The sequence below is a fragment of the Streptomyces sp. NPDC006872 genome (genome assembly GCF_040635845.1).
In the GTDB taxonomy this organism is placed as follows: Bacteria; Actinomycetota; Actinomycetes; order Streptomycetales; family Streptomycetaceae; genus Streptomyces.
Window position 1 is genome coordinate 64,990 of sequence record NZ_JBEYIL010000009.1, and the last position, 114,752, is coordinate 179,741.

General features: G+C 70.3%; 100 protein-coding genes, 1 tRNA gene and 1 pseudogene (1 of these 102 running past the window's edge). 48 read left to right on the forward strand and 54 right to left on the reverse strand.

All coding sequences use genetic code 11. From position 1 onward, the window contains the following. Positions 1-61 precede the first annotated feature (61 nt). From ABZ725_RS26225 to ABZ725_RS26235, 3 genes are all read right to left on the reverse strand, one after another. The gene (locus ABZ725_RS26225; protein WP_358805021.1) at positions 62-1,420 is read right to left on the reverse strand and encodes an FtsK/SpoIIIE domain-containing protein; all 1,359 of its coding nucleotides are present in this window, start codon (positions 1,418-1,420) and stop codon (positions 62-64) included. 2 nt (positions 1,421-1,422) lie between these two features. Beyond that, positions 1,423-1,785: a hypothetical protein gene (locus tag ABZ725_RS26230; RefSeq protein ID WP_358805022.1), complete on the reverse strand. Its 363-nt coding sequence runs from the start codon at positions 1,783-1,785 to the stop codon at positions 1,423-1,425. A gap of 139 nt (positions 1,786-1,924) precedes the next feature. Next, the gene (locus tag ABZ725_RS26235) at positions 1,925-2,704 is read right to left on the reverse strand and encodes a GntR family transcriptional regulator (RefSeq protein ID WP_358805023.1); all 780 of its coding nucleotides are present in this window, start codon (positions 2,702-2,704) and stop codon (positions 1,925-1,927) included. Between the two features lie 30 nt (positions 2,705-2,734). Between ABZ725_RS26235 and ABZ725_RS26240 the strand changes: the two genes are divergently transcribed. After that, a complete protein-coding gene (locus ABZ725_RS26240) occupies positions 2,735-3,187 on the forward strand; it encodes an NUDIX domain-containing protein (protein WP_358805024.1) in 453 nt (150 codons plus the stop codon). A 194-nt stretch (positions 3,188-3,381) separates the two neighbouring features. On the opposite strand, the gene ABZ725_RS26245 is transcribed toward ABZ725_RS26240, so the two are convergent. After that, positions 3,382-4,947 carry an AAA family ATPase gene (locus tag ABZ725_RS26245; protein WP_358805025.1) on the reverse strand — a complete coding sequence of 522 codons (1,566 nt, stop codon included), beginning with the start codon at positions 4,945-4,947 and terminating at the stop codon, positions 3,382-3,384. 299 nt (positions 4,948-5,246) lie between these two features. Between ABZ725_RS26245 and ABZ725_RS26250 the strand changes: the two genes are divergently transcribed. Continuing rightward, positions 5,247-6,845, forward strand: coding sequence for a hypothetical protein (locus ABZ725_RS26250; RefSeq protein ID WP_358805026.1), 1,599 nt, complete (start codon positions 5,247-5,249; stop codon positions 6,843-6,845). Between the two features lie 499 nt (positions 6,846-7,344). Here ABZ725_RS26250 and ABZ725_RS26255 read toward each other — a convergent pair whose 3' ends face one another. After that, positions 7,345-8,013, reverse strand: coding sequence for a hypothetical protein (locus tag ABZ725_RS26255; protein WP_358805027.1), 669 nt, complete (start codon positions 8,011-8,013; stop codon positions 7,345-7,347). A 283-nt stretch (positions 8,014-8,296) separates the two neighbouring features. Here ABZ725_RS26255 and ABZ725_RS26260 point away from each other — a divergent pair, with 283 nt between their 5' ends. Beyond that, positions 8,297-8,668, forward strand: a complete 372-nt coding sequence (locus ABZ725_RS26260) for a GIY-YIG nuclease family protein (protein WP_358805028.1) — start codon at positions 8,297-8,299, stop codon at positions 8,666-8,668. Between the two features lie 172 nt (positions 8,669-8,840). Here the strand turns inward: ABZ725_RS26260 and ABZ725_RS26265 are convergent, their stop codons facing one another. The 4 genes from ABZ725_RS26265 to ABZ725_RS26280 all read right to left on the reverse strand — a co-directional run bounded on the left by ABZ725_RS26265 (position 8,841) and on the right by ABZ725_RS26280 (position 11,899). Continuing rightward, positions 8,841-9,218: a DUF5958 family protein gene (locus ABZ725_RS26265; protein ID WP_358805029.1), complete on the reverse strand. Its 378-nt coding sequence runs from the start codon at positions 9,216-9,218 to the stop codon at positions 8,841-8,843. A gap of 33 nt (positions 9,219-9,251) precedes the next feature. After that, the gene (locus ABZ725_RS26270; protein ID WP_358805030.1) at positions 9,252-9,620 is read right to left on the reverse strand and encodes a hypothetical protein; all 369 of its coding nucleotides are present in this window, start codon (positions 9,618-9,620) and stop codon (positions 9,252-9,254) included. 921 nt (positions 9,621-10,541) lie between these two features. Next, positions 10,542-11,108 carry a hypothetical protein gene (locus ABZ725_RS26275; RefSeq protein ID WP_358805031.1) on the reverse strand — a complete coding sequence of 189 codons (567 nt, stop codon included), beginning with the start codon at positions 11,106-11,108 and terminating at the stop codon, positions 10,542-10,544. Further along, a complete protein-coding gene (locus ABZ725_RS26280; RefSeq protein WP_358805032.1) occupies positions 11,105-11,899 on the reverse strand; it encodes a hypothetical protein in 795 nt (264 codons plus the stop codon). The genes ABZ725_RS26275 and ABZ725_RS26280 overlap by 4 nt, the downstream gene beginning before the upstream one ends. Positions 11,900-12,866: 967 nt before the next feature. On the opposite strand from ABZ725_RS26280, the gene ABZ725_RS26285 reads away from it, so the two are divergent. Continuing rightward, complete coding sequence (locus tag ABZ725_RS26285; RefSeq protein WP_358805033.1) at positions 12,867-13,316, forward strand: hypothetical protein; 450 nt, start codon at positions 12,867-12,869, stop codon at positions 13,314-13,316. 169 nt (positions 13,317-13,485) lie between these two features. On the opposite strand, the gene ABZ725_RS26290 is transcribed toward ABZ725_RS26285, so the two are convergent. From ABZ725_RS26290 to ABZ725_RS26315, 6 genes are all read right to left on the reverse strand, one after another. Beyond that, positions 13,486-13,644, reverse strand: a complete 159-nt coding sequence (locus tag ABZ725_RS26290; RefSeq protein WP_358805297.1) for a DUF3117 domain-containing protein — start codon at positions 13,642-13,644, stop codon at positions 13,486-13,488. Between the two features lie 779 nt (positions 13,645-14,423). Next, positions 14,424-14,975: a hypothetical protein gene (locus tag ABZ725_RS26295; protein WP_358805034.1), complete on the reverse strand. Its 552-nt coding sequence runs from the start codon at positions 14,973-14,975 to the stop codon at positions 14,424-14,426. A 297-nt stretch (positions 14,976-15,272) separates the two neighbouring features. Further along, positions 15,273-15,575, reverse strand: a complete 303-nt coding sequence (locus ABZ725_RS26300; protein WP_358805035.1) for a hypothetical protein — start codon at positions 15,573-15,575, stop codon at positions 15,273-15,275. Further along, positions 15,572-16,315, reverse strand: coding sequence for a GntR family transcriptional regulator (locus tag ABZ725_RS26305; RefSeq protein ID WP_358805036.1), 744 nt, complete (start codon positions 16,313-16,315; stop codon positions 15,572-15,574). Before ABZ725_RS26305 ends, ABZ725_RS26300 begins: the two co-directional genes overlap by 4 nt. Further along, positions 16,312-16,539: a hypothetical protein gene (locus ABZ725_RS26310; protein ID WP_358805037.1), complete on the reverse strand. Its 228-nt coding sequence runs from the start codon at positions 16,537-16,539 to the stop codon at positions 16,312-16,314. Before ABZ725_RS26310 ends, ABZ725_RS26305 begins: the two co-directional genes overlap by 4 nt. Positions 16,540-17,065: 526 nt before the next feature. Continuing rightward, on the reverse strand, positions 17,066-17,344 hold the full coding sequence (locus ABZ725_RS26315) for a hypothetical protein (protein WP_358805038.1): 279 nt from the start codon (positions 17,342-17,344) through the stop codon (positions 17,066-17,068). Positions 17,345-17,422: 78 nt separating this feature from the next. Between ABZ725_RS26315 and ABZ725_RS26320 the strand changes: the two genes are divergently transcribed. From ABZ725_RS26320 to ABZ725_RS26330, 3 genes are all read left to right on the forward strand, one after another. After that, the gene (locus ABZ725_RS26320; RefSeq protein ID WP_358805039.1) at positions 17,423-18,178 is read left to right on the forward strand and encodes a GntR family transcriptional regulator; all 756 of its coding nucleotides are present in this window, start codon (positions 17,423-17,425) and stop codon (positions 18,176-18,178) included. A gap of 51 nt (positions 18,179-18,229) precedes the next feature. Continuing rightward, entirely contained in the window at positions 18,230-18,427 is a 198-nt protein-coding gene (locus ABZ725_RS26325; protein WP_358805040.1) for a hypothetical protein, read from the forward strand. Between the two features lie 67 nt (positions 18,428-18,494). Continuing rightward, positions 18,495-18,577: transfer RNA gene (locus ABZ725_RS26330), tRNA-Ser, on the forward strand. A 63-nt stretch (positions 18,578-18,640) separates the two neighbouring features. Here the strand turns inward: ABZ725_RS26330 and ABZ725_RS26335 are convergent. Continuing rightward, the gene (locus ABZ725_RS26335) at positions 18,641-19,426 is read right to left on the reverse strand and encodes a 4'-phosphopantetheinyl transferase superfamily protein (protein WP_358805041.1); all 786 of its coding nucleotides are present in this window, start codon (positions 19,424-19,426) and stop codon (positions 18,641-18,643) included. 31 nt (positions 19,427-19,457) lie between these two features. After that, the gene (locus ABZ725_RS26340) at positions 19,458-19,838 is read right to left on the reverse strand and encodes an S-adenosylmethionine decarboxylase (RefSeq protein WP_069773010.1); all 381 of its coding nucleotides are present in this window, start codon (positions 19,836-19,838) and stop codon (positions 19,458-19,460) included. Between the two features lie 581 nt (positions 19,839-20,419). Between ABZ725_RS26340 and ABZ725_RS26345 the strand changes: the two genes are divergently transcribed. The 4 genes from ABZ725_RS26345 to ABZ725_RS26360 all read left to right on the forward strand — a co-directional run bounded on the left by ABZ725_RS26345 (position 20,420) and on the right by ABZ725_RS26360 (position 24,112). Further along, entirely contained in the window at positions 20,420-22,204 is a 1,785-nt protein-coding gene (locus ABZ725_RS26345) for a GNAT family N-acetyltransferase (protein WP_358805042.1), read from the forward strand. After that, positions 22,201-23,316, forward strand: a complete 1,116-nt coding sequence (locus tag ABZ725_RS26350; RefSeq protein WP_358805043.1) for an HAD-IIIC family phosphatase — start codon at positions 22,201-22,203, stop codon at positions 23,314-23,316. The genes ABZ725_RS26345 and ABZ725_RS26350 overlap by 4 nt, the downstream gene beginning before the upstream one ends. Next, positions 23,313-23,636: an acyl carrier protein gene (locus tag ABZ725_RS26355; RefSeq protein ID WP_358805044.1), complete on the forward strand. Its 324-nt coding sequence runs from the start codon at positions 23,313-23,315 to the stop codon at positions 23,634-23,636. Before ABZ725_RS26350 ends, ABZ725_RS26355 begins: the two co-directional genes overlap by 4 nt. Before the next feature lie 140 nt (positions 23,637-23,776). Continuing rightward, positions 23,777-24,112: a chaplin gene (locus ABZ725_RS26360; protein ID WP_358805045.1), complete on the forward strand. Its 336-nt coding sequence runs from the start codon at positions 23,777-23,779 to the stop codon at positions 24,110-24,112. 118 nt (positions 24,113-24,230) lie between these two features. Here the strand turns inward: ABZ725_RS26360 and ABZ725_RS26365 are convergent, their stop codons facing one another. The 7 genes from ABZ725_RS26365 to ABZ725_RS26395 all read right to left on the reverse strand — a co-directional run bounded on the left by ABZ725_RS26365 (position 24,231) and on the right by ABZ725_RS26395 (position 28,939). Then, positions 24,231-25,097, reverse strand: a complete 867-nt coding sequence (locus ABZ725_RS26365) for a tyrosinase family protein (protein WP_358805046.1) — start codon at positions 25,095-25,097, stop codon at positions 24,231-24,233. Continuing rightward, positions 25,081-25,587 carry a tyrosinase family oxidase copper chaperone gene (locus tag ABZ725_RS26370; RefSeq protein WP_358805047.1) on the reverse strand — a complete coding sequence of 169 codons (507 nt, stop codon included), beginning with the start codon at positions 25,585-25,587 and terminating at the stop codon, positions 25,081-25,083. Before ABZ725_RS26370 ends, ABZ725_RS26365 begins: the two co-directional genes overlap by 17 nt. Before the next feature lie 257 nt (positions 25,588-25,844). After that, positions 25,845-26,366 (reverse strand): hypothetical protein, encoded by a 522-nt coding sequence (locus ABZ725_RS26375; protein WP_358805048.1) that lies wholly within the window; start codon positions 26,364-26,366, stop codon positions 25,845-25,847. Positions 26,367-26,479: 113 nt separating this feature from the next. After that, complete coding sequence (locus ABZ725_RS26380) at positions 26,480-27,082, reverse strand: vitamin K epoxide reductase family protein (protein WP_358805049.1); 603 nt, start codon at positions 27,080-27,082, stop codon at positions 26,480-26,482. After that, positions 27,082-27,582: a DUF5949 family protein gene (locus ABZ725_RS26385; protein WP_358805050.1), complete on the reverse strand. Its 501-nt coding sequence runs from the start codon at positions 27,580-27,582 to the stop codon at positions 27,082-27,084. The genes ABZ725_RS26380 and ABZ725_RS26385 overlap by 1 nt, the downstream gene beginning before the upstream one ends. Positions 27,583-27,751: 169 nt before the next feature. Further along, entirely contained in the window at positions 27,752-28,039 is a 288-nt protein-coding gene (locus tag ABZ725_RS26390; RefSeq protein WP_351906425.1) for a hypothetical protein, read from the reverse strand. Between the two features lie 660 nt (positions 28,040-28,699). Then, positions 28,700-28,939: a chaplin gene (locus ABZ725_RS26395; RefSeq protein WP_358805051.1), complete on the reverse strand. Its 240-nt coding sequence runs from the start codon at positions 28,937-28,939 to the stop codon at positions 28,700-28,702. 239 nt (positions 28,940-29,178) lie between these two features. On the opposite strand from ABZ725_RS26395, the gene ABZ725_RS26400 reads away from it, so the two are divergent. Genes ABZ725_RS26400 through ABZ725_RS26440 form a run of 9 tightly spaced genes read left to right on the forward strand, consistent with a single transcriptional unit; the run spans position 29,179 to position 39,681 of the window. Beyond that, positions 29,179-30,303 (forward strand): DUF3344 domain-containing protein, encoded by a 1,125-nt coding sequence (locus tag ABZ725_RS26400; protein WP_358805052.1) that lies wholly within the window; start codon positions 29,179-29,181, stop codon positions 30,301-30,303. A 53-nt stretch (positions 30,304-30,356) separates the two neighbouring features. Next, positions 30,357-31,532 (forward strand): glycosyltransferase, encoded by a 1,176-nt coding sequence (locus ABZ725_RS26405; RefSeq protein ID WP_358805053.1) that lies wholly within the window; start codon positions 30,357-30,359, stop codon positions 31,530-31,532. Continuing rightward, on the forward strand, positions 31,529-32,944 hold the full coding sequence (locus tag ABZ725_RS26410; RefSeq protein WP_358805054.1) for an exopolysaccharide biosynthesis polyprenyl glycosylphosphotransferase: 1,416 nt from the start codon (positions 31,529-31,531) through the stop codon (positions 32,942-32,944). The genes ABZ725_RS26405 and ABZ725_RS26410 overlap by 4 nt, the downstream gene beginning before the upstream one ends. Positions 32,945-32,952: 8 nt before the next feature. Then, entirely contained in the window at positions 32,953-34,347 is a 1,395-nt protein-coding gene (locus ABZ725_RS26415) for an O-antigen ligase family protein (protein WP_358805055.1), read from the forward strand. Then, positions 34,344-36,038, forward strand: a complete 1,695-nt coding sequence (locus tag ABZ725_RS26420) for a lipid II flippase MurJ (protein WP_358805056.1) — start codon at positions 34,344-34,346, stop codon at positions 36,036-36,038. The genes ABZ725_RS26415 and ABZ725_RS26420 overlap by 4 nt, the downstream gene beginning before the upstream one ends. Then, positions 36,025-36,765 carry a polysaccharide deacetylase family protein gene (locus ABZ725_RS26425; protein WP_358805057.1) on the forward strand — a complete coding sequence of 247 codons (741 nt, stop codon included), beginning with the start codon at positions 36,025-36,027 and terminating at the stop codon, positions 36,763-36,765. The genes ABZ725_RS26420 and ABZ725_RS26425 overlap by 14 nt, the downstream gene beginning before the upstream one ends. After that, a complete protein-coding gene (locus ABZ725_RS26430) occupies positions 36,762-37,925 on the forward strand; it encodes a glycosyltransferase (RefSeq protein ID WP_358805058.1) in 1,164 nt (387 codons plus the stop codon). The genes ABZ725_RS26425 and ABZ725_RS26430 overlap by 4 nt, the downstream gene beginning before the upstream one ends. Further along, positions 37,922-38,569, forward strand: a complete 648-nt coding sequence (locus tag ABZ725_RS26435; protein WP_358805059.1) for a lipopolysaccharide biosynthesis protein — start codon at positions 37,922-37,924, stop codon at positions 38,567-38,569. The genes ABZ725_RS26430 and ABZ725_RS26435 overlap by 4 nt, the downstream gene beginning before the upstream one ends. Continuing rightward, positions 38,566-39,681 (forward strand): GNAT family N-acetyltransferase, encoded by a 1,116-nt coding sequence (locus tag ABZ725_RS26440; RefSeq protein ID WP_358805060.1) that lies wholly within the window; start codon positions 38,566-38,568, stop codon positions 39,679-39,681. Before ABZ725_RS26435 ends, ABZ725_RS26440 begins: the two co-directional genes overlap by 4 nt. 28 nt (positions 39,682-39,709) lie before the next feature. Here ABZ725_RS26440 and ABZ725_RS26445 read toward each other — a convergent pair whose 3' ends face one another. After that, entirely contained in the window at positions 39,710-41,113 is a 1,404-nt protein-coding gene (locus tag ABZ725_RS26445; RefSeq protein ID WP_358805061.1) for a glycosyl hydrolase, read from the reverse strand. Between the two features lie 161 nt (positions 41,114-41,274). Here ABZ725_RS26445 and ABZ725_RS26450 point away from each other — a divergent pair, with 161 nt between their 5' ends. Beyond that, entirely contained in the window at positions 41,275-42,579 is a 1,305-nt protein-coding gene (locus ABZ725_RS26450) for an ATP-grasp domain-containing protein (protein WP_358805062.1), read from the forward strand. After that, positions 42,579-43,823 (forward strand): FAD-dependent oxidoreductase, encoded by a 1,245-nt coding sequence (locus ABZ725_RS26455; RefSeq protein ID WP_358805063.1) that lies wholly within the window; start codon positions 42,579-42,581, stop codon positions 43,821-43,823. The genes ABZ725_RS26450 and ABZ725_RS26455 overlap by 1 nt, the downstream gene beginning before the upstream one ends. A 45-nt stretch (positions 43,824-43,868) precedes the next feature. Here ABZ725_RS26455 and ABZ725_RS26460 read toward each other — a convergent pair whose 3' ends face one another. From ABZ725_RS26460 to ABZ725_RS26470, 3 genes are all read right to left on the reverse strand, one after another. Next, on the reverse strand, positions 43,869-45,044 hold the full coding sequence (locus ABZ725_RS26460; RefSeq protein ID WP_358805064.1) for a chaplin: 1,176 nt from the start codon (positions 45,042-45,044) through the stop codon (positions 43,869-43,871). A 106-nt stretch (positions 45,045-45,150) separates the two neighbouring features. Beyond that, entirely contained in the window at positions 45,151-45,378 is a 228-nt protein-coding gene (locus ABZ725_RS26465) for a chaplin (protein WP_358805065.1), read from the reverse strand. A gap of 227 nt (positions 45,379-45,605) precedes the next feature. Then, positions 45,606-46,016: a rodlin gene (locus ABZ725_RS26470; protein ID WP_358805066.1), complete on the reverse strand. Its 411-nt coding sequence runs from the start codon at positions 46,014-46,016 to the stop codon at positions 45,606-45,608. Between the two features lie 227 nt (positions 46,017-46,243). On the opposite strand from ABZ725_RS26470, the gene ABZ725_RS26475 reads away from it, so the two are divergent. Both ABZ725_RS26475 and ABZ725_RS26480 read left to right on the forward strand, forming a co-directional pair. Further along, the gene (locus tag ABZ725_RS26475) at positions 46,244-46,654 is read left to right on the forward strand and encodes a rodlin (RefSeq protein ID WP_358805067.1); all 411 of its coding nucleotides are present in this window, start codon (positions 46,244-46,246) and stop codon (positions 46,652-46,654) included. Between the two features lie 110 nt (positions 46,655-46,764). Beyond that, a complete protein-coding gene (locus tag ABZ725_RS26480) occupies positions 46,765-47,172 on the forward strand; it encodes a rodlin (RefSeq protein WP_358805068.1) in 408 nt (135 codons plus the stop codon). 78 nt (positions 47,173-47,250) lie between these two features. On the opposite strand, the gene ABZ725_RS26485 is transcribed toward ABZ725_RS26480, so the two are convergent. From ABZ725_RS26485 to ABZ725_RS26495, 3 genes are all read right to left on the reverse strand, one after another. Next, a complete protein-coding gene (locus ABZ725_RS26485) occupies positions 47,251-48,756 on the reverse strand; it encodes a von Willebrand factor type A domain-containing protein (protein ID WP_358805069.1) in 1,506 nt (501 codons plus the stop codon). A gap of 141 nt (positions 48,757-48,897) precedes the next feature. Next, positions 48,898-49,752, reverse strand: coding sequence for an ABC transporter permease (locus ABZ725_RS26490; RefSeq protein WP_358805070.1), 855 nt, complete (start codon positions 49,750-49,752; stop codon positions 48,898-48,900). Continuing rightward, entirely contained in the window at positions 49,749-52,406 is a 2,658-nt protein-coding gene (locus tag ABZ725_RS26495) for an alpha/beta fold hydrolase (RefSeq protein ID WP_358805071.1), read from the reverse strand. Before ABZ725_RS26495 ends, ABZ725_RS26490 begins: the two co-directional genes overlap by 4 nt. 245 nt (positions 52,407-52,651) lie before the next feature. On the opposite strand from ABZ725_RS26495, the gene ABZ725_RS26500 reads away from it, so the two are divergent. After that, on the forward strand, positions 52,652-53,464 hold the full coding sequence (locus ABZ725_RS26500; protein ID WP_358805072.1) for a hypothetical protein: 813 nt from the start codon (positions 52,652-52,654) through the stop codon (positions 53,462-53,464). Positions 53,465-53,552: 88 nt separating this feature from the next. Here the strand turns inward: ABZ725_RS26500 and mmsA are convergent, their stop codons facing one another. The 5 genes from mmsA to iolC are packed head-to-tail and all read right to left on the reverse strand — an operon-like array spanning position 53,553 to position 59,760. Next, positions 53,553-55,055 carry a CoA-acylating methylmalonate-semialdehyde dehydrogenase gene (mmsA, locus tag ABZ725_RS26505; RefSeq protein ID WP_351906497.1) on the reverse strand — a complete coding sequence of 501 codons (1,503 nt, stop codon included), beginning with the start codon at positions 55,053-55,055 and terminating at the stop codon, positions 53,553-53,555. 14 nt (positions 55,056-55,069) lie between these two features. Beyond that, complete coding sequence (gene iolD / locus ABZ725_RS26510; protein ID WP_358805073.1) at positions 55,070-56,959, reverse strand: 3D-(3,5/4)-trihydroxycyclohexane-1,2-dione acylhydrolase (decyclizing); 1,890 nt, start codon at positions 56,957-56,959, stop codon at positions 55,070-55,072. Beyond that, on the reverse strand, positions 56,956-57,780 hold the full coding sequence (gene iolB / locus ABZ725_RS26515; RefSeq protein WP_351906503.1) for a 5-deoxy-glucuronate isomerase: 825 nt from the start codon (positions 57,778-57,780) through the stop codon (positions 56,956-56,958). Before iolB ends, iolD begins: the two co-directional genes overlap by 4 nt. Positions 57,781-57,787: 7 nt before the next feature. Then, complete coding sequence (locus ABZ725_RS26520) at positions 57,788-58,810, reverse strand: deoxyribose-phosphate aldolase (RefSeq protein ID WP_358805074.1); 1,023 nt, start codon at positions 58,808-58,810, stop codon at positions 57,788-57,790. Beyond that, positions 58,810-59,760 carry a 5-dehydro-2-deoxygluconokinase gene (gene iolC / locus ABZ725_RS26525; protein WP_358805075.1) on the reverse strand — a complete coding sequence of 317 codons (951 nt, stop codon included), beginning with the start codon at positions 59,758-59,760 and terminating at the stop codon, positions 58,810-58,812. The genes ABZ725_RS26520 and iolC overlap by 1 nt, the downstream gene beginning before the upstream one ends. Positions 59,761-59,926: 166 nt before the next feature. On the opposite strand from iolC, the gene ABZ725_RS26530 reads away from it, so the two are divergent. From ABZ725_RS26530 to ABZ725_RS26545, 4 genes are all read left to right on the forward strand, one after another. Further along, complete coding sequence (locus tag ABZ725_RS26530) at positions 59,927-60,844, forward strand: sugar phosphate isomerase/epimerase (RefSeq protein WP_351906512.1); 918 nt, start codon at positions 59,927-59,929, stop codon at positions 60,842-60,844. 261 nt (positions 60,845-61,105) lie between these two features. Next, complete coding sequence (locus ABZ725_RS26535; RefSeq protein WP_358805298.1) at positions 61,106-61,939, forward strand: AraC family transcriptional regulator; 834 nt, start codon at positions 61,106-61,108, stop codon at positions 61,937-61,939. Between the two features lie 441 nt (positions 61,940-62,380). Continuing rightward, positions 62,381-62,581 carry a MarR family transcriptional regulator gene (locus tag ABZ725_RS26540; RefSeq protein ID WP_358805076.1) on the forward strand — a complete coding sequence of 67 codons (201 nt, stop codon included), beginning with the start codon at positions 62,381-62,383 and terminating at the stop codon, positions 62,579-62,581. Between the two features lie 49 nt (positions 62,582-62,630). After that, positions 62,631-63,224: a GNAT family protein gene (locus ABZ725_RS26545; protein ID WP_358805077.1), complete on the forward strand. Its 594-nt coding sequence runs from the start codon at positions 62,631-62,633 to the stop codon at positions 63,222-63,224. Between the two features lie 58 nt (positions 63,225-63,282). Here the strand turns inward: ABZ725_RS26545 and ABZ725_RS26550 are convergent, their stop codons facing one another. Further along, a complete protein-coding gene (locus ABZ725_RS26550) occupies positions 63,283-64,326 on the reverse strand; it encodes a zinc-dependent alcohol dehydrogenase family protein (protein WP_358805078.1) in 1,044 nt (347 codons plus the stop codon). Beyond that, positions 64,286-66,613 carry an MMPL family transporter gene (locus ABZ725_RS26555; RefSeq protein ID WP_358805079.1) on the reverse strand — a complete coding sequence of 776 codons (2,328 nt, stop codon included), beginning with the start codon at positions 66,611-66,613 and terminating at the stop codon, positions 64,286-64,288. The genes ABZ725_RS26550 and ABZ725_RS26555 overlap by 41 nt, the downstream gene beginning before the upstream one ends. Before the next feature lie 142 nt (positions 66,614-66,755). On the opposite strand from ABZ725_RS26555, the gene ABZ725_RS26560 reads away from it, so the two are divergent. The 4 genes from ABZ725_RS26560 to ABZ725_RS26575 all read left to right on the forward strand — a co-directional run bounded on the left by ABZ725_RS26560 (position 66,756) and on the right by ABZ725_RS26575 (position 71,300). Continuing rightward, positions 66,756-67,442 (forward strand): TetR family transcriptional regulator, encoded by a 687-nt coding sequence (locus ABZ725_RS26560; protein ID WP_358805080.1) that lies wholly within the window; start codon positions 66,756-66,758, stop codon positions 67,440-67,442. Between the two features lie 218 nt (positions 67,443-67,660). Next, positions 67,661-68,611, forward strand: a complete 951-nt coding sequence (locus ABZ725_RS26565; RefSeq protein WP_358805081.1) for a PrsW family intramembrane metalloprotease — start codon at positions 67,661-67,663, stop codon at positions 68,609-68,611. Positions 68,612-68,683: 72 nt separating this feature from the next. Continuing rightward, positions 68,684-68,923 (forward strand): heavy-metal-associated domain-containing protein, encoded by a 240-nt coding sequence (locus ABZ725_RS26570; RefSeq protein ID WP_358805082.1) that lies wholly within the window; start codon positions 68,684-68,686, stop codon positions 68,921-68,923. A 100-nt stretch (positions 68,924-69,023) separates the two neighbouring features. Next, on the forward strand, positions 69,024-71,300 hold the full coding sequence (locus ABZ725_RS26575) for a heavy metal translocating P-type ATPase (protein WP_358805083.1): 2,277 nt from the start codon (positions 69,024-69,026) through the stop codon (positions 71,298-71,300). Between the two features lie 768 nt (positions 71,301-72,068). Here ABZ725_RS26575 and ABZ725_RS26580 read toward each other — a convergent pair. Both ABZ725_RS26580 and ABZ725_RS26585 read right to left on the reverse strand, forming a co-directional pair. Continuing rightward, the gene (locus ABZ725_RS26580) at positions 72,069-73,358 is read right to left on the reverse strand and encodes a citrate synthase (protein WP_358805084.1); all 1,290 of its coding nucleotides are present in this window, start codon (positions 73,356-73,358) and stop codon (positions 72,069-72,071) included. 198 nt (positions 73,359-73,556) lie between these two features. Continuing rightward, the gene (locus ABZ725_RS26585; RefSeq protein ID WP_358805085.1) at positions 73,557-75,815 is read right to left on the reverse strand and encodes an ATP-dependent RecD-like DNA helicase; all 2,259 of its coding nucleotides are present in this window, start codon (positions 75,813-75,815) and stop codon (positions 73,557-73,559) included. 202 nt (positions 75,816-76,017) lie between these two features. Here ABZ725_RS26585 and ABZ725_RS26590 point away from each other — a divergent pair, with 202 nt between their 5' ends. The 6 genes from ABZ725_RS26590 to ABZ725_RS26615 all read left to right on the forward strand — a co-directional run bounded on the left by ABZ725_RS26590 (position 76,018) and on the right by ABZ725_RS26615 (position 83,323). Further along, complete coding sequence (locus ABZ725_RS26590) at positions 76,018-77,112, forward strand: LacI family DNA-binding transcriptional regulator (RefSeq protein ID WP_358805086.1); 1,095 nt, start codon at positions 76,018-76,020, stop codon at positions 77,110-77,112. Continuing rightward, entirely contained in the window at positions 77,109-78,689 is a 1,581-nt protein-coding gene (locus ABZ725_RS26595) for a sugar ABC transporter ATP-binding protein (RefSeq protein WP_358805087.1), read from the forward strand. Before ABZ725_RS26590 ends, ABZ725_RS26595 begins: the two co-directional genes overlap by 4 nt. Then, on the forward strand, positions 78,679-80,631 hold the full coding sequence (locus ABZ725_RS26600; protein WP_358805088.1) for a substrate-binding domain-containing protein: 1,953 nt from the start codon (positions 78,679-78,681) through the stop codon (positions 80,629-80,631). The genes ABZ725_RS26595 and ABZ725_RS26600 overlap by 11 nt, the downstream gene beginning before the upstream one ends. A gap of 138 nt (positions 80,632-80,769) precedes the next feature. After that, positions 80,770-81,675 carry a ribokinase gene (locus tag ABZ725_RS26605; RefSeq protein ID WP_358805089.1) on the forward strand — a complete coding sequence of 302 codons (906 nt, stop codon included), beginning with the start codon at positions 80,770-80,772 and terminating at the stop codon, positions 81,673-81,675. Further along, positions 81,672-82,061, forward strand: coding sequence for a D-ribose pyranase (gene rbsD / locus ABZ725_RS26610; RefSeq protein WP_358805090.1), 390 nt, complete (start codon positions 81,672-81,674; stop codon positions 82,059-82,061). The genes ABZ725_RS26605 and rbsD overlap by 4 nt, the downstream gene beginning before the upstream one ends. 230 nt (positions 82,062-82,291) lie before the next feature. After that, the gene (locus ABZ725_RS26615) at positions 82,292-83,323 is read left to right on the forward strand and encodes an AraC family transcriptional regulator (RefSeq protein ID WP_358805091.1); all 1,032 of its coding nucleotides are present in this window, start codon (positions 82,292-82,294) and stop codon (positions 83,321-83,323) included. 332 nt (positions 83,324-83,655) lie between these two features. On the opposite strand, the gene ABZ725_RS26620 is transcribed toward ABZ725_RS26615, so the two are convergent. From ABZ725_RS26620 to ABZ725_RS26630, 3 genes are read right to left on the reverse strand one after another with little or no spacing between them, the layout of a single operon-like run. After that, on the reverse strand, positions 83,656-84,453 hold the full coding sequence (locus ABZ725_RS26620; protein WP_358805299.1) for a sugar phosphate isomerase/epimerase family protein: 798 nt from the start codon (positions 84,451-84,453) through the stop codon (positions 83,656-83,658). A 44-nt stretch (positions 84,454-84,497) separates the two neighbouring features. Further along, positions 84,498-85,652, reverse strand: a complete 1,155-nt coding sequence (locus ABZ725_RS26625; RefSeq protein WP_358805092.1) for a dihydrodipicolinate synthase family protein — start codon at positions 85,650-85,652, stop codon at positions 84,498-84,500. Continuing rightward, positions 85,649-86,806, reverse strand: coding sequence for a Gfo/Idh/MocA family oxidoreductase (locus tag ABZ725_RS26630; protein WP_358805093.1), 1,158 nt, complete (start codon positions 86,804-86,806; stop codon positions 85,649-85,651). Before ABZ725_RS26630 ends, ABZ725_RS26625 begins: the two co-directional genes overlap by 4 nt. A gap of 353 nt (positions 86,807-87,159) precedes the next feature. Here ABZ725_RS26630 and ABZ725_RS26635 point away from each other — a divergent pair, with 353 nt between their 5' ends. The 4 genes and pseudogenes from ABZ725_RS26635 to ABZ725_RS26650 all read left to right on the forward strand — a co-directional run. Beyond that, on the forward strand, positions 87,160-88,206 hold the full coding sequence (locus ABZ725_RS26635) for a LacI family DNA-binding transcriptional regulator (RefSeq protein WP_351906568.1): 1,047 nt from the start codon (positions 87,160-87,162) through the stop codon (positions 88,204-88,206). Then, positions 88,203-88,754 carry a hypothetical protein gene (locus ABZ725_RS26640; protein WP_358805094.1) on the forward strand — a complete coding sequence of 184 codons (552 nt, stop codon included), beginning with the start codon at positions 88,203-88,205 and terminating at the stop codon, positions 88,752-88,754. Before ABZ725_RS26635 ends, ABZ725_RS26640 begins: the two co-directional genes overlap by 4 nt. Before the next feature lie 11 nt (positions 88,755-88,765). Continuing rightward, positions 88,766-89,566 carry a sugar phosphate isomerase/epimerase family protein gene (locus tag ABZ725_RS26645; protein ID WP_358805095.1) on the forward strand — a complete coding sequence of 267 codons (801 nt, stop codon included), beginning with the start codon at positions 88,766-88,768 and terminating at the stop codon, positions 89,564-89,566. Positions 89,567-89,762: 196 nt separating this feature from the next. After that, a pseudogene (locus ABZ725_RS26650) lies at positions 89,763-90,980 on the forward strand (MFS transporter); the annotation flags it as partial. A gap of 573 nt (positions 90,981-91,553) precedes the next feature. Here the strand turns inward: ABZ725_RS26650 and ABZ725_RS26655 are convergent. Next, complete coding sequence (locus tag ABZ725_RS26655; RefSeq protein WP_358805300.1) at positions 91,554-92,141, reverse strand: alpha/beta hydrolase; 588 nt, start codon at positions 92,139-92,141, stop codon at positions 91,554-91,556. 77 nt (positions 92,142-92,218) lie between these two features. Between ABZ725_RS26655 and ABZ725_RS26660 the strand changes: the two genes are divergently transcribed. Continuing rightward, on the forward strand, positions 92,219-93,166 hold the full coding sequence (locus ABZ725_RS26660; RefSeq protein WP_358805096.1) for a LysR family transcriptional regulator: 948 nt from the start codon (positions 92,219-92,221) through the stop codon (positions 93,164-93,166). On the opposite strand, the gene ABZ725_RS26665 is transcribed toward ABZ725_RS26660, so the two are convergent. Genes ABZ725_RS26665 through aroA form a run of 3 tightly spaced genes read right to left on the reverse strand, consistent with a single transcriptional unit; the run spans position 93,159 to position 95,399 of the window. Continuing rightward, positions 93,159-93,473 carry a hypothetical protein gene (locus tag ABZ725_RS26665; RefSeq protein ID WP_358805097.1) on the reverse strand — a complete coding sequence of 105 codons (315 nt, stop codon included), beginning with the start codon at positions 93,471-93,473 and terminating at the stop codon, positions 93,159-93,161. The two genes, ABZ725_RS26660 and ABZ725_RS26665, sit on opposite strands and share 8 nt — an antisense overlap. Positions 93,474-93,496: 23 nt before the next feature. After that, positions 93,497-94,129, reverse strand: a complete 633-nt coding sequence (locus ABZ725_RS26670; RefSeq protein WP_358805098.1) for a GNAT family protein — start codon at positions 94,127-94,129, stop codon at positions 93,497-93,499. Between the two features lie 34 nt (positions 94,130-94,163). Then, positions 94,164-95,399, reverse strand: coding sequence for a 3-phosphoshikimate 1-carboxyvinyltransferase (gene aroA, locus ABZ725_RS26675; RefSeq protein WP_358805099.1), 1,236 nt, complete (start codon positions 95,397-95,399; stop codon positions 94,164-94,166). Between the two features lie 409 nt (positions 95,400-95,808). Between aroA and ABZ725_RS26680 the strand changes: the two genes are divergently transcribed. Together ABZ725_RS26680 and ABZ725_RS26685 are read left to right on the forward strand one after the other, a co-directional pair. Next, positions 95,809-97,593, forward strand: coding sequence for a glycoside hydrolase family 3 N-terminal domain-containing protein (locus tag ABZ725_RS26680; protein WP_358805100.1), 1,785 nt, complete (start codon positions 95,809-95,811; stop codon positions 97,591-97,593). Positions 97,594-97,716: 123 nt separating this feature from the next. Then, positions 97,717-98,358 (forward strand): hypothetical protein, encoded by a 642-nt coding sequence (locus ABZ725_RS26685; protein ID WP_358805101.1) that lies wholly within the window; start codon positions 97,717-97,719, stop codon positions 98,356-98,358. A gap of 6 nt (positions 98,359-98,364) precedes the next feature. On the opposite strand, the gene ABZ725_RS26690 is transcribed toward ABZ725_RS26685, so the two are convergent. The 5 genes from ABZ725_RS26690 to ABZ725_RS26710 form a co-directional block, all read right to left on the reverse strand. Continuing rightward, entirely contained in the window at positions 98,365-99,786 is a 1,422-nt protein-coding gene (locus ABZ725_RS26690; RefSeq protein ID WP_358805102.1) for a S28 family serine protease, read from the reverse strand. A gap of 95 nt (positions 99,787-99,881) precedes the next feature. Next, entirely contained in the window at positions 99,882-100,277 is a 396-nt protein-coding gene (locus tag ABZ725_RS26695; RefSeq protein WP_358805301.1) for a hypothetical protein, read from the reverse strand. A 460-nt stretch (positions 100,278-100,737) separates the two neighbouring features. Further along, positions 100,738-104,457, reverse strand: a complete 3,720-nt coding sequence (locus tag ABZ725_RS26700; RefSeq protein ID WP_358805103.1) for an ABC transporter ATP-binding protein — start codon at positions 104,455-104,457, stop codon at positions 100,738-100,740. A gap of 135 nt (positions 104,458-104,592) precedes the next feature. Beyond that, on the reverse strand, positions 104,593-105,618 hold the full coding sequence (locus ABZ725_RS26705; protein ID WP_358805104.1) for an esterase-like activity of phytase family protein: 1,026 nt from the start codon (positions 105,616-105,618) through the stop codon (positions 104,593-104,595). 57 nt (positions 105,619-105,675) lie between these two features. Further along, positions 105,676-106,530 carry a serine hydrolase gene (locus ABZ725_RS26710; protein ID WP_358805105.1) on the reverse strand — a complete coding sequence of 285 codons (855 nt, stop codon included), beginning with the start codon at positions 106,528-106,530 and terminating at the stop codon, positions 105,676-105,678. Between the two features lie 175 nt (positions 106,531-106,705). Between ABZ725_RS26710 and ABZ725_RS26715 the strand changes: the two genes are divergently transcribed. Together ABZ725_RS26715 and ABZ725_RS26720 are read left to right on the forward strand one after the other, a co-directional pair. Next, the gene (locus ABZ725_RS26715; protein ID WP_358805106.1) at positions 106,706-109,042 is read left to right on the forward strand and encodes a glycosyltransferase family 39 protein; all 2,337 of its coding nucleotides are present in this window, start codon (positions 106,706-106,708) and stop codon (positions 109,040-109,042) included. 200 nt (positions 109,043-109,242) lie between these two features. After that, positions 109,243-110,049, forward strand: a complete 807-nt coding sequence (locus ABZ725_RS26720; protein WP_351906610.1) for an endonuclease — start codon at positions 109,243-109,245, stop codon at positions 110,047-110,049. 124 nt (positions 110,050-110,173) lie between these two features. Here the strand turns inward: ABZ725_RS26720 and ABZ725_RS26725 are convergent, their stop codons facing one another. Continuing rightward, complete coding sequence (locus tag ABZ725_RS26725; RefSeq protein WP_351906613.1) at positions 110,174-110,473, reverse strand: hypothetical protein; 300 nt, start codon at positions 110,471-110,473, stop codon at positions 110,174-110,176. An 8-nt stretch (positions 110,474-110,481) separates the two neighbouring features. Then, positions 110,482-114,752, reverse strand: partial view of an RHS repeat-associated core domain-containing protein gene (locus ABZ725_RS26730; RefSeq protein ID WP_358805107.1) — the 3' portion only. 2,146 nt of this gene lie beyond the right edge of the window; only the last 4,271 of its 6,417 coding nucleotides appear in the window; its start codon lies off the right edge, out of view; its stop codon occupies positions 110,482-110,484.

Sequence of the window (114,752 nt, forward strand, 5' to 3'; positions counted from 1 at the left end):
ATGGCAGGGGTAGGGACTTGGCGCGAAGGCGGTCACGCCGACCGATGGGGCGAGCGAGAGATCAGGCAGTGGCCGGCGAAGGCTTGGCCGACGGCACGGGAGCGGCTGCGGCGGGGCCGGAGAGGGCGGGCCGGAACGGTGCCAGCTCGGGTAGGTCCGGGGTCCGGTCGGCGTGCCGGTTGCAGAGGTTCACGGCCTGGCGGAGCGAGGTGTGCGGAGCACGGATGCGGTGCCAGCCTCCGGAGGAGTCGCCCGCGATGGCGATCCCCCGCATCTCAGCCGGGATTTGGATGGCGGCGAGGACGGCGTCCGGGGAAATGTCGCCGAAGGCCATGTTGGCGGAGGTCTCGTCGTTGACACGGTGCGCGGTACGGCCGGTGAGCTGAGCGCGGAGCATGGTGATGCCCTTGCCGAGTTCGGAGCCGAAGCGCTGTCCACAGATTTCCAGGTAGATGCCGGCGGCGCGGCCGAGCTGGGCGAGGCGGACCAAGGCGGTGATGATCCGGTCCCGCCGCTTCTCCTCCTCCTTGCTGGCGTACAGGGCGAGTTCGGCAACCTCGTCGACCAGGACGACGACCGGAGTCGGACGCAGTCCGTCGGGCAGGTCCCAGATGTCGGCGGCGATCTCCGCGTCCGACACGTCGACGGTGATCCGCTGTTGGGCGCGGATGAGCTGATAGACGTCTGCCATCCGAGCCACCAGCGCGTCGAGCAGCTCGGCGGCGGTGTCGGGGTTGTCGGCCAGCGCGGAGAACCTCCGGGCCAGCGGGAACAACTCCACCCCTTGCTTGCAGTCGATGCCGACGAGGGCGACGTCCATCGAGGCGAGCCCGGCGACCAGGTTGCGTTGGTAGACGGACTTGCCGGATTCCGTGGCCCCAAGGGTGAGGGCGTGGGGTATCGCCCGGTAGTCGCGGTAGTGCACCGAGCCGTCCTCCCGCAGGGCGACGGGCACCCGCATGGGCCGAGTCTCGGTCGCAGCGGGCATCTGCACCCGCTTGAGCACGTCGTAGCCGGTCATCCGCACCTCCACGACGCCGGACCGCAGCTCACGCGAGGTCACGCCGTACATGGAGAACGAGTGCCGAAGCCGGTCAGAGGCAGCCGCGAAGTCGAAGGCGTCCTGGCCGGGGCGAAGTTTGAGCCGCAGGACCAGGCCGGTGCGAGTCGGCCGCAGCCGCAGGATGCGCGGCGGACGGGACTCCGGCATCGGCCGGTTGGTGGCCCGTGCCAGGACGAGCCGCCATCGGGCGGGCGGTACGGTCAGCCCGCACGCGTCCATGACGGAGCCGTACCGGACCAGGACCCGCAAAGCGGCCAGGGTGACCCCGAAGGCCAGCCAGTACCAGGCGGGACGCCGCCACCGCAGGAGACCTGCGGCAGCGACGACCAGCACCAGAGCGACCGTGAAGCCGGTCATGATCAGGCCGCCTTCGGCCCGGCGGCGGCGTTGACATTGGCGAGCGAGGTGACCGCGACCGCACGGAACGCGATGCCGTGTCGCTTCTGACCGTTGAAGTCGTTCTCCCAGGGCCGGGCGATCAGCCCGGTGAGCGCGACCGGCGTACCCATGGCCAGCTCTCCGCTGATCCCGGGCTCCGGGACGGTGATGGACAGGATTTCCACCTCTTCGTTTGCCGCGAACATCACGTCGACCGTCATCAGCTTCGAGCCGGACTCGATGTCCATGGCGATCTCGCCGGTGCGGCGGTCCTTGACCTTGGGCTGCGGAGACTTGGCGACCATCACGATCGCGGCGGAGGTGTCGACGGGAATCTGACGCACAGCAGATCACTCCTCTATAGATGTTGAACTCCGCCACTCATGTACATGAGTGACATAGAGAAGAGTGCCTCACTCCTGTACATGAGTCAACCCGCCGCGAAGAAGAACTCGCGACGGGCTGCGGGGAGTTGAGCGGGCGTCAGTCGTCGGCAGGGATGCGGTACTCGAAAACGAACTGGTCAGCGGCCATGAGCGTGTCGCACACCTCGACGACGAGACCCGCGGCCGTACGAGCTTCACGGATCAGATGAACCACGGGCGCACCCGGGCTCAGCGCCAGCTCCGAGGCCTCCGACTTCGAGGCCGGCCGCGCTTGCAGCGTCTCGGCGAACTCCGCGAACTCATGTCCATGGTCTTCGAGTCGGGCATAGATGCCACCGCCGCCGGGGTTCTCGGCGAACAGCTCCGGGATCTCCTTCACGACGTCCCACGGCAGGTAGGACGTGGCGGTCTCGACCGGAATGCCGTTGCGGAAGTAGAGGCGCCGACGGGCCAGTACCTGCGCACCGACGGGAACACCCAGCCGTCGGGCAGCGTCCTCGGGGGCCTCCATGGGCCCGATGTAGAGGACGCTGACCTTCGCGGTGGCACCGGACTGTGCGGACTCCGCGAGGTAGGCCGCCTGCCCTCCCTGCCGGAGCGACCGCCGGAAGCGATCGGAGGAACGATGCCGCACAGGAGGACGGTTCTTCACGATCGAGCCCTTGCCGTGCCGGGTCTCGACGAGCCCACTCGCCCGCACCTCGACCATGGCCTTACGGATCGTCCCGCCGGACACGCCGTACCGCTCCACCAGATCGGACTCACTCGGCACCATGTCACCGGGCTTCAGAATCCCCGCCCGGATCTGCTGCACGATCTCTTCCGCGATCTGCACGTACCGAGGCCCGGCCGTGCCCCCTCCAGCAGCAGTTCCCATAGTCCTTCTCTGCCTCCTAAGCTCCTCTACATGAGTCAACCACAGGAAGCGACACCGTCTCCCCTGCACTCCGTGTCCGTAGCCGGAGTAGTGGTGCGCGAGGACGGCCGCCTCCTGGCGATCCGCCGAGCCGACAACGGCACCTGGGAGCTCCCCGGCGGCATCCTCGAACTCAACGAGACCCCAGAGGCCGGCGTCAGCCGCGAGGTCCTGGAGGAGACAGGCATCCACGTCGAGGTGGACGAACTCACCGGCATCTACAAGAACATGACCCGGGGCATCATCGCTCTGGTCTTCCGCTGCAAGCCTTCCGGCGGCACCGAACGCACCTCCGGCGAGTCCACGGCGGTCTCATGGCTCACACCCGACGAGGTCAGCGAGCGCATGTCCGAGGCCTTCGCCATCAGGCTCTTGGACGCCTTGGACGGCAACGGCCCCCATGTACGAAGCCACGACGGACAGCGCCTCATCCCAGCGGGATAAGACTTTCTCTCCTTCATCAAGCGGCTCGCTCCGCTCCCCGCGCGTGGCCCGGCCCCCGGCCGGGCCTGCGCTCCTGTCTACGCCCCGCTCCAGCCCGGCCGGCGCCCGTGCCACGCGCACTGCGCACAACAGCAGCCGTAGCCGCAGGTGGAAAAGGAGCAGCAGTCCACGAAACGACCCCCTGAGCCCTTCTGCTAGAGCGACGAGAGGAAAACCCCCAAATCGGTTTCCTCAAGATCAGCTCTACTCATTTCCCCAGCGGCTCGCCAGTTATCCGTCTTGCGCCAAACAGCCCCTCGCGACTTCGCAAGCTTATCGTAGGGCCCCAAAGCTTGTGCTGCATCCCCAAAAGCGCGTTTTACTGCAGCGTCGGGGAAATAATTTTCCAGCGCTCGGCGCTCCAACACATGCCCCTCGATTCCAAGCTTCTCACAAACGCTCACAAACGCTTTTCTCTCGACCCCCAAAACATCTCCAGGATTTTCAAGTTCACTATCGATCAGAAAGGAAACATCTCCACCAATCCGCAACAGGTGGGCCAACTCCTGTTGGGAGTCGCCACGGATCAAAGACTCCCCATGCAGGGGAAGCATGAGCACTTCATGCTCCTTCCCATAAAGTCGAAGGAACTGCATGAGCACGCGCAGTTCAGTCTTCCCTTCGACCAAGAGGACCTTACTGAACCCAGTTTCCAGACGCTTATCAAAGGACATCTGCCCCAACAAGGTCACAAGGTCTTGATCCTCCTCAAACTCCTTGACCTTAGATGTTCCCCCATTTTGTTTGGTGAGTGTGTAGATATGATCAGCGACCGTCCTAGCCAACCCAAGGCTGTGAGTGGCGAAAATAATTCCGTGCTCTGTGTAGCCAGCCAGAGTCTGCAGAAAATCCAACTGTAGCGAAGCATGAAGGTTTAGCTCCGGCTCATCAATGAGCAAAAGTCTCGGCTTACGCACGAGCACATTTGCCAGAACAAGCACGAAATGCGCGAATCCCGCGCCCTGCTCATTGAGTCGGTAACTTCTGCCGTCAATGAAGAGCTGAAGGGTATCGCCGGATGAATTAATATCAAGACGCCCGTAACCGAAGATCCGACTCAACTGCTGAAGCATTTTATCAACCGCTTCATTTGCCAGCGGATCCGAACCTGACTTATATTGCGAATAGGTGTTGATAAATGCATTACCGGTTTGGATGTCGAAATAGTTTTGCTGTGCCCCTACGTTGATGGCATTACGAAATGGTCCGATGTACATCGCCTCGCAGAGTCCACGCATTGCAGAGGCTAGGGGGGCGAAGAGCTGCTCTCCCATAAACGGATTCTCTTGATCTTCCTTAACTTCACTCCCTCTCCATCTCTTAATTGTCGGGCTTGCGGCCTCCCCGTGACTAACCTGAGTAGTAATTACGAGTTGCTCGCCATCGAGGAAAAATCCTCCGTCAGGGCCATCATGTACGATCACTTGGATCTCCATTGGCCGATCAACTCCAGCCCTGACGATTCGTTCTCCTTGAGGTACTGACGGACTCCATCCGTAATTTCGCAGCCCTTGCAGCGCCTGCCTCTCAACACCATTTACGCGCGCGCCCGACTGAATAAGGTTAAGGAATGGCCTCACTTCGTACAGAAATCGCAACAACGAGCTCTTACCTGAGTTATTTGTTCCCAAAAGAGCCGTAAAGCCGTCGCGGACGCGGAACGAAGTCGGTTCGTCGCCGAAGCATCGATAGTTCTTGATGATGAATTCCACATCGAGCATTGCAGCATCGTACGGCTGTTTTGGGCTCATGTCAGGCCGTCTCTCACTTTTGCAACGCAATGGACTTGGGTGATTTCACGCAGGGAGCCGCTCGCAGCGCTGTCGCTGGATCCAGCCAACTCTGATCCGCAGCAGGTCCGAAGATCCTGACTGAGGCTGGAGTGCAGCGAGGACACCTGGCCAGCTGGCGAACCCACCACCGCAACTCACTGCCTCTGGCCGAGGTGCTAACGACGACTCGGCGCATGTTGAGAGAAAGTACGGGACGCCAAGCCGATCCGGGCCCTACCGTAGCCACCATGACCACTGCACCCTTGTCCCCGGAGACCGTCACCAACCTCGTACAGTTGCGCGCGCTCCTTTCATCAGCAGATCAAGCGAGTCTCTCCAGTTCGCCGGTAACACGGCCAATGGCAGTAGTCCTACTTGATGCCGTAAATGAGAGAGCCACGCATTTCGCAGCAACATATTTGAACCTCACGATCCCGAACAAGGCGAGCTTTGAACAGTTGATGCAGATCGTGAAGGATCATCTTGGTGCCCGCTGGACGACAAGCACCTGGCCTGACATTCGACGACTTCACAGGACCCGCAACCTGGTGCAGCATGAGGGACTCGAGGTAGATCAGAAAAACATCAATACTTGGGCCGCCGTCACGTCGTCCTATACTCGCTCGCTGGTCAGTGCGGTGTGGGACACAGACATCAACGAGACCACTTTGGCAGAGGCGGTCAAAGATCCTAAAATTTGCCAATTGCTTAAAGATGCCGAGAGATGTATCGAAGAAAACTCGCCCGCCAAGAGCTTGGCGAACTCACGCCAAGCGTTCGATTTCGCTTACAAGCTTTGGCGGAAACATTACCGTAGGCGCATCCCGTTTCACAGTAAGCCAATGGGTCGACAAATCATTGACGAAAAATCTTTCAAATATTTGGAGGGGGAGATCGCGGAAGTGAATGAGGCGTCAGTCGCTATCGCGTTCTCGGGAGATCCGGGAGAGTATGTTTGGTTTCGAGACATCACCTCGAACGCAGATGCTATTCAGATTTCCACACTTGACGAGGCTCAGCGAGCTCTCGGCTTCGTATTCGGATGGGTCATCAGATGGGAGGCTTTTCAAGAGTCCTTCATCCCCGACAGGCGGAGCGTGCGTGAGCAGGAGAGCCGGTGCGTACGCTCTTCCAACACAGCCGCGCGAGTTAGCTCCGTATCTGTCACAAGGCAAGGGGGTCGATTTTTGGTGGAGGTCAGTTTGTCAGACGTTCCCCCTGTGAACGAGTACAATGCTTGGAGTTCCAAGCTAACCACTCTTCTAAACAAAGGGAAGAAGGCGTCTGACTGGTGGCGCGTCACAAACAGCGGAGTGATCAATATTCGGCTCTCCCAAGGATCTGGGGAATCCAGGGAAATCTTTGAAACTGTATCCAATGCACTGCTTGCAGCAGACGTTGAGGTCCAAAGGGATCGATTGGCAGACGAAGCGTCACGTGAAGCAAAACGGGTTGAGGCTCAAGCGTATGCGGAAGAATTCGAAGAGAATAAGTCGACTTTCCCTGCTTGGGTGACAAAAGTCTGGCTGACGGATGATCTGACGATTATGAGCGGTCACCCTCAGAGTCGACTGAGGGTTTCACTGTCAGATGATGCGGCAGACCACTGGAAAAATATTGTCGCAGACCTTCCATTGCATGAATTGGTTGACTCTTGCATTTTCGAATGGCAAGGTCACGTCATTCGCATCGAGCCACAGCTCACGGTAACTGAAATCGGTGAAGCCCTGCAATCCGTTTCGGAATCAATTGAAGGGCTCATCTCGCAGCAACGGGCGAGAAGAGATGAAGAAGAGAGCGGCCGCTACTCACTAGAGGCAGAGTTGCGTGAAGCGTTCCGCTTGTAGCAGCTACTCACCAAGGGAATTTCTTTCAATTGACGCTCGGAGACTAAGTGCGTGACAACGCCGACGGACAGCGACCGACAAGCACGGACGCCCGCGGACCAGCGCCGCAGGTGAAAGGCGCACTCGCCGCAGGTCGAGCCGCTGCCCAAGTTGCTTCGGGACGAAGAGGTCATCACCCAAGGTCTCGCCCCCACGCTTCCGCCGGCGCAACTTGCTCTGGTCGACGGCATGGCAGCGTGGCTGAGGCCGGTGGGGGTGCAGCGAGGCATACGCGTGCGTGGTCGGTCGGCGCACCCGCCGTCGTGGCTGACTGTCGACGGCTGAGGTTCGTGCCACTGCCGTGTCAGATGCAGGGGTCAGCCACGGTCAACGGGGTTGTCTAACGGTCGAGTTCTTGGCGTCCTGACCAGGTATCAAAGATCCAGCTCAGCGGCACGATTCCTCCGCCTCTCTCCTAAAGCGGTGTTACACCTCCGGAGCGTCTGCGTAGTAGTTGGTGTCAGACCTTGAGGGCGTAAGCCTTAGCAGCCTTGTCGATCTCATCAGCCAGCGTCCGGAGATCTGTTGAGAGCGCCTGGCTCCAGTCCTTGATGGGGCACTTGAGATCGACTCCCAGGCTAGCGAGCTTCTCCACTTGGCCCCTCAACTGCTCCATGACAGCACGATGCTTAGTGAGCTTGTCGCGCTCGGTGGCTGCTTCGACTGCTACGTCAGGCCAGGATCGCGCCGTGTACTCCAGTGCACCCACGAAAGTTTCATTGGTGTGGGTTCGAACCGCTTCGTTCGCGAGCGGAAGGGCCTTTTTGAGTTCTGAGTGGGCGCGGCGAACCCTCCTCCGTTCGGCTTCGACAGCCGCAGCCGCCTGCTTCTGCTTCGCTTGTGCGGCTTCCGACTCCGCGCTCAGTTCCCAGTCCAACTTTGCATGCCGGATCGCCTGGTTCTTACGACGATCGGCTTTACGTACCAGGACCTGGTCACGGAGGTCGTCCAGCCAGGCCTGAGCAGCACCCTTGGCTACGATGCGCCAGGCTGTCGTCAGCCCCCCGAGAAAGCCAACCGCCGCCCCAATTAAGAGTTCCACCAACATTGCCGCGCCCCCAACACCAACGTGTCCGCGTGATCGCAGATCGTAGCGAGGAGCGTAGTCAAGGTCGGCAGCGCGCACCACGACCGCACCAGATTGGGCAGGGAGCCGCGGGGAATCACGGTGAAAGCCGCTCCGCCCAACCAGGCACCAGTAACCTGCGACGATCAGTCGTGGCACATCTGGAGGCTTCGTGGAAGCTACCGCTCTCGTCAGTCCCGATCGATTGTGGTCGGCGCAAGAGATCCTGGTGCGTCCGAGCCCTGTCCCAGCGGCGGCAGGGGTCTACGGGTGGCACTTCAAGCAACAGCCCCACCCGGACCTGGACGCTGGGCGCCTGCTCTACGTCGGGATAGCCCCGCGGTGCATGGCGAATCGGACCAGCACGCAGAACCTGCGCAAGCGGGTCCGCTACCACTACCGGGGCAACGCGGCCGGCTCGACGCTGCGGCTCACCCTCGGATGTCTACTCGGACTTGAGCTGCGCCGCGTGGGCAGCGGCAAGCGGATGACCTTTGGCGAGGTCGGCGAAGCAAAGCTGAGCCAGTGGATGGCGGACAACGCGAGGGTGTCTTGGATCGAGCAGAGCGAACCGTGGGACCTGGAATCGCAGCTCATCTCCCAACTCGACCTCCCGCTGAACCTCGACCAGAACCGCCACAACGCGTTTCACAGTCGCTTGAAGGAGCTACGAGCCCAAGCACGTCAGCGAGCACGGGAGTTGCCTATCAGCTCGTAGGCCCACAGATGGGCAACGGGCCGATGTCTGGGCCGTCCCTGGGCCGTCCGACGTCGCTCGACAGGGGCCAATGACGACCAACGTCGACCACCAAGCGCACGAGCCCACGGCCCTTGAACAGCGAAACCGCAGGTCACCAAGATCGGCGGCAAGACCCAGGGCAAGAAGACATCTAGGTTGCATCCCGCAACGGATCCGACAGATTGTGCCACTCGTGTCCGCACCCGTCGGCGCAATGCCGCGTCCGCCTGCGGGTGTCCGCGATGCTGAAGAGGGCGACGAGCAGGCGGAAGGACTTGGTGAGTTCATAGGCCGGTAGCGCCGCCATCCCGAACCGCCACTTCGTGAGCATCACCGCCGGCGTGTGAGTGGGACGAATGCCAGAACGCGCGATGCTCTCCGGCACATCGTCCTCGCAGGCGCGGGCCTGCCCGCAGAACAGCACCAGAGCACGCAGGACCTTGCGTTGGCCATCCTCCGAGAGGCCCTCGAACCACTCGACACCCTCGGCCGTCGGCCTGAGTCCCTGCGCGAGCTCGTTCAACACCACCTCGTGTGCGTACAACACCGGTTACCTCCCGACTCAGTTCAGGCCGACAGTACGTTCATCGATTCCTCTGCTGTTCAGCGAAGGCGTGAAGCCAGCGGACTGGTCGAGGTGGAACGCAGAACCCGGAACCGTCGGAATCCAAGCCTCACGCAGAGCGAGCCGAATGGCCGCGGCAACGCGGGACGGCTGTACGGGCTCAGCCGCGCGTCCGATCCAGTTGCTCGGATGCGGCTGGTCGGTGGTGACCACGAGCGTCGCTCCTGGAGTGTCTGCGTGCTCGACCGCGAACGTGCACGGCGACCAGGCCAAGCCCTGGAAGTACGTTGGCCTGCCTCGCAGCCGCCAGCGGTAGGCCGTGCCGTCGACAACGATCCGTCGTGATCCCTTGCGGACCAGTGCCATGGCGTCCCCCTTCAACAGCGAAGATGCTAGCGAGAGCGACCCTGCCGTCCGTCTCAGTTTCCGTCTCATTCAGCGCCGTTCACGGCCGTTGAGACGGGACCGGAGGCGGTGACCGCCCAGACGACTGACCGCCCATGAACGCAGGTGAACGCCCTCGCCCGAGGCCCCCGGGGCCGCCACCACAGTTGGAAAGTGGGTTGGCGGTGCGAGGCTTCAGCAGATGTCTGGTCGTGCCGGGCCCAGTTGGGATTGACGGACGCCAGTGCACGCCACCAGCGTGCTGCCGTCCTCGTCGAGGAACAGCATGAAGATCCAAGATCCGTCGGCAGTCCGGATCTGGCCCAGGCGAACCGGTCGGCTGTATAGGTCGAGGCGTTGCACAGCCCGGGCCAAGCCGGAGGTCTCGATGCCCCTCCGAAGGGTGTGACGGAGTCGGTGCCCGTAGACCGTCGCGAGCGACCTGGGTGACGTCGTTCCGTCCCAGACGACGTATGAAGCGCCGGCGCGGAGTGCAGCGAGAGCGGCCGACGACGTGTCGTCGCCACCACCCAGCAGCCGTTCGAGCTGTTCCCGTTCCATGGCCACACCCCCGGTCGGGATCCTGCTGTACAGCAACGAGGTACAGCAACCCCAACAACCGGCAGCGACCAGCACCGGCCGCCAAGCCCCTCCCCGCGGCCTGTAGGACCTCCAATGACCGATCTCTCCAGAGCTATGGATCAGAGGGTGCGGCCATGGTGTGCGCACCATAGCCGCACCACAAGTGCACCAGATCGAGAGGGGAACAGCGGGGGTCCACGGTGAAATCGGCCCACCCCGCGAGGCCTCACCTTGACCGTTCGCGCAGGTCACGCCCAAACGAACCGCAAATGATCGCAGCTTTCCCAACTGAAAACCTAAGGGGAAGGCCAGGACGGACCGCTATTCAATATCCGGCACCTGAGCCGCCTCCTCCAGGAAGTCGACATAGGCGATCAGTGAGCCCATTGCCGGCAGGAGGGCGGCCAAAGTTGCGAGAGTAAGGATGCCCGTTACTGCGCCCAGAAAGGTTCGCCATCCCGTCGCCATACAGACTGGAATGCCGGAGATGACTAGCAAGCAGATCCCGGAAAGTACGCCGAGGAAAATAACACTCAGGAACGGGCCAAAGAACTCTGTCGGCTTTACACCGATCCGCCTCAGCTTCTTCAAGAGTTGCGTGTCAAACGATCTCGTCATCATTGCCAATCCGCCAACAATTGCACCGATGATGACGCCAATCATTGAGGCAGCAACACGGGTAACAGATTCAGTCTGCGGAGAGTTATTGTATTCCAACCAAGCGCCGCCAGCCCCACCGGCGAGGGCAAGGACATATTCGACGATCGACCAACTGCTTGGCCCCAAGCTGACGAGGGAAAAGAAGCTGTAGAGCGCCTTATCCCCTTCTGTCCAACCACGGGGTTCCTTGGAGCCTGGTGTAGCACCGCGCCCCGGTTCTACACTCAATGAGCCCCTCCGCTTCCACTCATGGGCCAATTTGAGACCACCCATGCCAACGCCGCGAGGAGAAGCGCCGCGGTGCCAGCCTTTTCCCAATGAGGCTCTGGCGCGAACTCCTCCGGCTCATCACGCATACTCCACGAACCCGTCGCCGACTCTGCCGCTACCTCAATATCTCCTGTCTCGACCCCTTGTGTAAGCTGCTCCAACTCTGCGCGATCGAGATTGATCCCTTGTTGGCTGGTGTAAGTCTCCTCGTACGTCTCCGCCGCCAGCGCAACCATACGTCGCCTTTCTTCTCGCCATACTCTTCCGGGGTTGGGCAATTTTACTTCGACAGAAAGACTGACCACCGTTCCAAGTTCTTCAATGGCCTGAATCACTCTACGAGGCCGGGCGACCGGATCCACGTCGATGATCAAACGCGAATCAATTCCTCCCTTATCTGCAACCGTGCGAAGGAGATTTTGAACGTCGTCTACGGCTTTGACCGGGCTCATGCCGTTCGGAACGGAAATTGCGACCCATCGCCTAAGGCGATCCAGTGCAAACATCTCATCATTTCGCGCCCTGCAAAGAATCGCCTCATGACGAGAGGCCCCTGTTTCCATTGCTGCGAATTCACCGGCGGCCTCGCGCTCGTCACGGAGATCGAGGTGATTCAGTTCACTGACTAGCCGGTTAAATGCCTCTCCATGCCGCATTGCCTCTCGGCCCACGTAGGAATAGGTATAGGGGCCAGAGTCAGTAGATGGCTTTGAGCGGATGTTGACGCGCCCCATAACGATACGAACCATACGGCAGACCGTAGAGAGGGAGGAGGGTGCGATCAAGGGCCCATTGAGGTGAAAGACCGCATGTCACAGACATAAAGCGATGGAACCGTGCGCCCCGAAACGTTCGCTCAGCGAGATGTCAATCTGATCGCTCAGTTCGAGGTGGGTGGCCCGTTGGGTACTCCAGCTCAGTGACGCTCATACGCGAGCCGAGCCCCGGAGCCGTTCGTGCCACCCAACGCCCGTGCCCGAAGCAGACGGTGTCGCCTGAAGTCCAGAGCCGACACCAAGGACGCCGGACGTCGGACACCATGGGCACCGGCGTGGACGCCGCTGAAGCCGACCGAAGAGGCCCCTTGATCGAACTTCTAAAGCGGTGCTCAGTCGGCCGTGGACTATCCGTGGACTTGCCCCGTCCGATCTGCCAGGTGCAGGCCTGTGACCTGCCGCGTTGCCCAGGTCTCAAGCGGCCTCCGGAGCCGTTGCAGTACAGCAAAGAGCACAGCGACCACACGACCGCCATCGTTGGTCGACTGGCCAGCCCACATTCCTCTGGTGCCCCCGGTCGAGAGTTCGGGACGAAGAGGTAGCTTGCCCAGGGTGCCGGGAAGGTGTCGATCCGAGGAGGCCCGCTCGTGGCGCAGAGCTTTGCAGGTCCGCCGGTCGATCTGGGTGACCTGATACCCGAGCTTGCGACTCTGGGCCGACGGACGACGCTGCTGTTGCCGAAGAGTGGCTCTCCCGGTGTCCGGGATAGTTCCCTGGGCGGCCCTCTGTTCTGGCCTGCTGACGAGCCCTGGCCCTACTGCGGGCAGCCAGGACACTGGGCCTGGCCCAACGAGAAGAGTCCGGTCGGGACGGCCCCCATGGTGCCGGTGGTCCAGCTGTTCGCGCGCGATGTGCCCCAGCTGCAGTTCCCAGACGCCACAGACGTACTCCAACTGGTCTGGTACGCGTTGATCCACCCCAGGACCCGGCATGCGCCGCGTTGCCGCGCCTCTACTGGCGTAGCGAGAAGGAGGTTCTCGCCAGCGGCGTGCTGCGTGACATCCCCGCTCCGCAACAGGGCGAGTACGACGAGGACTTCATGCCCCGTCCGTGCACCGTGTCCCCAACCCAGGTGGTGGAGTACCCGAACTGGGACCTCCCTGAGAACCTCCGGCAGACACTGCAGCCTCGCATCGAGGAGCTCGAAGAGCGCTTCGGGCTGGACTACACCCAGTGGGCGTGCGCGCTGCAGAACAAGGTTGGCGGGTACCCGGCCTGGAACCAGCCGCCCAACTGGCCGGTCTGCGAGCGCGGTCACCGCATGCAACACCACCTCAGTATCACCGGAGAAGCAGACCTGGACATGGACATGGGCGACTTGGGAGGCATCTACGTCTTCCTCTGCCGCCAGTGCCCCGAACTGCCCTACGCGCACCGCTATGACTGCTAGTCCACGGCCATAGCGCCGATGAGAGGCGTGCCAGACCCTGATCAGGCTCATGCCAGGTCGTACGGGTAACACCAGGGAACCCATCGACCGTCCACCAGGCGTCTGCGTCCCTCCGTCACCGGTCAGGCTCGGAGCAAGCCCCAGATGCCCGTCTCACTGACCAACGGCATCAGCCAACGACGTTCTTGAGTGCGTCGCCGAGGGCACTGGCCTCGTCCGGGGTCAGTTCGACTACGAGCCGACCGCCGCCTTCGAGCGGTACGCGCATGACGACGCCCCGCCCCTCCTCGGTGACCTCAAGCGGGCCGTCGCCCGTCCGCGGCCACATGCTGGCCCTGACACTCAACGGCTGAGTGGATTCACCGTCGTTGAGGGGCAGTGCCTGATTGGGTTCCCAGCCGGAACCACTGATCGTCACCCGCGCCCCGTTGCCCTCGGTCTTGACTGTGTACGTCCCCGGAGCGGGTGTCGCGGTGGCGGCAGGCGTTAGGACGACTGCGGCCCCCAGAACGAACGATGAGGCGACGAGCGAGATGACGGCATTGCGTCGGATACGCCGGGCCATGATGGGTGTCCTCCCTCGCGATGAGTGGAGGGCGCCGCGGAAACACGGGGGCAAGTCGCCGCGCCAGCGCTCCGGGAGTTGTCCCTCCAGCCACAGCGCGACAACGGATGTACGGCTGTGGCGCCACTGTGGCGCCGGACTGATCGGAAAGGTGCCACTCCATCCATCGTCCCCCTCCCCGAACCGGGTGTCGACCGGACGGCCATGTGAGCCGGCCTGTGCGGACAGGCCCAGCAACGCGCCACACGGCGGCTTGACGGCTTGGCTTCGTGAGGCGTCTGCCTTCATGCCCAGACCACCGGAGCATCACCCGACTCAGCACCCTGTTCGAACCAACAGACCCCACGATCGATACGGCAACGGGTTCTTTGCTTCCCAAGCTGAGGCTCAGGTAGTTCCTCACACCCGGCCGTCGAAGCTTCTCTGAGCGAACAACCCCACGGTGTGGTTGAGGACTGAGGGGGCGTTGTGAGGCATGCACGCCCTGATCAGTCTGTGTCTCCAGGAGTAGTGGCCGACTGCCGTCGGCTGAGCTACAGCGGCTACTTGCGGTGTCGTAAAAGCCGTTCGGCGTCCTCCGCCAGGTAGAGAGAGGTAAGGCGCTTGGGGTGCCACATGACGATCTGCGTTGTATCGAACCCGTACCAAGCCGGCCCACCGAACGCCGCCATGAGGCCAGCCTCCCTCCATTGCTCGATGCGGCTTCGATCATCCTCATTCACTGAATACGGCGCGGAGGTGATCACGGTTGGCAGCCCGTCCTTGAGCCAGAAGATGGGGTGATCAAGCCAGTGATCATCGTTGCGTGAGCCAGAACCGTACTTGCCGCACGCATCGGGTCCGCACTGCCTACTGGCGTTGCGCAACAGCCACCGCGGACAGCATCCGCTCTCGCTGCTGCGCAGACCGTGGTCTTCGGCCCAATCAACGATGACCTGTTGAGCCACATGCGCGTGCGCAGCAGTCTTCTCGTACTGCTCCTCGCTGAGCCCACTCCGTCGTCGGTCCGGGGTAGCAAGCCCGTAGGGCCATAAAATCTCACCCTGCTGCTTGCTGAAGATCCTCGATGCTCGAAGCTCAAAATCGCGGTTCAATGCCGCCTCCTGGGACTAGCGAACAAGTCGTGACCGTTGGTGGCCCGTTGAGGGCTACGGCTGGACTACCCAGATCGGACGCCACCGTACGCTTGCGAGTCGGATGCATAGGCGGCTCTGTTCGGCACTCACGTTGTCTCTTTGCCGCTCCGAGCGCAGGCACGTCCGGAGGTGCCGTCCCATCGGGTACCACCGACGTGACGCAGCTGGGAGAGAGACCCAGACCCCTGTCCAAGTCCCTCTCCCAGCGCGGGAGAACGGGACGCTGCCCGGCACCCGCCTTGCCGACCGTCCTCCTCAGATGCGGTGAGGTTCACTCACCTCCAGGAGGCGACCCCGGCTGGTAGCCACGCGGAGTACGTCTCGCAGAGCTCCGGTCAGCTCCTTCGCCAGGAGTTGCACGTCCTCCGGCCCGACATGCTCGTCGCCGAGGGCTTCCGCAGCCTGCTTCAGCAGGTCGGCCGCCGTCTCGAGTTGCTCGGATTCGATGTTGTCGGCCAGCCGGGACATGAAGCCGTTCCTGTCGTCGGTGCTCAGGTAGCAGGGCTTGTCCTCCGGGCCCGACCACGGGAGTAGCCGCAGTTCGTTCCGTGACGTCATCCTTGCGTCTGCCTCTCATCGATCACGTGGTGGGTGGTGAAGACCGCGTCGACGCGGTCCCCCGGGAACACCAGAAGCGCGGCCTCGACGACGCGGCCGGAGGTGTCGGCGGCAACGCGTGTGATCGCGAGTACCGCAGTGGTGGGGTTGATCCGGAGAGTGGACACCTCATCTGGTGTCGGGCGGCGGGCGGAGACCGTCTCCCGGACTTCCGCCGACAGAGGGCTCAGCACAGCGAAGCTCTCTTGCGTCCGCATGTATGAGGGGCCGTCACTGAGCGCTTTGGTGGGCTCCAGGTCACGCGGGACGTAGATGCGGGCCAGGCTGTGCGGGGACTCTCCCTGGTAGCTGATGCTGAGGAATTCAGTCAGTGGGCTGCCGTTCGGAACTCGCAGCAGGGCTGCCAGATGCCCATGCGCCTCGATCTCAGTGGCGCAGTCCGTGACGTGCAGAGCCGCTTCTGCGGCTGTCCATGGGTCCAGCGTCCCCCAGCCGCCGACATACATGATCTTGCGTAGGCGGTGGCGGACGAAATTTCCCTTGCCGTGGATCTTCTCGATGAGGCCTTCCCCTTGAAGCACCGCGAGAGCGTTCCGCAGCGTCGGCGTGCTGACTTTGTATTGGCCGGCCAGTCCGACTTCGGACGGAAGGCGTTCGCCAGGCTTGATGCGACCGGTCGTGATCTGACGCTTGATGTCATCGGCGATGTCGTGATGGCGAGAGCGCATGGTCTGTGTCACCGCCTTCTCTGCATCCGCACGGCGACAAGCCGGGTCCTCGTGTGCATGGTCAGCAGCTCCCCCGACTCAAACAGCAGTTGCTTGGAGCCTTGGGGTAACTGGAAGAGGTTGCTCACCCGGCATGCCCGGCCACCGACTTGGATGATGTCGCCGCGCTGCACAGTGGTCGAGGTGATCTCGATGGGCTGGGATACCAGTGCGCCGCTGAACGCTCGTTGCCTCACTGCTGCACCTCCGCAGGCGCGGGCTGGTTCGTCGCCGCGTGGCACGGGCAGTCGCACACCTCGTAGATCACAGGCAGCTCGACCGGCGCCGTCGTCGGGGAGGACTCCCGGCAGGCATGGTGAGTGCCAATACGGCATGCAGCCGATCGGTACGGGGTGGACGAAGCCTCCGTGATGTGAGGCTGTCGGCGAAGGGGCATCAGCTGACTCCCTTGAAGACCGACCAGGCTTCGGCCGGCTGTTGGGGCGCTGTGACCCTCGAACGCCGCGGCCGTTCCCGCTTCTCCCAGGCCAGCACGTACGGGCGGACAAGCGCGCTGTCCTCGCCCGCGAGCGGGCCCGTGAGGTTCGCCCGGTCTGGACCCCGCCACCGGACGGCTGTCGGCCCCTCCGTGAGCGCAGCGGGTGCGTAGGTCGGCAACGGCCTGGTGGACGTTAAGGGGCGGCGGTGCCTGCCCTTGGAGAAGTGCCGCTCTCTGGTGAGCGAGACGGCACGGCGGATACGGTTGAGCACGCTGATCAGCTCCTATCGCTGATGGATCGGTCCCCCGACATCGCCCGTCGTGGGGACCGCTTTGCGTACGACCGCCCAGAGGGTGCGGCCGTTCATGCTGGTGGCCAGGAGCCCGAATCGATCGGCCTCCGCCACCACGTCCAGGACCTCCCGCCATGACTCGGCGGAGAGCGCTTCCGGCACCTCCGCTTCGACCGACGTGTGCCGGGGGTGTTCCTCCACTCGCGTGAGGAGCCCGAGGGCAGACAGCCGGGCGGCGAGGGCCGCCGCGCTAACTCCCGAAGCGGGCACAGGGCAGCCTCCGTCACCAGCGATCACTTTCAGTGAAGCTAGTTAACTAGATTAGAGCTAGTGGACTAGATTTTCCATATGCCTGAGCAGCCGCCCTATCTCCGCATCGCCGACGAGCTCCGGCGGCGCATCGCGGAGCATGTCTGGGAGCCGGGGGACCGCCTCCCCTCCCGCACCCAGATCGGTGAGGAGTGCGGCGTGGGCGAGAACGTGGTCCGCCGGGCGCAGGAGTTGCTGATCTCCCAGGGTGTGCTGGAGGGCCGCGCCGGGTCAGGCACGTACGTCGCCGAGCCTCGCCAGCGCGTGCGGGTGGTCCGCTCCTCGGCACGCGAACAGCCCAACGGGTCACCCTTCCGAGCGGACATGAAGGCTGTCGGCAGGCAAGGGGATTGGGAGAGCCGGACCGACGCCAAGGTGCCGGCACCGGCGGAGATCGCGGCGCGTCTCGGGATCGCCGACGGCGACCTGTGCGTCCGAACGGCCTATGAGTTCCTGGCCGACGGCAGGCCGGTGCAACTCTCGACGAGTTGGGAGCCCTACGACATCACGGCCGGCACTCTCGTCGTCCTCCCCGAGGGAGGGCCGCACGCCGGGGCGGGTGTCGTGAACCGCATGGCCGCGATCGGCATCACCGTCGGTCACGCCGTGGAGCAGCCGGAGCCGAGGCAGGCGACCTCCGAGGAGGCGTCGCTACTCGGCATCCAGAAGGCCGCGCTCGTCACGCACATCCGGCGGACGTACTACAGCGACGAGGGGCGGCCCGTCGAGACCGCGGACATCGTGGTGCCCGCCGCTCACTGCGAGATCGTCTACGAGATCCCGATCAACCGCTAGCAGGGCAGCTCCGCCTCAAGGCCGTAGTCCGTCGGCTCGTATCGTGGCCCCATGCGAAACGAGAGGCACGATGAGCGGTTGTCGGACGACGAGTTGGAACTGTTCCTCCAGTACCTCCACAGGTTCGCGAATCACGACCTCGATCTCTTCGCCCTCATGCAGGTGGGAGACCCTGAGCACCCCGCCTACGTATCCTTCAGCAGGAAGCCGGAAGCGGGTGTCGACCCTTCGGCCTACCGGCGGCCGTAGACCGGCTCCGGGCCCTGTCGAATGCGTGTCGACAGCAAGTCACGAGCTGCCGGGAGAAGGGGTTGCTGCCCTGGTCAGCGACCGATCCCAGGCAAACACGTCAAGCGCCTTCTAAGCGCTTGGCCGCAGGTTCGAGTCCTGCCGGGGGCGCAAGTCTCCGCCCTCCCTTTGGGAGGGCATTTTGTTGGTCGAGGGGCGCGGCTGCGCATGCCCTCAACGGCCATATCCGGCCACCAGGGCAGAGGCGTCGCGCTGCGCGACCCGCACCGCGCCGGAGCCCATGCCCGTCGCCGCCACAGCCGCCGGATGCACCCCGTCGACGACCATGTCCGCCATGGCCAGTTCGGGCGGGGCGGCCAGTCGGTCCGGCCAGGACAGGACGGCCGGCGGTACATCGGGCGCCGACACCTCCAGCCCACTCGGCGGGACGCGCAGGCCCACGCCGAGGGCCTTCAGCACGGCTTCCTTCCTGGTCCAGACGCGCAGGAAGGCAGGCTGCCGCTCGGCAGGGGGGAGGGTGTGGAGAGCGGCCAGCTCGGTGCCGGAGAGAGCCGTCCGCGCCGCATTCTCGACGTCGACGAACCCGTCGGCGTCCTCGACGTCCAGGCCCACCTGGACGCCCTGGCCTCCCCGGCACACGGCCACGCCGACGAGCGCACCGCTGTGAGTCACGGAGAACTCGTACGACGCAGGCGCACCCGGCGAATCCCGGGCATCCAGTCGGACCTTCCCGTGCGGTCCGCCGCAGCGTGGACACTCGCGCCGCAGCGGCACCCTCGCCGGAGGCACATCGAGAAGTTCGCCCAGGAGCAGCCGGCTCAGGGCGCAGCCGACCAGGAAGCGAGCCCGGTTGGCCGGGTCGACGGTCGCGTCGTGGCGGCCTCGTTCCACGGGGTCCAGCAGATTCAGCAGGCCCTCGTGGGCATCGCCGAGGCGCGCCCACGAGACCTGCACCGGCACCTGCGCCGCCGTCTGCACCTGTACCTGCGCGGAAAGCACGACGCCGACCGGCAAACGGCTTCGGAAACGGCTAGTGAACCGCGCGCAGCATGCGCGTCACGTTGATCCGGGTCGGCGAAAGACCGAGCTCGACGCTCTGCATCATCCGCTCGCCGTTCAGCCGGCCGTAGGCGAGCAGATCCACGTTGGCCAGGCTGAATTCGGGCCAGGTGTGAATGCTCAGGTGCGAGGCGGAAAGCAGGAGAATCGCGGTGACGGCGCCGTTCGGGAAAACGTGCGACGCCTCACCGAGTACCGTGGCGTTTCCCTTTTCGGCGGCCGTGCGCAGCACCTGGAGGAGGCGCTCCTCGTCGGTCAGGATGCTGTGGTCGCTCACCCATACATCGACGGCATAAGAGCACAGATCGTCGACGTTTATGCCCTCGGTGGCGAGGCTGGCGGAGTTGGTCATGGGGAACCGGGGGTGACGAACCGCTGCCCCCGTCTCCTTTCACATAGGTCTGCGCTGGTCCGCGCGGCCGAAGGGGAAGGTTGCGAGGCCGGTAAACGGCCCTCGATGGTGCCCAGCGTAGCATCCGGGGCGCTCTAGGGCTCGCGCGCGCACTGCGTCAAGGGGCACAGGGGGGGTCCGACGGATTTGGCCGAAAACCCACCTCGACCGTTTCGCAAATCATTTCAGAGAGCACCTCCGAACCACCCTGAAATCATTCTCAAATCACCCCCGAAGCGCCCACGAAGCACCTCCGAACCGCCTACGAACCGTCCCGGAATCTTCTCGGAATCTTCTCGTAATCCTCCCGGAAAGGATTCCGGAGAACACCTCGGAAAACGTCGTGAAAAACATCGCTTAATTTTGCTTTGCATATCGGCCGCGCACTCGAATCACCCGCCGTTTCCGCATCCCCCGAGCGGGTCGGGCCGACTGTCCGCCAGCCCGTATACTCGATAGTCCCGGAATCCACCAATCAGCTTGCCTGGAGCAGCATTGTGACGAACGCGCGTCGGCACCCTCGGAGTACCACCGCCGATTCTGTGCTCACGGAAGTCGCGGACGCCGTCCGGCTCCAGGAGGGTCCGCCCGGAGTGCGGTCCGTCCTGCGCGCCCTGCGCCGGCTGGCTCCGGCCTCCACGAAGGACCTCAGCCGCGCGACCGGACTGCCGGTGCCGATCGTGGCGGCCCTGGGGAACGAGCTGCGCCGTCGGGGACTCGTCACCAAGGAGCGTCCGTCCCGGCTGACCGAGGCCGGCTCGGACCTCGTCGCCGAGCTCGGCATGGATCTCACCCTGGACGCGACCTGCGACACCTGCGACGGGCGTGAGCTGGTCATCCCCGATGTGCTGGACGAAGCCGTGCGGCGACTGCGCGCGCTCATGGAGTCGGGACCCGCCGCCGACATGGCCATCGACCAGTCGCACTGCACGGCCGAGACCAAGGTGCGCCGGGTGCTCGCGCTGCTCACCGCGGGCGCGCTGCCGGGCGGCTCGCTGCTGCTGATCGGCGACGACGACCTCGTCTCCCTCGCCGTCGCCGTGGTGGGCGACGTGCTCGGCGGTCCGATCGTCGAGCGGGTCACGGTCGTGGACATCTCGTCGGAGATCCTCGACTACATCCAGAAGGTGTCGGCCGGGCTCGGCACCCGCGTCGAGACCGTCCAGCACGATCTGCGCCTGCCGCTGCCCGCCGAGCTCCACGGGCAGCACGACGTGGCCATGACCGACCCGCCGTACACCCCCGAGGGCGCCCGGCTCTTCCTCTCCCGTGCCGTGGAGGGTCTGCGGGCCGGTCCCGCGCACAGCGTCTTCTTCTCCTTCGGCGGCAAGAGCCCGGACGAGATGCTGGAGGTGCAGCGGGAGATCATGGGGCTCGGCCTGGTCACCAACGGCTACATCCGCAACTTCAACGAGTACGAGGGCAGCGGCATCCTCGGCGGTGTCGGCTTCTTCCAGCACCTCCTCACCACCACCTCGACGGCCCCCTCCCACAAGGGCGAGTTCAGCGGTCCCCTCTACACGGGCGACAAGCGGACTCGGCAGCGCGAGTACACGTGCGTGGCGTGCGAGGCACGGGTCCGCGTCGGCCCCGGCGCCCGCTGGACCTCGGTCGCCGCCCTGCGCGAGGACGGCTGTCCCACCTGCGGCAAGGGCCCCTTCCGCCCGGGCCGCCTGGTCCCGGCGGAGGATCCGACGCCGCCGACCCCGACCGAGCAGTCCCCGACTCCGGCCCCGGCCTCTGCCCCCGCGTCCGCGCCCGCCCAGAAGGCCCCCGCCGCAGCCGTGTCTCCAGCCCCGCGCACGCACGGCTGGCATCGCCCCGCCGACGCCGAGCGCGCCGCCCTCGCCGAGCGGGCGCGGCCGTACGTCACCCGTCAGGCCGACGAGCGTGATCTGCCGGCCATCGGCAGGTTCGAGGCCGAGATCGCCCGGGTCTCCTTCGGCGAGGACGCCATCGACGACCCGGAGCGCTGGGCGGCGCGCCTCGGCAGGGCGATGGAGAAGTCGAAGGAGGGCATGATCGTCGCCCACGGCCCGGGCGAGGAGCCTGTCGGCTGGTGCTGGGTGAGCATCAACCAGAACGCGATGACCGGCGACCGCTACGCCAACTTCCGCTCCCTGGCGGTGTCCCCGGTGGACAACCGCAGCGACGTCGCCGAACTCCTCCTCACCGCCGGCCTGGAGTTCTGCCTGGCGAACGGGATCACGGAGGTCGTCGGCCGGGTCCACGTGGGCAACGTCCCGATGCGCACGGTCTACCGCAAGTTCGGCTTCGACCCGACCAGCCTGTCGATGAAGCTCTTCCTGCCCGAGGAGGAGCGATGACGGTCTTCGACGCCGAGGGCGTCAAGTGCGTCGTCTGGGACCTCGACGGCACTCTCTGGGACGACGTCGCCGTGGAGACCCCCACCGACGAACTCCCCACCCCCCGCCCGGAGATGCTCGCCGCGATCGACGCGCTGGCGGCGCACGGCGTGCTCGGCAGCATCGCGAGCCGCAGCGCGCCCGCCGTCCTGGACCGGCTGGCCGCCGGCCGTCCCGACGTGCGCGAGCGCTTCCTCGCGCCGCAGGTGTCCTGGCAGGACAAGAGCGAGTCGCTGCGCAGGATCGCCAAGGACCTCGGCATCGCCGTGGACGCCCTGCTCCTGGTCGACGACTCCCCGTACGAGCGCGCCGAGGTCGAGGCCCTGCTGCCGGGCGTCCGCACCCTCGACCCCGCCGACGTACCGGAGCTGCTGGCCGCGTTCGAGGGCCGGGAGGTCACCCCGGAGTCCCGTGAGCGCGTGCGCCGCTACCGCACCGAGGAGACCCGCCGGGCCGAGGGCGAACGCTTCCAGGGCTCGCGCGAGGAGTTCCTGCGCTGGTGCGACATGCGCCTCACCGTCGGCGCGGCCACGCCCGAGGAGATCCCCCGCGCGCTGGAACTCGCCGCCCGCACCCACCGGCTGAACTCCTCCGGGCTCACCCCCGACCGGCTGCGCGAGCTGGCCGCCTCGGACGGGCACGAGGTGTACACCGCCCGGATGACGGACCGGTTCGGCACGTACGGGATCATCGGCGCCGCGCTCGTCGACCGCACCGCTCCCGCGACCTGGTCCGTCCCGCTGCTCGCCCTCTCCTGCCGGGTCGCCGGCCGGGGCGCGGCGGCGGCCTTCCTGTTCCGGCTGCTGGAGCGCGCCCGGGAGGCCGGCGCCGAGGAGTTCCGGGTGACCCTGCGCCCGACCGACGCCAACCTGGAGATGCGCATCCTGCTCCGCCAGGCGGGCCTGCGCCGCACGGACGACGCCGCCGGCACCTCCGCAGACACCGCCACAGCGAGCGCCGCGACCGCCGCGACCGCCACAGATTCCGCGGTCCTGGGCCGAACGCTCCACGGCGATCTGCCCACGCCGCCCGCATGGCTGCACGTATCCGACCGAGAGGACGCCGAGGCGTGACGGACACCCAGCACACCCAGGACACCTCGACCCCCCAAGCCCCCCAAGCCCCCCAGGACCGGGTCGCGGTGGAGCGGGAGCTCCGTTCGATGATCGCCGAGGCCGCCCGCCTGGACGAGGCCTTCGTCGCGGAACTCCCCGCCGACACCGACCTGTTCGGCCCGCGGATCGGCCTCACCTCACTGGCCGGCGTGACCCTCCTGGGCACGATCGACCAACGCTTCGGCGTCGACGTGGCCGCGCTGGACCTGAGCCTGGACAGCCTGCAGTCGATCGCCACGCTGTCCGACTTCGTCACGACACACCTCCAGCCGCACTAGCCACCCGTCTGTACGTGTCTCCTGTTCAAAAAGGGTGATCCGTACGGCCGTGCCGTGACCCGTGCGGGGCGGCGGCGTTGAACGGGGAGTGCGACGGCGCCCCCTGCCGCCGCATGAACCGAGTCACTAAGGAGAACGTGATGTCTCGCATCGCGAAGGTGGCCGCTGTTGCCCTCGGCACCAGCGCCGTGGTGGTCAGCGGAGCCGGCCTGGCCATGGCGGACGCGGGTGCGCAGGGTGCGGCCGTGGGCTCGCCGGGTGTCCTGTCGGGCAACATCATCCAGGTTCCCGTGCACGTTCCGGTGAACGTCTGCGGCAACACCATCAACGTCGTCGGCCTGCTGAACCCGGCCTTCGGCAACACCTGCGCCAACGTCAGCAACCACCACAAGGGTGGCGACCACGACAAGGGTGGCGACTACGACAAGGGTGACCACGACAAGGGTGGCGACAAGCACGACGGCTACGGCGGCTGAGCCGACCTCCGTACGCACCACCAGCACGAACCAGCACCACTAGCACGACCAGCACCACGCACCACCAGGAGAGCCCCGGCACCTCGAGCGCCGGGGCTCTCCCGCGTCCCGGACGGGGTCAGGCGTACCGGTACGTCCCGGACGCGTCCTCCAACTGGTCCGGGGTCACGTCCCACGGGGCCAGCCTCTCGTGCCGGGCGACGACCCGGCGGTACTGACGGCTGCGCGGTCCCGGCGGCTCGGCGGGCAGATAGCGGTGCTCGCCGTGCCGGCTCTGCCAGCGGGTCCACAGCAGGTCGACGAAGGCGTGGTGCAGCCAGAAGACGGGGTCGTTGACGGAGGCGCCGCCGAGCATGACCCCGCCGACCCACCGGTGCACCCGGTTGTGGTTGCGCCAGGCGGCGCTGCCCGAACCGCTCCCCCACCCCTCCAGCTTGTTGCGGAAGCCCTGGGCGGCCGTCGAGTCCCAGGGCTCGGTGTCGTAGACCGGGTCCTGCAGCGCCCGGTCGACCTCGCTCATGACCGGCAGTTCGATGGGGGCGGCGGCGCGGCCGAGGTCGCGGGTGAGGAACTCCCCGTCGGTCACGTTCTCCGTGATGGTCCAGTCGCCGTTGGCGTAGGCGAACGGCCCGGTGGTCACCTGGTGGTCGGAAGGCCGTCCGTTGCCGCCGAGGAGGTCCTCGGTCCAGGGGACGGAGGTCGAGGCGCGGTCGCGTGTCCAGTCCCAGTACGGCAGTGTCACCGAGGAGTCGACCCGGCGCAGCGCCTCCTCCAGGTCCAGCATGAACCTGCGGTGCCAGGGCAGGAAGGAGGGCGTCATATGGGCGGTGCGCAGGCCGCCGTCGCCGTCGGAGACATAGTGGTCGATGTGCATCCGGACGAACTCGTCGTACTCCCCCTTGCGTTTGATCTCCAGCAGCGCGTTGACGAAGCGCCGCCGCTCGGCGGCGGTGAGCGTGCTGACGTCCTTACGGATGTAGGCCATGGTGTCCCCCCATGTGCGTGTCGTGGTGTGCCGGAACCGCCTCGCGCAGTCGCTCTCCCGGGCCCAGTCCGTCGACGGCGGCGCGGGCCGCCTCCAGCGGGGTGGCGTACGAGCGGTAGTGGTCGACCATGCTCAGCCAGGTGCCGTCGGCGCGCCGCATGAGGTGCAGCGGACGACCGTCGACCGTGACCGCCCACTCGGCGTCGGCCGCCGTGGCCGTGCGCCCCGTCGAGATCCGGGCCCCGCTGATGTGCCGGCCCCGGTAGGTCTCGTCGAAGGAGTCGAGGGAGTCGTGGGAGGAGTCCGCGGGGTTGCCGTCCGCCGGGCGCGAGGGCCAGGAGGCGGCGACGACGGGGACGATCGCGAGGGCGGCGGCGCCGCCGAGCAGCCCGCGCAGCAGGTCACGCCGTCGGGTGTGGCTCGCCGGGCCGGGTCTGTCCGCGCCCGCCGACTCGGTGGTCGCGGGTACTCCGTCGACGCTGACGACCATGGTGTTCTCCTCGTCCGATGCGGTGCAATGCGGTGCGGTGTGGTGCGGTGTGGTGCGGTGTGGTGTGGTGTGGTGCAGTCCGGTCCGGTCCGGTTCTCTTCGCGTCTCTTCGGTTCTCCTTGGAGGTAACCGTCGAGTGGGCCGCCTGGTCACCGCCCGGTGCCGGATGCGGACATGACGACGGGCATGACGACGGGCCCGGACAAGGCGTCCGGGCCCGTGGTCGTGGCGGTTCGGCTACGGCTCTCCCCGTCTCCCTACAACCCCTTGCCCAGCCCGAGGTCCGCGGTCGGCACCGTCTGCAGCACGGGCGTGAGCACGCCCGCCTCCGGCAGCTTCAGGTCCGGCAGCCCGAAGCGGTCGGGGTTGGGCGCGGTGAGCGGGGCGTCCACGTCCAGGCCCGGGCCGAGGGTGCGCAGGTCGGAGGCGGGGGCGTCGAGGCCGATGTGGTTGAACTCGTTCCCGAGGATCTCCGGCAGGGGTGTCCGTACTCCCAGACCGGGCAGCCCGGCGGCGACGGGCAGCTGCGGTACGACCCGCTCCGGGATGAGACGGCCCTCGACGAAGCGCGGTCCCTCGGGCGCGCCCGGCGTCGGCAGCGGGATCTCGCCGCCGATCCTGGGCAGTTCCACGTTGAGGGACTTCTCGACGCCGTCCAGCGGTACGGGGACGGGGACCGTGCCGATCGCGGCGGCGGGCGCCACACCGGCGGCGGCGCCTGCTGCGGCCGCGACACACGTGATCACTGCGGCGAGGGTTCCTCGGGTGGTCGACTTCATCTCGGGTACGGGCCCTTTCGGAGGTGTACGGGGGTGCGTCCGTACCGGGTAACGAGCCGGAAAACGGCATCAGTTCACAATTCCCCCGGGTGCCGTAATAGTGCTACGAATGATCAGCTCGTCCAGAAATCCCACCATCGGGTCAGAATCAGCATGCCGACCACTCCGATGTGCAACAGCGGCAGGACCCAGGTGAATTCGGCGAGGAAACTCCGCACTCCGGCCGGAGCCGGCAGGAAGCCGTGGCGTACGTCGTACGAGACGGCGTACCAGAACAGGAGGATCGTGGCGACCCACGCCAGGCAGCACCACAGGCACAGGGCGTTGATCCGGTACAGGGACTCGAACTGCAGCCAGGACACGAACCCCACGCCGAACAGACAGCCGGCGGTGAAGGTGAGCCAGTACCAGCGGGGGAAGGCGGCTCCGGCCAGCAGGCTCACACCGACGCACACGACGATCCCGTAGGCCACCAGGCCCAGCATCGGGTTGGGGAACCCGAACGCCGAGGCCTGGTCGCTCGTCATGACGCTGCCGCAGGAGACGACCGGGTTCAGGCTGCACCCGGGGGTGAACCCGGGGTCCTCCAGCAGCTTGAACTTGTCGAGGGTGATGACCCAGGCGGCCAGCAGCCCGGCCGCGCCGGTGAGGACGAGCAGCAGGGCGTACGCGCGGCCGCCGCCCGCGACCACCGGCTGGGGCTGGGGCTGGGGCATCAGCCGCGCAGGCGGCGGGCGGGCAGAACGATGTGCGCCGCGGCCGTCAGGGTCTCGTCGGCGCCCGCGAACGCGGCCAGCGCCTCGGGCGTGACGGCCCGGCCGGGGGTGGCCTCCGGCCAGGCGCGGGCGGTGAAGACGAAGTAGGCGTAACCGCGCTGCTCGACGGCCGCGAGCCACTCCGGCGGCGGCAGGCACTGGGCGTTGAGGCTCGGCATGTTCAGTACGGCCGCGCCGGACTCGACGAGCAGGCTGAACGGCAGGCTCGACCGCTCGGTGCCGTCGACGACGTCCCCGCCGACGGACATGCCGTTGTCGGCGAGCAGTCGCCGGACGGCGGCGGCCGTCCCCTCGGGGCCGTCCTCGGTGTCGCCGAGGGAGTAGGCCAGGAGGTAGGGCATGTCGCTGCCGTCGGAGGCCTCGCCGCTCCACGGCATCACGACGAGGGTGCCCAGGTCGGCCACGCGGAAGGGGTGGGTGGTGCTGGGGGTTGAGGTCACCGCGCGACCCTATCGGCGCAGCGCAGGCCCTCCGGGCGCGTTCTCACCCGACCGGGGGACGCCGATCCGTTGCGCCACACGAACGAGGGACGCGCCGCTCGACTCGGCTCGAACAGCACCGAGGGCCGGTCCCGTCGGTGACGGAACCGGCCCTTCGGGGGCGAGCGGCTCAGCCCTGCAGCGGCAGTCCGCCGAGCAGCGGGTTGTGGGAGTTGAGGGCACCCGTCGCGCCCTTGACGGTGCTGAGGACGGAGTCCTTGTTCTCGGTGTCGAGCGCGTCCGACTGGTGCTGCAACGGCAACGCGTCCTCCAGGTTGATGGGCCCCCTGGCGAGGGTGTCCACGGCGCCGTTGAGGCTGGTGGGCGTGAGGTCGGCGGGGGTGGCGAACGCGGGCGCGGCAGCGCCGGCGAGGGCCAGGGATCCGGCAACGACAGCGGCAGCCTTCAGGGACTTCATCGGATTCCTTTCCGGGGAAATTCTGACGCCGTGCATAACGATCCCTGCCGGATGCGGAAACCCCGTACGCAGAAAATTCCCGCACCCCGGGGGAACTCCGGGGTGCAGAAATCGGGGCTGCCGGAACCGGTGAGCGGCCGTCAGGCGACGGGCGGTGCCGGGGCGTCCGGAAGGATCGTCACCGGGTCCGTGGGCGTCGCCGGGGCGGCCGGGAGTGTCGTCGCCGGGGCTGCGGGGAGGGCCGGTGGGGGCAGTGAGGTCAGTGGGGTGGTTGACGTGAGTTTGGCGACGGCCGTCTTGATGGCGTCGGCGAGCTCGGTCGCCTGGGCGACGGTGAGTTGGCCGTCGTCGAGCTCGAGGACGGTGTTGATCAGGTCGGTGACCGGGGTGAAGACGGTGTCGAGTGGATCGAGACCCTCGGCTTGGGCGAGCAGCGCGGCGACGCCGCCGTCGTGCTCCGCAACAGATCGAGCGCAGCACGTGACCGACGCTTGTTCGCATGGCGCGCATCAGTGCTGATGACGTGGCCTGTCAAGGTCCGTCGAGCGTGTCGCGACCCCATCCCCCGTTCGGGACTGCCCGAACAACGCGAACGGCCGCCCTCCTGGCGGGAGGGCGGCCGTTCGGCGAATGACGTGTCGTGACCTCTGGGGGACGACGTCAGTCGTTGATGCAGGTGTTGCCGAAGGCGGGGTTCAGCAGGCCGATCACGTTGATCGTGTTGCCGCAGAGGTTGATCGGAATGTGAACCGGAACCTGGACGACGTTGCCGGACAGCACGCCCGGGGAGTGCGCGGCGACGCCGTTCGCGTCACTGTCGGCGGCGGCGATGCCGGAGGCGCCGGCGACGGCCGCGGCGGCAACGGAGGTCAGGACCAGGCCCTTCGCGATACGCGACATGGAGAGGTGCTCCTTGGGGTTTTGACACAAACACCCGGGCGGGGATGCCCGGCGCTGAGGTCAACGCGCGGGACCCACGGGGGTTGTGCCGCCAAATGAGTGATGTCACCGGGGACTCGACTTCACCATTCCGACACACTTGTCCGGTTTCTCAGGATTAATCCTGATATCGACTAGAGTTGCGCACCATCCGACCCACGCTTATAGCAAGCAAATCGCACGAAAGGGCACCGCCGCTCATGCGCAATTCCCTGGGTCCGTCGCTGCGCCGCGCGACGATCGGTGTCCTCGCCCTCGCCTCGCTCGGGGCGCCGGCCGGCGCCCGTGCGATCGGCGCGCAGAGCGCCGCGCCGCCCGCCGCCGAGGCCGAGCGCCTCGCCTTCGCTCAGCGCTACCACGCGACACAGCACGGCGGGATCGTCCGCGCGGCCAACGCGGCCATCAGCTGCCGGGCCGCCCCGGCGACCGGCGCGGCGCCCACGTGTCCCGCCGTGCGCCAGGGCAAGGCGGCGGCCAACAACGACTTCGACATGTTCTACGTCGACGTCGACAGCGACCCGAACACCTACAACTCCTCCCGCGCCGAGGTCCGTCTGCCGCTGGGCGCGCGGGTGTCGTACGCGCGGCTGTACTGGGGCGGCAACCTGCGCGTCGGTGAGCAGAAGCCGCCGAAGGACAACGGGCGGGTGCTGATCGCCGAGCCGGGCGGGGAGTACAAGGAGGTGCTCGCGGACACGGTCGTCGGCCACCGCGTGGCCCAGGGCGCCGACGCCTTCCAGGCCTCCGCGGACGTCACGAAGCTGGTGCGCGAGAGCGGTCGGGGGCTGTACACGGTCGCGCAGATCAACGTGGCCATGGGCAAGTCGGCGGCCGGGGCCTGGGGCGGCTGGACGCTGGTCGTGGCCTACGAGAACGCGGCGGAGCCGCTGCGGGACCTGTCGGTCTGGGACGGCTTCGACACCCTCGAGGCCGCCGCCGGGAAGGAACTCCGGCTGCGCGGGCTCCGCATCCCCAAGGGCGCGAGCGGCCGGGCCGGACTCGTCGCCTACGACGGCGACCGCGGCGACCTCGGCCGTTCGGGTGATTCGTTCACCCTCTCGACCGGTGGCGGGGCCGCCACCGCGCTCAAAGACCCGGTCAATCCATCTGACGATGTGTTGAACTCCACGATCAGCGAGCCGGGGGCGGCTCCGGCGGCGCGTGTACCGGCGTACGTCAACACCCTCGGCTACGACTCCGACGTGTTCGATCTCGGCGGGGGTTTGCGGCGCGGCGGTGACCAGCTGACCGTTCGGCTCGTTTCCCACCGGGACGCGGCGTGGGCCGGGGCGCTCTTCGTCGCCGTCGACACACAGAAGAAGTAATCAGGCGCGTTCCCGCACGTCCCGAGCGCCACCGTGAGCGAGGAAACCGCGCAATGCACCAGCCAGAACCCGACGACAGACCCCGGGTCCTGCACCTCACCCAGCCCGTGGACGGCGGGGTCCCCCGGGTCGTGACGGACCTGGCGCGGGCCCAGCTCGCGGCCGGTCTGCACGTCACCGTCGCCTGCCCGGCCGGCCGGCTCGCCCGGGACCTGCGGTCCCTGGGGGCGGACGTACGCCACTGGGCGGCGACACGGTCGCCGGGGCCCTCGGTCCCCGGTGAGGTGCGGCGGCTCGTACGCGTGCTCGACGAGGTACGCCCCGACCTGGTGCACGCGCACAGCGCGAAGGCCGGTCTCGCCGGGCGGCTCGCGGTGCGCGGACGGATCCCGACCGTGTTCCAGCCGCACGCCTGGTCCTTCGAGGCGGTCGGCGGCACGACCGCGGCCCTGGCCCTCAAGTGGGAGCGGTTCGGGGCGCGTTGGGCACACCGGGTGGTGTGTGTGAGCGAGGCGGAGCGGGACGCCGGTCTGCGCGCCGGGATCACCGGACAGTGGAGCGTCATCCCCAACGGCATCGATCCCGAGCGCTTCCACCCGGCTCCCGTCGACACCGTGCGGGCCGCCCTGCTCCCCCGGCTCGACCCGGCCGCCCCGCTGGTGGTGTGCGTGGGGCGGCTGTGCCGGCAGAAGGGGCAGGACGTGCTGCTGCGGGCGTGGGACGCCGTCGCGGCGAAGGCGCCCGACGCCCGGCTGGTGCTGGTCGGCGACGGGCCGGACGGGGAGCGACTGCGGGCCCGCGCACCGAAGTCGGTGCTGTTCGCCGGGGCCGTCCCCGATGCAGCGCCCTGGTACCAGGCCGCCGATCTGGTCGTGCTCCCCTCCCGCTGGGAGGGCATGGCGCTGACCCCGCTGGAGGCGCTGGCCTGCGGGCGGCCCGTGGTGGTCACCGAGGTGAACGGCGCCCGGGAGAGCCTCCCGGGCGCGCTCGCGGCCCGCTGTCTGGTGCCCGCCGAGAACCCGGCGGCGCTGGCCGACGCCGTCGCCGCACTGCTGCTCGACCCGCTGCTGCGCGAGTCGCTCGGCCACCAGGGGCGCCGTCACGTCCTGGCCACCCACGATGTGCGGCGCACGGCCGAGGCGGTCGCGGGCGTGTACCGCGAGTTGCTCACGACCACGGAAGGGGCGCGCGTCGCGCCCACCGAGTGCAGGGAGTCCATCCACTCGTGACTGCGGAAAGCACCGTCCCCTCCCCGGGCGCGCAGCCCGGATACTCGCCCGTCTCGGTCATTCCGCGGCGGGAGAGCGCAGCGGGATTCCGGTTCCCCACCCGACGGCCCGTGGCGCGGCCCGCGTCGCCGGTGCCGCTGCTGCTCGCCGACGGCCTCGCCGCGTTCGTGGGCGCGCTGGCCCTGACCGGGGCACAGCGCCGCCCGCTGCTGGTGGCCCTGCTGGTGGCGGCCACGATGCTGCTGCGCCCGCAGCACCCGCGCCCGGTGGCGGGGGTGCTGGACGAACTGCCCCTCGTGTGCGGCCGGATCGCGGTGGCCTGGCTGGCGCTCGGGGCGCTCGTGGCGGCGTGGAACCCGACGCACGCGCTGTCGGCCCGCACCCTGCTCCTCGGGTGCGCGGCGCAGGCCGCGGCCGGCTGCGTCGCTCGCGCGCTCGTGCATCTGCGGCGGCACCGGGCGCTGTTGCGCCGCCCGCGCGCCGCGCTCGTCATCGGCCCGGCCACGACCGCGCAGCGGGTGGCCGCCGCCGTGCTGCGCCACCCCCGGTGCGGGGTCCAGCCGGTGGGGATCGTGGCCGAACAGCCCGACGGCGCCGACGGACTACCGGTGCTGACCACCGGTCAGGAGGTGCAGCGGGCCCTCATCCAGAACGGCGTCCGGGACGTGCTGTGCGTCCACCCCGCCGTGCGCAGCGTGCAGGGCCCGCTGCTGCGGGCGCTCGCCGAGTCGGGCTGCACGGTGTGGGAGATCGACGCCGACACCCCCTCGTACACGAGCCGCGAGCAGCTCGCCGGGTTCTCCTGCCGGCGCCTCGACATGGGCGCCGGGCGCCGGGGCAGCCTGGGCAAGCGGCTGCTGGACATCGCCGTCTCCGGGACGCTGCTGCTGCTGGTGAGCCCGCTGCTGCTGGTGTGCGCGGTGGCGCTGCGGCTGTCCGACGGGCCCGGGGTGGTGTTCCGGCAGGAGCGCATCGGCAAGGACGGCAGGCCCTTCACCCTGCTGAAGTTCCGCACCCACCGGCCGGTCGACGAGCACGAGGCCGCGACCCGCTGGAGCGTGGCCGGCGAGCGGGAGATGAGCCCCTTCTGCCGCTTCCTGCGCCGGTTCTCGCTGGACGAGCTGCTCCAGCTGTGGAACGTCCTGTGCGGCGACATGAGCCTGGTCGGGCCGCGTCCCGAACGCCCCTTCTTCGTCGGCCAGTTCAGCCAGACCTACCCCGGATACGCGGCCCGGCACCGGATGCGGACCGGCATCACCGGCCTCGCCCAGGTGCACGGGCTGCGCGGCGACACCTCGATCGAGGACCGGGCCCGTTTCGACAACGCGTACATCGACAACTGGTCGCTGTGGCAGGACGTGTGCCTCCTGCTGCGCACCGCGGCCGCCCTCGTGCGACCGACCGGGAGCTGAACCGACCGATGACCCTCGCCCCGCCCCCGCCTCTCGCCCCGCCCCCGCCTCTGCCCCTCCCGCTGTCCCGTGCCCGGTCGCTGTCGCCGGTGCTGCCGGTGGTCGCCGTCGTCGCCCTGCTCGCGCTGCCCGCCTCCCCCGGCGGAGAGGGCGGCGCGGGACCGGCCGACGCGCTCTCCGCGCTCGTCGTGGGGTGGTGTGTGGTCCGGGAGCTGCGACACCCCAGACGTCGGCTGTCGCACTCCGCGGCGGTGGTGCTCGGCCTGCCGGTCGTCGGGCTCACGCTCGCCGCGCTCAACGCGTCCTCGCCGGGCGCCGGGCTGACCGGCCTCGGCCGCTATCTCCAGGTGTTCGTGCTGGTTCCGGCGGCCGTGCTGCTGCTGATCCGGGACCGGTCGGACTTCCGGGTGCTCGCCTGGTCGTTCGTGGGGCTGGCGGGGTGGCAGGGCGCGGTCGGTGTCCACCAGTTCGTCACCGGGACCGGCGCCTCCTACCAGGGCGAGGACATCCGGGCGGTCGGCACCTTCGGATCGCAGGACGTGATGGGCATGGCGACCGTCGTGTCCTTCGGGCTGATCTGCGCCGTCGGGCTGGCGCTCGGCCGGACCTCCCTGCGGCCGCGGGCGATCGCCGCCGGTTTCGCGCTCGCGCTGCTGGTGCCGCTGGCGCTCTCCTTCAGCCGGGGCGCGTGGATCGCGACCGCGCTGACCTGCACTCTTCAGCTGGCGCTGGCCGGGCTGCGGCGGGCGCTGAAAGTCGGCGCCGCAGTCGTCCTGTCCGGGGTGGTCCTGGTGGGCGGGTTCGGCGTCGGCTCGGCGATGCTCCAGGAGCGCGTCAGCAGCATCACGCAGGTCGCGGACGCGCCCGACCAGTCCGTCACCGACCGGTTCACGATGTGGGCGGCCGCGGTCGGCATGTGGCGCGAACAGCCGCTCACCGGCGTCGGGTTGAAGGGCTTCCCCGAGCACCGGGACGCGCACGCGTCGCTCGCGCTGTCCTCCGGCAGCGACACCGCGGGCGCGGGCACCGGCTTCGTCCGGCAGCCGCTGCTGTCCCCGCACAACATGTATCTGCTGATCCTCGGCGAGCAGGGCCTGATCGGGCTGCTCGCCCTCACGGGCGGTTGGCTGGCGCTGCTGGTGTGCGCGCTGCGGGGCCGGCTCCGGGTCAGGGACCGCGGCCCCGGTCTGGACTGCGCGCTCGTCGCCTGCGGGCTGCTGATCTGGCAGCTGATCGACTTCATGTACGCCGACATCGGCGGGCCGTCGACCGTTCTGACCGCCGTCGTCTTCGGGCTCGTGGCCTGGTGGGCGCTGGTGGGCAGCAGCGGCAGGAGCGACGGCCCCCATGTCGGCAGCTCCCATGGCGGCAGCGGCGGGCGCGAGGGGGCGCTCGCGCGATGACGGTGAAGCCTCCTCGGACACCCCGCACGGGCGGACCCGTGTCCGTTCCGTCGGCGCGGACCGCCGGGCCGACCGCACGGTCCGGGGAGACGGCCGAGGAAACTGCCGGGGAGGCCGGCGACCTTCCCCCGGCATCACGGGGTTTCCTCGCCAAGGCCGCGGCCGTCACCGCCGCCCTCTCCGTCGCCGGGGCGTTGCTCGGGCTGGTGCGGGACCAGGCGCTGGCCCGGCTGTTCGGGGCGGGCAGCGACACCGACGCGTTTCTCGTCGCGTGGACCGTGCCCGAGTTCGCGGCCACGCTGCTGATCGAGGACGGACTGGCGTTCGCGCTGATCCCGGCGTTCAGCATGGCGCTGGCCCGCCGCTCCCAGGGCGCCCCCGGCGACCCGGTCCGGGCCCTGGTGGCCGGCACGCTCCCCCGGCTGTCGCTGGCGTTCGTCGCGGTCGGCGCCCTGTTCATCGGCATCGCCCCCCAGCTGGTCGCGGTCCTCGCCCCCGGTCTGCCCGACCCCGCGCTCGCCGTCGACTGCACCCGGCTCACCGCGACCTGCGTGGTGAGTTTCGGGCTCGCCGGGTACTGCAGCGCGGCCCTGCGCGCGCACCGGCGGTATGTGGCGCCCGCGGCGATCTACGTGGCCTACAACGTCGGCATCATCACCGGGATGTTCGTGCTCGGCGGGCGCTGGGGGGTGCGCTCGGCGGCGGCCGGGGTGGCGGTCGGCGGGCTGCTGATGGTCCTCGCCCAACTGCCCTCCCTGTGCGGGCAGTTGAGGAAGAAGCGGCGTGGGGCGGACGGGGCGGAGATCGTCGAGGAGCCGCGGCCCCTCGACACCGCTCTGCTCACGACCGTCCTGCTGTTCGCGCTGTGTCGGCAGTCCCAGACCCTCGTCGAGCGGTTCCTCGCCTCGAACCTGCCGGCCGGGGCGATCTCGCACCTCAACTACGCGCAGAAGGTCGCGCAGATGCCGATGATCCTGTCGGTGATGGTGTGCACGGTCACCTTCCCGGTGGTCGCGCGGGCGCTGGCCGAGGGGGACACCGAGCGGGCCCGCGGCCGGGTGGAGCGGGATCTGTCGCTGGCCGCCTGCATCGTGCTGCTCGGCACCGCCGCGGTGGTGGCCTGCGCGCCGCAGATGATCGAACTGCTCTTCCAGCGGGGCGCGTTCACCGCACGGGACACGGCGGCGACGGCGGGCGTGATGCGCGTGTACGCGCTCGGGCTGCTCGGCCAGACCATGGTGGGCGCGCTGGCCCGCTCCTACTTCTCGGCGGGCCGCGGCTCCTGGTACCCGGTCGGCGCGATGGCCGCCGGGATCATCGTGACCGCCTGGATCGGCGCACTGAGCGTCGGCGCCTGGGGGGTGTACGGGATCGCCGCCGCCAACGCGACCGGCATCACCGTCACCGCCCTGGTGCTGCTGGCCGGGATGGGTCCGCGCAGCGTCCCGATCGGCGTCCGGGGCGTGCTGCGCGAGCTGAGCCGGCCGATGCGCGCGGCCCTGGTCGCGACCCCGGTCGGGGCCCTGGCCGCCGCGCAGTTCACCGACCCCATGGCCGGTCTCGCCGCCGGGGGCTGCACCGTGACCGTCGTCTTCCTGCTGCTCGGCCGCGCGCTGGGCGCCCAGGGCATCGTCTCCGCACTCCGTTCCGTACGTTCCGCGACCCGAAGGCTCTCCCATGGCCGCTCCTGACAACCGCAGACGCAGCTCCGTCCCGTGGGTGGCGATGTACCACTCCGTGAACGACTGCACCGAGGACCCCTACCGCATCACCGTCACCCCCGAACGGCTCGACAAGCAGCTGACGTGGCTGCGGCGGCGCGGGCTGCACGGCGTCTCCATGGCCCGGCTGCTCGCCGCCCGCGCCGAGGGCCGGGGTCACGACCTGGTCGGCCTGACCTTCGACGACGGGTACGCCGACTTCCTCACCGAGGCCCTGCCCGTCCTGCGCCGGCACCGCTGCACGGCCACCCTCTTCGTGCTGCCGGGCCGGCTCGGCGGCGACAACGCCTGGGACCCACTGGGCCCGCGCAAGCCCCTGCTGACCGCCGACGGCATCCGCCGCGCGGCCGACGAGGGCGTCGAGATCGGCTCGCACGGCCTCACCCACGTCGACCTGACCAAGGCCGACGACCTCACCCTCAAGAAGGAGACGGTCGACAGCCGCGCCGACCTCTCCGCACTGCTCGGCACCGAGATCGACGGCTTCTGCTACCCGTACGGGACGATCGACCGACGGGCCATGGACGCCGTGCGCGAAGCCGGTTACGGCTACGGCTGCGCGATCGACCCCGGCGAGCTGAACGGCCTGCACGCCCTGCCGCGCGTGCACATCGGGCAGGACGACAACACGCTGCGCCTGTTCCTCAAGTACCGGCTGCACGGACTGCGCCGGCGTCCCGTCGAGGGGCTGCGGTGAAGGCGCTGCACATCATCACGGGGCTGGGCGTCGGCGGCGCCGAGCAGCAACTGCGGTTGCTGCTACGGCACTTGCCGGTCGACTGCGATGTGGTGACGCTGACCAACCCGGGGTCGGTGGCCGACGGGCTGACCGAGGACGGGGTCCGGGTCGTCCACCTCGGCATGGCCGGCAACCGCGATCTGGGCGCGCTGCCGCGCCTGGTCCGGATCATCCGCTCCGGCGGCTACGACCTCGTCCACACCCACCTCTACCGGGCCTGCGTCTACGGCCGACTGGCCGCGCGCCTCGCCGGGGTCCGCGCCGTCGTGGCCACCGAGCACTCCCTGGGCGACTCGCAGTTGGAGGGGCGGAAGCTGACCTCCGGGGTCCGCGCGCTCTATCTGGCCAGCGAACGGCTGGGCCGCACCACGGTCGCCGTCTCGCCCACGGTCGCCGACCGGCTGCGGAACTGGGGGGTGCCGGCCCCCCGGATCGAGGTCGTCCCCAACGGCATCGATCTGGACCGCTTCCGCTTCGATCCGGTCGCGCGCCACACCACCCGGCGCCGCCTCGGGCTGCCGGACGACGCCTACGTCGTCGGCGGCATCGGACGCCTCACGGCCGGCAAGCGCTTCGACGTCGTCATCCAGGCCCTGGCTCAACTCTCGGACGACCACTGGCTGTTGCTGGTGGGCGGGGGCCCCGAGGAGAACGTGCTGCGGCGCACCGCGCACGAGGCGGGCGTCGCCGACCGCGTCCTGTTCACCGGCGAACGCCCCTATGTCGCCGACGGCACCCCCGGCCCCGACCTGCCCTCCCTGGCCTGCGCCATGGACCTGTTCGTGTCCCCCTCCCCCGAGGAGACCTTCGGCCTGGCGGTCGTGGAGGCCCTGGCCTCGGGACTGCCCGTGCTCTACGCCTCCTGCCCCGCGATCGAGCACCTGCCCGCGCAGGCGGCCGGCGCCCGCCGGGTGACCGGCGGCCCCCGGGCGTTCGTCCGCGCGCTGGCCGAAGCCCGAGCGCGGCCCCCCGGCCCGCGCACCGCCCCGGGCGCCGCCCGCCACTACGACATCGCCCGCAGCGCCGCCCAGCTCATGGACGTGTACGCGGCCACCGTCTCCGGACCACCCCGGCTCTCCCCCGCTTCCCCGACACCCCAGGGAGTCAGTTCCCCATGACCGAGAACCCCCGCCGTCCCGCCGCACTGCGCCGCGCCAAGGCGCTCCCGCCCTGGTCCCTGCTCGCGGCCGGCGCCGTCGCCGGCGGCCTGCTCGGCGGCACGTACGGAACCGTCAAGGCGCCCGTCTACTCGGCCACCGCCTATGTCGTCGCCGTCCCGACCGCGAAGTCCGACCCGGCGTCCGCGCTCGGCTTCGCGCAGGCCTACGGCCGGGTCGCCACCCAGCTCGCGGTGCTCGGGGACGCGCAGGTCTGGGCGGGCGTGCCGGTGAACACGCTCCGGCGGAACGTGCAGACGGCGACCTCGCCGGACGCCCCGATGGTCGCCATCACGGCGACCTCCACGCGCGCCGACCTGGCCGCCGACATGGCCAACGCGGTCTCCCGCTCGCTGACCCAGCACGCGAAGAGCTCCCGGTCCGCCACCAACGTCGAGCTCCAGCAGTTCGCGCGTGCCGTGCGGCCGACCGCGCCGTCCTCGGCGTCCACGACGGTGACCGCTCTGGTGGGGGCGAGCGCGGGCGGGCTGCTCGGCGGGCTGGCGGTGCTGGTGCGGCCGAGGCGGGGCCGCGAGGAGGAGGTCGTGCGCTCCGCCGCCGTCCCCGGCCCGGCCCTCGCCGCTGAAGCGCACGGAGCGCTGTGAAGCCGACGTTCACGGCCGAAGTCGTCACCGACGAACAGGCGTTCGCCGCCCTCGCACCCGCCTGGGGCCGGCTCTACCAGAGGTGCGCGACGGCCACCCCGTTCCAGAGCCACGCCTGGCTGCACTCGTGGTGGCTCTCGTACGGCAGGCCCGGCCGACTGCGGCTGCTGCTGGTCCGCAACGGCGCCGAACTCGTCGCCGCCGCCCCGCTGACGGCCGTCCGCCGACCGCTGCCCGCGCTGGTGCCGCTCGGCGGGGCGATCTCCGACTACGGGGACGTCCTCGTCGACGACGAACACGGCGAGCGGGCCGTGGCCGCGCTCACCGAGGGCCTCGCGGCGGCCGCCCGCACCGCGCTGATCGACTTCCGCGAGGTGCGCCCGGGCGGTGCGGTGGAGCAGGTCTACGAGCTGTGGCACGGGCCGCGGCGGCGGGTGAACGACTCGGTGTGCCTGGAGCTGCCCGCCGTCCCGATGGACGAGCTGGTGGCCCGGCTGCCCTCGGCGAAGGCCCAGCGCGTGCGCGCCAAGCTGCGCAAACTGACCGCGCTGGGCGTGCAGCGGCAGGTCGTGCGCCCGGAGGAGGTGGACCCGGCGCTGCGGCGGCTGCTGGAACTGCACCAGTTGCAGTGGCAGGGCCGGAAGGTGACGGGCGAGCACCTGCTGCCCCGGTTCTGCGAGCACCTGGTGCGCTCGGTCGCACCGATGGTGCGCTCCGGGGACGCGGTGGTCACCGAGTTCCGGCTGGACGACGACGTCGTGGCCGTCGATCTGACCCTGCTGTCGCGTCGGCTGGCCGGGGGCTACCTCTACGGCGCCCATCCGCAGCTGCGCGAGCGCAAGGCGGACGTGGCGGTGATGCTGCTCGACGCATGTGCCGAGCACACCCGGGGCGGCGGGCGCGCCGCGCTGAGCCTGCTGCGCGGCAACGAGCCCTACAAGCACCACTGGCGGCCCGAACCGGTCGTCAACCAGCGGCTGCTGCTGGCCCGTCGGCGCACCGCGCCGCTGCTGTCGGCGGCCCTGTGCGACGTGGCCGCGCGGCGGCGGGGCAAGGAGCTGCTGCTCCGGCTGGAGCAGCGGAAGGAGCGGGCCGGTGACGGCAGGTCCTGACGCGGGCCTGCCGCCACCGCACCGCGGTTCACCCGCTGCGCGACCACCAGTCCAGGCGGAGGCACAGCTTGCCGCCGAGCCAGTACTCGACCCAGTCGCCGAGGTCCATCGGCAGGCAGTTCACCCGGGGTTCGACGCTGGGCTCGGGCGTGGGTTCCTCAGCGGGCTCCTTCGCGGGCACCGTGGTGGGCACCGGTGCCGTCGGCGTGGTGCTCGGCTCGTCGGTGCGGCCGGACAGGAGCGATCGGTAGACCGCGGACGACCGAGGGTTCTGCAGGCACTGCCACACGCCGTGCGGGCAGTAGTCGGTCAGCGTGTTGTACAGCGGCTTGTGCTCGTCCATCCAGGCGAGCATGCGCCGCATGTATTCGGCGTTGTCACCGTTACGGAAGAGTCCCCATTCCGGGTAGGAAATGGGCTTGCCGTGCGCTTTGGCGAAGTCCACGTGCGCCTGGAGCCCGTAGGGTTCTTTCACCTGCTCGTCGAAGGACAGACCGGTCGGCTGGTCGTAGGAGTCCATTCCGAGGATGTCGACCGTGTCGTCCCCCGGATAGCACTGGGTCCAGGGAATGGCGTCCTTGCCGCGGCTCGGCGTGAAGTCGAACTTGAATTTCTGACCCGGCACCGAACGCATCGTGGAGACGATCCTGTTCCAGTACTTCTTCCAGGCCTCCGGGTCCGGGCCGCACCGATGGGTGTACGTGATGCCGTTCATCTCCCAGCCGAGCACGATCACCGTGTCCGGCACCTTCAGCGCGACCAGTCGCTCGGCGAGAGCCCGGTAGTGGTGGTCGAACTCCCCGGCCGCGCCCTGCCGCAGCAGCTTGCGCACCTCGGTGTCGGAGACGTCCTCCTCGTTGCGCTCCAGCATGGGCACGTTGAGGACGAACATCCGGTCGTCCCGCTCCAGCCTCCACTTGGCCCACGCCTCGAGGAAGTCGGGCAGGCCCGCGATGTTGTGCCACCGGTCGCCCGGCAGGTAGGTGTGGCCGACGCGCAGCTTCGCGCCTCCCAGCCACTCGCTGAGCTCGGCGATCCGGGCCACTCCCCGGGCGCCGTAGTCGAGGTAGGCGCCGAAGGCGGAGGCTGCGTCCTTGGTCGGCGCGGTGGACGGCTCGGTGGACGGCTCGGTGGACGGCACGGGGGCCTGCGTCGGGGTCACCGGTGCGACCGGCTCGATCGGTGCGACGGTCGGCAGGGGCGCGGTGGTCGGCAGGGTGGTCGCCGTCTGCACGGGGGCGGCCGGTTCGGGCACCGGTTCGACCACCGCGGGTCTCGGGACGGTCGGGGTGGGAGCGGGAGGATCGGCGACCCGCACCACCCCCGCGCCCGCGGCGAATCCAGGTCCGGACGCCAGAACGGCCGACGCCGCGACCGACGCCGCGACAACGGCCAGCCGTCGGGACCGCGTGGTTCGCTGCTGTGGGGTCATGCCTGCTCCTTTCTCCACTCTCACGTAACGCGCAATGTCCGCGCATTACTGACACTCAGTCATATGAAAGTCACACGAAAAGGAATTACGCCACCGCCATTAGGGCTTTCGAGTGCCTCGATCGCCCATACCGGTGAACTGAACCGAAGGACCGGCAAAAAATGCCCGAGTCGTTGCTCGACACCCGCGTCCCCGCCGTACTCCTGCGGATCGACCGGAATCCCTTTCACCACGGAACGCTGGGTGCCGTGCGCTCGCTCGGCAGAGCCGGAGTCGATGTGCACGTGGTCGCCGACTCGACGGGAAGTCCCGTACGCACATCCCGCTTCGTACGCCAGTTGCATCCCCCGCCGCCGCCCGGCGCCGCCCCCGCCGACATCGCCGCCGTCCTGCTGCGGGTGGCCGCCCGCATCGAACGGCCCGCCGTCCTGATCCCGATGGACGACGCCGGCGCGATCGCGGTCAGCGCTCTACGCGCGGAACTGGCGCCCGCCTACCTGCTGCCCCAGCAGCCCGGCACGGTGCCCGAACGCGTCGCCGACAAAGCCGAACTGGCCCAACTGTGCGCGGCGGCCGACGTGCCGCACCCGCTCACCGTGGTCCCGGACAGCGCGGCCCAGGCCGCCTCCGCCGCCTGGCGGCTCGGCCTGCCGGTGGTGGCCAAGTGGAGCCGGCCCTGGCTGCTGCCCGCCGACTCGGGGCTGCGCAGCACCCTCGTGGTGCGCTCCACCCAGGAGGCGCGCGACCTGTACCTGCGCACCGAGGAGGCGGGCAGCCGACTGCTGCTCCAGGCCTTCCTGCCGCCGGGACCGGACCGCGACTGGTTCTTCCACGGGTACGCCGACCGCTCCGGCGCGGTCGGCGGCGGCGGCGCGGGCCGCAAGCTGTGCGCCTGGCCGCGCGGCGCGGGACTCACCGCGGTCGGCGAGTGGACCGAGAACCCGCAGGTGCGGACGCTGGCCGAGCGACTCACCGACGAACTCGGCTACCGGGGCATCCTCGACCTCGACTTCCGGCGCTGCGGCATGACGGGCGACTACCACCTGCTCGACTTCAACCCCCGCCCCGGCGCCCAGTTCCGGCTCTTCGCCGACGGCGGCGGGCTGGACGTCGTCCGCGCCCAGCACCTGGATCTGACCCACCGTCCGCTGCCCGCCGGGTCCCCGCTGCCGGGGCGGGCGTTCGTGGTGGAGAACTACGCGCCGCTGGCCGCACTGCGACCGGCGCGCCGCGGCCCCGGCCGCGAGCTGGCCTGGCACGCGGGCGACGACACCGCTCCCGGCCGGGCCATGTGGGGACTGTGGGGCGCCCATGTCGCCCGCCGGCTGCTCGGCCGGCTGCACCGGCTCGGCACGGCGGGCGCGGCCGGGGTGCGGCCCCGCGTGGTCCGCCAGTCCCCGCCACCCCCGCCGTCCCTGACGGGCCTGACCGAACCGACCGACGACGAGAAAGCGAGCAGTTGCTGATGTACGACCTGTTGGTGGTGGGCGCCGGCCCGTACGGCCTGTCCATCGCGTCCCACGCCGCGGCCGCCGGGCTGAGCCTGCGCGTCTTCGGCCGGCCGATGGCCTCCTGGCGCGACAACATGCCGGACGGCATGTTCCTGAAGTCCGAGCCATGGGCCTCCAATCTCTCCGACCCCGCAGCCCGTTGGCGACTCGACGCCTACTGCGCGAGCCAGGGCGTGACGGCCCGGCACGGGGAGCCGATCCCGGTGGAGATGTTCGCCGAGTACGGCCTGTGGTTCGCCCGCAACGCCGTCCCCGAGGTGGACGAGCGCACCGTGACCCGGATCGCGCCCCGGCCGGGCGGCTTCGAGGCGGTCACCGAGGACGGCCAGACCGTGCACGCCCGCACGATCGCCCTCGCGGTCGGCGTGATGCCGTTCGTCGAGATCCCGTCCGCCCTGCGCGGACTCTCCTCCGGCCTCGTCTCGCACAGCAGCCACCACGGCGACCTCGACCGCTTCCGCGGCCGGGACGTCACGGTGATCGGCGGCGGCCAGGCGGCCCTGGAGACGGCCGCCCTGCTCGCCGAACAGGACACCCGGGTACGGGTGTTGGCCCGCGCCGACCGACTGCGCTGGAACGATGTGCCGCCGGCCTGGGAACGCCCGTGGTGGCAGTCGGCCCGCTCCCCGCTCAGCGGCCTCGGCTGCGGCTGGCGCAACTGGTTCTACGCGGAACGCCCCGGCCTCTACCGGCGGCTCCGGGAACCGACCCGGGCACGGATCGCGGCGACGGCGCTCGGACCGGCCGGCGCATGGTGGGTACGGGACCGGGTGGAGGGCGCCGTGGAGGTGCGTCTCGACCACGAGGTGACGGCGGCGCGGGCGGTCCCGGGCGGGGTGCGCCTCGAGGTGACCGGAGCGGACTCCTTCGAGACCGAGCATGTGATCGCGGCCACCGGCTTCAAGGCGACCCGCGACCGGCTCGGGCTCCTCTCCGGCGACCTGCGCGACTCGCTGGCCACGGTGGCCGACGGCTCCCCCGAGATCGGCCGGGACTTCGAGTCGTCCTGCCCCGGTCTGTTCATGGCCGGCCTGGTGACGGCGGCCGGCTTCGGCCCGGCGATGCGCTTCGTCTACGGCGCGACCTTCACGGCGGGGTCCCTCGTCCGGGGAGTCCGGCGCCGGCTGCGCACGGGCATGCCGAGCGGGGCGATCCCGGCGCCGGGTCGCCAGGACACGGCGCCGGCGGTGCGGGGCTGAGCGACGCGGGTGCCGGGCGCGAGGGCGTCCGGCACCCGGTGCCGTTCACCGACGGGACGCGGCCCTGCCTCGCCGGTACAGGAGGGCGCCACTGCCGATGAGCACCGCGCTGACCCCGGACGCGGCGAGCAGCGCCGCCTTGTCACTGCCGGTGTGCGCCAACGCGGGCGGCGTCGCGTGCCCGGCACCGCCACCGTGCGGAGGCACGGAGTGTCCGCCGCCACCGTGGGGCGGCGTCGAGTGCCCGCCGCCGGAGGGAGGCGTGGAGTGCTCCCCACGGTGCGGAGGCGTCGACTGCCCGCCGCCGGAGGGCGGAGTGCTGCTGCCGCCGTGCGGGGGCGGGGACGAGTGGTCACCACCCGGCGGAGTACCGCCCCCACCGCCGTGCGGAGGCGGCGACGAGTGACCGCCGCCGGGCGGCGTACCGCCCCCACCGTGCGGAGGCGGGGTGGAGTGGTCGCCACCGGGCGGAGTGTTCCCACCACCGTGCGGGGGCGGGGAGGAGTGGTCGCCACCCGGCGGAGTACCGCCCCCACCGTGCGGAGGCGGCGACGAGTGATCGCCCCCGGGCGGAGGCGGGGTGTGGCCTCCACCGGGAGGCGGCGGGGTGTGCTCCCCGCCCGGCGGAGGCGGGGTGTGCCCCCCACCGGGAGGCGGCGGCGTGTGGCCTCCGCCGCCGCACGAGTCGCCGTAGCCCCCGCAGTCGTCGCCCGGACCGTGGTCGTCGTAACCGTCGTCCCCGTACCCGTCGTCCTCGTACCCCTGGTCGCCGTACCCGGAGTCCCCTCGATCCGGGCCCCCGTATCCCGAGTCGCTGTACCCGTCACCCCAGTGATCCGAGTCCCCGTGACCCGAGTCCTGGTAGCCGGAGTGCCCGTGGCCGGACCCCCCGTACCCGGAGTCGTCGTCGCCGTAGGGCGTCCCGTGTGGGCCGTATGCCCCGTCGGTGAGGTGGGCTCGGTGCTTGTGCTCGGCGGAGAGGTTGGCACAGGAGTTGCCGAACGTGGGGTTGAGCGCGGCGGCGGCGTCGACCGAGTTGCCGCAGGCGTTCACCGGGATGTTCACCGGGGCCTCGACATGGTTGCCCGACAGGAGTCCGGGCGATTCTTTGGCGGCCCCGTCGGCGTTCGAGTCGGCGAGGGCGGAACCGCCCCCGCACAGGGACAGAATGCTCGTCGCGGCGGCGGCCGCGACCATTCCCCTGCTCAGGGTCTGGCGCAATCTCGTTGTCTTCCTGCTTGAAGAAGTGGGAAAAGCCGACCCTGGACCACCGAAGAGTCGTCCAAGGCCGGCCTCGACCCAGCCGTACGACTGGTGCGATCCGCCGTCAGTCGTTGATGCAGACGTTGCCGGCGGTCGGGTTCAGCAGCGCGATGACGTTGATCGAGTTGCCGCACACGTTGATCGGGATGTGGATCGGAACCTGAACGACGTTGCCCGACAGGACGCCCGGGGAGCCGATGGCGGCACCGTGGGCATCAGCGTCGGCGAAGGCCGGGGCGGCCCCGCCCAGCGCCAGGATCAGACCCGCGACAACAGCAGCACTCTTCTTCATGGGATTCCCTTCTCCGCGGTCGTGCCCGGATGCACGACTCGCAAGCTGCAAACGAGAGATAGACAGCCGAAGCAACTGACGAACGCGCGTCGCCCGGGAATTCACTCGAACGCATTCATATAGTTCACACATCAGGCCCACTACAGAAGAAACGCTTCTCCAGACAAACACCGCCGGACGGCCCGCCGAAAAGGCACGGGCCGTCCGGCGGGCAGCGCCGATGGACGTCAGCCGTTGGCCACGCCGTTGCCCGACAGGGCCGAGATGTCGTCCAGGATGTGCGACAGCGGCTCGTCGCCCTTGGCCTGGGTGGAGTTCTCCGCGCACTGCTGGTTCTGCGGGGAGGCCAGGACGTTGATGTCCTGGACGTCGATCGGGACCGCACCCAGGATGCCTTGCACGTTCCCCTTGACCGGCAGGCCGATGCACAGCTTGTTCAGGGAGCTCTGGACCAGCGTGGCCTGCGGGCTCAGGTCGCCCTTGGTCACCGAGTTACCGAACTTCGACGAGGCGCCGTTGCCGCTGGCGGAGGTGGTGCCGGCGTCGTCCCCGATGGCAAGCGCCTGAGGCGCGGCCGCCGCCGAGACACCCACGACGGAAGCGGCGACCGCCGCCACGGCCATTGCCTTCTTCAGCATTTCGCTATTCCTTTCCCTGTCCTGGCTCGGGCCAGGACCATGTGCCTGCCACCGAACAACCGGATGCGCCGGTTTTGGTTGCGGCCCTTCACCCGATCGGTTTTTCCGACTCGGCGACGGGAGTTCACCTCGATAGGCCATCGGAGTGAAGCGGAGCAACCAAACAGGGGTGAGGCAGTTATTCAGACCGCTCCGGTGGACGGGGTTTCTCCAGAAGGGACTAGCAAGTGATCAAGAAGGTTCTGGCCGCCGCCGCGGTCGCCGCTTCCGTCGTGGGCGTCTCCGCAGCTGCCGCAGCTCCGGCGCTCGCCATCGGCAACGACAGCGGCACCACCTCCGCCAGCGGCAACGGCGCCAGCCAGTCGTTCGGCAACTCGGCCACCTTCGGCAACATGAGCCCCCAGATGGCGCTCATCCAGGGCTCCCTCAACAAGCCGTGCATCGGCTTGCCGGTCAAGGGGAACCTGCAGGGCCTCGTCGGTGCTGTCCCGATCAACGTCCAGGACATCAACGTCCTGTCCTCCCCGCAGAACCAGCAGTGTGTCGAGAACAGCACCCAGGCCAAGGGCGACGAGGCACTGTCGCACATCCTCGACGACATCTCGGTCCTCGCGGGCAACGGCGCTGCCAACCACTGACGTTCCACCCCGACAGCGGGTCGACGGACCACCGGCGACTCGCTGTCCGGCGCAGGCGTGACGATCGCGCAGCGCCTCCCCCGGAGTCCGCTTTTTGAAAGGGAAAGAAAATGAAGAAGCTGTGGGCAACCGCGGTGGTCGCCGCCTCCCTGGCCGGTGTCGCGGTCGCCTCCGCGCCGCAGGCCCTGGCCATCGGTGACGACAGCGGCACCACCTCCGCCAGTGGCAACGGCGCCTCGTCGGAGTTCGGCAACTCGGCCACGTTCGGCGACCTGAGCCCGCAGCTCTCGCTGGTCCAGGGCTCGCTGAACAAGCCGTGCCTCGGCCTGCCCGCCAAGCTGAACCTGCAGGGCCTCGTCGGCGCTGTCCCGATCAACGTCCAGGACATCAACGTCCTGTCCTCCCCGCAGAACCAGCAGTGTGTCGAGAACAGCACCCAGGCCAAGGGCGACGAGCCGCTCTCGCACATCCTGGACGACATCTCGGTCCTCGCGGGCAACGGCGCGGGCAACGGCTGAGCCGCAACCTGACGTAGTGCGACGGCGGGTCACCGGAACTCCGGTGGCCCGCCGTTTCGTGTGTCACGTGCTGCTCTGCTAGAGGTCGAGACGGCTTGCGTCGGCGATGGCTTCGGCGAGGTCGGCGACCTCCTTGTCCTCGGTCTTCCGCGCCAACGCGTCGGCCGTTTCGCCGAGTTCGCTCAGTGACGGGGCGTCGGGCAGCGAGCGCTCCGAGTCGCGCAGGGCGTCGGCGAAGTAGGCGGCCGTCGTGGTGACCTGGAAGCGGACGGGTGCGTCGGCGAGGTCGTCGTGCAGGGCGTCGGTCTCCAGCTGTCCGGTGGCCTCGTGCGGGGTGCGGGTGTCGGGGTCGAGCCAGCGGACGGTGGCCGTGGCGAGGTGGCCGTCGGCGCCGGACTTGGTACGCACGGCGTAGAGGGCGGTGACGGTGTGGCCGGGGCCGACCTCGCCGCCGTCCACGCCGTCGTCGCGGAAGTCGTCGTCGGCGACGCGGCGGTCGTCGTAGCCGACGAGGCGGAACTCGGCGACCGTCTCGGGGTCGAAGGCGACCTGGGCCTTGGCGTCGCGGGCGGTCAGGTCGACGTTCTGCGGGAGGTCGGTGGAGAAGACCTTGCGGGCGTCCGCCTCGTTCGAGACGTAGGCGGTGTGGCCGTCGCCCTTGTCGGCCAGGCGTTCCATCAGCGCGTCGCCGTAGTCGCTGCCGACGCCCACGCCGAAGAGGGTGATGCCGTGTTCCTCGCGGGCGTCGGAGATGCGCTCCAGGATGGAGTCGGCGTCCGTGTCGCCGGTGTTGGCGAGGGCGTCGGAGACGAGCACGACCCGGTTGGTGGCGCCCTCGCGCAGGCCTTCGACGGCGGTTTCGTAACCGGTCTCGACGCCGGCGCCGAGGTTGGTGGAGTCGGTCGGCTCCAGGCTGTCGATGGCGTCGTGGACGCGGTCCCGGTGGTCGCCGAGCCGGGTCATCGGCAGGACGGTCTCGGCCTCGCCGCTGAAGGTGACGATGGCCACGGAGTCGTCGTCGCGGAGCCGGTCGGTCATCGTGCCGAGGGCGGACCGGGCGAGGTCCAGGCGGCCGGGTTCGGCCATCGAGCCGGAGACGTCGATGACGAAGGTGAGGGCGGCGGGCGGGCGTTCGCCCGTTGCGGCGCCCTTGCGCGTGGCGAGGCCGACGCGGACCAGGGACCAGTCGTCGTCGCCGGTGCGGGCGCCGTCGACGGTGACCGAGAAGCCGTTGCCGTCGGGGCGTTCGTAGTCCTGGCGGAAGCTGTTGACGAATTCCTCGGGGCGGACCGTCGAGGGGTCCGGGAGCCGGCCTTCGGCGAGGGTGCGGCGGGCGTAGCCGTAGGAGGCGGTGTCGACGTCGAGGGCGAAGGTGGAGAGGAGGTCGGGGGCGGCCTTGCGGTCCCCGTCCGTGAGGTCCTCGTCCGCGCGGGGTTCGCTCGGGGCGGGGAAGCCGTCGCTGCGGTTCGCCGCTCCGTCCGAGGCCTTGCTGCTGTCGGAGTCGGCGCCCGCGCCGCAGCCGGTGAGCAGAAGTGCCGTGGCCGCCGCGGCGGCGAGGAGTCGTGCTGTCCGGTGGGTTTTCATGTCCCGTGCCCCCTGTGTCCGTCGATGTCTGTGACTGTGACGGGGCAGGGGGCCGGAGCGTGCGGCACGGGGCGTTGCGGATACGTCTCGAAGAGGGCACGACGGCCGGTCTTCGAGACCGGTGGGTGATCTTCCGGTGACCTAGGGGACGACGTCCTTGCGGGCGAAACCCCTGAAGGCCAGGGCGAACAGGACGAGCGCGTACGTTACCGAGACGGCGGTGCCCTGGATCATGCCGGACCACTCGGGGGTGGGCTGGACGGCATCGGCCCAGGCGAACTGCCAGTGCGCGGGCAGGAAGTCGCGCCAGTCGCCGAGGGCCGTGACGGCGTCCAGGACGTTGCCCACGATGGTCAGGCCGACCGCGCCGCCGACCGCGCCGAGCGGGGCGTCGGTCTTCGTCGACAGCCAGAACGCGAGCCCGGCGGTGACCAGTTGGGAGACGAAGATGAACCCGATCACTATCAGCAGCCGCTGGGCCGCCGTGCCCGGGGCGAGCTCGCCGCCGGTGGGCAGTTCCAGCGGGCCCCAGCCGTAGGCCGCGGAGCCGACGGCGAGCGCGACGACCGGCAGCAGGACCATCGCGGCCAGGCTGAGGCCGAGGCCGACGACGAGCTTGGACCACAGCAGCCGGGCCCGGGGCACGGGCGCGGCCAGGAGGTAGCGCAGGGAGGACCAGCCGGCCTCCGAGGCTACCGTGTCCCCGCAGAACAGGGCGACCGGGATGACCAGCAGGAAGCCCGCCGAGACGAACAGGTTGACGGCGGCGAAGTTGGCGCCGGACGCGGTCGCGGTGTCCATCAGGGACACCGTGTTGTTGCGGCCGCCCGGCTCGCCGCCGATGGCGAAGGCGATGAGCAGGACGAACGGGAGGGCGGCGAGGACGGCGCCCATGACGATCGTGCGGCGGCGCCCCAGCTGGCGGACCAGCTCGACGCGCAGCGGGAGGGTGCGGCGGGCCTGGTAGCCGGAGGCGACCTCGGTGAGCGTGCTCATGCGGAACCTCCGATCAGGGTGAGGAAGGCGTCCTCCAGGCGGCGGTGCGGGCCGACGGAGGTCACGGGCACGTCGAGCCGGACGAGTTCGGCGACCAGGCGTTGGGCGGTGCCGTCGGCGTCCAGCCGGACGAGGAGTCCGAGTCCGTCGTCGGTGGCGGCCGCGGAGGCGATGCCGGGCAGCGCCGAGATCTTCTCCACGACCGGCTCCTCCACCGGGGCGGCGGTGCCCACGAGGAGGGTGTCGCCGGAGCCGATGATCGCGGCGACCGGGCCGGCCTGGACGAGCCGGCCCCGGTCCATGACCACGAGGTGGGTGCAGGACTGCTCGACCTCGGACAGGAGATGGCTGGAGACGATCACCGTGCGGCCGGCGGCCGCGTAGCGGATCATCACCTCGCGCATCTCGCGGATCTGCGGCGGGTCGAGGCCGTTGGTCGGCTCGTCGAGGATGAGCAGGTCCGGGAGGCCGAGCATGGCCTGGGCGATGGCGAGGCGCTGGCGCATGCCCTGGGAGTAGGTGCGCACCGCGCGGGCGAGGCCCTCGCCGAGGCCGGCGATCTTCAGGGCCTCTTCGAGGTGGGCGTCCGCGGCCGGGCGGCCGGTGGCCTGCCAGTACAGCTCCAGGTTCTCCCGGCCGGTCAGGTGCGGGAGGAAGCCGGCGCCCTCGACGAAGGAGCCGACGCGGGACAGGACGGGGGCGCCCGGACGGATGGCGTGGCCGAAGACGCGGATCTCGCCGCCGTCGGGCTTGATCAGGCCCATCAGCATGCGCAGGGTCGTCGTCTTGCCCGCGCCGTTCGGGCCGAGCAGGCCGAGGACCTGGCCCTTCTCTACCTGGAAGGAGAGGTCGCGGACGCTGTAGCGGTCGCCGCCCGCGTACTTCTTGCTCAGGTCGGTGATCTGCAGCGGGACGTCGGCGAGCTCGGGGTCGGGGGCGGGGGCCGTGGTGACCCGGCGGCGGGCGGTCAGCAGCAGGGCCAGCGCCACGGCCGCGCCGGCGAGGGGCAGCCACCAGACCCAGGACGGGAGCGGGGCCGCCGCCGTCGTCACAGCCGGGGCGGTGGGGACCGACAGGTCGCTCTTCAGGGAGACCGTGTACGTCGCCGGGGTCAGCGGGGAGGCGTAGCCGAGGTCGGTGGAGGCGAGGACCAGGCGCAGCCGGTGGCCTTCGTCGACCTCGTGGTCGATCGCCGGGAGCGTGATGGTGACGTCCTTGCCGGCCTTGGCGCCTTCGACCCGGACCGGGGCGACGAGCTGGGAGGGCAGCACCTGCTGGGCGCCGCCGACGCCGACGTCGTAGACCTTGGCGAAGAGGACGGCCTGGTCGGTCGTCGACTTCACGTGGACGGTGACCGTCGGGGAGCCGGTGACGCGCAGGTCGCCGGTGACCGGGGCGGAGTCGAAGGAGGCGTACTGGCCGGGGAAGTCGAGCGAGACGCCGACGCCGAGGGAGGAAAGCTGGGAGAGGCCGCCGCCGCCGAGGCCGGGCAGGGCGGAGACGGCGGGCGGGCTGGCGCCGGCCGGGTTGGCGAAGGACTGCTCCGGGCGGCGGCCGGTCAGCGGGAACGAACGGTCGCCGCTGGTCAGGCCGGGGTAGTCGGCCGCGCTCGCGCCCCTGAGCTGGGCGGCGCCGTCGGTGGAGTCGACGCCTCCGGTGCGGGTGACGCGGAAGGCGGGGCCGGTGTCGGCGGAGGTGTCCTTCTTGAGATACCGGTCGAACCACGAGGTGACGCGTGCCTGGACGCGGCTGCTCTCCAGGTCGCCGCCGTCGTGGCCGCCCGCGATCCAGTCGACGTCGACGGGTGCGCCGTTGGCCTTGATCGCCTTCTCGGCGGCGTCGGACTGGGCGAGGGTGAAGAGGGAGTCCGTCTGGCCCTGGATGAGGAGGGTGGGGACCTTGATGCGGTCGGCGACGGCGGACGGGGAGCGCTGTTCGAGGAGTGCGCGTGCGGCGGCGTCCGGGGTGCCGGACTCGGCGACGCGCTCGTACATCGTGGCCAGCGCGGGTTCGAAGTTGGCGGCGCCGCCGCCGGTGTTGAAGAAGATGCCGGCCCACAGCTTCTTGAACACGCCGTCGGGGAACAGGGCGTCCGCGAGGTTCCAGTAGGTGATCGCGGGGGCGATGGCGTCGACGCGGTCGTCGTACCCGGCGGCGAGGAGCGAGATCGCGCCGCCGTAGGAGGCGCCGGCCACGCCCACGCGCGGGTCGCCGGTCTTGTCGAGCTGGACCTGGGGCTGCTTCGCGAGCCAGTCGATCAGCTTCGAGACGTCGGCGACCTCGCCCTTCGGGTCGTTCAGCCCGATCTTGCCGGTGGACTCGCCGAAGCCGCGCGCCGACCAGGTCAGCACCGCGTACCCGTCCTGGGCGAGCTTCTCGGCCTGCTCGCGGACGTCGTCCTTGCTGCCGCCGAAGCCGTGTCCGAGGAGGACGGCGGGGCGGCGGCCCGATCCGCCGGCGGTGAAGTAGGAGGTGTCCAGGCGTACGCCGTCCACCGCCATGACCCGGTCGGCGCTGTGCACCGCGGGCGTGTCGTCGTCGGAGGCGACGGCCGTCCAGGTACCGGCACCGGCGAGTACGACCACTGCGGCCGCGGCGGAGATGATCCGTCGCGGCCGCCATGGTCCTCGCAGACCGGGCAATCGAAGATCCATGCTTCAACGGTACGGCGTCAACCTGTCGTGGAGTTGTCGACCGTAGACCGAACTGGCCGACCTCCTGGGGGCGTACGCGACCGGCCGCGTGTACCGCAGGCGCGGTACACGGCGCCCGCCTGAATTCAGGGAAAACGTGCGGACGTTCGACGTACGGGCGTGCCAGTGTGTCCCGTCAGGGTTGTGCGGGCACAGACGTTGCACAGGGGTGGGGACATATGGGACCGGGGCACAGGGCTGTCTGGGTGGCGATCACGGCGGCCACGCTGCTGGCCGGTGTCGGGTGCGGCAGGCGGGCGGCGGAGGCCGCCGACGCGTCGTCCAAGGTCGTGGACGACACCGCCGGGATCCTGTCGGTGCTGACCCGGGCGGGCGACCTGAGCCAGGACCTGGGATCCGCCGAGGTCAGGATGACGACCGACCTGGGAACCGGGCAGCCGGTCGCCATGGACGGCCTGTACACCTGGGGTGACGGCTACGCCTTCGACGTCGAGATGGACACCGCGGCCGCCCGGCTGCAGACGCTCCAGGACGCCCCGAGGATCCGCGCGCTGTTCGTCGACGGCGCCTATTACTACGACGTCGATCCGCAGCCCGCCGGCCCGCTCGCGGGCAAGGAGTGGATGAAGGTGGACGCGTCGGCGATGTTCGGCGACGCGGGCCCGCAGGCCCTCTCCGAGAGCGCCGGCCCGGTGGCCTCCCTGAGCAGCCTGCAGTACGCCGACGACGTGGAAGAACTCGGCAAGGAGACGGTCGGCGGTCAGCGCACGACCCACTACCGGGCCGTGCTCGACAACAGCCGGATGGGCGGGTTCGACGACGCCTTCACCGACGGCAGCACCCTGTTCGGCTCGGTCACCGGCGACGCGGACTCCATCACCGTGGACATCTGGGTCGGCGGCAAGGAGCTGCCGGTCCGGTTGAAGCAGACCGTCGGCAAGGTGACGGTCACCATGGACTTCGAGAAGTTCGGCGGGACGGCCGCGGTGCAGGCCCCGCCGGCCGCGCAGACCGGCGACCTCACCGAGGCCGTCGAGCAGGGCGGCGCCGCACAGTGACACGAGCGCGCCCTGTCCCCCTCGCGAGAGCGAGAGGGGGCAGGGCGCGGTCGGTGTTCGAGTGTTCGGGCCTCAGTGGTTGCGGGCCTCAGTGGTTGCGGGGGAAGCCCAGGTCGACGCCGGTGGGGGCGTCGGCGGGGTCGGGCCAGCGGGTGGTGACGACCTTGCCGCGGGTGTAGAAGTGGGTGCCGTCGTTGCCGTAGATGTGGTGGTCGCCGAAGAGGGAGTCCTTCCAGCCGCCGAAGCTGTGGTAGCCGACGGGGACCGGGATCGGGACGTTGACGCCGACCATGCCGGCCTCGATCTCCAGCTGGAAGCGGCGGGCCGCGCCGCCGTCGCGGGTGAAGATCGCGGTGCCGTTGCCGAAGGGGGAGCTGTTGATCAGCGCCACGCCCTCGTCGTAGGTGTCCACGCGCAGCACGCACAGCACCGGGCCGAAGATCTCGTCCTGGTAGGCCTTCGCGGTGGTGGGGACCTTGTCGAGGAGCGAGATGCCGATCCAGTGGCCGTCCTCGAAGCCGTCGACGGTGTAGCCGGTGCCGTCCAGGACGACCTCGGCGCCCTCGGCCGCCGCGCCGGTGACGTAGGAGGCGACCTTGTCGCGGTGGACGGCCGTGATGAGCGGGCCCATCTCGGAGGTCGGGTCGTTGCCGGGGCCGATCTTGATCTTCTCGGCGCGCTCGCGGATCTTCTCCACCAGCTCGTCGCCGATCGAGCCGACCGCGACGACCGCGGAGATGGCCATGCAGCGCTCGCCGGCCGAGCCGTAGGCGGCGGAGACGGCGGCGTCCGCGGCCGCGTCCAGGTCCGCGTCGGGGAGGACCAGCATGTGGTTCTTCGCGCCGCCGAGCGCCTGCACGCGCTTGTGGTTCGCGGAGGCGGTGGTGTGGATGTGCCGGGCGATCGGGGTCGAGCCGACGAAGGAGACGGCCTTGACGTCCGGGTGCTCCAGGAGGCGGTCGACGGCCGCCTTGTCGCCGTTGACGACGTTGAACACGCCGTCCGGCAGACCGGCCTCGGCGAGGAGCTCGGCGAGCTTCAGGGACGCCGAGGGGTCCTTCTCGGACGGCTTCAGCACAAAGGTGTTGCCGGTCGCGATCGCGATCGGGAACATCCACATCGGGACCATCGCCGGGAAGTTGAACGGCGTGATGCCCGCGACGACGCCCAGCGGCTGGCGGATGGAGGAGACGTCCACCCGGCTGGCGACCTCGGTGGACAGCTCGCCCTTCAGCTGCACGGTGATCCCGCACGCCAGGTCGACGATCTCCAGGCCGCGCGCGACCTCGCCGAGCGCGTCCGAGTGCACCTTGCCGTGCTCGGCGGTGATCAGCTCGGCGATCTCGTCGCGGTGCGCGTCCAGCAGCGCACGGAACTTGAACAGGATCGTGGTGCGCTTGGCGAGGGACGAGAGGCCCCAGGTCGCGAACGCGTCCTTCGCGGCCGCAACCGCCGCGTCGACCTCCTCGACGGAGGCGAACGCGACCTTCGTGGTGACCGCGCCGGTCGCCGGGTCGGTGACCGGCCCGTAGTTGCCCGACGCGCCCTCGACGGTCTTGCCGCCGATCCAGTGGTTGACGATCTTCGTCATGACCGAGTGCTCCTTCACAGATGGCGGCGTCGGGTAGAGACGTGCCGTTCGTACAGCTCACGTGCCTTCACCGCGGACGGTCGTGTCGCGGTCTCGGCCACAGGTACATCCCACCAGGCCTGCGCGGGCGGCGGGCCCGACACAGTGTCGGCCGTTTCGGTCTCCACGTAGACACAAGTGGGAGTGTCGGCGCGGCGCGCCTCGGCGAGGGCCTCGCGCAGTTCCTGGACGGTCTTCGCGCGCAGGACGCGCATCCCGAGGCTGGCCACGTTGGCGGCCAGGTCGACGGGCAGCGGGGCCCCGGTGAAGGTGCCGTCGTCCGAGGTGTAGCGGTACGCGGTGCCGAACCGCTCGCCGCCGACGGACTCCGACAGACCGCCGATCGAGGCGTAGCCGTGGTTCTGGATGAGCAGGATCTTGATCGCGATCCCCTCCTGCACGGCCGTCACGATCTCGGTCGGCATCATCAGATACGTGCCGTCGCCGACCAGCGCCCAGACGTTGCGCTCGGGGGCGGCGAGTTTCACTCCGATGGCCGCCGGGATCTCGTAGCCCATGCAGGAGTAGCCGTACTCCAGGTGGTACTGGTCCCGGGAGCGGGCCCGCCACAGCTTGTGCAGGTCGCCGGGGAGGGAACCGGCCGCGTTGATGACGACGTCCGACTCGTCGGCGAGGGCGTCGAGGGCCCCGAGCACCTGCGGCTGGGTCGGGCGTACGTCGGGCTCGTCGGCCTCGTAGCAGGCGTCGACGCGCTGCTCCCAGCGCTCCTTGTCCTCCGAGTACTCGGTGACGTAGGCGTCCGGGACGCGGTGGCCGTGCAGTCCGAGGGCCTGCGTCAGCTCGCCCAGGCCGCTGCGGGCGTCCGCCACGAGGGGCAGACCGGCGAGCTTGTGGCCGTCGTAGGGGGCGATGTTGAGGTTGAGGAAGCGGACTCCGTCGCCCGTGAACAGGGTGCCCGAGGCGGTGGTGAAGTCGGTGTAGCGGGTGCCCACGCCGATGATCAGGTCCGCGGTGCGGGCGAGTTCGTCGGCGGTGGCGGTGCCGGTGTGGCCGACGCCGCCCACGTCCTGGGGGTGGTCGTAGCGCAGCGATCCCTTGCCGGCCTGGGTGGAGGCGACCGGGATGCCGGTGGCCTCGGCGAACTCGGCGAGGGCCTCCTCCGCGCGGCTGTGGTGGACTCCGCCGCCGGCGATGATCAGGGGGCGGCGGGCGGCGCGTATCGCACGGACCGCTTCCGCGAGTTCGGTCGGGTCGGCGCCCGGGCGACGGACGACCCAGGTGCGCTCGGCGAAGAACTCGTCGGGCCAGTCGTAGGCCTCGGCCTGGACGTCCTGGGGCATCGCGAGGGTGACCGCGCCCGTCTCCACGGGGTCCGTCAGCACCCGCATCGCCTGGAGGGCCGCCGGGATCAGGGCCTCCGGGCGGGTGACGCGGTCGAAGTACCTCGACACCGGGCGCAGGCTGTCGTTGACCGACACATCGCCCGCGTAGGGAACTTCGAGCTGCTGGAGCACCGGGTCGGCGACGCGGGTCGCGAAGATGTCGCCGGGGAGGAGGAGGACCGGGAGGTGGTTGACGGTCGCCAGGGCGGCGCCGGTCACCAGGTTCGTCGCGCCGGGGCCGATGGACGTCGTCACCGCGTGCGTGGAGAGCCGGTTCGACTGGCGGGCGTAGCCCACCGCCGCGTGCACCATCGACTGCTCGTTGCGGCCCTGGTGGAACGGCATCTCGGCGCCGTACTCGATCAGCGCCTGGCCGAGGCCGGCCACGTTGCCGTGGCCGAAGATGCCCCAGGTCGCGCCGATCAGCCGCTGCCGTACGCCGTCGCGCTCCGTGTACTGGGCGGCGAGGAAGCGGACGAGCGCCTGGGCGACGGTCAGCCTGGTGGTCGAGGTCGACGTCATCGGTAACCCCCTGTGCTCTCTACGTGGTCCGGGTGGAAGCAGATCCGCCACTCCCGGGTCTGGCCCGGTCCCGCCATGACGTTCAGGTAGTACATGGCGTGGCCCGGCTGGGCGATGGCCGGCCCGTGCCAGCCGTCGGGGACGAGGACGGCGTCACCGGAGCGGACCTCGGCGAGGACGTCGGCGCCGCCCTCGCGCGAGGGCGAGACGCGCTGATAGCCGAAGCCGCCCGGGCCGTCGATCTCGAAGTAGTAGATCTCCTCGAGCTCGGCCTCCTCGCCCGGCCGGTGCTCGTCGTGCTTGTGCGGCGGGTACGAGGACCAGTTGCCGCCGGGGGTGATCACCTCGACGGCGATCAGCTTGTCGCAGTCGAAGGCGTCGGCGGAGGCGAAGTTGCGCACCAGACGGGCGCAGTTGCCGCTGCCGCGCTCTTCGACGGGGACCTCCGGCGCGGGGCCGTAGCGGGCGGGGAGTTGTCGCTCGCACTTCGCTCCTGCCAGGGCGAAGCGGCCTCCCGCGCCGGAGGCGATCTGGACCCGGGCGTCTCGGGGAACGTACGCGAAGTCGGAGACCGACGCGAACACGCTTTCCCTGCCCAGGAGTTGGAACTCTTTTCCGTCTGTTTGTACGGTACATCCGCCTTCGAGCGGAAGCACGATCCACTCGCTGTCACCGGTGGTGAAGAGGTGCGTGCCGCCCGGCTCCAGCTCGACGATCCGCAGGCTGCTGTGGGTCCAGCCGGCCCGCTTCGGGTCGATGTCGAGGACATAGTTCCCGTCCGCGGTGGCGCCGCGCGGGACGTACAGGTCGTTGTTCGTCATGCGGCCCTCACAGCAGTCCGACGGCGGTGTCCACGGCGGCGGCGACGTCCCCGTCCGCCGGGTAGAGCAGCGAACGGCCGACCACCAGGCCCCGCACGGTGGGGAGTTGCAGCGCCCCGCGCCACTTCTCGTACGCGCCGTCCTGGTCGTCGCCGACCTCGCCGCCCAGCAGGACGGCGGGGAGCGTGGACGTCTCCATGACCTCGGCCATGTCGTCGGGGTTGTCGGTGACCGGAAGCTTCAGCCAGGTGTAGGCGGACGTGCCGCCCAGACCCGAGGCGATGGCGATCGACTTGGTGACGGCCTCGGCGGAGAGGTCGTTGCGCAGCTTTCCGTCCTCGCCGCGGCGGCTGATGAACGGTTCGACGAAGAGGGGGAGCTTGCGGGCGGCCATGTCGTCGATGGCGCGGGCCGTGGTCTCCAGGGTGGTGAGGGAGCCCGGGTCGTCGTAGTCGATGCGCAGCAGCAGCTTGCCCGCGTCGAAGTTCAGCCGCTCGATGTCCTCGGCGCGGTGGCCGGTGAAGCGGTCGTCGAGCTCGAAGACCGCGCCCTGGAGACCGCCGCGGTTCATCGAGCCCATGACGACCTTGCCGTCGAGGGCGCCGAGGAGGAGCAGGTCGTCGAGGATGTCGGCGGTCGCGAGGACGCCGTCCACGCCGGGGCGCGAGAGCGCCAGGCAGAGGCGTTCCAGCAGGTCGGCGCGGTTGGCCATGGCCATCCGGTCGCCGCCGACGCCGAGCGCGCCACGGGCCGGATGGTCGGCCGCGACGATCATCAGCCGGCCGGAGTCGTCGAGGAGCGGCCTGCGCGGGCGGCGGGCGGCGGCCTCGGCGATCGCCTCGGGGTACTGCGTGCGCAGCCGGACGAGTTCGGAGACGTCGACGGTCGTGGTCCCGGTCGTCCCGGTCGAGGTCTCGGTCGTCCCGGTCGGGGTCTCGGTCACGGGCTCGCTTCCGGATGGCTGCTCGATCATGCCGTGGCAGCCCGTGTCGTAGGTCTCGTCGGGGGCGCCGCGCTTGCGGCCCGCCATCACAGCACCGCTCCGGCGGCGATCGCGGCCTCGACCTCGGCGACGGTCGGCATCGCGGAGGAGCACTCCAGACGGGAGGCGACGATCGCCCCGGCCGCGTTGGCGTGGCGCATGATCTTCTCCAGGTCCCAGCCCGCGAGCAGGCCGTGGCAGAGGGAGCCGCCGAAGGCGTCACCGGCGCCGAGGCCGTTGAGGACGTTCACCGGCAGCGGCGGGACCTCGGCGGACTCGCCCTTGCTGTTGACGGCGAGGACGCCCTTGGGGCCCTGCTTGACGACCGCGAGTTCCACGCCGGCGTCCAGCAGCGCCTGCGCGGCGGCCTGCGGCTCGCGCACTCCGGTGGCGACCTCCACCTCGTCGAGGTTTCCGACGGCGACGGTGGTGTGCTTGAGGGCCTCGGTGTAGAAGGGGCGGGCCGATTCCGGATCCGACCAGAACATCGGGCGCCAGTCCAGGTCGAAGACCGTGGTGCCGGCCCTGGCCCGGTGGGCGAGGGCGGCGAGGGTCGCCGTACGGCTGGGCTCCTCGCTCAGGCCGGTGCCGGTGACCCAGAAGATGCGGGCCTCGCGGACGGCGCCGAGGTCGAGCTCATGGGCGTCGATCTCCAGGTCCGGCGCCTTGGGCCGGCGGTAGAAGTACAGCGGGAAGTCGTCCGGCGGGAAGACCTCGCAGAAGGTGACGGGCGTCGGCAGCCCGGGCACGGAGGTGACCCAGCGGTCGTCCACGCCGAAGCCGCGCAGGGCCTCGTGCAGATAGGTGCCGAAGGGGTCGTCGCCGGTGCGGGAGATCACCGCGGTCTCCCGGCCGAGCCGGGCGGCGGCGACGGCGACGTTGGTCGCCGATCCCCCCAGGAACTTCCCGAAGGACGTGACCTGCGGGAGTGGCACACCCGTCTGCAGCGGATAGAGGTCCACTCCGATCCGCCCCATGGTGATCAGGTCGTACGCCATCGAGTTCCCTTCGCATTCGGCCCGTCCCCGGCACACGTCCCTCGTCCACGTCCGGTGTCGGCTCTCACGGCTTTGTAGCCCCGCGCGGCGGGCCCTGTCAATGTTTTGTCCAGACATTCGGACCAGCCCTTGACACCCCCTTCGGGGAGACCGCACGCTGACGCCCATGACGTCGTTGTCACCTGAGTCCTCACTTTCCCGCATCCGGATCGGATCGGCCCCCGACAGCTGGGGCGTCTGGTTCCCGGACGATCCCGCCCAGGTCACCTGGCAGCGCTTCCTCGACGAGGTCGCGCAGTCCGGCTACGAGTGGATCGAGCTCGGCCCCTACGGGTATCTGCCGACCGATCCCGCAGTCCTCACCGAGGAGACGTCGAAGCGCGGCCTGAAGGTCTCGGCGGGCACGGTCTTCACCGGCCTGCACCACGGCGAGGCCGTGTGGGAGAAGACCTGGGCGCACGTCGCGGACAACGCGGTGCTCGCGCAGGCGATGGGCGCCAAGCATCTCGTCGTCATCCCGTCCTTCTGGCGGGACGACAAGACCGGCGAGGTGCTGGAGTCCGACACGCTGACGCCCGAGCAGTGGCGCAATCTCACCTCGCTGACGGAACGGCTGGGGCGGGAGGTGCGGGAGCGGTACGGGTTGCAGATCGTCGTCCACCCGCATGCCGACACCCACATCGACAGCGAGGAGAACGTCGTCCGGTTCCTGGACGGCACCGACTCCGACCTGGTCTCGCTGTGCCTGGACACCGGGCACTACGCGTACTGCGGCGGCGACAGCGTCAAGCTGATCGAGACGTACGGGTCGCGGATCGGATATCTGCACCTCAAGCAGGTCGACCCGGCGATCCTCGCCGACGTGAAGTCGAAGGGCACGCCGTTCGGGCCGGCCGTCGCGCAGGGCGTGATGTGCGAGCCGCCTCGGGGCGTGCCGGAGTTGGGTCCCGTCCTGGCGGCGGCCGGCAAGCTCGACGTCGATCTCTTCGCGATCGTCGAGCAGGACATGTACCCCTGCGAGCCGGACACTCCGTTGCCGATCGCTCAGCGGACCCGGGCGTTTCTCAGGTCCTGCGGGGCGTAACCCTCCGGGGGCGGGCGGGGCGCCTACGGGGGTGGCAGGTGCCGTGCTTGAGCGAGTGCCGGTTGTGTGCGGCTTGTCGCGCAGTTCCCCGCGCCCCTTTCAGGACGTTGCCCCGCCGTAGCACCATAGGCACCCATGGCTGCCAGCACCGTGCACACTCGGTCGGGACAAGGACCAGGCGGGTCCTGGGAGTTCGCCATGGGCTCGCCGCACCCCCGGCTGCGGCCCGGGGTGATGAGCTATCGCGGGATCCGACTGGCCATGACCCGGCCCCGGCGGCGGTTGGAGACGCCGATCGGGGCCTCGACCCTGTTGCTGGGGTTCGACGAGCCCGTGCGGATCTCTCGCAGCGGACGGGCCCCGGACACGCTCGTGTCCGTGTACTGCGGGCCGACGACCACGCCGGCCGTCGGCGAACACGACGGGCGGATGTCGGGCATCGAGGTGCTGCTCACGCCCTGGGCCGCGTTCACCCTCTTCGGCACGCCCCAGCACGAGCTCGTCAACCGCACCGTCGACCCCGACGAGCTGCCGCACGCGCTGGCCACCTCCGTCGGCGAACTCGCCGCCGCGCTGGCCGCGCTGCCCGGCTGGGAGGAACGGTTCGGGCTGCTCGACGAGGTGTTCGCCCGGTGGTGGGCGGCCGGCACGCCGAGTTCGGAGCGGGTGGCGCGGGCCTGGGCCCTGCTCGTGCGCACGGGTGGCGCGATACCGGTGCCCCGGCTGGCCGAGGAGGTCGGCTGGAGCGTGCGACACCTGGAGAATCGTTTCCGGGAGCAGATCGGGCTCGGCCCCAAGGCGGCGGCCCGGGTGCTGCGGCTGCAAAGGGCCCGTCGGCTGCTGGCGGACGGGCAGAGCGCGGCCGAGACCGCGGCACTCTGCGGCTTCTACGACCAGGCTCATCTCAGCGGTGAGTTCAAGGCCATGACGGGGTGTACGCCGAGGGAGTTCGCGCAGGCCAGGCGGGGTTCGCCGGCGGTTTCCCCGGCGGCCGACCGGCTGAGCGGGGAGGCGACGAGCCTGGTCCTGCCGGTACGGCCGAACGAATGGTCCGGACCGGGTGCGCATTTTTCCAAGACCCGGCGCATTGGCTGAATACAGGCTGGGTCCCGCCAGTTGATCCGGTTGTTCCGGGGGGATGGCGGGGAACGGGGTCGGGTCGGGCCCGTCGCAGCGGGTCCGACCCGCCTCCTGTCGGCGATACGCGTCGACGACTCGCGCGTCGGCGATGCGTGTCGGGCGATGCGTGTCGGCGACGCCCCGCAGCGGCTTCTGTCGGCGGTCCTGGGGCGTTTGTCAACGCGCCCCTCCCACAGGCCCCGCGCATTCCTGTGCGTCACCTCTGTCACAAACACCCCCTTCTTGTCACACATGTCGCGTGTGCGCGGGCCTTGCGTCACACGCGGTCGACAGCCGCCTTCCGACAGTCACCGAGCGTCGTTCACGGGGCACAGGCTCAGTGATCGCCAACGCAGCGCCGGGCTCCCCCGGGCGGCCTCCCGGCCGCCGCCCCCGCGCGCGCAGGAGGTGCAGCTCATGACCGACCGAAGGCTCTGGTCCTACAAGGAGATCGCGGCTCACATCAAGGTGCAGCCGGACACCGTACGGTCCTACCGCAAGCACGGACTGCTGCCCGCGCCCGACCACGTCGAGGGCGGCAAGCCCTTCTGGTACCCCGAGACCGTCCGCACCTGGGTCGCCGCCCGACCGGGCAACCGGGGGCGCATGCCGGACTGACCGGCGGCAGAGAGAAAACCGGCTGTGCCCCACCGCCGCGTGGGGCACAGTGCTGTGCGTGGACTTCTCCGTCAAACCCCTGCTCTGCGGCCCGAAGACCGTCCTGCGGCCCTTCACGGAGGCCGACGCCGACACCATGTGGGAGATCATCGGCGACCCCGAGGTCATCCGCTTCACCGGCCCGCCGAACAGCGACCTCACCGCCGAGCGCGTGCGCTCCTGGTATGCCTCCCGCTCCGCGCAGCCCGACCGGCTGGACCTCGCCGTCATCGACCGGGCCACCGGCGAACTCGTCGGCGAGGTCGTTCTCCATGAGTGGGATCCGGACGCCCGGGGTTGCACCTTCCGCACGCTGATCGGCCCTCGGGGTCGCGACCGTGGACTCGGCACCGAGGCGACCCGGCTCATCGTCGATCATGGCTTCGAACAACTCGGTCTGCACCGCGTGCAGTTGGAGCTGTACGGCGACAACGGCCGGGCCCGCCGGGTCTACGAGAAGGTCGGCTTCGTGGTCGAGGGGGTGCGGCGGGAGGCCGCTCTACGGGACGGGGTGTGGGTGGACGAGGTGCTCATGGCGATCCTGGACCGGGAGTGGACGGCCGCACAGGCGACGCCGGCCGCTTCCGCAGCCGCGGCTCGCTGACCTGCCGCCGCCCGCCCCGGCCCCCTCCCCCGGCCTCGGCTTCGGCCTCGGCCGGCTCTCAGGCCCATGGCTCGATCACCGTTGCTCCCGCGCCCGGTGCCGTGCCCAGCGCCGCCAGGGCGTCCGGGACGGCGTCCAAGGTGATCGTCGACGTGACCAGCAGGTCGGGGCGCAGCACCCCCGCCCGGACCAGCTCCAGCATCTGCGGGTAGGTGTGGGCGGCCATGCCGTGGCTGCCCAGGATCTCCAGTTCCAGGGCGATGGCGCGGGCCATCGGGACGGGCGTCGTGCCGTCCGCCGAGGGGAGCAGGCCGACCTGGATGTGCCGGCCGCGGCGACGCAGACCGTTCACCGAGGCGGCGCAGGTGACGGGGGAACCGAGGGCGTCGAGGGAGAGGTGCGCGCCGCCCCCGGTCAGCTCACGTACCGCCTCCGCCGTGTCCGGCGCCCCCGTCGCGTCCACGCACTGCGCCGCGCCGAACTTCCGCGCCAGGTCCAGGGCCTTCGGCGAGACGTCCACGGCGACCACCCGCGCTCCCGAGGCCGCCGCGATCATCACCGCCGAGAGGCCCACGCCTCCGCAGCCGTGCACCGCCACCCACTCCCCCGCGGCGACCCGGCCCTGCTGCACGACCGCCCGGAACGCCGTGGCGAACCGGCAGCCGAGGGAGGCGGCGGTGGCGTACGACAGGTCCTCGGGGATCGCGACCAGGTTCACGTCGGCGTGGTCCAGGGCCACGTACTGGGCGAAGGAGCCCCAGTGCGTGAAGCCGGGCTGGGTCTGGCGTTCGCACACCTGGTGGTGGCCGGCTGTGCAGGAGGGGCAGCTGCCGCAGCCGCACGCGAAGGGAACGGTGACTCTGGCGCCGGGATGCCAGTTCCGCACTTCGGCGCCGGCCTCCTCGATCACCCCGGCCAGTTCATGGCCCGGGACGTGCGGGAGCGCGATGTCCGGGTCGTGGCCCTGCCAGCCGTGCCAGTCGCTTCGACAGAGGCCGGTGGCTTCCACCCGGACGATGACTCCATGCGGCGCCGGTCGTGGCTCGGGGACCTCGCGTACCTCAGCGGGTCGACTGAACTTCTCGAAGATCACCGCTCGCATCTGGGCTCCCGTCACCGTCGTTGTCTGCGGGTACATCGTGGCTGGTCGCGCCGTTCTGCGCGCCCTTGGAGGGTTCCTCTCCCCCCTCGCTCAGTCCGAACCGCTCGTGGAACCTTCGCAACGGCCCCGGCGCCCACCAGGTCGCCTTGCCTGTCAGGCGCATCACCGCCGGGACCAGGAGGCTGCGGACCACCATCGCGTCCATCAGGACCGCCAGGGCGATGCCCAGGCCGAGCATCTTGGTGTTGGTGACGCGCGAGGTGCCTATCGCGACCATGACCACCGCCAGGATGACCGCCGCCGCCGTGATCAGACCGCCCGTGCGCTGCAGGCCCAGGCGGACCGCGCGGTCGTGGTCGCCGGTGCGGTCGTACTCCTCCTTGATGCGGGAGAGCAGGAACACGCCGTAGTCCATGGAGAGGCCGAAAGCCACGCAGAACATCAGAACGGGGAGGGTCGTCTCGATGGAGCCGGGGCTGGTGAAGCCGAGCAGGCCGGAGAGGTGGCCGTCCTGGAAGACCCAGACCACCGCCCCGAACATCGCCGTCAGGCTGAGGGCGTTGAGCAGGACCGCCTGGAGCGGGATCAGCACGCTGCCGGTCAGGAGGAAGACCAGGAGCAGGGTGACGATCGCCACGAAGGCCGCGGCCCAGGGCAGCTGGGCGCCTATCGCGTGCTTGGAGTCGACCAGGACGGCCGCCGTGCCGGTCACCTTGGTGTCGAAGGGGGCGTCGGTGGCGCGCAGGTCGCGTACCAGGTCCTGGGCCGCGTCGTCGACGGCCTCGCCCTTGGGCAGCACCGTGAAGTAGGCCGAGTCGCCCTTGACCGACGGACCGTCCACCCGGGCCACTTCGGGCAGGGCCGCGACGCGCTCCTTGTAGGCCGCGTACTGGGCCTGGGTGGCCTTGCCCTCCGCGAGGACCTCGAGACCGCCGCCGGGGCTGCCCGGGAAGCCGTCCCTGATGTGCTGCTGCACGATGTGGGACTCGGCCGAGGAGGGCAGCTGGCGGTCGTCCGCCGTGCCGAACTTCACGCCCAGGAAGGGCAGGCCGAGGAGGACCAGAACGGCCGTGGTCCCCAGGGCGAAGAAGGGGGCTCGGCGCATGACCAGGCTCGCCGTCCACCCCCACGCCCTGCCGCCCTCCTCAGCGGAGGTGCCGGAGGTGCCAGATGTGCCAGAAGTGCCGGAGGTGCCGGAGGTGTTCGCGGGCCTGCCCCGGCGGAACAGGCGGCGCAGGTCGAGGGCGTCGACCCGGTCGCCCAGCAGGACGAGCGTCGCCGGGAGCAGGATCAGGGCGGCCGAGGCGGCCAGCAGGACCACCGCCATGCCGGCGTAGGCGAAGGAGCGCAGGAAGTACTGCGGGAAGAGGAGCATCGCCGCGAGCGACACCGCGACCGTGAGTGCGGAGAACAGGACCGTGCGCCCGGCCGTGCGCAGGGTGGTGCCGATCGCCGTCACCGGATCGGCGCCGGTGCCGAGTTCCTCGCGGAAGCGCCGGACGATGAACAGGGCGTAGTCGACGGCCAGGCCGAGGCCGAGGGCCGTGGTGAGGTTCATCGCGAAGATGGAGACGTCGGTGAACCGCGTGAGGCCGCTGAGGACCGCGTTGGTGCCGAGGATCGCGACGATGCCGATGCCGAGCGGCAGCAGGGCGGCGACGGCGCTGCCGAAGACCATCACCAGCAGGATCAGGGTGATCGGCAGGGCGATCAGCTCGGCGCGGGTCAGGTCCTCCTGGATGGTCTGCTGCATCTCGTGCCGGACCGCGACGATGCCGCCCAGCTTGACCTCCACGGGGCCGTGCACACCCCGATAGGAGGGCGCGATGCGGTCGAGGGTCTCGGCCGTCGCCTTCTCGTCGCCCGTGAGGCGGGCCGCTATCAGCGCCTCGTGGCCGTCCTTCGCGCGCAGGGCGGGGGCGGTCGAGGCGTCCGCCTGCCAGTAGGAGCCGACGCCGACGACTCCCTTCTCGGCGGCCAGGCGCTTCGTCAGCCGGTCGGCCTCGGCGGCGACGGCCTTGTCGTCGACCGAGGCGCCGCCCGAGTCGACGAGCAGCAGCAGATTGGGCTGGGAGCCGGGGAACTCGCGCTCCAGGGCCTTGGTCGCGTACGTGGACTGTGCGCCCGGGTCCTCCCAGCCGCCGCTGCCCAGTCGGTCGGCGACTCCGCTGCCGGCCAGCACGGCGAGCACGGTCAGCACCAGGGCCGCCAGCAGCGTCAGCCTGGGGCGGGCGGTCACGAATCGCGTCCAGCCCCGTGCGCGGGGTGGGCGGTTGACTTCGGTCATCGTGCGGTGTCCCCTTCACCTGGCAAGCAGTCGTGAAAACCGTAGAATCGAAAACACGAGACATCGCTCGCGTTCTGACTGATCCAGAATGCGAGCGACCGCTCGCGTTTGTCAACCGCGTACGAAGAGCTGGGGATAACGCGTGCCCGAGAGCCAGGAGCCCGAGAGCCAGGAGAAGGAGCAGCCGCGCCGCCGTCAGGCGCGCGGTGAGCGGCGCATCGCGCAGCTGCTGGAGGCCGCGGCCACCGTCTTCACCACCAGCGGCTACACCGCCGCGAGCACCAACGCCATCGCCCGCGAGGCCGGTGTCTCGCCCGGCACGCTCTACCAGTTCTTCCCGAACAAGGAAGCGATCGCGATCGAGTTGGGCGACCGGCTCATGCACGAGATGCGCGAGGCCTACGGCGAGGCGCTGGCCCCGATCGACCCGGCGACCCCGCTGGAGGAGGCCGTCGGCGCGGCCGTCGAGCGGTTCGTCGCCTTCAACTGCGACCACCCGGTGTTCTTCGCCCTGATGCACGGCCCCGACATCCCGGGCCATATCACCGAGGAGCACGACGCGCTGCACGCGACGCTGCTCTCCCGCATAGAGGGCCTGCTCTCCTCCTACCTGCCCGACGCGCCCCGCGCCGACCTCACCCGCACCGCCCATGTCTGCCTGGGCATGTACAAGGCGGGCCTGGAGCTGATCCTGGGCCACGAGGGCGCCGAACGCGACGCGTACGTACAGGAGTTGAAAAACGTGCTGACCCGCTACCTGGAGCCGCTGGTGTGCGAGGCCGGGAACGGGCCCGTGCACAGCGGAGCCGAAGTCACCACGGCCCCCTGACCCGCCCCGATCCGCCCCCGCCCGGCCCCCTGACGGGCCGCCGACGGCCCCAGCCCGGCCCCAGACCGGCCCCCGCCCGCCCGCCGCCGACCGGTTCGGCGCCGCCTACCCCACCTGGCCGCCACCCGGACTGCGGCGTGGCGTCTGTCTGCATAAGGTGCGGCTAGTTCCGTTCCGTCAGGTATATGCAGGCATGCATCCGTACGAGGGGATTCGCCGTGTCCTACTCCCCGCCGCCCGGTGCGCCCCGGGCGCGTATCCCCGGGCCGCAGCAGCGCCCGCCGGCGTCTCCCCGGATCCGCGCCGGGCTGTGGCGGCGCTGCCTGGGCGGCGGACTGGCGTTGTGGGCGCTCACGGCGCTCGTCACCTACGCCACCCGGAACACCACGCTCCTGCCTACCCTGATCCTGCTCGGCAGCTTCCTGACCCCCGTCGTCTTCGTGCTGTGGGCGTACGAACGGCACGGCCGCGACCTGGGCGTGGACGTGATCCTGGGCTGCTTCCTGACCGGCGGGACGCTGGGCGTGCTGGGCGCCTCGGCGATGGAGCACCACCTGCTCCACCCGAGCCTGTGGATGTCCGTCGGCGTCGGACCGATCGAGGAGGCGGCGAAGCTCGGCGCGCTGATGTTCGTGCTGCGCCGGCGGACCCGGCTGCGCGGGAGGCGGGCGGGGCTGGTGCTCGGCGCGACGGTCGGCTTCGGCTTCGCGGCCCTGGAGAGCGCCGGGTACGCGTTCGACGCGGTGATCTCGACGGACGGCGTGGATCTGCGCGCGCTGCTGGAGACCGAGCTGTTGCGCGGGGTGCTCGCCCCCTTCGGGCACGGACTGTGGACGGCGATCGCGGGTGGCGCGCTGCTGGCGTGCCGTCGCCCGGACGGGCGGTTCCGGTGCGCCGCGCCCGTCGTCGGAACGTTTCTCGGCGTCTCGTTGCTGCACGCCCTGTGGGACTCGACGCACGGCATCGCGCTCTGGCTGGTGGCGCGGCTGACCACGAGCGGCCTGGACGGCCGACTGTTCGCCGAGGGGTACATCCCGCGACCGACGGCCGAGCAGGAGCACCTGTTCGCCTTCTTCTCCATCGGCGGGACGGCCCTCGTGGCGCTGCTCGGGGTGGCCTGGGTGCGCGCGTCGACGCGACGGGACCCTTCTTGGAGAAATACCCCCTAGGGGTATAGTGTGGAGTAACGGGAGGCCCCTCACGGCCCCGTCAGCCCCACCTGCCGCTACGAGGAGAACGACATGACCGCTCAGATCGACACCCCGGGCTCCGTCACCACCGTCTACAAGGTGAGCGGCATGAGCTGCGGCCACTGCGAGGGCGCCGTCTCCGGCGAGCTCTCGGAGCTGCCCGGTGTCACCTCGGTGAAGGCCGTCGCCTCGACCGGCGAGGTCACGGTCGTCTCCACCGCCGCGCTCGACGAGGAGGCCGTACGCGCCGCCGTCGACGAGGCGGGATTCGAGCTGGTCGGCCAGGCCTGAGGCGTCCCGTCCCGCATCACCCCCCTCCTCCACCCACCGGGCCGTACCGACCAGCTCATACTGGTTCCGTACGGTCCGGTCCGCTTCCTGGAGCACGGACATGACCAGCACCGCCACCGCGGACACCCCGATAACGTTCCCGACCTCCGAGGTCGAACTGCTCATCGGCGGAATGACCTGCGCCTCCTGCGCGGCCCGCGTCGAGAAGAAGCTCAACCGCATGGACGGCGTCACCGCGACGGTCAACTACGCGACCGAGAAGGCGAAGGTCAGCTATCCGGCCGGCATCGAGGTCGCCGATCTGATCGCGACCGTGGTGAAGACCGGGTACTCGGCCGAGGAACCCGCGCCGGAACCACCGGTCCAGGGCCAGGAAGAGGCGCCCCGGGATCCCGAACTCGACAGCCTGCGGCACCGGCTGATCGTCACCGTGCTGCTCGCCGCGCCCGTCGTGCTGCTGGCGATGGTTCCGTCGCTGCAGTTCGACAACTGGCAGTGGCTCTCGCTGACGCTCGCCGCTCCGGCGGTCGTCTGGGGCGGCGGGCCGCTGCACAAGGCCGCGTGGACGAACCTGCGGCACGGCGCGGCCACCATGGACACCCTGGTCTCGGTCGGCACGCTGGCCGCGCTCGGCTGGTCGCTGTGGGCGCTGTTCTTCGGTGACGCGGGCATGCCCGGCATGCGGCACCCCTTCGAACTCACCGTCTCCCGCACGGACGGCGCCTCGGCGATCTATCTGGAGGTCGCCGCCGGCGTCACCGCCTTCATCCTGCTCGGCCGCTATCTGGAGGCCCGCTCCAAGCGGCGCGCGGGGGCGGCGCTGCGGGCGCTGATGGAGCTGGGCGCGAAGGACGTGGCCGTCCTGCGGGGCGGCGCGGAAGTGCGGATTCCGGTCGACCGGCTGACGGTCGGGGACCGGTTCGTCGTACGGCCCGGGGAGAAGGTCGCCACCGACGGGACGGTCGTGGAGGGCGCGTCCGCCGTGGACGCGTCGATGCTGACCGGCGAGTCCGTGCCGGTGGACGTCGGGCCGGGCGACACGGTGACCGGGGCCACCGTGAACGCCGGCGGGCGGTTGGTCGTCGAGGCCACCCGGATCGGCGCGGACACACAGCTCGCGCGGATGGCGAGGCTGGTCGAGGACGCGCAGAACGGCAAGGCCGAGGTGCAGCGGCTCGCCGACCGGATCTCCGGGATCTTCGTGCCGGTGGTGCTGCTGCTCGCGGTCGCCACCTTCGGCGGCTGGCTCGGCGCGACGGGCGACACGGCCGCCGCGTTCACGGCGGCCGTCGCGGTCCTGATCATCGCCTGCCCGTGCGCGCTCGGGCTCGCCACGCCCACCGCGCTCATGGTCGGCACCGGGCGCGGCGCGCAGCTCGGCATCCTCATCAAGGGCCCCGAGGTCCTGGAGTCCACGCGCCGCGTCGACACGGTCGTCCTCGACAAGACCGGAACCGTCACCACCGGCCGGATGACCCTGCAGGACGTGTACGTCGTGGACGGCACGGACGAGCGGGAGCTGCTGCGGCTGGCCGGCGCCCTGGAGCACGCCTCCGAGCATCCGGTCGCCCGGGCGGTGGCGGCGGGCGCCGAGATGAGGGTCCCCCCGCTCGAGCGAAGCCGAGAGCGGGGGAGGGTCGGTGAGCTGCCCGCGGTCGAGCGGTTCGAGAACGTGCCCGGGCGGGGTGTGCGCGGGCTCGTGGAGGGCCGCGAGGTGGCCGTGGGGCGCCTCTTCGAGGCCGTCCCGGAGGAGTTGGCGCGCGCCAAGGACGAGGCCGAGCGGGGCGGTCGTACGGCCGTCGTCGCCGGGTGGGACGGAGTGGCGCGCGGGGTGCTGGCGGTCGCCGACGCGGTCAAGGAGACCAGCGCCGAGGCGGTGCGGGAACTGCGCGCGCTGGGGCTCACGCCGGTGCTGCTGACCGGGGACAACGAGACGGTCGCGAAGGCCGTCGCGGAGGCCGTCGGGATCGACCGGGTCATCGCCGAGGTGCTGCCGGAGGACAAGGTCGACGTCGTGCGGCGACTGCAGGGCGAGGGGCGGGTCGTCGCCATGGTCGGGGACGGCGTCAACGACGCGGCCGCGCTCGCGACGGCCGACCTGGGGCTGGCCATGGGGACCGGCACGGACGCGGCGATCGAGGCGAGCGATCTGACGCTGGTGCGCGGGGATCTGCGGGCGGCCGCGGACGCGATCCGGCTGTCCCGGCGGACGCTGACCACGATCAAGGGCAACCTGGTGTGGGCCTTCGGCTACAACGTGGCCGCGTTGCCGCTGGCCGCGGCCGGGCTGCTGAACCCGATGATCGCGGGAGCGGCGATGGCGTTCTCGTCGGTCTTCGTCGTGACGAACAGCCTGCGGTTGCGCGCCTTCAAGTGACCGTCCCGAAAAGTCATACCCCCTGGAGTCCCGGGCGAGCCTCACATAAGCTCTTCACAAGGCTCGCGCATCATCCTTACGCTTGGGCCTCGATCGCCGTATCCGGTCTCTTGCGCATCTAACGGACATATGCAAGAGACTCAGATCACAGTGATGTGAACGTAACCATCGAAGGGGCTCGACGGTCTAAGTTGACGATGTCAGGAAGCGTCTTGGGGGGCGTGACCTGACATCTGGGGATGTCTTGGGGGACTTCCTCAGAGATGCGTTGCCGGGGCACGTACACCGGGAAGCTTTGAGCGGCCCTCCCAGCGTGCGCTGTCCCGGCAGATCGCACACAGGTGGTAGTACGACGAGTTCTGCTCGTTCTGCTCAACCGCAGGCACAACAACCGCACATGGTTACAAAACAGCGAATTCAGGCGCTGTCCTCACAACGCCCGGCCGGATCCCGTGGGGGGAATCCGCACCGGGACATGGGAAGGCGCCCTGGTCGTCGGCCCGTGGGGGGACCGCCGCCGGGGCGCCTTCCGTATGCCCTCAGACAGACGAACAGCCGGTGAGAGACGCCCCAGCGAACTGGCGACGCCCCCACCGGCAGAAGGTCAACGCTGCTCGACCGGGACGAAGTCGCGCTCCACGACACCCGTGGCAGCACCCGCCCGGGGGACAACCCCCGGACCCCCGGCCGACCTCGGGCCCCCGAAGCCGTCAGCACAACCCCAGCGGCGGGCGCCCAGATCGAACGGCGCCCCCCACCGGCAGAAGGTCAACGCTGCTCGACCGGAACGAAGTCGCGCTCCACGACACCCGTGTAGATCTGGCGCGGGCGCCCGATGCGGGAGCCGGGCTCCTTGATCATCTCGTGCCACTGGGCGATCCAGCCCGGGAGGCGGCCCAGGGCGAAGAGGACCGTGAACATCTCGGTCGGGAAGCCCATGGCCCGGTAGATCAGGCCGGTGTAGAAGTCGACGTTCGGGTAGAGGTTGCGCGAGACGAAGTAGTCGTCGGAGAGCGCGTGCTCCTCCAGCTTCAGCGCGATGTCCAGCAGCGCGTCGTCCTTGCCGAGGGCCGAGAGGACGTCGTGCGCCGCGGCCTTGATGATCTTCGCGCGCGGGTCGAAGGACTTGTACACCCGGTGGCCGAAGCCCATCAGGCGGACGCCGTCCTCCTTGTTCTTCACCTTGCGGATGAAGGAGTCGACATCGCCGCCGTTGGCCTGGATGCCCTCGAGCATCTCCAGCACGGACTGGTTGGCGCCGCCGTGCAGCGGGCCCCACAGCGCATTGATGCCGGCCGAGATCGACGCGAACATGTTCGCCTGGGACGAGCCGACCAGGCGGACCGTGGACGTCGAACAGTTCTGCTCGTGGTCCGCGTGCAGGATGAGCAGCTTGTCGAGCGCGGAGACGACGACCGGGTCGAGGTCGTACTCCTGGGCGGGGACCGAGAAGGTCATCCGGAGGAAGTTCTCGACGTAGCCCAGGTCGTTGCGCGGGTAGACGAACGGGTGACCGATCGACTTCTTGTAGGCGTACGCCGCGATCGTCGGGAGCTTGGCGAGCAGCCGGATCGTGGAGAGGTTGCGCTGCTTCTCGTCGAACGGGTTGTGGCTGTCCTGGTAGAACGTGGACAGCGCGGAGACCACCGACGACAGCATGGCCATCGGGTGGGCGTCGCGCGGGAAGCCGCGGTAGAAGTTCTTGACGTCCTCGTGCAGCAGGGTGTGCTGCGTGATGTCGTTCTTGAAGACGCTGAGCTCGTCGACGCTCGGCAGCTCACCGTTGATCAGCAGGTAGGCGACCTCGAGGAAGGTCGAACGCTCGGCCAGCTGCTCGATCGGGTAGCCGCGGTACCGGAGGATGCCCTGTTCGCCGTCCAGGTACGTGACGGCGGATTTATACGCGGCGGTGTTGCCGTAGCCGCTGTCCAGGGTCACCAGACCGGTCTGGGCGCGAAGCTTCCCGATGTCGAAGCCCTTGTCGCCGACGGTGCTGTCGATCACCGGGTAGGTGTACTCGCCGTCGCCGTACCGCAGTACTACAGAGTTGTCGCTCACGTCATCCCTCACCGACGTTGTGCCTCTTCTTCGAGGTTGCCCTGACTGTCTCTACCATCCCCCATTTGGCGCAGGAGAGTGCACTCGGGGTCGACCATTGGGCTTATTGGCGGCACTCAGTGCCGCCAACTACCCCATCCTGCCGCCTTGGTCACGGTTGGGGAAGTGCTCTGTGACCTTTGTGACTCATTTGATCGATCATTTTTTACGAAGGCCCGCGAGCCGAAAGTCCAAGGCCGTGCAGCGCCGGCCCGCCGACACCGTGCGTACCGCCTGGCCGATCGCCTTGCGGGAGCCGACGAGGACGACCAGCTTCTTCGCACGGGTGACGGCCGTATACAGAAGGTTCCGCTGCAGCATCATCCATGCTCCCGTGGTGACGGGGATCACCACGGCGGGATATTCACTTCCCTGTGAACGGTGGATGGTCACCGCGTACGCGTGCGCCAGTTCGTCCAGTTCGTCGAACTCGTACGGAACCTCCTCGTCCTCGTCGGTCAGCACCGTGAGGCGCTGGTCGACCGGATCGAGCGAGGTGACGACGCCCACGGTGCCGTTGAAGACACCGTTCTTCCCCTTGTCGTAATTGTTGCGGATCTGGGTGACCTTGTCGCCGACGCGGAAGACCCGGCCGCCGAACCGCTTCTCGGGGACGTCGGGGCGGCCCGGGGTGACGGCCTGCTGGAGCAGCCCGTTGAGCGCGCCGGCCCCGGCGGGTCCGCGGTGCATGGGCGCGAGCACCTGGACGTCCCGGCGCGGGTCGAGGCCGAACTTGGCGGGGATACGACGGGCCGCCACGTCCACCGTGAGCCGGCCGGCCTCCTCCGTGTCGTCCTCGACGAAGAGGAAGAAGTCCTTCATGCCGTCGGTGAGCGGGTGCTGCCCGGCGTTGATCCGGTGCGCGTTGGTCACCACGCCGGACTGCTGGGCCTGGCGGAACACGCGCGTGAGGCGCACGGCCGGGACAGGGCTGTCGGCGGCGAGCAGATCGCGCAGCACCTCGCCCGCGCCGACGCTGGGGAGCTGGTCCACATCCCCGACGAAGAGCAGGTGGGCACCCGGCGGCACGGCCTTGACCAGCTTGTTGGCGAGCAGCAGGTCCAGCATCGACGCCTCGTCGACCACGACCAGGTCGGCGTCCAGCGGGCGGTCGCGGTCATAGGCCGCGTCACCGCCGGGCTTGAGCTCCAGCAGGCGGTGGACGGTGGAGGCCTCGGCGCCGGTGAGCTCGGCGAGGCGCTTGGCTGCGCGGCCGGTCGGGGCGGCCAGCACGACCTTGGCCTTCCTCGCGCGGGCCAGCTCCACGATCGAGCGGACGGTGAAGGACTTGCCGCAGCCGGGGCCGCCGGTCAGCACGGCGACCTTCTCGGTCAGCGCGAGCTTGACGGCCGCCTCCTGCTCGGGCGCGAGCTCGGCCTTCGTGCGGGCCTTCAGCCAGGCCAGCGCCTTGTCCCAGGCCACGTCACGGAAGGCCGGCATCCGGTCCTCCTCGGTGCGCAGCAGCCGCGACAGCTGGGCGGCGAGGGCGAGTTCGGCGCGGTGGAAGGGGACCAGGTAGACGGCGGTGACGGGTTCCGGGCCGCCGTCCGGACCCGGGACCTTCTCGCGTACGACGCCGGGATCCTCGGCGGGCTCCGCGAGCTCGGCGAGGCACTCGATGACAAGGCCGGTGTCGACCTGGAGGAGCTTGACCGCGTCGGCGATCAGCCGCTCCTCGGGGAGATAGCAGTGGCCCTGGTCGGTGGCCTGGGACAGCGCGTACTGCAGGCCCGCCTTGACGCGCTCCGGGCTGTCGTGCGGGATCCCGACGGACTGGGCGATCTTGTCCGCGGTGAGGAAGCCGATGCCCCAGACGTCGGCCGCGAGCCGGTAGGGCTGGTTCTTGACGACCGAGATGGACGCGTCGCCGTACTTCTTGTAGATGCGGACCGCGATGGACGTGGACACCTCGACGGTCTGGAGGAAGAGCATGACCTCCTTGATCGCCTTCTGCTCCTCCCAGGCGTCGGCGATCTTCTTCGTGCGCTTCGGACCGAGCCCGGGGACCTCGATGAGCCGCTTCGGCTCCTCCTCGATGATCTGCAGGGTGTCCATGCCGAAGTGCTGCGTGATGCGGTCGGCGAAGACCGGGCCGATGCCTTTGACCAGGCCGGATCCGAGGTAACGGCGGATGCCCTGGACGGTGGCGGGCAGCACGGTCGTGTAGTTCTCGACGGTGAACTGCTTGCCGTACTGGGGATGGGAGCCCCAGCGGCCCTCCATGCGCAGGGACTCGCCGACCTGGGCGCCGAGCAGCGCGCCCACCACCGTGAGGAGGTCGCCGGCGCCTCTGCCGGTGTCGACCCGGGCGACCGTGTAGCCGTTCTCCTCGTTGGCGTACGTGATGCGCTCGAGCACGCCTTCGAGCGTGGCCAGTCGCCGTTCTCCCGCCTGGGCGGCCCCCGCCTGATCGGTCATGATCCGACGGTACCGCCCGGCACCGACAGGCCCGTCGGGTCCGTCCGTGCCGGAGGGGGACGGGATGCCCCGTGTCCCTTTCATCACAGTCCGGCCTCGGGATGCGGCCGAAGGCTTGCTTTCTCTCATGTAATCGATTCCAATCGTCTGTGCAGGTCGATGTAATCGATTCCATGCGCACCCACAAGGAGGTGGTCCTGCGATGGCGAGCATCAAGGACGTCGCTGCCGAGGCGGGAGTATCCGTCGCCACGGTGTCGCGCGTCCTCAACCACCATCCTTCGGTCAGCGAGGACGCACGCACGCGTGTGCTGGCCGCCGTCGAGGCGCTGGGCTACCGCCCGAACGCCGTCGCGCGATCGCTGCGCACCGACCAGACCCGCACCCTCGGCCTGGTCATCAGCGACGTGATGAATCCTTACTTCACCGAGCTGGCCCGCTCCGTGGAGGAGGCGGCCCGTGCGCTCGGCTACAGCGTGATCATCGGCAACGCCGACGAACGGCCCGAACTCCAGGACCACCACGTACGGACCCTGCTGGACCGCCGGATCGACGGTCTCCTCGTCTCCCCCACCGACGGCGGCTCGCCGCTGATGCTGGACGCCGCGCGCGGGGGGACCCCGATGGTGTTCGTCGACCGGTGGATCCCGGGCGTGGACGTGCCCGTGGTCCGGGCGGACGGACGGGCCGCCGTCCGCGAGCTCGTGGCGCATCTGTACGCGCTCGGGCACCGGCGGCTCGCCATCATCGCGGGTCCGGCGGCCACCACCACCGGCAGCGAGCGAGTGGAGGCCTTCCGGGCCGCCCTGGCCGAGTACGGGCTCCCCCTCCCGGACGCCTACATAGGCCAGGGCGACTTCCAGGCCGAGAGCGGGCGGCGGGTCACCGAGGGCTTCCTCGACCTGCCGGAACCGCCCGAGGTCGTCTTCGCGGCCGACAACCTGATGGCACTGGGCGCGCTGGACGCCACACGCGCGCGTGGGTTGCGCGTTCCGCACGACCTGGCGCTGGCCGCGTTCGACGACATCCCCTGGTTCGTGCACACCGATCCGCCGGTCACGGCGATCGCCCAGCCGACGGGCGAGCTGGGGCGGGCCGCCGTGCGGGCGCTGGTCGACCGCATCGAGGGGCGCCCTCCGCAGTCCGTCACCCTGCTTGCCCGCCTGGTCGTACGCCGCTCCTGCGGCGAGCCGGCGCTCGGCGAGCCGCCGACTTCCTCGACGCCATCCCCTCCCCCAGAGCCGCCTGTGCAGGCACCTTCTGCGCAGTCCCCAGTAATGAACAGGAGCCAGACGTGAGCAACGCGGACGAACTGTTGCGCATCGAAGGCATACGCAAGACCTTTCCCGGTGTGGTCGCGCTCGACAGCGTCGACTTCGACCTGCGTCGGGGCGAGGTGCATGTGCTGCTCGGTGAGAACGGCGCGGGCAAGAGCACCCTCATCAAGATGCTCTCCGGCGCCTACCGGCCCGACGCCGGGCGGATCCTGGCCGGCGGCGAGGAGGTGCACATCCATGGTGCGCAGGACTCCGAACGCCTCGGGATCGCCACCATCTACCAGGAGTTCAACCTCGTCCCCGATCTGACGGTCGCCGAGAACATCTTCCTGGGGCGGCAGCCGCGTCGCTTCGGGATGATCGACCGCAAGCGGATGGAGGCCGACGCGGCCGTCCTGCTGGAGCGGGTGGGCGTGTCCGTCTCGCCCCGCGCGCTCGTGCGTGAACTGGGCATCGCGCGGCTGCAGATGGTCGAGATCGCCAAGGCGCTCAGCCTGAACGCGCGCGTGCTGATCATGGACGAGCCGACCGCCGTGCTGACCTCCGAGGAGGTCGAGAAGCTCTTCGCGATCGTGCGCACCCTGCGCGAGGACGGCGTGGGCATCGTGTTCATCACGCATCACCTGGAGGAGATCGCCGCCCTCGGTGACCGGGTCACGGTCATTCGGGACGGCCGGTCCGTCGGCCAGGTGCCCGCCTCCACGCCCGAGGACGAGCTCGTACGGCTCATGGTGGGCCGCTCCATCGAGCAGCAGTACCCCAGGGTGCGGGCCGAGGAGAGCGCCGAGGCGGGCACCGCCCTGCTGTCCGTCGAAGGGCTCACGCGGGACGGCGTCTTCCACGACATCAGCTTCGAGGTGCACGCCGGTGAGGTCGTCGGCATCGCCGGGCTCGTCGGCGCCGGTCGTACCGAGGTCGTACGGGCCGTCTTCGGGGCGGACCCCTACGACCGGGGAGCCGTGCGGGTCGCGGGTGCGAAGCTCGCCCGGCACGACGTGGTCGCGGCGATGGCGGCCGGGATCGGGCTGGTGCCCGAGGACCGCAAGGGTCAGGGGCTGGTGCTCGACCAGTCGGTCGAGGAGAACCTCGGGCTCGTGACCATGCGCTCCGCGACCCGTGGCGGGCTGGTGGACCTCAAGGGCCAGCACGAGGCGGCGGCCCGGATCGCCGAGCAGCTCGGCGTGCGGATGGCCGGCCTCGGCCAGCATGTGCGCACCCTCTCCGGCGGCAACCAGCAGAAGGTCGTCATCGGCAAGTGGCTGCTGGCCGACACCAAGGTGCTGATCCTCGACGAGCCGACGCGCGGGATCGACGTCGGCGCGAAGGTCGAGATCTATCAGCTCATCAACGAGCTGACGGCCGCCGGCGCCGCCGTGCTCATGATCTCCAGCGATCTGCCCGAGGTGCTCGGCATGAGCGACCGGGTCCTGGTGATGGCCCAGGGCCGGATCGCGGGTCAGCTCGCCGCCGAGGAAGCCACCCAGGACGCCGTGATGGCACTCGCCGTCAGCACACCCACCACCCCTAGTAACACCAGTACCTCCAGTACCTCCAGTACCACTACGACCACTGAAGTGGAGGCCGGCCGTGGCCGCTGACACGCTCAAGAGCACATCGGGCGTCGGGGGCGCCTCGGCGGTCCGCCGTCTGCTCCTCGACAACGGCGCGCTGACCGCGCTGATCGTCCTCGTCATCGCCATGTCGGCGCTGTCGGGCGACTTCCTGACCACGGACAACCTGCTCAACGTGGGTGTCCAGGCGGCCGTGACCGCCATCCTCGCCTTCGGCGTGACGTTCGTGATCGTCTCGGCGGGCATCGACCTGTCGGTCGGCTCGGTCGCCGCGCTCTCGGCCACCGTGCTGGCATGGAGCGCGACGCAACAGGGCGTTCCGGTCGTCATAGCCGTCCTGCTCGCCGTGGCCACGGGTATCGCGGCCGGTCTCGTCAACGGTTTCCTCATCGCGTACGGCAAGCTGCCTCCGTTCATCGCGACGCTCGCGATGCTGTCGGTGGCGCGCGGTCTGTCGCTGGTGATCTCCGGGGGCTCGCCGATCGCGTTCCCCGACTCGATCTCGCACCTCGGCGACACGCTCGGCGGCTGGCTGCCGGTGCCGGTGCTGGTCATGATCGTGATGGGCGCGATCGCCGCGTTCGTGCTCGGCCGGACGTACATCGGCCGTTCGATGTACGCCATCGGAGGCAACGAGGAAGCGGCCCGGCTGTCCGGTCTGCGGGTGCGCCGGCAGAAGCTCGCGATCTACGCGCTGTCCGGCGTGTTCGCGGCCGCAGCGGGCATTGTGCTCGCCTCCCGGCTGTCCTCCGCGCAGCCGCAGGCGGCCGACGGCTACGAGCTGGACGCCATCGCCGCGGTCGTCATCGGCGGCGCCTCCCTCGCGGGTGGCACGGGCAAGGCCTCGGGCACCCTGATCGGCGCGCTGATCCTGGCGGTGCTGCGCAACGGCCTGAACCTGCTGTCCGTGTCCGCGTTCTGGCAGCAGGTCGTCATCGGTGTCGTCATCGCGCTGGCGGTGCTCTTCGACACCCTGCGCCGCAAGACGGGCACGACCCCGGCGCCGGCCGGGACGGGCTCCGGCGGCGGCAAGGGCAAGCAGACACTGACATATGGGCTCGCGGCCGTGGTGACCGTGGCGATCGTCGGCGCGACCTCCTTCCTGCACAGCGGGAACTCGTCGGCCACGAACCCGAAGGTCGGCCTGGCGCTGTCCACCCTCAACAACCCGTTCTTCGTGCAGATCCAGTCGGGCGCGAAGGCCGAGGCGAAGAAGCTGGGCGTGGACCTGACGGTCACCGACGCGCAGAACGACGCCTCGCAGCAGGCCAACCAGCTGCAGAACTTCACCGGTTCCGGCTTCGACTCGATCATCGTCAACCCGGTGGACTCGGACGCGGCGAGCAACTCGGTGAAGGCCGCCGACAAGGCGAACATCCCGGTCATCGCCGTCGACCGGGGCGTCAACAAGGCCACGGTGGACGCGCTGGTCGCCTCCGACAACGTGGCGGGCGGTGAGCTCGCGGCGAAGACGGTCGCCGAGAAGCTGGGCGGCACCGGCAAGATCGTGATCCTGCAGGGCCAGGCGGGCACCTCCGCGGCCCGCGAGCGGGCGGCGGGCTTCGCCAAGGGGCTGAAGGCCTACCCCGGCATCAAGGTGCTGGCCCAGCAGCCGGCCGACTTCGACCGCACCAAGGGACTCGACGTGATGTCGAACCTGCTCCAGGCCCACCCTGACGTCCAGGGCGTCATCGCCGCCAACGACGAGATGGCACTCGGCGCGGTCAAGGCGCTGGGCTCCAAGGCCGGCAAGTCCGTCCAGGTCGTCGGCTTCGACGGAACCCCCGACGGTCTCAAGGCCGTCGAGAACGGGACGCTCTACGCGTCCGTGGCGCAGCAGCCGTCCCAGCTGGGCAAGATCGCTGTGGACAACGCGCTGAAGGCGCTGCAGGGCAAGAAGGTCGAGGAGACGGTGAAGGTGCCGGTGAAGGTGGTCACGAAGGAGAACGTGGCCGGATTCAGCGGCTGACATCGGCGAACGGGCGGGCGGTCGCCCTGAGGGGATGACCCTGAGGGGATCACCTCGACAGGGTCACCCTGACAGGGGCCGCCCGCCCCGAGTCACGTATCAGCCACGTATCAAGCCACGTATCAAGGGAGTCATTTCATGGACGACTACGATCTCCTGGTCGTGGGATCGGCCAACGCCGACCTGGTGATCGACGTCGAGCGGCGACCGGCCGCCGGTGAGACGGTGCTCGGTTCCGACCTGGCGGTCCACCCCGGCGGCAAGGGCGCGAACCAGGCCGTCGCGGCCGCCCGGCTCGGGGCCCGTACGGCCCTGCTGGCCCGGATCGGCGACGACGCGTACGGCCGGCTGCTGCTCGACTCGCAGCGGGCGGCCGGGGTCGACACCGTGGGTGTGCTGGTGGGCGGGGCGCCGACGGGCGTCGCGCTGATCACCGTGGACCCGTCGGGCGACAACAGCATCGTGGTGTCACCGGGGGCGAACGGCCGGCTCACCCCGCAGGACGTCCGCGCCGCCGCCTGTCTGTTCCAGTCGTCCCGGGTGGTGTCGGCGCAGCTGGAGATCCCGCTGGAGACGGTCGTGGAGGTCGCCGGGAGCCTGGCGCCGGGCAGCCGCTTCGTGCTGAACCCCTCCCCGCCGCTGCCGCTGCCGGCCGAGGTGCTCGACGTCTGCGACCCGCTGATCGTCAACGAGCACGAGGCGAAGGTGATCCTCGGCGATGCCTGCGTGAGCGAGGAGCCCGAGGACTGGGCGCGGATCCTGCTCGCGAAGGGCCCCAAGTCGGTGGTCGTGACGCTGGGTTCGCAGGGCGCGCTGGTCGCGTCCGCGGACGGCGGTGTCGAGCGGATCGCGCCGGTGAAGGTGGACGCCGTGGACACCACGGGCGCGGGCGACTCCTTCACGGCGGCGCTGGCGTGGAAGCTGGGCACGGGCGCGTCCCTGGCCGAGGCGGCGGCGTACGCGGCGCGCGTCGGGGCGGTCGCCGTGACCCGGCGGGGCGCGCAGGAGTCGTTCCCGACGGCGGAGGAGGTGGCCTCCCTGTGAAAAAGGCCGGGATACTCAACCGTCATCTCGCGGGGGCGCTGGCCGCGTTGGGGCATGGCGACGGGGTGCTGGTGTGCGACGTCGGCATGCCGATCCCGGACGGCCCCCGGGTGGTCGACCTCGCCTTCCTGGCCGGGGTGCCGTCCTTCGCGGAGGTCGTGGAGGGGCTGCTCACCGAGCTGGTCGTGGAGGGGGCGACGGCGGCGGAGGAGATCCAGGACGCGAATCCGGCGGCGGCGGCTCTGCTGGAGGAGCGCTTTCCCGAGTTGGGGTTCGTCTCGCACGAGGAGCTGAAGAGGCTGTCGGCGGGGGCGCGGCTGGTGGTGCGCACGGGCGAGGCGCGGCCGTATGCGAACGTGCTGCTCAGGTGTGGGGTGTTCTTCTGAGGCTCATGGACCGAGCTGCGTCCTGGAAAGCTTCGAGGGGGTCCGGTCCGTCGACCGGGCCCCCTCGGCTTTTCCCCTCCGCATCAGAACCCCCGCGATCCCCCCGGATCCCCCTCCAGAAGTCCTGATGCCATGTACGACACGCTGGGGGCCGGAAGGGTTGCAATAGACTTCCGAGATTTCTTCCACGGGGAGAGCGGGGGAAGAGCGGGGGAGAGGGAGGACGCCCGGTGATCGGGACGATGTTCCGGACTGACGACGTACCGGTGGAGGACAGGTTCGACTACTGGCGGGAGCTGATCCACCGGGCGATCGCGCCCAGCGACATCAGCAGCGAGTACGCCGCCGACTTCTGGGCGGAGCAGCGACTGATGGAGTTGGGGCCGGTGATGGTGTGGCCCACGTCGTGTCTGACGGCGCGGTTCGTGCGCAACGACCGGCTGATACGGCAGTGCGACCCCGAGATGTACCACCTGTCGCTGGTGCTCGGCGGCGGGCTGGGGCTCGACCACGTCGGGCGAACCGACTTCTACGGCCCGCACGACCTGTGGCTGACCGACACTTCGCGGCCGTACGAGGTGCATCCGCCGTCCGACGGGAACCGCAACATGGTCACCGGGGTGGGGGTGGACTTCCCCAAGGCGTTGCTGCCCCTGTCGCCCGACCGGATCCGGCCGCTGCTGGGCCGCCGGCTGTCGGGGCGGGAGGGCACGGGCGCCCTGCTGACGGGCTTCCTGGCCGGCCTGGACCGGCAGTCGGAGTTCCTCCAGCCGTCCGACGCGCCGCGGCTGGGCGTGGTCCTGGTCGACCTGCTGGCGGCCTGGTTCGCCCAGGTGCTGGAGGCGGAGGCCGCCCTGCCGCCGGAGACGCGGCACCGGGCCATGATCGCGCGCATCCGGGCGTTCGTCCGGGCGAACCTCCACGACCCCGAACTGACGCCTCCGGTGATCGCCGCCGCGCACCACATCTCCGTCAGCTATCTGCACCGGCTCTTCCAGGAGGACGCGCAGGGCGAGACGGTCGCCGCCTGGATCCGCGCCCAACGCCTGGAAGGCGCCCGCCGCGACCTGGCCAACCCCGCACTGCGCGGCACGCCGATACGCGCGATCGCCGCCCGCTGGGGCCTCCTGCGCGCCTCCGACTTCACCCGCGCCTTCCGCACCGCGTACGGACTCTCGCCCATGGAGTACCGGGTGCGGGAGTGGTCGGGGTGGGAGGGCTCAGGGCAGAAGGGTTCGGAGTGGGAGCAGCACCGCAGTTGACGCAGCGCCAACAACAACCATGGACTCTCTGGTAACGACAGCCCCACGGCTCACCCCGCATCCTGATCGGGCGGCAGCGAGCGGACGGCGAGCCGGTCCTGGTGCTCCATGCCCGCGGGGGTGGGATGGAGCACCAGGACGACGCCTCCGCACGGCGATCCGAGCCGCGATGTCCTGCATGAGGGCGCGAAGGCTGATCCCTCGCGCCTCGGCCACCGCCGCGAGTTGGTCACGGACTTCGGCGGGCGCACGGATCATGACATCGGCCATGCGGCGGAGCGTACGTCACGTATACGGCCGGAGACCGGTGAGTCTCCGGCCGTCGCCGAGTGCTACGCCGTGTGTTCCGTGAATCGTGCAGCCGTCTCCGCCAGGACCTCGCGGCCGTCGCGTGCCCACAGTTCGTCGTTGAACAGCTCCACCTCGATGGGGCCCGTGTAGCCCGCCGCCTCCACGTAGGCCTGCCACTCGCGCATGTCGATCGCGCCGTCGCCGATCTGGCCGCGGCCGTTGAGGACGCCCTCGGGGAGGGGGGTCGTCCAGTCGGCGAGTTGGAAGGTGTGGATGCGGCCGCCCGCGCCCGCCCGGGCGATCTGGGCGGGGGCCTGGTCGTCCCACCAGATGTGGTACGTGTCAACCGTGACGCCGACCTGGTGGGCCGGGAAGCGTTCCGCGAGGTCCAGGGCCTGGGTGAGGGTGGAGACCACGCAGCGGTCGGAGGCGAACATGGGGTGGAGGGGCTCGATGGCCAGCCGTACGCCGTGCTGCTCCGCGTAGGGGCCCAGTTCGCCGAGGGCGTCCGCGATGCGTTCCCGGGCGCCGTGCAGGTCCTTCGAGCCGGGCGGGAGGCCTCCCGAGACCAGGACCAGGACCTCCGTGCCCAGGGTGGCCGCCTCTTCGATCGCGCGGCGGTTGTCGGCCAGGGCCGCCGTCCGCTCGGCCGGGTCGATCGCCGTGAAGAAGCCGCCGCGGCACAGCGTCGTCACCGTCAGGCCCGCGTCGCGGACCAGCTTGGCGGTCGCGTCCACGCCGTACGTCTGCACCGGCTCACGCCACAGACCCACGCCGGGGACGCCCAACTCCAGGCATCCCTCGACCAGTTCGGGCATCGACAGCTGCTTCACCGTCATCTGGTTGATCGAGAAGCGGGAGAGGGACGGGGAGGAGGCGGCGGTCACTGGGTCACTCCGTACAGAGCCAGCAGGGTCTTCATGCGTTCCTCCGCCGGCTTCGGGTCCGGGAACAGGCCCAGGCCGTCGGCGAGTTCGTAGGCGCGGGCGAAGTGCGGGAGGGAGCGGGCCGACTGCAGACCGCCGACCATCGTGAAGTGCGACTGGTGGCCGGCCAGCCAGGCGAGGAACACCACGCCCGTCTTGTAGAAGCGGGTGGGGGTCTGGAAGAGGTGGCGGGAGAGCTCGACCGTCGGGTCCAGCAACTCCCGGAAACCGGTTACGTCGCCCGTGTCCAGGACGCGGACCGCCTCCGCCGCCAGCGGGCCCAGCGGGTCGAAGATGCCGAGGAGGGCGTGGCTGAAGCCCTTCTCGTCGCCCGCGATCAGCTCGGGGTAGTTGAAGTCGTCGCCCGTGTAGCAGCGGACGCCCTGCGGCAGCCGGCGGCGGATGTCGATCTCCCGCTGGGCGTCCAGCAGGGAGACCTTGATGCCCTCCACCTTGTCGGGGTGGGCCGCGATCACCTCCAGGAAGGTGTCGGTCGCCGCGTCCAGGTCCGCGGAGCCCCAGTAGCCCTCCAGCGCCGGGTCGAACATCGGGCCCAGCCAGTGCAGGATCACCGGCTCGGTGGCCTGGCGGAGCAGATGGCCGTAGACCTCGAGGTAGTCCTCGGGGGACGTGGCCGCCGCCGCCAGGGCCCGGGACGCCATCAGGATGGACCGGGCCCCGGAGGCCTCCACGAGGGCCAGCTGCTCCTCGTAGGCCGCGCGGACCTCGGCGAGGGTCGCCGGGCCGGTGAGCTGGTCGGTGCCGACGCCGCAGGCGATCAGACCGCCCACCGCCTTGGCCTCGGCCGCCGACCTGCGGATCAGTTCGGCCGCGCCCGCCCAGTCCAGGCCCATGCCGCGCTGTGCGGTGTCCATCGCCTCGGCGACGCCGAGTCCGTGGGACCACAGATGGCGGCGGAAGGCGAGGGTCGCGTCCCAGTCGACGGCCGCGGCGGAGTCGGGGCTCGTGTCCGCGAAGGGGTCGGCCACCACATGGGCCGCCGAGAAGACCGTCCGGGAGGTGAAGGGGGCGCCCGTGGTGAGGGCCAGGGGTTCGGCGCGAGGTTCGTACGCCCGCAGGCCGCCTGCGGAGTCCGGAAGTCGGATCGTCACAGCGTCACCTCCGGGACGTCCAGGCGGCGGCCCTCGGCGGAGGACTTCAGGCCCAGCTCGGCGAGCTGAACGCCACGGGCGCCGGCCAGCAGGTCCCAGTGGTAGGGGGCGTCGGCGTAGACGTGCCGGAGGAACAGCTCCCACTGCGCCTTGAAGCCGTTGTCGAACTCGCCGTTGTCGGGCACTTCCTGCCACTGGTCGCGGAAGACCTCGGTGGCGGGGATGTCCGGGTTCCAGACCGGCTTGGGGGTGGCGGAGCGGTGCTGGACGCGGCAGTTGCGCAGGCCCGCGACCGCGGACCCCTCGGTGCCGTCGACCTGGAACTCGACGAGTTCGTCGCGGTTGACGCGGACGGCCCAGGAGGAGTTGATCTGGGCGATGGCACCGCCGTCGAGCTCGAAGATGCCGTACGCCGCGTCGTCGGCCGTCGCGTCGTAGGGCTTGCCGTTCTCGTCCCAGCGCTGCGGGATGTGGGTGGTGGCGATGGCCTGGACGGACTTCACGCGGCCGAACAGCTCGTGCAGGACGTACTCCCAGTGCGGGAACATGTCGACGACGATGCCGCCGCCGTCCTCCGCACGGTAGTTCCAGGACGGGCGCTGGGCGGCCTGCCAGTCGCCCTCGAAGACCCAGTAGCCGAACTCGCCGCGGATGGACAGGATCCGGCCGAAGAAGCCGCCGTCGATGAGGCGCTTGAGCTTCAGCAGGCCCGGCAGGAACAGCTTGTCCTGGACGACGCCGTGCTTGACGCCCTTCTCGTTCGCCAGCCGGGCCAGCTCCAGGGCGCCGTCGAGACCGGTGGCCGTCGGCTTCTCGGTGTAGATGTGCTTGCCGGCGGCGATCGCCTTGGTGATCGCCTCCTCGCGGGCGGAGGTGACCTGGGCGTCGAAGTAGATCTCGACGGTCGGGTCGGCGAGGACCGCGTCGACGTCCGTGGAGACGTTCTGCGGGTCCAGGCCGTGCTGCTCGGCGAGCGACTTCAGGGCGTGCTCGCGGCGGCCGACGAGGATCGGTTCCGGCCACAGCACCGTGCCGTCGCCGAGGTCGAGGCCGCCCTGTTCGCGCAGGGCGAGGATGGAGCGGACGAGGTGCTGGCGGTAACCCATCCGCCCGGTCACCCCGTTCATGGCGATACGGACTGTCTTGCGTGTCACGTCGATCCTTTCGCAGGCCAGGCGCAGGCGTAGGCCTTGGTGTCGTGCGCAGTGTGGCTGCGCGTTTCGTACGCGGTTGTGCGCGCCGCGTACGCCTCTACCTGATCAGCGTTACAGCAAGCGCTTTCTATCCAAGGAGAAGCTAGCCTCTGATCGGTGGTCCGGACAAGACCGTGTCCATCCTGAGTTGTTCGAGGGGGCGAACAACCGGGGTCCCGGGCCGTAAGGTCTGCTCGACACGCCCGGAACCGCGCCCACGAGGCAGCTGTCTACCAGGGCGTACAGCGACATATGTCGTCGTGCGACGACGTACGACGACGTACGACACGATGCGTTTACCGGAGGACGACGAGATGACGGTGACCCTGGCGGACGTGGCGGCCCGCGCGCAGGTCTCGCCCGCGACGGTGTCGCGCGTGCTGAACGGGAACTACCCCGTGGCAGCCACCACCAGGGAGCGGGTGCTGCGGGCGGTCGACGAGCTGGACTACGTGCTGAACGGGCCGGCCAGCGCCCTGGCCGCGGCGACCTCCGACCTGGTGGGGATTCTCGTCAACGACATCGCCGACCCCTTCTTCGGGATCATGGCGAGCGCGATCCAGCTGGAGATCGGCGGGCCGGGCGGCCGCGCGGGGGGCGAGCGGCTGGCGGTGGTCTGCAACACCGGGGGCTCGCCCGAGCGCGAGCTGACCTATCTGACCCTGCTGCAGCGGCAGCGGGCCGCGGCCGTCGTGCTGACCGGCGGCGCCATCGAGAACGAGCCGCACGCGGCCGCGATGGCGGCGAAGCTGCGCAGGCTGGCGGAGGCGGGCACCCGGGTGGTGCTGTGCGGCCGGCCGCCCGCGCCGGACACCCAGGCGATCGCGCTGACCTTCGACAACCGCGGCGGCGGACGGGAGCTGACCGAGCACCTGATCGGCCTCGGACATCGCCGCCTCGGCTATATCGCGGGCCCCGAGGAGCGGACGACCACCCGGCACCGGCTGGAGGGCCACCGGGCGGCGCTGGCCGCGGCCGGCATCGAGGAGGACCCGCGCTGGACCGTGCACGGCCGCTACGACCGGCGGGCCGGCTACGAGGCCACGCTCGAACTGCTGCGCCGGGACCCCTCCCTGACGGCCGTCGTCGCCGCCAACGACTCCGTCGCCCTGGGCGCCTGCGCCGCCCTGCGCGACTCCGGGCTGCGCATCCCCGAGGACGTCTCGGTCGCCGGCTTCGACGACCTTCCCTTCAGCATCGACGCGGTGCCCTCCCTGACGACGGTGCGGCTGCCGCTGGCCGAGGCGGGGGCGCGGGCGGGACGCATCGCCATGGGCCGCGAGGAGCCGCCGCCGGGCGGGATCGCCACGGTTCGCGGGGAGTTGATGGTGCGGGGGTCCTCCGGGGTGCCCCGGAGTTGAGACTGCCCGCCGCGCACGAGCAGGGCGAACTTCTCGAGGTCGTCCGTATCGCCGATCCCACCGGTCCCTTCACCTCGCGGGGACTGGCGGGCGAGGCGGTCGAGGTCTGGGCCGGGGACGAGGTGCGGGAGGCGCTGGCCCTGATCCGCGCGCTGCCGGACAGCGAGCGGTACCGCTGCTTCGTGCCCGGCTGGGGGATCCGCCTCTACGACGCCACCGATCCCGATCCGCTCTTCGAGATCGCGTTCTGCTTCCGGTGCAACGGGGCACGCGTCCTGGGCCGGGACGTTCCGGAGGAGCTGCGGGTCCAGGACTTCGAGGCGGAGAGCGCGGCCGGGCGGGAACTGCTGCGGCGGTTCCGCGCGTGTGTCTCCGACGGTCGGGCCTCTGGTGGTCAGGCTTCTGGTGGCCGGGAGGCCGGTGGCCGGGAGGCCGGTGGCCGGGAGGCCGGTGGCCGGGAGGCCGGTGGCCGGGAGGCCGGTGGCCGGGAGGCCGGTGGCCGGGGGTTCGGCGGGCCCCCACTGGACCCGGACCCCGCTCCGGAGTGACAGTAGGAACCATGAGGCTCGCCTTCTCCACCCTCGGTGTTCCCGGTCTGCCGCTTTCCGAGGTCCTGCGGCTAGCGGTCACGCACGGCTATCACGGCGTGGAACTGCGCGCCCATCCGGAGGAGCCGGTCCACCCGGGGCTGAGCCCGGACCAACGGGCCGATGTCGCCGCCGAGTTCAAGGCGGCGGGCATCGAGGTCCTGGGGGTCGCGGGGTACGCGCGGGTCGCCGCGCCGGGGGACGACGAACCGGTGATCGAGGAGATCCGCGGCCTCGTCTCGCTCGCCCGTGATCTCGGGGCGCCCTTCGTTCGCGTCTTTCCCGGCGGTGCAGACGCATCGTCCCCGGCCGAGGCCGACGCCGTCGCCGCCCGGCGGCTCGGCACCGCCGCCGAGCACGCCGCCGACCTCGGCGTACGCATCCTGCTGGAGACCCATGACTCGCACCGGAGCGGTGCGGACGCCATCCGCATCCTCGGCCCTGTCGGACACCGGCAGGTGGGTGCGCTGTGGGATGTGATGCACACCTGGCTGAGCGGCGAACAGCCACAGGAGACGTACGCGGCGCTCTCCCCGTATCTCGGATACGTGCAGGTCAAGGACATCGCGTCGGCCGAGGACACCACCCCGCTGGCGCTGGGCGCGGGGGTGCTGCCGCTCGCCGAGTGCGTCGAGGTCCTGGCTCGGCACGGCTGGGACGGGTGGCTGTGCTGGGAGTACGAGAAGCGCTGGTACGAGAACGCGGAGCCGCTGGCCGGGCTGCTGAGCGGGGGGCGCGAGCATCTGGGACGGCTGCTCAACGACTCCGCTTGAGCGAGTCGGACTGAGCGCGTCCGCTTGAGCGGCTGTCGGCTGAGCCAGTTGGACTGAGCGAGTCCGGTTGGGTGGCTGTCGGCTGGGCTCGGGAGAGGCCGACCGGAATAACGACTCGCTCCTCGGCTGCGTCGCGGGTTAGTCTCCCGGCCGTGCACCAGCAGCCCGCGGCGTCCGTCGCCGCCGTCGTTCCGTCATGAGCCTCCTGACCCGGACCCTCATCGACGTTCGTCCGCTACGTTCCTCCCCCGTCTTCCGGCGGCTGCTGATCGGGCGCACGGTGTCCACGCTCGGTGGCTTCATGACCATGGTCACCGTGATGTTCCAGGTCTGGGACACGACCCACAGCTCGCTCTGGAGCGGCGCGGTCGGTCTGGCGCAGGCGCTGCCGCTGATCGGCGTCGGGCTGTTCGCGGGCGCCTGGGTCGACCGGGCCGACCGGCGGCGCGTGTATCTCCTGAGCACCGTCGGCTCGGCGGTCTGCTCCGTCCTGCTGGCCGTGCAGGGCTTCACCGGGCATGTTCCGGTGCTCGTGGTGCTGGCGCTGGTGGCGGTGCAGTCGTCGTTCGGGGCGGTGGGCGGGCCCGCGGCGGGCGTGTTCGTGCGTCGGCTGCTGCCCGAGGACCAGGTGGCCGCCGGTCTCGCGCTGCAGCAGGTCACCGGCCAGGCGATGATGCTGCTCGGTCCGGCCGTCGCCGGTGTCGTGCTCGGCTGGTGGGGGATCGGCGTCTGCTACCTGCTGGACGCCCTCAGCTTCGGCATGTCCTTCTACGGCGCGTACGGGCTGCCCGCGCTGCCGCCCGAGGGCGAGAAGTCCCGTCCCGGTGTGCAGGGCGTCCTGGACGGCCTGCGGTTCCTGACCGGTCACCGGGCGGTGCGGGGCGCGCTGCTGGTCGACCTCGCCGCGACCGTCCTGGCGATGCCGGTGAGTCTGTTCCCGCTGGTCAACGAGGAGCGCTTCGGGGGCGACCCGGGCACGCTCGGTCTGTTCCTGTCCGCGCTCGCCGTGGGCGGGGTGGCGGCGACCGCCTTCTCCGGTCCGATCACGCGGCTGGCCCGACCCGGCCCGGTGATGCTGTGCGCCTCGGGGCTCTGGGGCGGGGCCCTCGCCCTCTTCGGACTGACGACCAGCGCCTGGGCCGGCCTGGGGGTGCTGGCGGTGGCCGGGGCGGCGGACTCGGTGGCCGTCCTGTCCCGCGTCACGATCGTGCAGACCCACACCCCGGACGCCCTGCTGGGCAGGGTGACGGCGGCCGAGGCGGTCGTCGGCCAGGCGGGGCCCAACCTCGGCAACCTGCGCGCGGGCGCGGTGGCCGGCTGGACGGCGGGGACGACCGCGCTGATCACCGGCGGCCTGATGTGTCTGGCAGCGGTCGTGGGGGTGAGCGCGACGACTCCGGAACTGCGGGGCGGGCGCAAGCGCGGGACGACGACACAGCCACCACCGACGGTGCCGGACCAGCCGGACGCGGTGCCGGAACGGCCGGGCGCGGTGCCGGAACGGCCGGACGCGGTGCCGAAACGGCCGGACGCGGTGCCGAAACGGCCGGACGCGGTGCCGGAACGGCCGGACGCGGTGCCGAAACGGCCGGACGCGGCGGCTGCGGCGGGCCGGGCGGTCGCAGCGGCTGGGTCGGACCCGTCGGCCGCCGCTCCGGTCGTATCGCCGACGACCGCGCCACCGGCTGCCTAGCTGCCGACCACTGGGCCACCGAGCCGCCGGGTTGCCGGGCCACCGGGCACCACGACCGACCCGCGGCCGGCGCGCCGGACCCTGACCCGGAACCGACGGCCGCAGCGGCTGGGGCTGCGGCGGACTTGCCGGCCGTATCGCCGAGGACCGCGCCACCGGCTGCCGGACGGGCGACCACCGCGCGGTGGACAGCCGCGCGGAGCGCAGCCGTGCCGTGGGCCACCGTGCCGTGGGCCGCCGCGCAGGTCGGCCACCGTGCCGTGGGCCGCCGCGCAGGTGGGCCACCCCGCCCGGCTACCGCACCCTGAGCTCCGTCGTCTCGTCCAGGCACCACTCCAGGACCGTCGGCCAGGGGCCGTAGCCCGCGTCCAGGTCGAGGTGGGCGGCGCCCGGGAGGAGTTCGGCTCGGAGGCCGAGGGGGTCGCCGTAGGCCGTCTGGGCGCCTTCCGGGAGGTAGGGGTCGTCGTCCCCGGAGACCAGGCGGGTCGGGTGCGGGAGCTTGAGGCCGTCGAGGTCCTCGGGGAGCGCGAACCCCTCGACCTCGGGATACCGGGCGAGGACCGAGCCGGACGGTGGGGCCACCAGCAGCACCCGGTCGACGTCGGCGAGTTCCGGCAGCTCCCGGGCGACGGCGTGCAGCCACAGCACGGCGGAGAGGCTGTGGGCGACGACCACGCGGCCCCCGCCCGTGGGCGGCACGGCGAGGTGGCCGCGCAGCTCCGTCAGCCATGCCTCGAGGTCGGGGTCGTCGGGGTCGGGCAGTTGCGGGTAGGCGACGTCGTGGCCGAGTTCGGTGAGGCGGTCGGCGAGCCAGTGCTGCCAGTGGTCCTCGGGGCGGTGGTTCTGCCAGCCGTGGAGGATGAGGTAGGAGCGCGTGGTCATCGGTGTCAGGGGGGTCAGGGGGGCCATGGGCCGATGATTTCCGATCACGAGACACCAGGTCCAGTTAATCTTTTCCGGTGGAACCCTTAAGCCCTGCCTTCACCATCGATCTGCGTCGTCTGACCGTCCTGCGAGAGGTGCAGCGCCGGGGCAGTCTCGCGCGGGCGGCCGAGGCGCTCCACCTCACCCCCTCCGCCGTCTCCCAGCAACTCGCGGCCCTCGCCCGTGAGCTGGGCGTCCCCCTCACCGAACGGGACGGCAGGGGCGTACGGCTCACCGGTCAGGCCCGGGTGCTGCTCGCGCACGCCGACGTCATCGCCGCCCAACTGGAGCGGGCCCGCGCCGACTTGACGGCGTACGGGGAGGGCGGCCGGGGCACGGTGACCGTCGGCTGCTTCTCCAGCGGCATCCTGGGGCTGCTGCCGACCGCGCTGCGGGCGGTGCGCGACCGGCTCCCACAGCTCCGCGTGGACGTCGTGGAGGCCGAGCCGCCGGACGTGTTCACCGCGCTGGACGCCGGCCAGATCGATGTGGCCGTCGCCGTCGACTTCGCGGCCGCTCCCCCGCACACCGACCGCCGCTACACCCGCGAGGACCTGCTGACCGACGTCCTGGACGTCGCCCTCCCGCCGGACCATCCGCTCGCCGGGCGCGCCGAGGTGCCGTTGCGGGAGCTGGCCACGGACCCGTGGATCGTCGGGAACGCCCTCAGCTGCTGCGGGGCGGTGACCCGCTCGGTGTGCGCGGCGGCCGGCTTCACGCCCGAGATCCGGCACGCCGTGAACGACTGGGCCGCGCTGGCGGGTCTGGTGGCGGCGGGGCAGGGGGTGGCGCTGGTGCCCCGGCTGGTGCGGTCGCTGTACGCCCATCAGGCTCTGGCGCTGCGTCCGGCGCAGGGCGAGCCGCCGTCGCGGAACGTCTTCGTCGCCGTACGGGCCGGGGCGGAGCGGGATCCGGTGCTGACGGCGGTGCGGGAGGAACTGCGTACGGCGGCGGCCGTCGTCGCCGCCGCCGGTGTCAGGTGACGATCGCCGCCACGACCAGGGCCGCCCAGATCACGGCCACCGCCGCCGCGCGGATCCGGGTCACCCGGTCGAGGATCCTGCCCAGCAGGCCGGTGCGGCCGGCCGGCAGGGACCGCAGCCCCCAGGTGAGCAGCAGTGACGCCCCGGCCGTGTAGGCCAGCAGGAAGAAGGGGCGTTCGCTGGGGTAGTCCGGGTCCCAGGGCTCCTCGGCCTGGTTCTCCAGGTACAGGAGGGTGGCGAGGGCGTACCACAGCAGTGCGCTGCCGCCCGTGACGACGCCCTCCAGCGCCGGGGACGGCGTCGGCATGCGCCGGGACGTCCGCCCGGTGCTCACCTGCTCGCCACCGGGTATCTCGCCACCCGCTCCGACAGCTTCCGCTCGACGTCGGGCCATTCGTCCGCCGTGAGGGAGAAGATCGCGGTGTCGCGGAGGCGGCCGTCCTCGCCCGGCGCCCAGGAGCGGGACCAGTTGCGCAGGATGCCCTCGAAGCGGGCGCCGACGCTTGCGATCGCCGCTTGGGAGCGGCCGTTGCGGGTGTCCGTCTTCAGGTCGACCCGGGCGACGCCCCACTTCTCGAAGGCATGCCGGAAGAGCAGCAGTTTGGCCTCGGCGTTGACGCCCGTGCCCTGGGCGGACCGGGCCAGCCAGGTGAAGCCGATCTCGATGGCGTCGAGTCGGTCCTCGGAGCGCCAGGAGCGCGGCTCCCAGTACGAGGTCGCGCCGACCGCCCGGCCGGAGGCGAGGGATATCTGCGCGTAGGGCGCGAGCCGGCCGCTCGCCGCGCGGGCGAGCTGGGCGTCGATGTACGCGTCGACCTCGTCGGCCCTGGGCACCCAGGTGTAGTCGTACGTTCCCCGGTTCTCCTCCGCCGCCACCGCCAACTCGGCCGCATGCCGGTGCTCCAGCGGCTCCAGGCGCACCAGAGCGCCCTCCAGAACCGGCCCCCGCAGTTCGAAACCCACTCGACGTCGTCCTCCCCCGGCCGAACCTCAGCCGCTATCGCAACCGCTGCCCCAGTTCCGCGAACGCCTCGTGGAAACCGGGGAAAGTCTTGCGGACGCAGCCGGGGTCGTCGAACGAGATTCCGGGGACGCGCAGTCCGGTGACCGCGAAGGACATAACGATGCGGTGGTCGCCGTAGGTCTTGACGTCGGCGCCGGTCGGAGCGGCGCCGGGCCGGATCTCGATCCAGTCGGGGCCGGTGGCGACCTCCACGCCCAGCCGCCGGAGGTTCTCGGCGCAGGCCTCCAGCCGGTCGCACTCCTTCACGCGCGTGTTCGCCACGTCCTCGATGCGTACGGGTCCGGAGGCGAAGGGCGCGATCGCGGCGAGGGTCGGCATGGTGTCGGAGACGTCCCGCATGTTGACGGTGACGCCGTGCAGTTCGCCGGTCCCGGACACGGTCGTGCGGTCGGCGCCGACGTCCACCCGGGCGCCCATCCGGCGCAGGACGTCCACGAAGCGCAGGTCGCCCTGGAGCGCGCCCGCGCCGAGGCCCGGCACGGTCACCTCGCCGCCGGTCAGCGCGGCCGCCGCGAAGAAGTAGCTGGCGGTGGAGGCGTCCGGCTCGATCGCGTAGGTCGTGGCGCGGTAGCCGCCGGGCGGGACGACGTAGGTGTCGCCCTCCCGGCCCACCTCCACCCCGAACGCCCGCATCATCGCGATCGTGATCTCGACGTAGGGCGCCGAGACCAGGTCCGTGACGGTGATGCGCAGGCCGGTGCGGGTGAGCGGGCCGAGCAGCAGCAGGGCGGTCAGGTACTGGGAGGACTGTCCGGCGTCCAGCGTCACCTCGCCGCCCTCGACGCCGGCCGCCCGCACGGTCAGCGGGTGGTGGCCCTCCGCTTCCCCGTGCCGCAGGTCCACGCCGAGGTCGCGCAGGGCGCGGGTGAGCGGGAGGAGGGGGCGGCGGCGCATCTGCGGGGAGGCGTCGAAGCGGTAGACGCCGTGGCCGGCGGCGGCGAGGGTCGGCAGGAAGCGGGCCGTGGTCGCGCCGTCGCGGCAGTAGACGTCCGCCTCGGCGAGCGCCGGTCCCTGCGGGCGGCCGTCGACCTGCCAGGCGTCCGGTGTCCGTCCGACGCGGTAGCCGAGCCGCGTCAGGCCCTCGGCGAACCCCTCGGTGTCGTCGGAGCGCAGGGGGCGCTGGAGGGTGGTGACGCCGTCGGCGGCCGCCGCGAGGAACAGGGCGCGGGCGGTGATGGACTTGGAACCGGGGATGTCGACGAGGGCCATGCCCCTCATGATCCCGCGCCGATCCGCTCGGTCGCCGGTACGTCCACGGGATGGACGACGGTCGGGGCGGTGTCCGCCGGGTGAACGGCGGCCGAGGGATGTCGGTCGCCCCACGGGTTCTCTGGTGTCACATCCGTCCCGACTTCCGGAAATCCGTGCGTGAGTGGGAACCCTGTCCGCGCCCCGCTCGTCCAATTCGCAAGCTGTCGGACGAGTCACCTCGGTGCGGTGTCGGCCCTCGCCACTGGCTGCGATCGCTGACCCACCCTCTCCGCCGCACCCGGGCCGGCAGCCGAGCCGTCATCGGCGCGCCCCCTCCAATGCGCCGATGGCGGCGCCCCCGCGGGTAGCGTGCGCCACCGGAAGCCCCCCTCCCGGCCACCGGAACCCCCCTCCGGAAGGAGCGCACATGCCCTCCAGACGCACCGTCCTCGCCGCCACCGCCGGCGTCACCGCCGCCCTCGCCGTCGGCGGCACGGCGCATGCGGACGACCGTCGGCTCCGCGCCCTCCTCTCCCTCATGACGCTGGAGGAGAAGGTCGGCCAGGTCTTCGTCTCGCGGGTCCACGGCCATTCGGCGACCGCGCCCGACCAGGCCGACGCCGACGCCAACCTCGCCCAGTTCGGCGTGCGCACGGCCGCCGAGCTGCTCGCCCGCTATCGGCTCGGCGGGATCATCTACTTCACCTGGGCGCACAACACCCGCGACCCGCAGCAGATCGCGGCCCTCTCCGACGGCATCCAGCGGGCCTCCCTCCGGCAGCCGCGCGGGCTGCCGGTGCTGATCTCCACGGACCAGGAGCACGGCGCCGTCTGCCGGGTGGGCAGACCGGCCACGCTCTTCCCGGGGGCGATGGCGATCGGGGCCGGGGGATCGTCGGCCGACGCCCGCACGCTCGGGCGGCTCGCGGGCCGCGAGCTGCGCGCGATGGGCGTCCGGCAGAACTACTCCCCCGTGGCCGACGTCAACGTCAACCCGGCCAACCCGGTCATCGGCGTCCGCTCCTTCGGTGCCGACCCGCAGGCGGTGGCGGAGCTGGTCGCGGCGGAGGTCGAGGGCTATCAGGCGGCCGGGGTCGCGGCGACCGCCAAGCACTTCCCCGGGCACGGGGACACCGCCGTCGACAGCCACTACGGCTTCCCCGTCATCACCCATACGCGCGAGGTGTGGGAGGCGCTGGACGCGGCGCCGTTCCGCGCGGCGATCGCCGCGGACGTCGGCTCCCTGATGACCGCGCACATCCTGGTCCCCTCCCTCGACGATTCCGGGGACCCGGCCACCCTCTCCCGTCCCATCGTCACGGGCATCCTGCGCGAGCAGCTCGGCTACGACGGGGTCGTGGTCACCGACGCCCTCGACATGGCGGGCGTGCGCACGAAGTACGGCGACGACCGGGTGCCCGTGCTCGCGCTCAAGGCCGGCGTCGACCAGCTCCTCAACCCGCCCGAGCTGGACGTGGCCTGGAACGCCGTCCTCAAGGCCGTCCAGGACGGGGAGCTGGGCGAACAGCGGCTCGACGAAGCGGTCCTGCGGATCCTGCGGCTGAAGGCACGGCTGGGCCTGTTCGACGAGCCGTACGTCAGCCAGGACGAGGTCGGCAGGACGGTCGGCACACCGGCGCACCTCGCGACGGCCGAGCAGCTGGCCGCACGAACGACGACCCTGCTGGTCAACGAGGGCCCGGTGCTGCCTCTCTCCCCCCGCACCCACCACCGGCTGCTGGTCGTCGGCGCCGACCCCGTCTCCCCCACCGGCACCACCGGCCCGCCCACCGGCGTCCTCGCCGCCGCTCTCACCGAACTGGGCTTCACGGCGACGGCCCGGTCCACGGGCACGGACCCCTCCGCCGAGACGATCACGCAGGCGGTGACGGCCGCGGGCGCGGCCGACGCCGTGGTGATCGCGACCTACAACCTCACGGCGGCCAGTGCCCAGCGCACCCTGGTGGAGCGTCTCTCGGCGACGGGGCGGCCGGTGGTCGCAGTAGCAATCCGCAACCCCTACGACGTCGCCCGGCTCCCCTCCGTCAAAGCCTGCCTGGCCGCCTACTCCTGGACCGACGTCGAGCTGCGGGCCGCCGCCCGGGTCATCGCCGGGAAGGCCGACCCGCTCGGGAGGCTGCCGGTGCCGGTGGGGCGGGCGGACGATCCGGCCCAGGTGCTGTATCCGATCGGGCACGGTTTGGCGTACTAGGCGTACGCCGAGCGCTCGACGCGTCTCCCGCACCACGCGCAAAGCGCCCCACGCGGCTGGCGTGCGCCCTGTCTCGCGGGTCACGCTGGTCAGGCCCTGATCGTCGGGCGAACGGGAGATGCCATGCGTGCGAGACGGTCCGTGGACACGCGGGTGGGGGCGGTGTGCTGGGCGCTGGCCTCCGTCCTGCTCTTGACGGGGTGCCAGATCCTGTCCTCCGAAGAGGCCCGGCACGGGTCGTCGACGCCGGCCCGGACGCCCTCCTCGCTGCTCCCCGTGTCCGGCTTCGGCACGATCTTCCTCGCCGTCGACGAGTGCAGCTCCTTCGGGACGACCAGCTTCACCGAGGTGCCGTGCACCGGCGAACGGGCGGCGGCCCGGGTGATCGCCCGGCACGAGGGAAAGGTCGGTGAGGGCCCGCTCTGCCCGCCGACCACCGACTTCGTTCTGCACATCGGCGAGCAGCCCGCGGAGGGCGGCGCGGGCTCGATCCCGCAGGGCTACGCCTGTATGCGCACCCTCCAGCCGCCCCACCCCGGCGACCCGGGCGCCGGCGGCGGCCCCCGCACGATCGTCGGCGACTGCGTCTACGGCGCGGGCAGCGGCCAGGTCCGCGAGACGCCGTGCGACGGCTCCGGCACGAGGAAACCCCAGTACAAGGTGGTGAAGGCCGTGGACACCCGCGCACAGTGCCCGGCGTCCACGGCCCTCTATGTCCAACTCGGCGACGACACGCATCCGGTGGGCTGCGCGCGGCCGGTGTGAGTCACGCTACGGACGCAGCGTCAACTCCCGCTCCACGTCCTGTGCGTCCAGCTTCACGTCGAACTTCGCCAGTGGCTTCGCCTCGGCCACCGCGGTCGGGGTGACGCCTGCCCATTCCAGGATGCGGGCGGTGGCGAAGGCCTTCTGGTCGGGGACCAGGCCGGCCACATTGGCGCCGTGGTTCAGTCCGGGGGCCGTGAAGACGTACGAGTCCTTCGCGCCCTTGTCGACACGGAACCGCTCGCTGCCCCACGGGTCGTTCTGGCCGTAGACGTAGAGCATGTGCCGGGCGTTGTGGCGGACCCAACTGTCCACGTCACGCATCGCGTTCGGCTGGAACCTGGTCGGGATCGCGCGCGGGACGAAGTTGCGCGGCGGCTGGTAGCCGTAGCGGATGTACTTCTTCTCGATGTGCGGGAAGTGGATGTCCGGCGCGCCGAGCTGGGTGGCCGCCTGGTAGAAGTACGGCGTGTACGGCTCCAGTCCCTGGTCGGTGTAGAAGGAGAACCCGGAGATCGTGTCGATCGAGGCCCAGATCTGGTCGTCGGTCGCGGCCTTGGCGTCCGGCGGGATCAGCTCGTCCTCGTCGCAGTCGGCGATCAGCGCGTACTGCCAGAAGCCCCACACGTAGTCGAGGACGACCGCCTCGAACGCCTTGTCCAGGCTGCCGACGGTGGTGAAGGTGTAGCCGTTCTCGGCCGCGTACGCCTCGTACTTCTTCTCCAGCGGCTCGCGGCGCACGAGTGCCTCGCGCTGGACCGCGTTGAGACGGTCGCGGCACTCCTTGGTGCCGACCTTCGCGAAGAAGCGGTCGTAGGCCGAGTCCTCGTCGTTCACCACGTCGTTGGGGGCGACATAGGCGACGACGCCGTCCATGTCACGCGGGTAGAAACGCTCGTAGTAGGTCGCGGTCATGCCGCCCTTGGAGCCGCCCGTGGAGACCCAGTTCTTGCTGTAGATCTTCTTGAGCGCCTTGAAGATGCGGTGCTGGTCGCTCGCCGCCTGCCAGATGTCCAGCTTGGTCCAGTCGGCCGGGTCGGGGCGGGACGGCGTGAAGAAGCGGTACTCCATGGAGACCTGGTTGCCGTCGACGATCTGGGTGGGCTCGCGGCGGCTGGGGGTGGTGGAGACGTTGTAGCCACCGGTGTAGAAGACCGTGGGGCGGCTGACGTCCTTGTGCAGCACGGTGATGCGCTGCTGGAACGTGCCCTTGGAGGGGTGCCGGTGGTCCACCGGCTGGGTGTAGTTCAGGACGAAGTAGCGGTAGCCGGGGTACGGCTTCTCCTGGATCAGGCTCATGCCCGGGACGGAGAGGAGCCGGTCCTTGATGTCCGCCGGCCCCGGTTCGGCGGCGGTGGCCGCTCCCGCCGTGCTCAACGTGCCTATGAGCACGGTGAGCGCCAGCAGCCATCTGAGCGCCTTGCGCATGCGCGTGCACCCTCCCTGTGAGACAGATGTGCGTCGCCGGAAGCTATCGGAGCAACACCGGTCGCGCCAGAGGGGGTTGACAGGCCATCAGGGGGTCAGCAGGTGAACCAGGGCGAGCTGTACCTGCTGCTGCCCACCGCTCCGGTCACCCGTAGTTCCCGGTGCCCCGCGTAAACCCGCACCGGGGGTGAACTCCGGGTGTGCTGCCGTGACTTCGGCACGGCGATGTGGCCGCGTGCCTGCAGGCTCACCGCCATCAGCCGCTTGGTGCCCGGGTTCTTCTGGACGGTGACGGCACAGACATAGCCGCCGTCCCGGTAGACCAGCACGGAGCCGGCGGAGAAGGACAGGGTGCGCACCTTCCGGCCCGTGCAGGAGGAGCCGGACGCGGCCTGGGCACTGCCCGGCGCCGCCACGGCGAGCAGCCCGGACACGATCAGCACGACCAGCCCGCCCGTCAGCCGTCGCACCGCCGTACCCCGCCTACCTATGCCCACGGTCCCCGTCCCCTCCCACGTTCGCCGTACGCGATGGCCGCACTCGCGATTGCCGTACTGATGTACGGACGCACGAGATGTGTCGGATGGTTGCACGGCCGTCACCGGCACGCGCCCACCGGCTCCTCGGGCTCGGCCGCACCGACGAAGGTCTGAACCCCCGCTGTCGCCCTCGCACCGCCCACCGGCGGCAGCCCGAACCACCCGTCACACCGCCGCAGGCTCGTCTTCCCCGACGAACGTGCGCCACAAAGCGGCATACCTTCCGCCGAGGCGAAGCAGCTCATCGTGCGTACCGTCCTCGACGACCCGGCCGTGGGCTGAACCCCCCGCTGTCGCCCTCGCACCGCTCGGCCCTGGCGGGCCTCCCGGGCTTCGAGACGACTGGCCGGACTCCGTCCGGCGGGCCGGCGCAGCAACCGCACCGCCCACCGGCGGCAGCCCGAACCACCCGTCACACCGCCGCAGGCTCGTCCTCCCCGACGAACGTGCGCCACAAAGCGGCATACCTTCCGCCGAGGCGGAGCAGCTCATCGTGCGTGCCGTCCTCGACGACCCGGCCGTGGTCCATCACCACGACGCGGTCCGCGCGGGCTGCCGTGGTCAGGCGGTGGGCCACCACCAGGGTGGTGCGGCGGCCTGCCAGGCGGTCCGTCGCCTGGTTGACCTGGGCTTCCGTCGCCAGGTCCAGCGCCGCTGTCGCCTCGTCGAGGAGCAGGACGTCCGGGTCGACGAGTTCGGCGCGGGCCAGTGCGATCAGCTGGCGCTGGCCCGCGGAGAGGTTGCGGCCGCGTTCGGCGACCTCGTGGAGGTAGCCGCCGTCGAGCGTCGCGATCATCTCGTGCGCGCCGACCGCCCGCGCCGCCGCCTCCACCTCGGCGTCGGTCGCGGCCGGACGGCCGTAGGCGATGGCGTCGCGGACGGTGCCGGGGAAGAGATACGCCTCCTGGGGGACGACGCCCAGGCGGTGGCGGTACGAGGTGAGGTCGAGGGACCTGACGTCCGTGTCGTCGACCGTCACCCGGCCGCCCGTCGGGTCGTAGAACCGGGCCACCAGCTTGACGAGGGTCGACTTGCCCGCGCCGGTCTCGCCGACGAACGCGACCGTCTGACCGGCGGGGATCCGCAGGTCGATGCCCCCGAGGGCCTCCTCCTCCGCGCCGTACGCGAAGTGCACGTCCTCGAAGGCGATCTCGCCGCGCAGCGAGAGCACTTCGAGAGGCTCGTCGGCCGTCTTCGTGGACGTCGGCTCCTGGAGCAGCTCCTGGATGCGTCCCAACGACACCGTCGCCTGCTGGTAGCCGTCGAAGACCTGGGAGAGCTGCTGGACGGGGGCGAAGAACAGGTCGATGTAGAGGAGATACGCGACCAGCGCGCCGGTCGTCAGCGTCGCCGCGTCCACCCGTCCCGCGCCCGCGATCAGGACCGCCGCCGCGGCTGCCGACGACAGCAGCTGCACGAACGGGAAGTAGATCGAGATGAGCCACTGGCCCCGGATGCGCGCCCTGCGGTAGCTGTCGCTGCGTTCCGCGAACCGGGCCCCGCCGTCCCGCTCGCGCCGGAAGGCCTGCACGATCCGCAGCCCGGACACCGACTCCTGGAGGTCGGCGTTGACCGTCGACACGCGCTCGCGGGCGAGTTCGTACGCCTTCACGCTCGCCCTGCGGAAGAAGTACGTGGCGATGATCAGGGGCGGCAGCGTCGCGAAGACGACCAGCGCCAGCTCCACGTCGATGACCAGCAGGGCGACCATGATGCCGAAGAAGGTGACGACCGAGACGAAGGCGGTGACCAGGCCGGTCTGGAGGAAGGTCGACAGCGCGTCCACGTCCGTCGTCATCCTCGTCATGATCCGGCCGGTCAACTCCCGCTCGTAGTAGTCGAGTCCGAGTCGCTGGAGCTGGGCGAAGATCTTCAGGCGGAGGCTGTAGAGGACGCGTTCGCCGGTGCGGCCGGTCATCCGGATCTCGCCGGACTGCGCGACCCACTGCACCAGCACGCCGACCAACGCGAGCAGCGAGGCCGTCCAGACGGCGCCCAGCGCCATCCGCGTCACGCCCTGGTCGATGCCGTGCCGGATCATCACCGGCAGCAGCAGGCTCATACCGGCGTCGACGGCGACCAGGCCGAGGCTGACGAGCAGGGGTGCGCCGAAGCCGCGCAGCAGCCTGCGCAGACCGTAGGACTCCTCCGGCCGGACCGCCTGCCCCTCGTCGACCTCGGGTGTGTCGGCGGCCGGGGGCAGCGCCTCCACCTGGGCGAGGAGTTCGGGGGTGGCCGGCGAGTCGGCGAGGGCCGTGTCCTTCGGCTGCCGGTCGCCGGTCCACAGTCGGGGGGTCACCCCGCGCTCGGCGTCGAACTCGGCGTCCAGCTCGTCGCGGACGGAGGTGTCCTCGCCCGGCGCCACCGGCTGGGCGTGGCCGGGCGATACGCCGCCGAGCTCGTCGGGGTCGGTGAGCAGCCGGCGGTAGAGCGGCGAGCGTTCCTGCAGCTCCTCGTGGGTGCCGAGGTCGGCGAGCCGGCCGGCGTCGAGGACGGCGATGCGGTCGGCGAGGTTGAGGGTGGAGCGGCGGTGGGCGATGAGGAGGGTCGTGCGGCCCTGCATCACCTGCTTCAGGGCCTCGTGGATCTCGTGCTCGACGGCCGCGTCCACGGCGGAGGTGGCGTCGTCGAGGACCAGCAGGCGTGGGTCGGTGAGGATCGCGCGGGCGAGCGCGACGCGCTGGCGCTGGCCGCCGGAGAGGGTGAGGCCGTGCTCGCCGACCGTCGTGTCGTAGCCGAGGGGCAGCTCGGCGATGAAGCGGTCGGCCTGGGCGGCGCGGGCGGCGGCCTCGATCTGCTCCTGGGTAGCGTCGGGGCGGCCGTACGCGATGTTGGCGCGGACCGTGTCGGAGAACAGGAAGGAGTCCTCCGGGACCAGTCCGATCGCGGCGCGCAGCGAGTCGAGGGTGAGCTCGCGGACGTCATGGCCGCCGATCAGGACCGCGCCCCGGGTGACGTCGTAGAAGCGGGGCAGGAGGAGGGAGACCGTCGACTTGCCGGAGCCGGAGGAGCCGACGACCGCGAGGGTCTCCCCCGGGCGGATCTCGAAGGTGAGCCCGTCGAGCACCGGGTGGCCGGGGTCGTAGCCGAACGCGACGTCGTCGAACTCGACGGAGGCGGGGGCGTCGGCCGGGAGTTCCTTCACGCCGTCCTGCATCGACGGCTCGGTGTCGATCAGCTCCAGGACGCGTTCGGTGCCGGCGCGGGCCTGCTGGCCCACCGTGAGCACCATGGCGAGCATCCGGACCGGGCCGACGAGCTGGGCGAGGTAGGTGGAGAAGGCGACGAACGTGCCGAGGGTGATGTGCCCGCGCACGGCCAGCCAGCCGCCGAGCGCCAGCATGGCGACCTGACCGAGGGCGGGGACGGCCTGAAGGGCGGGGGTGTACCTCGAGTTCAGGCGGATCGTGCGCAGCCGGCCGGCGAACAGCCGGCGACCGACCTCGGCCAGCTTCCCGGTCTCCTGGTCCTCCTGCCCGAAGCCCTTCACCACGCGTACGCCGCTGACGGCGCCGTCGACCACGCCCGCCACCGCCGCCGCCTGGGCCTGGGCGTACCAGGTGGCGGGGTGGAGCTTCGTTCGGCTGCGCTTGGCGATGTAGGCGAGGGCGGGTGCGACGGCCAGGGCGACCAGGGTGAGCGGGAGCGACAGCCACGCCATGATCACCAGGGAGATCAGGAAGAGGAGGAGGTTCCCGATCGTCATCGGGAGCATGAAGAGCAGGCCCTGGATGAGCTGGAGGTCGCTGGTGGCGCGGCCGACGACCTGGCCGGTGGACAGCTCGTCCTGGCGGCGGCCGTCGAGCCGGGTGATCGTCTCGAACATCGCGGTCCGCAGGTCGTGCTGGACGTCGAGGGCGAGACGGCCGCCGTAGTAGCGGCGGACGTAGGTGGCGGCGTAGACGAGCACGGCGGCGCCGATCAGGGCTCCCGCCCAGGGGGCCATGTCACGGGTGTGGCCGACGACGACGTCGTCGATGATCACCTTGGTGACCAGCGGGACCAGCGCCATCACGGCCATGCCGGCGAGGGAGGAACCGAGCGCGAGGACGACGTCCGTCGGGTGGCGCCAGGCGTACTGGGCCAGCCTGCGCGCCCATCCTCGTGGTTTCTCCCCCTGTTGCACTGCCACGCCGGAGCCCTCCTTCAGACCTGATCTTCCGGAAGGCACCAACGTCGAAAGGAGCGGATTTCATCCCTCCGCAACAAAAGCGGCAGCGAACGGTCGGATGCATACCCGCAGGTACCAGACGCGTACCCGCAGGCGTCAGACACGTACCCGCAAGTAGTAGAAGCGGGTCGTCTGGGTTGCGCCCTGGTTGTCGTCGCTGACCAGGAGGACCTTGAGGCGGCCGCGCTCCCGGCCGGTGATCGCCATGCCCTCGATGTTGTCCAGGAGGGGGTTCGGCTGGGGCTGCTTGGCCGTGGCGCCCAGTGACGGGCAGGTCACGATGTCGGTGAGCAGCGTCTTCTTGATCAGGCGGACGTCGTCCTGGCCGGTCAGGTTCTCGATGCCGGTCGTGTTCGTGGCGTGGCGCGGGTCGGCCAGATAGAGGCGGACCGTGTTGCCGACGCCGGCGGTGAAGCCGCGCTCCAGGACCAGGAGGCGGCCGTCGGGGGTCGCCTGCACCTCGGGGACGCCGAGGCCGGCGTCGGTGCGGTAGGCGTACTGGGCGCCGAGCTCGAAGTGGTCGCCCTTGGTCCGCCGCCAGGTCTGGAAGCGGACGATGCCCGCGCTGTCCCCGGAGATCGCGTACTCCATCGACGCGAGGAGGGTGCGGCCGCCGGGCAGCAGGGTGAGGCCCTCGAAGGTCTGGTTCACGGTGGCGCGGCCGGCGGGGGCGACCAGGAGCGAGGACGGCACCGGAAGGCGGTCGAGGATCCTGCCGTCGGCGCTGTAGCGACGGATGGACGGCTCGGTCTCGGAGGTGATGAGACGGGTGCCGTCCCGGTCTATGACCAGGCCCTCGGAGTCGAGGGCGGCGCCGTTCTCGTCGGCGAGCGCGACGACCTTCTTCGGGGCGAGGGTTGCCGCATTCAGGTCGAAGACGGAGGAGCGGTCGGAGAGGGCCGCGAGGGAGCCGTCCCGGTCGACGGCGAGGGCGGAGAAGTTGCCGACGAACGTGCCGTCGTAGGTCGTCTTGTCGAGGGCGTCGGAGAAACGGTCGAGGGAGACGGACGGCGAACAGGCGTTGCTTGCGGCGGTGTGGGCGTTCGCGGGCCCGGCGGCGGTGAGAGCGGTGGCCGCCGCCAGGCCGGCGGTGAGGGTGGCGAGTACGGTTCGCAGGCGCATGGACGTCACCGTAGGACGCACCGGTGACGTGCGGTGGGACAGCGCGTAAAAGATCGCTCAGGACGCGGCCAGGTCCTTGTGGACGACCTTGGCGACGCCCTGGATGGTGGTGATGCCGTAGTTCATCGTGCTGTTGCCGTGTGTGAGGACGCTGATCATGTAGTCGTGGCCGCCGCCCTTGAAGGTGCCGACGCTGTGCACCCGCCAGCCGTGCGTGGCGCGCGACAGCCAGCCGTTCTTGACGTGCCAGGAGACGTTCGAGGGCCGCCCGTACGGCGTGCCCCAGCGCTGCGCGGAGACGACCTGGCCCATCAGCGTGTTGACATAGGCGCGCGAGGCGTCGGTGAGGACCGCGTTCTTGGCCGTGAGCAGTTTCATCAGCTTCTGCTCGTCGGTGACGGTGATCTGGGTCAGGCCCCAGTAGCCGTTCGCGCCCGGCTTGGTCTGCGTCATCTTCGCGGCCGTCAGGAAGCCCCTGATCTTCGTCAGGCCGAGCTGCTTCCACAGCGTGGAGGTGGAGGCGTTGTCCGACTTGGTGATCATGGCCTTGGCGAGGGTCTTCTCACGGCTGGTCAGCGCGCGGTGCGTTTTCTGCGCGTCCCACAGCAGCGCGGAGAGGACGGTCACCTTGACGACGCTGGCCGAGTCGTAGGCCGTCGAGGCGCGCAGTGTGCAGGTGGTGTCGGTGCTGCGGTCGTAGACGCCGACCGCGATCGTGCCCTTGCGGTTGGCAAGCGCTGCGGTGATGTCCTTCTTCAGCTTGGCCGCGAGCCCGGCCTTGGCCGAGGTACAGCTGACAGTGGGGGTGGCGGCCGTCGCGGGTGCGGCGGTGGCCACGCCGGTTATGAGGACGCCGGTGCCGAGTGCGGTGGCGACCAGCCCCCTCCTACGTCTGGAGGTCCGGTGAGTCATACACGGTTGACTCACCAGTTCGTATGAATGGTTGTACGAGTGCCCGGGGATATCGGCGATACCGGGGATATTGGGGAACGCCTGGGCAACCCGTTACCGGCCCCAGGGCTTCTTCACAGGTTGCGGCCAGGCTCGGCACAGCGACCACCCACAACCGGCGTACAGCATGCGCAGGGTGACATCAGCCACCGATCCGCACCCCCACACGACCGTGTCCCCCGACTGGGCCCCGCCGACGGCGACCACCGCGGCGCCGCCACCGGACAAGGCGCCACGCTGGTCGCTCCCCGCGCTGCTCGCGATCCTGGTCCTCGCGGCCGTGCTCTACGGCTGGAACCTGTCGGGCAACAGCCTCAACAGCTTCTACAGCGCCGCGATCTACAGCGGCACGCAGAGCTGGAAGGCATGGTTCTTCGGCTCGCTCGACGCCGGGAACTTCATCACCGTCGACAAGCCGCCCTTCGCGCTCATGGTCATGGGCCTGTCCTGCCGGATCTTCGGTTTCGGCACCTGGCAGATGATGGCGCCGGAGATCGCGGCGGCCCTGGGCACGATCTGGATCCTGCACTCCTCCGTGAAGCGGGTGTTCGGACATGCGGCGGCGGCCGTCGCGGCGCTCGTCCTCGCGCTGACGCCGATCACCGTCGCCATCAACCGCGACAACAACCCCGACACCATCCTGGTACTGCTGATGGTGGCGGGCGCCGCCCTCGCGCTGCGCGCCACGCGCGACGACAGGCTGCTGCCGCTCATCGGCTCGGCGGTGTGCTTCGGCCTCGCCTTCAACACCAAGATGCTCCAGGGCTACATCGCCCTGCCCGCCGTCTTCGCCGTGTACCTGTACGCGTCGAAGCTGGGCTGGAAGAAGAAGGTCGTCAACCTGGCGCTGGCGGCCGTGGCGCTGGCCGTCGCCAGCTTCTGGTGGGCGGCGGCCGTGTCCCTCGTCCCCGCCGACGACCGGCCGTACATCGGCGGCTCGACCGACGGCAGCGCATGGGACCTGATCATGGGCTACAACGGCCTCGGCCGGGTGCTCGGCGGCGAGGGCAACGGCGGGGGCGGGGGCGGCGGAGGCGGCACCTTCGCCGGGACCGCCGGCCTCGGCCGGATGTTCAACGACGTCCTCGGCGGCCAGATCTCCTGGCTGATCCCCTTCGCGGGCATCGCGTGCGTCGCCGGCCTGGTGCTGTGCGGCCGCGCCGCGCGCACCGACGTCACCCGGGCCGCGCTGGTGCTGTGGGGCGGCTGGCTCGCCCTGCACTACCTGACCTTCGCCATGGCCGAGGGCACCATGCACCCGTACTACACGACCGCGCTCGCCCCGGGCATCGCGGCGCTGTGCGGTGGCGGCGGCGTCATGCTGTGGCGCGCCTTCCGCGGCGGCGACGCCCGCTGGTCGTGGGTGCTGCCCGCGGGGCTCGTGGTCACCGGCATCTGGGCGATCGTGCTGCTGCGCCGCGCCACCGGCTGGAACACCTGGCTGTGGCCGGCCGTGGGCGTGGTCATGGTCCTGGCGGTCGTGGGCCTGTTCGTGCTCCGGTCCGCGAGCTCCGGCACCCGGCTGCGGCTGCTCGGCGCGTCCGTCGTCGCGGCGATCGTGGCGGCCCTCGCGGGTCCGACCGCGTACGCCGCCTCGCCGGCCTTCGGCTCCTCCAGCGGCATGATGGGCGGCACCAACCCGACCGCGGGCCCGTCCACCGGCGGCGGCACGGGCGGTCCCGGCGGCGGTGGCGGCGGCCGGGGCGGCGGCAACGGCGGCGGTCCCGGCGGCCAGACGCCGGGCGGCACCCAGGCGGGCGGCCAGGCGGGCGGCGAGTTCCCCGGCGGCGGCAACGGCCAGATGAACCCGGGCGGCGGCAACGGCGAACTCCCGCAGGGCGGCGGCGCACCCAGTGGCGCGCCGAGCGGCCAGAACGGTCAGAACGGTCAGGGCGGCCAACAGGGCGGCGCCGGCGGGGAGTTCCCCGGCGGCGGCACTCAGGGCGGCGGCGAGAGCGGCGGCACTGCTCCGGGCGGCGGGACCGCCGGTGGACCCGGCGGCGGTGGCGGCGGAGGCATGGGCGGTGGCGGCGGCATGGGCGGCGCCGACAGCCAGCTCATCTCGTACCTGGAGAAGAACCAGGACGGCGCCAAGTGGCTGATCGCGGTGTCCAACTCGCAGAGCGCGGGCCAGATGATCCTCAGCTCCGGCAAGCCCGTCATCTCCATGTGGGGCTTCACCGGCTCCGACCAGGCGATGACCCTCGCCAAGCTCAAGGAGCTGGTGAAGAAGGGTGAGCTGCACTACATCCAGCTCGGCGGCGGCGGTATGGGCGGCAACAGCAGCCTGAACCAGGAGATCACCACCTGGGTGCAGAAGAACGGGACGGCGGTGAAGGAGAGCGAGTACAGCTCGACTTCGACGTCGGAGTCGACGTCGGAGTCGACCTCCGAGTCGGACACCTCGTCGTCGTCCTCCTCCTCGTCCAACACCTCCACCATCTACCGGCTGGACGCCTCCGACGTGAGCTGACCGGCACAACGCATACGGCCCCTGACGCTCCCTTCAGGGGCCGTTTCCGTGCGTTCTCGGTGCATCAACTCGCGTAGACAAGGGGCAATTTGCCGGTTCCCGTCATCTGATCGACATGTCAGATTCATTGCCATGACCGCATGTGCATGTCACTCTCCCGATTGCCGCCTCCAATCAACCCGCGTAGATCGGACACCCACATGCTGGCGACACGCATACGCCGATGGAAGTCGGTGGCGCTTGCCACCACTGCCGTCCTGGTCGGTCTCACCGCGCCCACGCTCACCGCGACCCCCGCCGCGGCGACCACGACGGCCTACGACGCGACGTACTACAAGAACGCGGTCGGCAAGACGGGTACGAGCCTGAAGTCGTCCCTGCACACGATCATCAGCGCCAACGTCACGAAGATCTCGTACTCCGCGGTCTGGGACGCGCTCAAGGTCACCGACCAGGACCCCAACAACAGCAGCAACGTGCTCCTGCTGTACAGCGGTGTCTCGCGCAGCAAGTCCCTCAACGGCGGCGACGTCGGCGACTGGAACCGCGAGCACACCTGGGCCAAGTCGCACGGCGACTTCGGCGAGGCGATCGGCCCCGGCACCGACCTGCACCACCTGCGTGCCTGCGACGTCCAGGTCAACAGCACCCGCGGCAACCTGGACTTCGACAACGGCGGCAGCGCGGTCACCAACGGCGGCGGCAGCACCGTCGACTCCGACTCCTTCGCGCCGCGCGCCGCGGACCGGGGCGACGTGGCCCGCATCATCCTCTACATGGCCGTCCGCTACGAGGGCGACGACGGCTGGCCCGACCTGGAGCCCAACGAGAAGGTGGCCAACGGCAGCAACCCGTACATGGGCAAGCTCGCCGTCCTCAAGGCCTGGAACGAGGCGGACCCGCCGAGCGCCTTCGAGGAGCGGCGCAACCAGGTCATCTACGACACATACCAGCACAACCGCAACCCGTTCATCGACCACCCGGAGTGGATCGAGGCGATCTGGTAGCACGCGGCGCAGCCGTCCGTCGCCTCAGGCACAGGTAGGCACAGAGGCGCAGGGCCCTCCCGGGAACTCCCGGGAGGGCCCTGCGTCGTCCTCCGTGAAGGCGAGGATCACGGCGAGGCGGTGCTCATCCTTCGTCGTCGTCCTGCAAGTACCACCCGGACCCGACCATGCGCTCGTTCAACCGCTCCACCTGTTCGGCAGGCGGCTTCCGGACGGACAGGGCCGCTGCCGCGTGGTTGCGCGCCACATGCCGGTCGAGCCCGAAGGCGGCCTCCACCACCACGCCGAGGTTCCGCTCGGACAGCAGGTCGGAGAGGATCACGAGCAAGGGACCGAAGTCCGCGTCGTCCTCCCGGACACCAGCGGGAAACACCAGTCGCAGCTGGTCGACCACTTCGGCGAGATGAGGTTCCAGGTCTGTCATTTCGCTGATCATTTTCCGATCCATGACACGGATGCGTGCACGATGGCGTTGAACGATACGCCCTGGATTCCCGCCGCCCGTACGAACTTGGCGTCCGAGGTGAAGATGGGAATCCCCATGGCGTCGGCGGTCCCGAAGATCTTGATGTCGTCGGCGCCGACCCTCCTACTGGGTTTGAGGCCCGCGGCCCGCGCACTCACGTTGTCCGGCACCACCCGCACCTTGCTCATGAGCGTCTGGATCATGGCCGTCTCCTGCGGGCCGACGAAACCGTTCGCCGTGTTGCGGGCCACGGCCGTCTGGAACTCGTTGACGGCGGTCTGGGTCATCACCATCCCGCGGTCCCCGATCTGCGCGGCGACCTGGTCGCCCACCGTCCGGTCGGCCGACGTCAACGCCCGGGCCGTGCCGGTGTCGATCATCACCTCTTCCTTGGGCGCGTCGGGTGCCTCGCCGTCCTCGGACTTCGTCTTCTCGGCGCCCTCGCTCTTCTTCTCCGCGCCGTCGTTCTTCTTGCCTCCGGAGTCGCCCTTCTTCGCCTCGGGAGCGTCCTTGGCCTTGGCCGGCGGCGGCGGCTTCGGAGCCTCCTTGGGCTTCGGAGTGGACGGCGGGGTGAGGTCGTCGGCGTGCTTGACCGCATCCTTGGTCTTGTCCGCCGCCTTGGCCGTGTCGGTGGCCACGTCCACGGCGTCGACGGCCTTGTTGACATACCGGGCGCCCTTGGCCGCGGTCGCGCCGTAGCCCGCGATCGGGATGGCCGAGGCGTAGGACAGACCGGCGTCGATGTAGTTGCCCTCGGCCGTGTACCAGAGGCCGTTGAGCAGGTCGGCGGGCTCACCGAAGCCGGGCACCAGTCCGGCGACGTCCAGGGCGCCGTGGCCGATCGGGCTGATCCAGGACTCGCCCCAGTACAGGCCGGTCGGGTCCGGGAAGACCAGCGGGTTGTTGCGCCCGTAGGCGTAGGCGTTGAGGTGCTGCGGATCGCTGACGTTCAGCAGCGGGTCGGCGGACAGGAAGCGGCCGGCCGCCGGGTCGTACTCACGGGCCCCGAGATGGATCAGGCCGGTGGTGGCGTCGGCGGTCCCTCCGACGAACGCCTTGTCACCCGGCCATGCGGTCGGGTTCGATCCGCGCACCTCGCCGAAGGGCAGGGTGCGACGCTGCTGCACCGCCGAGTCGGCGGCCCGGACGGCGATCTCGGCCGTCCCGTTCTGCCCGCCGACCAGCCAGGTCACCCCGGCCGCGGTGCGCACCGCGATCTGCTGTCCGCCGTGGGCGTAGTACCGGGTGCCGGAGAGCGTGTTCTTCGCCTTGTCCAGGCGGATCTCCTGCACACCGAGATAGAGCGTGACCGCGCCCTTGTCCTTGCGCAGCAGCCGGTTGCCCTGTGCGTCGTAGACGAAGCCGGTGCGGTTCGCCTCGTCCTTGGCACCGTTCGCATAGGGCGTGACGGAGGCGAGACGCTCCTCGACGTCCCATTCCAGGGACTGGTCCACCGCCGCCCACAGCCCGGTGGCCTGCCGGGTGCGCCGGGTGGTGTTGCCCATCTCGTCGTACTCGAAGGACTGGGTCGCCGTCTCGTCCTTGCCGGGGGCCACCGAGTGCGACTCGGCCGACTTCACGGCGTGCGCGTGCGGGTTGCCCGTGCCGTTCGGGGTGTACGTCGTCGTCTGGGCGACGGCCGCCGCACCCGTCGTGCCCGTCGCGTAGCGCGTCTCGGACGTGCGGTTGCCCATGGCGTCGTACTCGTAGCCGTGCCGGTACGGAGCCGGTCCCCCGATCGTCGCCTCACCGGCGCTGGGGGCACAGGCGGCCGCGCTCTGGGTCCACGCGTCGGTGAGCCGGCGCAGATAGTCGTACGTGAAGCACTGGACGTCCGCCGCCTTCCCTTCCGGCGTGTCCGCGATCTTCGTGATGTTGCCGGAGGCGTCGTAGCCGTAGGCGATGTCCGAGTCGGGCGTCTTGACGACCTCCCGGTCGATCCGCGCCCGCTCCAGGCGTCGGGTGCCCTCCTCATAGGTGTTGGTCAGCCAGGTGTACTTGTCGGCGCTGGCGGTGCCCAGGGTGAGCTGCAGGACCTCGCCGTAGTTGGAGTAGCGGGTCTCGCGGGCGTAGTCGCTGCCGTCGCCGAGGGTGAAGGACGGCAGGCCGGTGGCCGTGTATCCGGTGGTGACGGTCTCGGCCGGCAGGTCACCGGCGGCCGGGAGTGCGGTGCTCGCGAGGGATCCGTCCGGCTTGTACGCCGTGGTGGCCGTGTAGGTGCCGGCGAGTCTGCCCTCGGACGCCGGAACGGTGACCGAGGTCTTCAGCGGACGGCCCGCCGCGTCATAGGCGTCGACCGACGTGGTGTAACCGTCGCTGCCGACCCACTTGGTGGCGGAGGCGAGACGGCCCTTGCCGTTGGGGACGGTGCTGCTGTCGTACTCCCAGGTGGTGAGCTTGGTGTCACCGTTGTAGAGGGAGCGCTGGCGGCCCAGCTTGTCGTAGTTGTAGGTGAGGGTGATCTCGCGCTGGTTCCGGACCGTCTTCAGCCGGTCCAGTTCGTCGTACGTCATCCACGAGGTGCCCTCGTCCGGGTCGACCGCCACCGTCTGCCGGCCGCGCACGTCGTACTCGTACGACCAGACGTTGCCGGCGGGGTCCTTGACCTCGGAGAGTCGGCCGGCCTTGTCGTAGGAGTAGTTCGTGATGTCCGCGGCGCCGGTGGGCGAGGCTCCCTTGAACTGGACGAGCTTCGAGGTCCTGCCCTGCGCGTCGGTGTAGGTGGCGGTCGGGGTGTCGCCCTCCGGCGGGTCGACCGTCATATGGTCGCCGTGGTAGGCGGCTTTGGCCCGCCACTTCTCCTTGCCCGCGACCCGGAAGACCGTGTCCGTGGCACGGCCTGCGCCGTCGTACACCATCTCGGTCTCCGAGGGGGTGCCCTCGGAGGCGTCGACCACGTTCACGAACGTGGTGGTGGGGGCGGCGGAGTTGTAGAAGGGACCGATGTTCCTGACGGCCAGGCCCCGGCTGTCGTACTCGGTCGTCGTGACGACCCGGCCCGAGTTCGCCGCCGGGGTCTGGGTCTGGCGCGGCCGCAGCAGGCCGTCGCTGAGCTGGTGGCTGGTGGCCACCGAGCCGTTGGGGAGCAGGGACTTGGTGGTGGTGACGACGGGCGCGTTGTTGCGGACCAGGTAGGCGTACTCCAGGCTCGGGGTCTCCGCCTTGGGGCGGCCCGGCAGCCACACCTTCAGCAGCCGGCCGAGGCCGTCGTACTCCAGGTCGGTGCGCTGCTTGTTGGCGTCGACGGTCGAGGTGACCAGGCCCCAGCGCGGGTCGACCGTGGAGGTCGTGGAGTTGCCCGCCGGGTCCGTCACCTTCATGCCGGTGACCGGGCCGCCGAGGGTGGGCGTGTACGCCGTCTTCGTGGTGTTGCCCTGCTGGTCGGCGGAGTCGGTGACCCGGCCGTGGGCGTCGTACTTCGCGGTCGACGTCGTCACGTACTGGGGCGTGCCGTCGGCCGCGTACCCCTTGACCTTCTCGCTGCGGACCACGTCGCCCTCGGTGGGCGTGGCGCCGTAGGTGTCGGGGTCGTCGTACCAGGTGCGGACGTCGGAGATCGCCTCGCCCTTGTAGGACGGCGGACCGTCGTCGCATGCCACCGGGACGACTGTCACCCGCTTCAGCAGGGTGAGCAGGCCCGCGTCGGTGTTGCGGTTGTAGGCGTTGGTGGTGCAGGTGTCGTCGTCGGGGTCGGCGAGGTCGCCGGAGTCCGAGGAGCGCTCCAGCATGCCGTAGGAGTCGTAGAAGTACTCGATCGAGGCGCGGCGGACCTTGCCGCCGTCCAGCGCCGTGCGCGTCTTCGTCGACCTGACCGCCGCGTACGTCGCCTCGTCGCTGCCCTCGGTGGCCGTGGCGGCCGACTTCCAGGGGGTGCTGACGGTGCCGCCGATCTCGTCGGCGCCGTCGAAGGTGCGCTGCTCCAGCTGGAAGCCCTGATGGCGGGCGTCGTCGCGGACCTTGGTGCCGTCGGAGGCGGTGACCGTGACGGACTTGGCGCCGCCGGACTCCTTCTCCCGGTCGCCGTCCATGCCCTGGAGGTAGGTGGTCTCGCTGCGCAGCTGCTTGGAGCCGGCCTCACCGGTCTTCATGGTGACGCTGCGGAAGCCGCGCCACTGGTTCCAGGTCTTCTTCTTGGTCTTGACGAGCTCGCTGTCGTCGAAGGCCCAGGCCGCGCCGGAGTAGTCGTACGACGTCACCTTGTTGGGGCCGGTGACGGTGACCTCGTCCTCGACGACCG

Coding starts and splice junctions, on each gene's coding strand:
- iolC (WP_358805075.1), bottom strand. CDS start 59,760: ATGGCGTACGACCTGATCACCATGGGGCGGATCGGAGTGGACCTCTAT.
- ABZ725_RS26340 (WP_069773010.1), bottom strand. CDS start 19,838: ATGACCAACTCCGCCAGCCTCGCCACCGAGGGCATAAACGTCGACGAT.
- ABZ725_RS26450 (WP_358805062.1), top strand. CDS start 41,275: ATGCCCGAGTCGTTGCTCGACACCCGCGTCCCCGCCGTACTCCTGCGG.
- ABZ725_RS26590 (WP_358805086.1), top strand. CDS start 76,018: ATGGCGAGCATCAAGGACGTCGCTGCCGAGGCGGGAGTATCCGTCGCC.
- ABZ725_RS26250 (WP_358805026.1), top strand. CDS start 5,247: ATGACCACTGCACCCTTGTCCCCGGAGACCGTCACCAACCTCGTACAG.
- ABZ725_RS26270 (WP_358805030.1), bottom strand. CDS start 9,620: ATGGCACTGGTCCGCAAGGGATCACGACGGATCGTTGTCGACGGCACG.
- ABZ725_RS26405 (WP_358805053.1), top strand. CDS start 30,357: ATGCACCAGCCAGAACCCGACGACAGACCCCGGGTCCTGCACCTCACC.
- ABZ725_RS26445 (WP_358805061.1), bottom strand. CDS start 41,113: ATGACCCCACAGCAGCGAACCACGCGGTCCCGACGGCTGGCCGTTGTC.
- ABZ725_RS26420 (WP_358805056.1), top strand. CDS start 34,344: ATGACGGTGAAGCCTCCTCGGACACCCCGCACGGGCGGACCCGTGTCC.
- ABZ725_RS26665 (WP_358805097.1), bottom strand. CDS start 93,473: ATGCCGACGCCGTCCCCGGCGCTGGAGGGCGTCGTCACGGGCGGCAGC.
- ABZ725_RS26350 (WP_358805043.1), top strand. CDS start 22,201: ATGACGGTCTTCGACGCCGAGGGCGTCAAGTGCGTCGTCTGGGACCTC.
- ABZ725_RS26225 (WP_358805021.1), bottom strand. CDS start 1,420: ATGACCGGCTTCACGGTCGCTCTGGTGCTGGTCGTCGCTGCCGCAGGT.
- ABZ725_RS26725 (WP_351906613.1), bottom strand. CDS start 110,473: ATGACAGACCTGGAACCTCATCTCGCCGAAGTGGTCGACCAGCTGCGA.
- ABZ725_RS26535 (WP_358805298.1), top strand. CDS start 61,106: ATGACCCGGCCCCGGCGGCGGTTGGAGACGCCGATCGGGGCCTCGACC.
- ABZ725_RS26495 (WP_358805071.1), bottom strand. CDS start 52,406: ATGGATCTTCGATTGCCCGGTCTGCGAGGACCATGGCGGCCGCGACGG.
- ABZ725_RS26720 (WP_351906610.1), top strand. CDS start 109,243: ATGCTGGCGACACGCATACGCCGATGGAAGTCGGTGGCGCTTGCCACC.
- ABZ725_RS26325 (WP_358805040.1), top strand. CDS start 18,230: ATGCGAAACGAGAGGCACGATGAGCGGTTGTCGGACGACGAGTTGGAA.
- ABZ725_RS26585 (WP_358805085.1), bottom strand. CDS start 75,815: ATGACCGATCAGGCGGGGGCCGCCCAGGCGGGAGAACGGCGACTGGCC.
- ABZ725_RS26485 (WP_358805069.1), bottom strand. CDS start 48,756: ATGAAAACCCACCGGACAGCACGACTCCTCGCCGCCGCGGCGGCCACG.
- ABZ725_RS26320 (WP_358805039.1), top strand. CDS start 17,423: ATGCCTGAGCAGCCGCCCTATCTCCGCATCGCCGACGAGCTCCGGCGG.
- iolB (WP_351906503.1), bottom strand. CDS start 57,780: ATGACGAACAACGACCTGTACGTCCCGCGCGGCGCCACCGCGGACGGG.
- iolD (WP_358805073.1), bottom strand. CDS start 56,959: ATGACGTCGACCTCGACCACCAGGCTGACCGTCGCCCAGGCGCTCGTC.
- ABZ725_RS26690 (WP_358805102.1), bottom strand. CDS start 99,786: ATGCGCAAGGCGCTCAGATGGCTGCTGGCGCTCACCGTGCTCATAGGC.
- ABZ725_RS26530 (WP_351906512.1), top strand. CDS start 59,927: ATGACGTCGTTGTCACCTGAGTCCTCACTTTCCCGCATCCGGATCGGA.
- ABZ725_RS26710 (WP_358805105.1), bottom strand. CDS start 106,530: ATGACTCACCGGACCTCCAGACGTAGGAGGGGGCTGGTCGCCACCGCA.
- ABZ725_RS26520 (WP_358805074.1), bottom strand. CDS start 58,810: ATGGCGGGCCGCAAGCGCGGCGCCCCCGACGAGACCTACGACACGGGC.
- ABZ725_RS26300 (WP_358805035.1), bottom strand. CDS start 15,575: ATGACGTCACGGAACGAACTGCGGCTACTCCCGTGGTCGGGCCCGGAG.
- ABZ725_RS26480 (WP_358805068.1), top strand. CDS start 46,765: ATGAAGAAGCTGTGGGCAACCGCGGTGGTCGCCGCCTCCCTGGCCGGT.
- ABZ725_RS26685 (WP_358805101.1), top strand. CDS start 97,717: ATGCGTGCGAGACGGTCCGTGGACACGCGGGTGGGGGCGGTGTGCTGG.
- ABZ725_RS26370 (WP_358805047.1), bottom strand. CDS start 25,587: ATGGTCGTCAGCGTCGACGGAGTACCCGCGACCACCGAGTCGGCGGGC.
- ABZ725_RS26620 (WP_358805299.1), bottom strand. CDS start 84,453: ATGACGGTGAAGCAGCTGTCGATGCCCGAACTGGTCGAGGGATGCCTG.
- ABZ725_RS26570 (WP_358805082.1), top strand. CDS start 68,684: ATGACCGCTCAGATCGACACCCCGGGCTCCGTCACCACCGTCTACAAG.
- ABZ725_RS26555 (WP_358805079.1), bottom strand. CDS start 66,613: ATGACCGAAGTCAACCGCCCACCCCGCGCACGGGGCTGGACGCGATTC.
- ABZ725_RS26680 (WP_358805100.1), top strand. CDS start 95,809: ATGCCCTCCAGACGCACCGTCCTCGCCGCCACCGCCGGCGTCACCGCC.
- ABZ725_RS26470 (WP_358805066.1), bottom strand. CDS start 46,016: ATGCTGAAGAAGGCAATGGCCGTGGCGGCGGTCGCCGCTTCCGTCGTG.
- aroA (WP_358805099.1), bottom strand. CDS start 95,399: ATGGCCCTCGTCGACATCCCCGGTTCCAAGTCCATCACCGCCCGCGCC.
- ABZ725_RS26245 (WP_358805025.1), bottom strand. CDS start 4,947: ATGCTCGATGTGGAATTCATCATCAAGAACTATCGATGCTTCGGCGAC.
- ABZ725_RS26655 (WP_358805300.1), bottom strand. CDS start 92,141: ATGACCACGCGCTCCTACCTCATCCTCCACGGCTGGCAGAACCACCGC.
- ABZ725_RS26280 (WP_358805032.1), bottom strand. CDS start 11,899: ATGGTTCGTATCGTTATGGGGCGCGTCAACATCCGCTCAAAGCCATCT.
- ABZ725_RS26390 (WP_351906425.1), bottom strand. CDS start 28,039: ATGAAGTCCCTGAAGGCTGCCGCTGTCGTTGCCGGATCCCTGGCCCTC.
- ABZ725_RS26365 (WP_358805046.1), bottom strand. CDS start 25,097: ATGGCCTACATCCGTAAGGACGTCAGCACGCTCACCGCCGCCGAGCGG.
- ABZ725_RS26435 (WP_358805059.1), top strand. CDS start 37,922: ATGACCGAGAACCCCCGCCGTCCCGCCGCACTGCGCCGCGCCAAGGCG.
- ABZ725_RS26425 (WP_358805057.1), top strand. CDS start 36,025: ATGGCCGCTCCTGACAACCGCAGACGCAGCTCCGTCCCGTGGGTGGCG.
- ABZ725_RS26575 (WP_358805083.1), top strand. CDS start 69,024: ATGACCAGCACCGCCACCGCGGACACCCCGATAACGTTCCCGACCTCC.
- ABZ725_RS26235 (WP_358805023.1), bottom strand. CDS start 2,704: ATGGGAACTGCTGCTGGAGGGGGCACGGCCGGGCCTCGGTACGTGCAG.
- ABZ725_RS26705 (WP_358805104.1), bottom strand. CDS start 105,618: ATGCGCCTGCGAACCGTACTCGCCACCCTCACCGCCGGCCTGGCGGCG.
- ABZ725_RS26380 (WP_358805049.1), bottom strand. CDS start 27,082: ATGCCCCAGCCCCAGCCCCAGCCGGTGGTCGCGGGCGGCGGCCGCGCG.
- ABZ725_RS26465 (WP_358805065.1), bottom strand. CDS start 45,378: ATGAAGAAGAGTGCTGCTGTTGTCGCGGGTCTGATCCTGGCGCTGGGC.
- ABZ725_RS26550 (WP_358805078.1), bottom strand. CDS start 64,326: ATGCGAGCGGTGATCTTCGAGAAGTTCAGTCGACCCGCTGAGGTACGC.
- ABZ725_RS26395 (WP_358805051.1), bottom strand. CDS start 28,939: ATGTCGCGTATCGCGAAGGGCCTGGTCCTGACCTCCGTTGCCGCCGCG.
- ABZ725_RS26360 (WP_358805045.1), top strand. CDS start 23,777: ATGTCTCGCATCGCGAAGGTGGCCGCTGTTGCCCTCGGCACCAGCGCC.
- ABZ725_RS26400 (WP_358805052.1), top strand. CDS start 29,179: ATGCGCAATTCCCTGGGTCCGTCGCTGCGCCGCGCGACGATCGGTGTC.
- mmsA (WP_351906497.1), bottom strand. CDS start 55,055: ATGACGAAGATCGTCAACCACTGGATCGGCGGCAAGACCGTCGAGGGC.
- ABZ725_RS26455 (WP_358805063.1), top strand. CDS start 42,579: ATGTACGACCTGTTGGTGGTGGGCGCCGGCCCGTACGGCCTGTCCATC.
- ABZ725_RS26375 (WP_358805048.1), bottom strand. CDS start 26,366: ATGAAGTCGACCACCCGAGGAACCCTCGCCGCAGTGATCACGTGTGTC.
- ABZ725_RS26540 (WP_358805076.1), top strand. CDS start 62,381: ATGACCGACCGAAGGCTCTGGTCCTACAAGGAGATCGCGGCTCACATC.
- ABZ725_RS26260 (WP_358805028.1), top strand. CDS start 8,297: ATGGCGAATCGGACCAGCACGCAGAACCTGCGCAAGCGGGTCCGCTAC.
- ABZ725_RS26290 (WP_358805297.1), bottom strand. CDS start 13,644: ATGTGGCCGCGGACGGGCGACGGCCCGCTTGAGGTCACCGAGGAGGGG.
- ABZ725_RS26415 (WP_358805055.1), top strand. CDS start 32,953: ATGACCCTCGCCCCGCCCCCGCCTCTCGCCCCGCCCCCGCCTCTGCCC.
- ABZ725_RS26240 (WP_358805024.1), top strand. CDS start 2,735: ATGAGTCAACCACAGGAAGCGACACCGTCTCCCCTGCACTCCGTGTCC.
- ABZ725_RS26605 (WP_358805089.1), top strand. CDS start 80,770: ATGGACGACTACGATCTCCTGGTCGTGGGATCGGCCAACGCCGACCTG.
- ABZ725_RS26490 (WP_358805070.1), bottom strand. CDS start 49,752: ATGAGCACGCTCACCGAGGTCGCCTCCGGCTACCAGGCCCGCCGCACC.
- ABZ725_RS26645 (WP_358805095.1), top strand. CDS start 88,766: ATGAGGCTCGCCTTCTCCACCCTCGGTGTTCCCGGTCTGCCGCTTTCC.
- ABZ725_RS26635 (WP_351906568.1), top strand. CDS start 87,160: ATGACGGTGACCCTGGCGGACGTGGCGGCCCGCGCGCAGGTCTCGCCC.